This is a genomic window from Streptomyces sp. SX-6, assembly GCF_059089585.1.
The window spans coordinates 170,854-286,196 of sequence record NZ_JBTHHU010000006.1 but is presented as its reverse complement, the minus strand read 5'-3'; the positions used below and the strand labels follow the sequence as shown (position 1 = coordinate 286,196).

Sequence of the window (115,343 nt, the reverse complement as noted above, 5' to 3'; positions counted from 1 at the left end):
CGCCGACCGGGCGGGCGCCGCACGCGGCCTGGTCTCCTACTACTTCCCCGGCAAGCGCCAGCTGCTGCAGTCCGCCGTGCACCGCCTGATGCACCAGGAGCTGGCCGCCGGCCTGGGCCGGGAACCCACCGCCCGGGACGGCCGGGAGCTGCTGGCCCGGGCCATAGACGCGATCCTGGGCCTCGCACGGGACCGCCCCCGGCTCATGCGCACCCACATGGCGGGGATACTCCAGGCCGAGGGCTTCATCCAATGCCCCGAGCAGCAGCATCTGGCGTTCCTGCTGCGGGACACGGTCACGCGGTACGGATCGTCCGACCCGGAGACCGACTACCGGCTGCTGCGCGCCCTGCTCATGGGCTCGGTCGTGGCCGTGCTGCTGCCGGGGGCGCCGATGCCCATGGACCGGCTGCGCGCCGAACTGTTCCAGCGCTACGGGCTGGCGTGGGAGCTCGGCGTCCCGCCGGGGGACGAACCGTCGCGACGCGGCGTCTGAGTTCCGCTGCCGCCGCGCAGCCGCGATGGGATGCTGGACGCACCTGCCGGAAGGAGTTCCTCCGTGCTTCGCGTCGCAGTCGTGGGATCGGGTCCGAGCGGTGTCTACACCGCCCAGGCACTCGTGGCGCAGGAGAGCGTCCCCGAGGTGAGCGTGGACGTCCTGGACCGGCTGCCCTGCCCGTACGGGCTGGTGCGCTACGGGGTCGCCCCCGACCACGAGAAGATCAAGTCGTTGCAGCACCAGCTGCGCATGACCCTGGAGCACCCGAGGATCACCTTCCTCGGCAATGTCCGGGTGGGCGACGGGCCGCAGGAGGTCACGCCCGGGCAGCTGCTCGGGCTGTACCACGCGGTGGTCTACTGCGTGGGGGCGGCGTCCGCCCGGCGGCTCGGCATTCCCGGCGAGGACCTGCCCGGCAGCTGTTCGGCCACGGACTTCGTCTCCTGGTACAGCGCCCACCCGGACACCGCGCCGGACGTCTTCGCGCTCCCCGCACGTTCCGCCGTCGTCATCGGCGTCGGCAATGTGGCGGTCGACGTGGCACGTGTACTGGCGCGCGGGGCGGAGGAGCTGAGACCCACCGACGTACCGCACGCGGCCCTGGCCGCGCTCGCCGAGAGCCGGGTGACGGACATTCACATGGTGGGCCGGCGCGGCCCGGCGCAGGCGAAGTTCACCACCAAGGAGCTGCGCGAGCTGGGCGCCCTGCCGGGGGCGGAGACGCTCGTACGGGCGGATGAGGCGGCGCTCGACCCCGCGTGGGACGACCCGGCCGGGCTCCCGGCCGCCGGACGGCGCAATGTGGAGGTGCTGCGGGGCTGGGCGGAGCAGCGGCCCCGGCGCCTCGGGCGCCGTATCCACCTGCGGTTCTTCCTGCGGCCCGTCGCGCTGCTCGGGGACGGCGCGGTGCGGGCGGTGCGCTTCGAGCGGACCGCCGTGGACGCCCGTGGCGGGGTGACCGGCACGGGGCGGTTCGAGGAGATCGAGGCCCAGCTGGTGCTGCGCTCGGTCGGCTACCGGGGCGTGCCGATCCCGGGGCTGCCGTTCGACGCCGAGCACGGGACGGTCCCGCATGCGGCGGGGCGCGTCCTGCGCGACGGCGTGCCGTCGCCCGGGGAGTACGTGGCGGGCTGGATCAAGCGCGGGCCGACCGGGGTGATCGGCACCAACCGGCCGTGCGCCAAGGAGACCGTGAACTCCCTGCTCGCCGACCGGGAGCTGCTGCTCGCCCGGCGCCCGGCGGATGATCCCGCCGGGGCGCTGCGGGACGGGGGCCTGGAACCGGTGGAGTGGCCGGGCTGGCTGGGGATCGAGGCGGCCGAGAACGCGCTGGGACGGCGGCTGGGGCGCAGCACGGTGAAGATCCCCGACTGGGACGGGCTGCTGACCGCGGCCCGTGGCAGGAGCTGACGGTTCGTGCGGACGCGTGCTGAGCCACTAGAGTGACGCACCGTGGCTGGACGTCCCTTGCATGAAATTGTCGAACCCGGCTGGGCCAAGGCTCTCGAGCCGGTGGCCGAGCGGATCGCCTCCATGGGCGACTTCCTGCGTGCCGAGATCGCCGCAGGCCGTACCTATCTCCCTTCGGGCGCCAACGTGCTGCGTGCCTTCCAGCAGCCGTTCGACGACGTGAGAGTACTGATCGTGGGCCAGGACCCGTATCCCACACCGGGACACGCGGTGGGCCTGAGCTTCTCCGTGGCGCCGGAGGTACGGCCGTTGCCCGGCAGTCTGGAGAACATATACCGCGAGATGCACTCCGACCTGGGGTTGCCCCGGCCGTCGAACGGGGACCTGACGCCGTGGACGCAGCAGGGTGTGCTGCTGCTCAACAGGGCGCTGACCACCGCTCCCCGCAAGCCCGCCGCCCACCGGGGCAAGGGCTGGGAGGAGGTCACCGAGCAGGCGATCCGGGCACTGGTCGCGCGCGGGCGGCCCCTGGTGGCGATCCTGTGGGGGCGGGACGCCCGCAACCTGCGCCCGCTGCTGGGCGGGGTGCCGTGCGTGGAGTCCGCCCACCCGTCGCCGATGTCGGCCGACCGCGGCTTCTTCGGCTCACGGCCGTTCAGCCGGGCCAACGACCTGCTCACGCAGCAGGGTTCGGCCCCGGTGGACTGGCGGTTGCCATAACCCCCCACGTGCTGGGAGTCGACTCGGGCGGCTCGGGGATCCGGGTCGCCCTCGCCCCCGTGGGAGACGAGGGGGCCGCGCTGAGGTGGTCCTCGCCCGTCCCCGCCGCCACGGGCGGCCGGGGCATCGACGCACGGGAGCTGCTCGGCGGCGTCCTGCCCGCCGCCCGCGAGCTGCTCCGGCGGGCCGGTGCGGAGCACTGTGAGGCCGCCTGTGTGGGGGCCGCCGGTATGGCCTCGCTCGGCGAGGAGCTGCGCGCCGTGCTGCCCGGGGCGCTGCGCGCGGAACTCGGCGTGCGGCGGCTGGCGTTGGCCTCCGACGCGGTGACGGCGTACGCGGGAGCGCTCGGGCAGCGCCCGGGCGCGGTGGTCGCCGGCGGCACCGGGCTGGTGGCGCTGGGCACGGACCTGGATCCGGGCGGCGGTTGGCGGCGCGCGGACGGCTGGGGGCATCTGCTCGGCGACTGCGGCGGCGGCGCGTGGATCGGCCGGGCCGGGCTCGAGGCGGCGCTGCGCGCGCACGACGGGCGTCCCGGCGGCTCGGCCGCACTGCTGGCCCGCCTCGAGGCCGTGTTCGGGGCGCCGGCGGGGCTGCCCGGCACGCTCTATCCCCGGGCCGACCGGCCCGCGGTCCTGGCCTCCTTCGCACCCGAGGTCGCCCGCTGCGCGGCCGACTGCCCGGTGGCCGCGGGCGTGCTCCGGGAGGCCGCGCGGCACATCGCCGGGGCCGCGGCGGCGGTCTGCCCGCGGGCGGGGGGCGAAGTGGCGCTCACGGGCGGGCTGTTCAAGATGGGGCCTCCGCTGCTCGAGCCACTGGACGAGGAGTTGCACATGCAACTCCCTCAAGTGCGGTCGTCCACCGCCTCGGGCGAGCCACTGGACGGAGCCCTGCGGGTGGCGGAGGCCCTGGTGACGGACCGTCTGCTGCTTCCCCTCGACACGACACTGCTGCGCGTCATCGACTGAACACACCCTCTGGTCGTCGTATGAAACACCGAATAAATTCGGACAGACGGCGTCCGGGAACCCCCACCCGAACGGCCGAGTCCTCCGAGCGACTAACATGCGGCGCCATGAGCTCCTCCACTGGACCCGCCTCCGGCCTGCCTGTACGAATGCCCCGTCCCCGCCAGCCGGGACGGCACCGGAGGCCGGAGCCCGTGACCGCGCCGGCGGCCGCGCCCCCGCTCGTTCTGGCGGTACCCGGCGCATCCGGCCCGACCGCGCGCCGTCTCGCCGAGGAGATCCTCAGCATCGCCCGCTCCGAGCTGCCCGGCCTCGACGCCCGGATCGGTTACGTGGACGCCCAGGAGGAGCCGGGCTGCCCCGCGCTGGACGCCGTCCTCACCCACGCCGCGGCCGTGCACGCCGCTCGCACGCGCGAAGCCGTGCAGGCCGCGCAGGAGGCCGCCGGGGACGCTGCCGGGGAGTCCTCCGCCGCGGCGTGGGCCGAGGGGCCCGCGGCCGTCGTGGTGCCGCTGCTGGCAGGGCCCGACAGCGCGGTCCTGCGCCGCATACGCCAATCGGTGGTGAGCAGCGGCTCGGCCTTCGAGCTCACGGACGCGCTCGGCCCGCACCCCCTGCTCGCCGAGGCCCTGCACGTGCGGCTCTCCGAGGCCGGCCTGGCCCGCGCCGACCGCGCCCGACTGTTCACAGTTGCAACGGCCGCGGACGGCATCGTGCTGGCCACGGTCGGCGGCGCGGAGGCGGTGCAGGCGGCGGGCATCACCGGGATGCTGCTCTCCGCGCGCCTGGCGGTGCCGGTGCTGGCGGCGGCGCTGGACGAGGACGGTGCCGTGGCCCGTGCCGCGGAGCAGCTGCGCGGTTCCGGCTCCCGCAACCTGGCGCTCGCCCCCTGCCTCATCGGGCCCGAGGCGGACGAGGCGCTCCCGGCCATCGCGGCCAAGGAGGCGGGCTGCGCCGCGGCCGCACCGCTGGACGCGTACCCGGCGATCGGCCGGCTCGTGCTGGCCAAGTACATGGCCGTGCTGGGCATCACGCCCCAGAACGCGCAGCAGGCCGCGCCGCTGCGCTGACCGGTGACCGGTGACCGCTTGCAGGGGCCTCCTGTGGGAGGCCCCTTCGGCATTCCTGAAGGTGTTCCGGGGGCTCAGGAAAAGAAGACGACGCAGGACACCGCGGGCAGTTCGACCGCGCCCGTGCGACGCGGTATGCCGGTGCCGGGGTCGACGGCGAACCAGGTGACGTCGCCGGAGCGCTCGTTGGCGGCGTAGAGCATGCCGCTGTCCGGGTGCGCGGTCAGGTGCCGCGGCCAGTGGCCGCCGCAGTCGGTGCTGTCGCGCAGCTCCAGACGCTCGCCCGAGCCGTCGAGGGCGAGGGTGGCGATGGTGTCGTGGCCCCGGACGGCCGCCCACAGGAACCGGCCGTCGGCGGAGATCACGGGCTCCGACGGGTACACGGGCCCCTCGGTGCCGGGCGGCACCACGGGGGTCTCCCCCACCGGCTCCAGGCCGCCCGTCTCCGCGTCCCACCGGCAGACGGTGACGGTGGGCTCCAGCTCGCCCAGGACGTACACCAGGTCGCCGCGCGGGTGGAAGACGAGGTGCCGGGGCCCCGACCCCGGCCGGAGCGGCGTCTCGCGGTGCGGGCCCGGCATGCCGGTGACGGGGTCGAGCGCGTACGTCCACACCGAGTCCGTGCCGAGGTCGGCGGCCAGGGCCCAGCGGCCGGAGGGATCGGGGGCGATGCCGTGCGCGTGCGGTTCCGACTGGCGGGCGGACACCGGGCCGCTGCCGTGGTGCCGGAGCACGGCAGCGGGCTCGCCGACGGTGCCGTCCGCGCGCAGCGGGAGCGCGCTGACGCTGCCCGAGCCGTAGTTGGCGGTGAACAGATGCCCGCCGGCGAGGGCCAGGTGCGTGGGGGCGTCGCCGCGCACCGGCACGGGCGGGCCGAGCGGTTCGGGCCGTGCGGGATCGGCGAGGGAGAAGGCGGCCACGGCTCCGTCCTCGGTCTCGCTCACCGCGTGGAGCACGTCGCCGCCGGGGGCGAGGGCGAGGAACGACGGGTTCGCGACGGCGTCGGTGGAGTACACGGGTCTCAACGCGCCCGTGTCGCCGTCGACTTCCGCGACGGTGAGGCCGAGGCCTCCCGCCTCCGTGAACGACCCGGTACAGGCCCACCGGCCCCGGCGTGCGCTGCTGGTCATCGCGCGATCCTCCCCCTCGGCACCATTGCGGTCCGACGCTATACCGCGCCACTGACACCACCGCCGGTCAGGTCCCGGCCAGCGGCGAGGGACGGGCGCTGTACAGCGGTGCGGCGAGCTCGGCCAGTGCCCGCTCCAGGCCGTGCAGATGGGCGAGCGCCGGGTGGGCCGGGGCCGGTGGTGCGGCCGTGACGGCGGCCTCGGTGTCGCGGGTCCGCTCCGGTGCGGTCAGCGCCTCGACGGCGGCCTCCACGCGCCGGCACGCGGCGGTGAGGCGGTCGTCGTGGGAGGCCTCCGGGTCCGCGGCGACCGAGGCGAGGCCGCGGACCTCGCGGGCGCAGTCGTCGAGGAGCGCGAGCACGCGGCGGGCCTTGTGCTTGCGGCCTCGAAGGGGGCTCAGCGGGTGGACGAGCGGGCCCAGCGAGAGCCGTACGCGGCCGAGCAGCAGCTCCAGCTCGGCGACGTGCGGCGCGGGGTCCGCGGCCGGGGAGCCGGCCAGGCGGGCGGCGGCCTCGGCGGCACAGACGTGGACGCAGCGCAGCGCGCGCCCGATCCAGGCGTCGGTGGTGGCGTGCGTGGTCACCGGGAGCACGAGGAGTACGGCCAGGGCCGCGCCGACGGCCCCGACGCCGGTCTCGGCCAGCCGCAGGGCGAGCAGCCCGGGGTCCAGGACGCCCAGGAGTCCGTAGAGCAGCCCGGCCATGACCGTGACGGAGAGCATCATCCAGGTGTACGAGACGGCGGACGTGTAGAAGATGCCGAAGACGCAGACCGCGACGAGGACCGCGGTGGGCACGGGGGCCCCGTTCAGCGGAAGGGCGACGACCATCCCGATGGCGATGCCGATCAGCGTGCCGAGGATCCGCCGGAAGCCGCGGACCAGGGTCTCGCCGCGCGAGGCGGTGTTCACGAAGATCCACCAGGTGGCGCCCACGGCCCAGTACCAGCGCTGGTCGGACAGCAGCTGCCCGGCGGAAAGGGCGAAGGCGGCGCCAAGGGTCGCCTGCACCGCCTGGCGCGTGGTCGTCCGGGCCAGGCCGCTCCCGCCCGGCGGCGCGGGCGCGGCGGGGGGCGGCAGGCGCCGCTCGTAGCACCACAGCCCGAACCGCACGGCGGAGGACGTCACCAGGGCCAGGGCGACGGCGGCGTACAGCTCGGGCAGCTGGCCCGGCACCGTGTGCAGGAACTGCGTCTCGAAGAACGTCATGAACGCGAACACCCCGAGGGAGTGGCCGCGCGCGCCCCAGCGGCGGGCGTAGACCCCCGCCCCCACGACGGCGAGGAAGGCCGCGTCCCGCAGCAGCGGGTAGTCGTGCAGCACCGCCGCGAGGGCCAGCACCGGGAAGCCGACCACGGGCAGCAGGACGGTGGTGACCGCCTGGCCGCGCACGGTGGCGTCGGTGACGGTGAAAAGGGCGAGCATGGCCGCGAGCCCGCCGGCGATGGCCGCGACGAGCGAGTGTCCGGCGAGACCGCAGAAGGCCACCGCCAGGCCGACTCCGAGTACAGCCCGGGCACCGCTGCGCAACCGCAACAGCCCCGGGTCCGGAGCCATGAACACCCTCTTGAGCACTGCTTCCCGCCCCTTCGGCACACCGGCAGTACACCGGCATGAAAAAGGCGCCGCGGAATCCCGCAGCGCCATTGACGGCACCATCACAACATCATGTCGGCTGGTGGCTCAAGAGAGGCCGGAAATGCTGTGCCATTGGCACAGTCCGGAAGGAGTGCAGCAGGCCGTGAAAGGGCCAATGGCGCCCTCCCGGCCGGCGAGGGGGAAAGGCCGGCCGGAAGGGCGCCGAGGCGTCACCGGTGTGCGGTCACGCGGCGGACCGGCTGGCCGCGTAGTACTCGCGCAGCCACTTGCCGATCACGGGGTACAGCCGGCGCGAGACGGCCAGCAGCTCGGCCGGGGGCGTGAACTCCGGGTCGAGCTCGTCCGCCCACTCGGAGAACGCGTTCTGGAAGCCGGCCTCGATGACCATCGGGTACATCACGGGCAGGCGCCACGGGTACTCGTACCCGGTGGCGAGCAGGTGGGCGGCCGCGGTCTGGACGATCTCCTCGCGGGTGCCCGAGGCGATGGGCTTGCGGACGGGCTTGAAGGCGTCCCAGTCGAGCTCGTGCTCCTCGCCGAGCAGGCGGCGCGTCATCTCCTCCGCCAGCAGCGGGGAGAGCGTCAGGCCGTCGCGGTAGGTGCCGGTCATCATCCACAGGCCGTCGAGGCCGTCGGTCTCGCCCAGCAGCGGGAAGCCGTCGAGCGACACCGGCCGGTTGCCCACCTGGAGCTTGTGCACGCCGCTGCCCCACAGCTCGCGCCGCACCTGACGGGCCGCGCACTCGAGCAGGAAGAGGACGTCGCCCATGGCGGGAGTGGTGACGGGCTCCGGCGAGATGACGTTGGTCGCACCGACGTACACCTCGCCCTCGCCGCGCGGCAGGACGTGCAGGCCGCAGGCGAACGCCCGGTTCGGCGTGCGCAGCACGCTGCGCGGGCCGCTGATGCCCTCGGTGCGCATGATCGCCGAGACGCCGTAGCCGCTGACCAGCCGGGGCATCCGCGCGGCCAGTTCGGGGATGGTGTCGATGAGCTCCTGGCAGCGCGCGCCGCCGGCGACGACGACCTTCGCGCTGGACAGCCGCTCGCCCGAGGCGAGGACGACACCGCTGACGCGGCCCTCGCCGTGCAGCAGTTGGACGGCGGTGTCCTCGACGAGGGTGCCGCCGCGCCGCACGAACGCGGCCTGGAGACGCTCGAGGAGCACGGGCGTGTTCACTGCGTGCTCGCCCGGGATGAACATGGCGCGCAGGGGACGGGCGTTGGGGTCGGGATCCAGCCACTCGATGTCGGCGGGCTCGACGTCCTCGAACGGCTCGTCGTACTGGGTGAGCGTCTTGCGGATGGCGGCGAAGTTGTCGTCGTCGATGTCGGCGGTGCCGACGGTGTTGAGCATGACGACGGTTCCGTCGGCGCTGCGGACCTGTGCGCCCGGGGCGTCGCCGTCGAGCTCGGTCACCCAGGAGTCCCACATCTTCCCGGCGCGGACACCGAAGTCCAGCTTGGTGCGGCCGTGTTCGGACTTCAGCAGGGTGGTGGTGACCTCGCCGAAGCAGCCGAGCATCGCACCGGCCGCGGTGGTGGCGGCGGTCGGGCGGTGCGCCTCGCCGATGAGCGCGACGCCGAGACCCCGACGGGCCAGCGTCAGGCCGAGCGAGAGACCGAGCACTCCGTTGCCGACGACGACGACATCAAAGGCTTTCTGATCGATAGGACTGGCGCTCACGGTTCTCCCTTTTGAGCTGGCTCTGGCGATCGAGGCGCAGGGGCGATTTCCGGACATCGAACCGGCCTGCGTTTTTCCGTCGCCAAAACTAGGCGGGCCCCATGACCCGGCCAACCCCTAGGTGCCCCAGTCGCACCGGTAACAGGGCAGGTGGGGGCCCCGTACAGAGAACTCCGCGAGCTCCGCGCCGCCGGTCAGGCGGGCACCTCGACGGCGAGCTGCCAGACGCGGCCGCCGTCCTGGAGCCCCGCCTCCAGCGTGCCGCCGACGAGAGCCAGCCGTTCCCGCATCCCGGTGAGCCCGTATCCGGACACGGGCGGCGCCTCGTCGACGAACTTGCCCGCCTTGAGTACGTCGTTGCGCACTTCGAGCCGCAACGTGCCCGCGCCGTAGTCCAGTCCGACGGTCACGTCGCTTCCGGGCGCGTGCTTGGCCGCGTTGGTGAGAGCCTCGCGGGCGGCGCGGACGATGGCGACGGTGGGGCCCGAGGGCAGCGGTCGTGCCGCTCCGGTGGTGGTGAGCCGGACGACGGTGTGGTGGTCGCGCCCGAACTGCTCGACGAACTCCTCGAGCATCTCCGGGAGCGAGGTCACGTCGTCGCGCAGTGCGGCGACGGCGGAGCCGGCCTCGGCCAGCCCCTGGTCGGCCAGCCGGTTGGAGCGCTGGACGCGTGCGCGCGCGGCGTCGATGTCGCCGTTCTCCAACAGCGAGTCGGCGGCCTTGAGTTGGACGGTCAGCGCGCCGAGGGAGTGCGCGAGGACGTCGTGGATCTCGCGCGCGATCCGGGCCCGCTCCCCCAGTACGGCGATCTGTGCCTGTTCCTGCTGCATGAGCGTTGCCTGGTGCAGCAGTTGCTCGGCCTGCTCGGCGCGCAGCTGGTACTGGCGCTGGTTGAGGCCGAGCAGGGCGAGGAGCGAGACCATGAGAGTGTAGCCGGCCAGGTCGCCCAGTCCCGTACCGCCCGCGGCCGCGCTGGCCAGGGTCAGTACGAGGCAGCCTCCGTCCACCAACCACAGGGCCGCCGCTCTCGGTTGGCGCCAGGCGGTGAAGCGGCCGAGCACGACGCTGACGATGATCACCGCGGTGGAGTCGTGCGCCCAGCCGGCCGCCGCCGCGGGCAGCGCGGCGCTGGCCACCAGGGCCGCACCGGCCAGCCGCGGCCGCTGCTCGACGAGGAAGTGGAAGACGCACCACAGGACGAGGGAGGCCGCGTAGACCACCCACATGGCCACGGAGCCCTCCCGGGCCGTGGCCAGGGTCCCGACCAACAGGCCGAAACCGATGACCTGCATGACCAGGCTTGCAGGTGCGAACGTGTCTGAATCGGTTTGCTGGTCGCCCGTGGCGTGCACCGTCTCTCCCGACCGGCTGTTGCTGCTGCTCTTGCCGCCGGTCCCGACTGTGACGGTCAGCGACGGCCTGCCCTGCGGTAGATGATAACCATCGCGATCAGGAGGATGATCACTGCCGCGACGACGATGCCCATCTTCCAGAGCTTGTCCAGCAGCAGGTGCTGGAGCAGCTCTCCGTCGTCGTCCTTCTTGGCGGCCTCGGCGAGGAAGTAGCTCATCATGATCCCGTGCTCACCTTCGCCGGTTCTGGTCGTTCAGGACGGAGAAGATGGTCCTCAGCAGACCGCCGCGGCCACCGCGTCGCAGATTCTGCCTGTTCTCCATCACGCTGCGGGCGATGGGCCCGACTTGATCGCGCGCCTTGTTCAACGTCTGTTGGTTGATGGCGCCCTTGCGCTTGAGCATCATCAGCACCGCGAATCCGATCACCGCGAGCACGACGACACCGGCCGCGATCAAAATGAACCGCAGCAGTACGAAGTTCATCAGTCCACCGCTGCTCAGAGCTAAAGTCATCGTGCTTTTCCTTCCGAAGATCTTGCTTCGACACTACCCCGGGTACCCGGCCGGACGAGGTGCTTCCCGGGTGGGCTTCAGGTGGACCCGGGTGGATTTCCACGTCCACCCGATTCCGTTATTCGCCGCCCTGGGAGGAGGCTTTCCCCGCCTCCGCCTCCTCCTGGGCGATCAGCTCGGAGACGCTGAGTTCGCGCAGGGGAACTTCCTTGAGGCACAAGGCGAGTACCAGGGTGAGGAGCATGATTCCCGCGCCTATCAGGAATCCCGTCTGGAGGGAGGAGGCGAAGCCCTCGCGGAACGGCCGTACGAGCACCGGGTCGATGGTCTTGAGGAACGTCGAGTCCGAGGGCACCGTCGTACTGCCGTGCAGCAGGTCGAAGAAGGCGCTGTTGCGCGGCGCGGAGGCGACAGCGGGGTCGTGGACCGCCGCGGTGACCGCGGGGTCGGCGGATCTGCCGCCCACGGCGGCCGAGATGTTGCCGCGGAGCGTGCCGAAGACGACGGAGAGGAACAGGGCCACACCGAGGGCGCCGGCCATCTCGCGCAGGAACATCAGGGAGGCCGTCGCCACTCCGGTGTCGCGCGGCGGTACGGCGTTCTGCACGGCCACGGTGACCGCCTGGGTGCAGTTGCCGATGCCGATGCCGAACATCACGACGACGACCAGGGGCACCCACAACGGCGTGTCCGCGCCGATGAAGGAGAAGGCGAACATGCCGGCGGCGGTGATCGCGGCTCCGATCACCGGCAGGATCTTGTACCGCCCGCGGCGTGAGATCAGCGCTCCCGAGACCACCGTGGCGATCATGATGCCGGCCATCATCGGCAGCATGACCAGGCCGGACTCCATCGGGGTGGCGTTGCGCACCAGTTGGAGATAGAGCGGCACCAGGGAGATGCAGCCGAACATGCCGACGCCCACGGTGAGGGCGGTCAGGATGGCGGTGCTGTAGGTGGAGATGCGGAACAACCGCAGGGGAATGAGCGCGGATTCGCCGGCCCGCCGCTCGACGACGACGAAGGCCGCCAGGCCCAGCAGCCCGACGGCCAGCGAGCCCAGCGTGGCCGCCGAGCCCCAGCCCCACTCCCGGCCGTGGTCGCACAGGACCAGCAGCGGTACGAGGCCCACGGTGATGGTGACCGCGCCCCAGATATCGATCTTCGTTTCCTTGCGGCGGTGATCCAGGTCGAGGACCTTGGCGATGATGACCATCGCCACCACACCGATGGGGACATTGACCAGGAACACCCAGCGCCAGCCGGTGATCCCGAGGATGCTGTCGGTGCCCGCGAGGGCGCCGCCCACGGTCGGCCCGAGGATGCTCGCCGCGATCCACACGCCCATGAAGTACCCCTGGTACCGCGAACGGTCGCGCGGGGGAACGATGTCGGCGGTGATCGCGAAGGCGAGCGCCATCAGCCCGCCGCCACCGAGCCCCTGAAGGCCCCGGAATGCGGCGAGTTGATACATCGACTGGGCGAAGGTGCAGGTCAGCGAGCCCGCCAGGAAGAGGGCGATCGACACCAGATAGACCGGCTTACGGCCGTAGATGTCGGAGAGCTTCCCGTAGATCGGGGCGGCGATGGTGGAGGTGACCAGATACGCGGTGGTCGCCCAGGCCTGCAGGCTGAGCCCGCCGAGCCCGTCCGCAATGGTCTTGATCGACGTGCTCATGACCGTCTGGTCGAGCGCGGACAGGAACATGCCCGCGATGAGGCCCGGCAACACGGCCATCACCAGCCGGTGTTGCCGGGCCTTCGCGGCCTCTTTTTCCTCTTCCTCAGCAGCGGACGGTCCGGTCGCCTGGGCCACTCTTCACTTCTCCTGCCTCGCGAGCGCCCTCAGCGCTTGCGCTTCATAACCATCAGTACTCCGAACAGCACGATCGCCAGCACGAGTACGCCACCGACGATCAGCCCGAACCGGAGCAGGGCGAAATTCATCAGCGACTCGGAATCGAGAGCCAGGTTCACCGGCTGGTCCACCGCAGCGGCGAGATTCATCGGTCATCTTCCTTTCGACGAGGTCGTGATCCGACGCTAGCCGGGCGGCTGGTGGAGTCGCGACCACCCGCGGGTGGGCTTCCGGGAGGATCCCGTCTCAACCCTTGGCGAGACTCTTGGCGAGCTCAGCCCTTGGCGAGCGATTCGAGGTGTGCCACCACTTCCTCGACCCCGGGCAGCGCCCGCATCGCGGTGCGGACGGCAGCCGCGCGTGCGCCGTAGCCGGGGTCGGAGAGGATCCGGCGGCATGCGGAGGCCACGGCCTCCGCGGTGGGCTCGGCGGCGAGCAGGCCGAGGCCGAGCTCCTCCAGCCGGCGCCCGTTGTGCTCCTGTTCGCCGTCCTGCGGGACCACGACCACCGGCGTGCCCGAGGCCATCGCCTCGCGGGTGCCGTTGTAGCCGCCGTGGGAGACGAAGAGGGAAGCATGCTGCAGGAGCAGCGGCTGGTCGACCCAGTCGGACACCAGCACGTTGTCCGACCCGGTGAGTCCGTCGACCGCCAGGCGGCCGGTGGAGACCACCGCGAAGCAGTCCAGCGCGGACAGCGCCGAGGCGAGCATGCGGAGGATCTCCGCCGGGTCGGGACCGTCGCCGGTCACCCCGAGCCCGGCGTCGAGGGCCTCCTGCGTGGTGGCGAACTCGCTTCCCACGGTGGCCAGGACGAGCGGCCGTCCGGCGAGCCGGTCCGCGATCTCCGGGGGCAGCTCGCGGAGCGGTCCGTCCGCCGACGGCTCCCGGTAGCAGAACGCGGGGGGTATGTCGAACATGGCGAAGGAGAACTCCGCCGGCACGCAGTCGATCCGTCCGTGGCGGTAGATCGACTGCGGGTCCCGCTGGGCGGGCAGTCCGGCCTCGGCCCGCCGCTCGTTGAGCGGGCCGAGGACGCGGACCGGGTCGAGCACATTGCCGTCCCCCGACGGCACGGAGACGAACGGGACGTCCAGGGCCTCGGCGACCAGGCACGCCGCCAGCTCCGCGCCGTCGCGCAGGATCAGATCCGGCCCGAACCGCTTCGCCAGCGGGAGCACTGCCCGTACCGCCGTGGTGACGTGCGGGGCGGTGTCCACCCACGCCATCTGCCCGGCGATGTCGGCGAATTGGGCGATCAGCTCCCGGGGCGGCTCGGCACCCGAGCGCAGGATCTCGAGGACCGGCGCGAACTTCTCGAGGAGACTCGGCAGGACCGGGTGCACCTCCGGGAACTCCGCGAACCGCGGGGCCAGCCGCTCGGTGGTGACGACGAGAAGCTCGTGCCCCTTGGCGGACAGCGCCCGGGCGAGAGGCAGCATCTCGTTGGCATGGCCGACGGAGCCGGTGACCGAGATCAGAACGCGCATCGGATACTCCAGAGTTCGGGGGACGGGCGTGCTCAGAGGAGCACGCTGTGCTCCGTGCGAAGGGACCCCGTGGTGTCGAACAGGCGGTCCGCACGGGCGATGAGCTCGAGGTCGAACAGGTCGTGCCGCTGCAGCAGCACCGTCAGGTCGGCCTCGTCCATCGCGGCCTGCAGGTCCGGCACCCCCTCGATCCGTCCGCCCGGCCAGCTCAGGCCGTCGGCGTACGGGTCGTGGCAGACCACCTTCGCCCCGCGCTCGAGCAGCGCCTGGGCGATCGGCGCGGCCGGAGTGTGCCGGGTGTCGTCCGTGTTCGGCTTGTACGTCACGCCGAGCAGCAGGACCGTCGCGTCACCGATGGCGGTGCCGCGCTGCTCGATCTCCTTGACGATCCGGTCGGCCACCCACAGGGGCATGCTCTCGTTGACCCGGTGCGCGGTCTCGGACATCTTGAAGGCCATGCCGAGGGTGCCCGCGTGGTGGATCAGGTAGAGCGGGTCGGCGGGTATGCAGTGACCGCCGACGCCGGCACCGGGCCAGAACGGGTGGAAGCCGTACGGCTTCGTCGACGCCGCGGCCACGGTGTCCCAGACGTCGATGCCCATGCCGTGGCACAGCTGCGCGAACTCGTTGACGAGCGCGATGTTGACCTGGCGGTAGGTGTTCTCCAGGATCTTGGCCGCCTCGGCCTCGCGCATGCCCCGGGTCATGTGCACCGTGGTCACCTGGCGGTAGAACTCCGCGGCGCGCTCGCCGCACGCGGAGGTCAGGCCGCCGACCACACGCGGGGTGTTGCCGATCCGGTAACGGGAGTTGCCCGGGTCGATCCGCTCGGGCGAGTAGGCGAGGTTGAAGTCGACGCCCGCGCGCAGCCCGGACTTCTCCAGGATCGGCTGCAGCAGTCCGTCGGTGGTGCCGGGATGCGTGGTCGACTCGACGATGACGAGCTGCCCGGCGCGCAGCTGTCCGGCCACGGCCTCGACCGCGCCGGTGAGCGGCCCCAGGTCCGGCTCGTCGCCGTGGACCGGGGTCGGCGCGCACACGACGACGACCGAGCACTCGGCGAGCACCGCCGGGTCGGTGGACGCCGTGAGCCGGCCGTCGAGCGCCCGGATGTCGGCGTCGGTGACGGTGTCCACCGGCGAACGGCCGTCGTTCACCGCCCCGACCCGGCGCGGGTCGATGTCGAAACCGACAACCTCGTTGCCGGCCTTGGCCAGTTCGACGGCCAGCGGCAGTCCGGCATAGCCGATCCCGACCATGCCGACGTGAAGGCTCCCCATGGCAGACCTCCTGATTTCCACGGGTGAAGCGAGAAAAAAGCGAGAAAAAAGCGAGAAAAATTGGGAGCGCGCTCGTCAGTAGGCGAGGCGGTAGGGCACGAACGACTCGGCGTAGGCGCAGTTCCAGGACGAGCCGGTCGCGGCGTCGATGCCGCGGATCTGCTCGATGGACCGCGGCCCGCTGGAGCGCATCTGCGTTCCGTAGGCCTGGAGCGCCTCGTGCTTGGCCTGCCAGTGCCCGGAGGTGTCGACGTGCACCCACCAGGACTCGTTCATGGCGGACCAGCGGTCCTCGACCCCGCGATAGCCGAGCACGATGCGGGGGGTGGGCTTCAGGCCGGCGGGCTGTATCCGGGCCGCGGCGAACGCGGCGCGGTGCACGGCCTGGTGGTCCTGGTGGTAGCCGCCCGCGGAGGGGATGAACAGGGCGTCCGGCCTGACCGTCGACAAGGAGACCTCCTCGTGACGCTCGATCAGGTCGACCAGGTCGCGCTGGCGGTTGCAGACGTCCATCTCGCCGGTGTGGTCGACCCAGGCGATGGTGCTGCTCTTGACACCGAGCGCGGCGCAGGCCTTCTCGAACTCCTGGTGCCGCACGGACGGTTCGCTGGAGCTGCCCCACATCTTCGCCGCGCGCACGGTGACGCACAGCACGTGGACCTCGACGCCCTCGGAGGCCAGCCGGGCGAGGGTGCCGCCGGGGCCGATGGTCTCGTCGTCGGGGTGCGGTGCCACGACCAGGACGCGGTCGCCCGGCTGGAGGCCGAGCGCCGTCGGGGTGCCCGTCATCGCTGCGCCGCGGTTCCGTCCACAAGGGACTCCAGGTGCGCGACGACCGACTCGACGCCCGGCAGGCCGAGCATCTGGCGCTGTGCGGCACGGATGTTGTCGTGGATCTTCTGGTCGTTCAGCACGCGCTCGACGACCTTCGCGATGCCCTCGGGGCTGACATCGGTGATCCACTCGCCGATGCCGAGCTCGGCCAGGCGGCCCGCGTTGTGGGCCTCGTCGCCGAACTGCGGCAGCGCCACCATCGGGACGCCGGCCCGGATGCCCTCGCGGATGCCGTTGTAGCCGCCGTGGGTGAGGAAGAGCTGGGTGCACTCGAGCAGCAGCGGCTGCGGGACGAAGTCCATGATGTGGACGTTCGGGCCGACCTTGGCGCCCTCGACGGAGACCCCGCCCGTGGAGATCACGGCGTGGCAGTCCACGGTCGACAGCGCCTCGATGATCATGTAGAGCGTCTCGACCGGGTCGAGCATGCCGTCGGGCAGACCGATGCCGCGCTCCTGCATCTCGAGCAGCACCGGGAGCGAGGTGCCCACCGAGGCCAGGACGATCGGCTTGTCCCCGGAAAGATCGGCGAGTTCGGCCGGCAGCGTGGTCTGCTGGGCGCCGAGCATCGGCTGGCGGTAGGCGACCGCCGGGGGCACGTCGTACTGGGCGAACGAGTAGGCGTGCGGCACACAGTCGACCTTGCCGTGGGCGTAGATCGACCACTTGTCGGTCTGCTCGGGCAGCCCGACCTCCTTGCGCCGCGAGTTGAGCAGCCAGTTGGCGCCCTCGGGGTCGACGACGTTGCCGGTGCCGGAGGGGGCGGAGATGTGCGGGATGCCCAGCGTCTCCGCGATCAGTACGCCGGAGAGCTCGCCGCCGTCGCGGACGATCAGGTCCGGCTTGAACTCCTGGGCGAACGGGAGCGCGGCCCGGTAGGAGCGGGTCACGTGCGGGCCCGCGGCGAACATCATCATCTTCATCCGGATGTCGGCGAAGTCCTCCGGCTTGAGCTCGAGGTCACCTCCGCCCGCCAGGATCTTGCCGACCTCCTCCACGATGGCGTCGACCAGGTTCGGCATCGCCGGCTCCACCCGGACACCCGATCCGTCGAACACCGTCGCCAGGTGCTCGGGCAGGACCACCATCACCTCGTGACCGGCGTCGACGAGCCCGCGCAGCAGCGGCAGCACCGCGCGCGCGTGGCCCTGGGAGCCGGTGACCGTCGAAAGAACTCTCATCAAGCTGACCCTCTTCGCATGGGATGGCTGTCGTTCGGAAAGTGAATTCGTGAATTCTTTTTCGTGCGGTGATGCGGGTGATGTGGTGAGGAAAAGCCCGCAAATTCGGCTCACCGGCGGCTTTTGAGATGACTGCCGCACCTCGAAGAAAATTAATGATCCACGGGGGCGGCGAACAACCCCTACCTCCCCTACCCCCGCCCTTACCAACTGCCCCTCGCATCACGGTTCTCGGGCCGCTGGACAGCCCTTACCGGGGTTCCGGCCGCCGTGCGGCCGGAACCCCTCCCGGAATACGGGGGTGTTGTTCAGCCCAGCGTGCCGAGCCATTCCCGGACCGCCAGCGCGGTCCCGCCGGCCAGGTCCTCCATCATGGAGAAATGGTCGCCCGGCACATCGGTCTCCGTGTACGGGCCCTGCCAGGTGGCTTGCCAGCTCTCGCCGTCGCCCCAGGCGGGCAGCGGATCCATGGCCCGCACCATGAGGACGGGCGCCTCGACGGGGGTGTGCTCCCACTGGGACAGCAGCCGGAAGTAACCGCCCATCGCCGTCAGCCTGTTGTCGTCGGTGGGCAGGAACCCTTCGCCGCCGATCCCGGAGAGCAGCCGGTTCTCCACGCCCGCGAAGGCGCGGCGGGTCGGCGTGTAGGGGTCGAGCAGGGCCAGTCCGGCGGGCTGTACGCCGCGCCGCTCCAGCTCCCGCACCAGGCCGTGGGCGAGCACGCTGCCGGAGGAGTGGGCCGCGACGACGAAGGGTTCCTCGCCGCCGATCTCCTCGAGCAGCCGGTCCGCGTGTGCCACGGCCAGCAACTCGACGTCGGCGGGCAGTCGTTCGCCCTTCAGGTATCCGGGCACCGGGAGCACCAGCACGTCGCGCTCGCCGCGGAACGGCGCGGCGAACCGCGCGTACTCCTGCGGCCCGGACATCGCGAGGACGGACGGCACGCAGACCAGCTTCGGCCCGGCGGAGCCGGAGGCGAGGCGGACAGGGGTGATGCCGGCGTCCTCCGGCCGTTCGAAGACGGGACGGAACTCCGAGACGGACGCGAAGAGTTCGACCAGGCGGGCCATCTGCCCGAGCTCGGAGGCGCGCTCCATCATCGGGCCGAACACCGACTCGGCGGGGGCCGTGGCGCTCCCCGGCTCGGCGGCGCCGTCGGCCTGTCCGGCGAGCAGCCCGGTGATGTACCCGGCGAACGCGGCGGGCGTGGGGTGCTCGAAGACGGCGGTCGGGGCCAGCCTGGCGCCGACCGTGTTCGTGACGCGGTTGCGCAGTTCGACCGCGGTGAGCGAGTCGAAGCCCAGCTCGAGGAACGGGACGTCCGGGTCGACGGAGTCGGCGCCCGGCAGGCCGAGCACCACGGCCACCTCGCTGCGGAGGTAGTCCAGGACGACGCCCGTGCGGTCGTCCGGTGCGGCTGCCGTGAAGCGCTGCCGGAAGGCCGTGGCGCTGTCGGCCGCCTTGCCCGGGCGGGTCGTCGGCCGGATGAGCTTGCGGAGCAGCGGCGGGATGTCGCCTTGGCCCGCGACCGCCGCGACGTCGAAGCGCATCGGCACGAGCAGCGTCCGGTCGAGGCCGCACGCCGTGTCGAACAGGGCCAGGCCCTCCTTGCTGCTCATGCCCGCGAAGCCGGGGCGGAGCAGCTTCTCCAGCTCGCCGTCGGCCAGGTCGGCGGCCATGCCGCTGCGCTCCTCCCACAGGCCCCAGGCCAGCGAGGAGGCGGGCAGCCCCTGGGCCCGGCGGTGGTGCGCGAGGGCGTCGAGGAAGGCGTTGCCCGCCGCGTAGTTGGCCTGTCCGGGGTTGCCGATGACGCCGGCGGCGGAGGAGAACAGGACGAACGCGCCGAGGCCGAGGTCGCGCGTGAGCTCGTGCAGGTTCAGGGCGCCGTCGACCTTGGGGGCGAGGACGCGGTCCAGCCGGTCGCGGGTGAGCGAGCCGAGCACGCCGTCGGCGAGGACGCCGGCGCTGTGCACCACCGCGGTCAGCGGACGGTCGGCGGGCACCCGGGTGAGCAGGCCGCGGACCGCGTCGCGGTCGGCGAGGTCGCAGGCCGCGAACTCGGCCGTGGCGCCCAGCTCCTGGAGCTCGGCGGCCAGTTCGGCCGCGCCCGGCGCGGCGGCGCCGCGCCTGCTGGTGAGCAGCAGGCGCCGGATGCCGTGCTCGGCGACGAGGTGGCGGGCGACGAGCGCGCCCAGGGTGCCGGCGGCTCCGGTGACCAGGACCGTGCCCTCGGGGTCGAAGCCCGTCGGGCGCCGGGGCGCGTCGAGCGGCACGCGGACGATCCGGGGCACCAGGGCGGTGCCCTCGCGCAGGGCGACCTGCGGTTCCCCGCTGCCGGCCGCGGCGAGGACCGCCCGGGCCGAGGCGTCCGTGCCGTCGGTGTCCACCAGGACGAACCGGTCCGGGTTCTCCGACTGCGCCGAGCGCAGCAGGCCCCAGACGGTCGCGTGGGCGAGATTCGCCGCAGCGTCGTCCGGGCGGGCCGCGACCGCGTCGCGGGTCACGACGACGAGCCGTGCCTCGCTCAACTCCTCGGCCGCCGCCCATTCCTGCACCAGGGTGAGCATCCGGGCGGTCTCGTCGTGGACGGTCGCCGCGTCGGGGATGCCGTCCGCCGGTGCGTCCAGGACGGTGAGGACGAGGTCCGGTACGGCGGCGCCCGCCCCGGCCGCGGCCGTGAGCCCGGCGAGGTCCGCGTACCGTGTGCCGGCCTCGGGCAGCCCGTTCCCGAGCACGGCCCAGGTGCCGGTGTGCGCCACGGCAGGGGTGCGGGGCCGGGACCAGTCCAGCTCGAACAGGGTGTCGTGGTCGCCGCCCGCCGCGCTCAACTGCTCGGCGGAGACGCCGCGCAGGACGAGGGACTCGGCGGTGAGGACCGGGAGGCCCGTCTCGTCGGCGACGTCGAGGCCGATCTCGTGGCCGTTGTCGCCGTCCTTGCGGACGAGCCGGACGCGCAGGCGGGAGGCGCCCGAGGCGTGGCGGCGGACGCCGGTCCAGGAGAACGGCAGGCGCAGCGGCTCGGACGCGGAGGGCTCGGAGCCCGCGGTGGCGGCGTGCAGGGCGGCGTCCAGCAGGGCCGGGTGCAGCCCGTAGTCCTCGGCCGTGCGTGCCGCGTCGTCCGGCAGCGCGACCTCGGCGTGGACGATGTCACCGGCGAGCCAGGCGGCCCGCAGGCCCTGGAAGACGGGGCCGTAGCCGACGCCCGCGGCGTTCAGCCGCTCGTACAGGCCGTCCAGCGCCACGGGTTGGGCGCCGGCCGGCGGCCAGGCCGTGAGGTCGGCGCCGGGCGGTGCGGTGTCGGGGCCGAGCAGGCCGGTGGCGTGCGGGGTCCAGGGGGCGTCCGCCGGGGCGGAGTCCGGCCGGCCGTGGACGGCCACCTGCCGCCGGCCCTCGGCGTCGGGCTCGCCGACGTGGACCTGGACGGCCACGCCGCCGTTCTCGGGCAGCACCAGCGGTGCGGCGAGGGTGAGTTCCTCGAGGGCCGGGCAGCCGAGCTTCTCCCCCGCGCACAGCGCGAGTTCGACGAACGCCGTGCCCGGCAACAGCACCGTGCCGAGGGCGCCGTGGTCGGCGAGCCACGGGTGCGAGGCGAGCGACAGCCTGCCGGTGAGCAGGAGTTCGTCGCTGGAGGCGAGCGATATCGCCGAGGCCAGCAGGGGGTGTTCGGCGGGCCGCTGTCCGGCGCTGGTGACGTCCCCGGCGGAGCGTGCGGTGGGCATCCAGAACCGGCGGCGCTGGAAGGCGTACGTCGGCAGCTCGACCGGGACGCCCGTGCCCGGCAGCAGGGTGTCCCAGTCGGGCCGGGCCCCGTGAACGGCCGCCTCGGCGAGGGCCGTACGGAACCGGCCGGGGCCGCCCTGGTCGCGGCGCAGCGTGGGGACGAGCGCGGCGGACGAGCCCGCGTCGTCGACGATGCCCTGGAGGCCCACGGTGAGCACGGGGTGCGGGCTGATCTCGATCAGGACGTGGTGGCCGTCGGCGAGCAGGGCGCGGGCCGCGGCGTCGAACTGCACGGTCTGGCGCGCGTTGCGGTACCAGTACTCGGCGTCGAGGGTCTCGGTGCCGATCGCCTTGCCGTCCACGGTGGAGTAGAAGGGGACCGACGCGGCGACGGGCTCGACGGTCAGCTCGCCGAGCATCCGCTCGCGGAGCTTCTCGACCTGTGCGGAGTGCCCGGCCGCGTCCGCGCCGCGCACCCGGCGGGCACGGATCAGCTCGGTCTCGCACTCGGCGACGAGCTCGTCGATCGCGTCCGGTACACCGGAAACGACGCAGGCGGTAGGGCCGTTGACGACGGCCAGCGACAGCTTGTCGCCGAAGCGCTCGATGCGGGCGAGCACGTCCTGGGGCGCGGCGAGGATCGACGCCATCGCGCCGTTTCCGACGAGGGTGCGCAGCGCAGCGCTGCGCCGGGCCACGATCCGCGCGGCGTCGCGCAGGCCGATCGCGCCGGCGACGTGGGCGGCCGCGAGCTCGCCCTGGGAGTGGCCGATCACCGCGTCCGGTTCGATGCCGTGGGCCCGCCACAGGGCGGCGAGCGACACCATCATGGTGAACAGCATCGGCTGGACCACTTCCACCTGGTCCCACGGGGGCGCCGAGGCGTCGCCGCGCAGTGCGGCGGCCACCGACCAGTCGAGGAACTCGGAGAAGGCCTCGTCGCACGCGGCCACGGAGGCGGCGAACTCCGGCGAGGTCCGCAGCAGTTCGGCGGCCATGCCCTCCCACTGGGAGCCGTGGCCGGGGAAGACGAAGGCGATCTTGGCGCTCTTGCGGGCCACGCCGCGTACGGCGGTCTCGCCGGTCTCGCCGGCCTCCAGCAGGGCGAGGGCGTCGGCGAGTTCGCCGGTGTCCGTGCCGACGACCGCGCCGCGGTGCTCGAAGGACGACCGCGTGGTCACCAGCGCCCGCGCGACGTCGGCGGGGCGCAGGCCGGGGTTCTTGCGCAGCCAGGCGCGCAGTTCGCCGGCCTGGGCGCGCAGCGCCTCGGGGGACTTGGCGGTGACGAGCAGCGGCACGGGCCCCAGGTCTGAGGCAGCCTCTTCGACCGCCTCTTCGGCCGGGGCCTGCTCGAGCAGGACGTGTCCGTTGGTGCCGCTGAGGCCGAACGACGACACGCCTGCCCGGCGCGGCTCCCCGGTCTCGGGCCACGACCGGTTCTCGGTGAGCAGCGAGACCGCCCCCGCCTCCCAGTCGATCTTGCTCGACGGCTGGGTGACGTGCAGCGTCCTCGGCAGCACACCGTGCCGGATGGCCTGCACCATCTTGATCACACCCGCGACACCGGCGGCCGCCTGGGTGTGGCCGATGTTGGACTTGAGCGACCCGAGCCACAGCGGCTTCTCCGCGTCGCGTTCGCGGCCGTAGGTGGACAGCAGTGCCTGGGCCTCGATGGGGTCGCCGAGCGCGGTGCCGGTGCCGTGCGCGTCGACGACGTCGACCTGGCCCGGGGTGAGCCGGGCGTTGGCCAGGGCCGCCTCGATGACCTTGCGCTGTGCGGCTCCGTTGGGCGCGGTCAGGCCGTTGCTCGCCCCGTCCTGGTTGACCGCGGAGCCCCGGACGACGGCGAGGACCCGGTGCCCGTTGCGGCGGGCGTCGGACAGCCGCTCGAGGACGAGCATGCCGGCGCCCTCGGCGAAGCCGGTGCCGTCGGCCCCTTCGGCGAACGCCTTGCAGCGGCCGTCGGGGGCGAGCGCCTGCAGTTCGCTCAGCTCGAAGAAGCCGGGGGTGCACAGCACGGTGACGCCTCCGGCGAGCGCCATGGAGCAGTCGCCCTGGCGCAGCGCCTGGCAGGCGAGGTGCAGCGTCACCAGCGACGACGAGCACGCCGTGTCCACGGTGACCGCCGGGCCCTCGAGACCGAGGGTGTAGGCGATCCGGCCGGAGACGATGGCGCCGGTGTTGCCGGGGCCCACGAACGTCTCGGCGCCGGCGGGCACTTCGGTCAGCGGCGAGACGTAGTCCGAGCTGTTCATCATGCCGACGAACACACCGGTCTTCGTGGAGCGCACGGACTGCGGGTCGATCCCGGCCCGTTCGAGCGCCTCCCAGGCCACCTCGAGCGCCATGCGGTGCTGCGGGTCCATCGCCACGGCCTCGCTCGGCACGATGCCGAAGAAGGCCGGGTCGAAGTCCGCGACGTCGTGCAGGAATCCGCCGCTGCGGTACGGCACCGAGCCGTCCGCCCCGTCGAGGTCCCAGCCTCGGTCGGCCGGGAAGCCCGTGATGGCGTCCCCGCCCGCTTCGACCAGGTCCCACAGCTGCTCGGGGGTGCTCACGCCGCCGGGGAGGCGGCAGGCCATCCCGACGATCGCGATCGGCTCCGCGGAGCGGGCCTCCTCCTGGCGCAGGCGCTGCCGGGTCTGGTGCAGCTCGGCGGTGGCCTGCTTGAGGAAGTGCCGGAGCTTTTCCTCGTTCGTCGTCATAGGGGGTCTTCCCTCATCCTTCGAGAACTCGTCGGCCATCACGAGATGCCGAATTCCTTGCCGAGGAGGTCGAAGATCTCCTCGTCGTCCGCGTCGGCGATGGCGTCGGCGATCCCGTCGCCGTCGCCTTCGCCGTCCGTCGCGCCCTTGGCCCCGGACAGGTTGGCGAGCATCGCCTCGAGCCGGGCGACGACCCGGTCGCGCTCACCGCCCTCCTCGGGCACCGCGGTGAGCAGACCGGCGAGCCGGTCCAGCTCCGCGACGACCGCGGACGGGCCGTCGCCGTCGGACAGTTCGGCCGCGAGGTGGGCGGCCAGGTCGAGCGGGCTCGGGTGGTCGAAGACCAGCGTGGCCGCGAGCCGCAGCCCGGTCGCCCCGGCGAGGCGGTTGCGCAGTTCGACCGCGGTCAGCGAGTCGAAGCCGAGCTCGCGGAACGCCCGTCCGCCGTCGATGTCGTCGGTGGCCGAGAAGCCGAGCACCGCCGCGATCTCCGTGCGGATCAGGTCGAGCAGCGCGGCCTGCCGTGCGCCGGCGTCCAGCCCGGAGAGGCGGGAGCGCAGGTCGCCGGCGGCCTGCGGCCCGGCGGCGGTCCGCCGGTTCCTGGTGGTGACCAGGCCGGCGAGCAGCGGCGGTACGGCGCCCGCGCGGCGCAGGACCGGCAGGTCCAGCCGGATGGGCACGACCACGGCGCGGTCGGCGGCGAGCGCCGCGTCGAAGAGCGCGAGCCCCTCGTCGCGGGTCAGGGCGCCGACGCCGGACTGGGCGATGCGGCGCGCGTCGTCGTCGCTCAGCTCGGCGGCCATGCCTCCGGACTGTTCCCACATGCCCCAGGCGATCGACGTGGCGGGGAGCCCATGGGCCCGGCGGTGCGCCGCCAGCGCGTCGAGGTAGGCGTTGGCCGCCGCGTAGTTGGCCTGGCCCGCGGTGCCGAAGACTCCGGCGGCCGAGGAGAAGACCACGAACGCCGAGAGATTCTGATCCTGCGTCAGCTCGTGCAGGTGCCAGACCGCGTCGACCTTCGGGCGCAGCACCTTGCCGATCCGCTCGGCGGTGAGGGAGCCGACGATGCCGTCGTCGACCACACCGGCCGTGTGCACCACAGCCGACACCTCGACGCCATCGAGCACACCGGCCAGCGCCTCACGGTCGGCCACGTCGCAGGCCGCCACCGTCACCGAGGCACCCAACGCCTCCAGTTCGGCGACCAGTTCGTCTGAGCCCTCGGCCGTACGACCACGACGGCTCAGCAGCAGCAGATCACGCACACCGTGCTCCGCCACCACATGCCGCGCCACCAACGCACCCAGCGCACCCGTCGCACCCGTGACCACCACGGTCCCGGCGCCCAGGGCGGGGAGGTCCGCTTCGGCGCGGTGCCGGGCCAGGCGCGGTACGAGCACAGCGTCCTCGCGGACCGCGGCCTCCGGCTCGGCGGAGCCGAGGGCGGTGGCCAGGGCGGGTGCGAAGGTGCCGTCGGTCAGGTCGAGGAGACCGAACCGGCCGGGGTTCTCCGACTCGGCGGACCGGACCAGGCCCCACACCGCCGAGCGCGCCAGGTCGCGGACGTCCTCGCCGGGCCGTGCCGCGACCGCGTGGCGGGTGACGAACACCAGCCGCGCCGCGGCGAATCGGTCATCGGCGAGCCACTCCTGGACCAGCCCGAGGGCGGCCAGGGTCGCGTCGCGGACGTCGGCGGGGTGGTCCTGGGTCGGCTTGCCGCCGAGCGGGACGAGCACGAGCTCGGGTGCGTCGGCGCCGAAGGCCGCCAGTTCCGCGCCGGTCGCCGCGGTGATGCCGGCCGACTCGAGTGCGTCGACCAGGTCGAGGCCGTCGTCGCCGAGCACGGCCCACCGGCCGGCGGGCGGGTTCTGCGCCGCCGGCAGCGGCACCCAGTCGAGGCGGAACAGCGCGTCCGCCGCCTGCTCCTGCTGCCCGGCCGCGACCGGACGCAGCGTCAGCGAGCCGATCGAGGCGACCGGGGCACCCGTACCGTCCGCGACGTCCAGGGACACCGACTCCGGTCCGGCGCCGCCGACGCGGATGCGCAGGGCGGTCGCGCCGGTGGCGTGCAGGCTGACGTCCGACCACGAGAACGGCAGGCGTGCCTGGTCGTCCGTGAAGAAGCCGCCGAGGCCCACCGCGTGCAACGCCGCGTCGAGCAGCGCCGGGTGCAGGCCGAAGCCCGCCACGTCGGTGCCCTCCGGCAGGGCGATCTCCGCGAACACCTCGTCGCCGCTCTGCCAGGCGGCGTGCAGACCCTGGAACGCGGGCCCGTAGCGCAGTCCGACCTGCTCGAGGTCGGCGTACAGGTCCTCGGTCGCGATCCGTTCGGCACCGGCCGGGGGCCACTGCCGCAGGTCCGCGCCGGACCCGGCGTCGGGGGCGAGGGTGCCCGTGGCGTGGCAGGTCCAGGGCTCGTCGGCGAGCGCGTCCTCGGCGCGCGAGTGGATGCTGACCTCGTGGCGTCCGGTGTCGTCCGGGGCTCCGGTCACGACGCGGAGCGCGAGGCGGCCGGCGCCGGAGAGCACCAGCGGTGCGGCGAGCGTCAGTTCCTCGAGCAGGCCGCAGCCGACCTCGTCGCCGGCGCGCAGCGCCAGGTCGACGAACGCCGTGCCGGGCAGCAGGACGTTGCCCTGTACCGCGTGATCCGCGAGCCACGGGTGGGAGGAGAGCGACAGGCGTCCGGTGAGCACGACGCCGCCGGAGCCGGGCAGGGAGACGACCGCGCCGACGAGGGGGTGCCCTGCGGCGCTCTGGCCGGCGGCGGCCACGTCCCCGGATCCCGGGGTGTCGTTGAGCCAGTAGTGGCGGTGCTGGAAGGCGTAGGTCGGCAGGTCCACGGTGGCCGCGCCGGACGGGATCACCTGCGACCAGTCCAGGTCGATGCCGTGGGTGTGGGCCTGGGCGAGGGCGCCGGTGAAGGCGAGCACCTCGTCGCGGTCGGCCCGTACGGCGGGCAGGAAGACACCGTCGACGCAGCCCTGTCCCATCCCGGACAGCACGCCGTCGGGACCGATCTCGACGAACACCGACGCACCCTGCTCCGCCAGATACGCCATCCCGTCCGCGAACCGGACAGCACCACGCACATGCTCGACCCAGTAATCAGCCGAGAACTCCGCAACACCACCCGTCACATTCGACACGACAGGGATCGCCGCAGTCCCGTACGACAGCCCCTCGGCCACCGCACGGAACTCCTCCAACATCGGCTCCATCAACGGCGAATGGAACGCATGCGACACCGTCAGCCGCCGAGTCCGCCGCCCCTCCGCACGAAGCGCCTCCGCAACCTCGAGCGCCACCGACTCCACGCCCGAAACCACGACCGAACGCGGACCGTTGAATGCCGCGACACCAATCTCACCTTCACGGCCCTCCAGATAGGGAGCGATCTCCTCCTCGGTCGCCTCGACCGCGACCATCGCACCGCCCTCGGGCAGCGCCTGCATCAGCCGACCGCGGTGGGCCACCAGCTGGGCGGCATCCGACAGGCTGAGCACCCCGGCGACATGAGCGGCCGCCAGCTCGCCGATCGAATGCCCCACGAGGTAGTCGGGCTTGACGCCCCAGGACTCGACCAGCCGGAACAGCGCCACCTCGAACGCGAACAGCGCGGGCTGCGTGTACTCGGTACGGTCCAGCAGTCCGGCCTCGTCCCCGAACACGACGCCCTCGAGCGGCCGTTCCAGGACGGTGTCGAGCGCGGCGCATGCCTCGTCGAACGCGGTACGGAACACGGGGAACCGCTCGCGGAGTTCACGTCCCATCCCGAGCCGCTGGCTGCCCTGCCCGGCGAAGAGGAACGCCACCTTGCCGTCCGCGGGCGTCACCACGGGCGTACGCCCGTCCGCGACCGCGGCCAGTGCGGCGAGCAGTTCGTCGCGGTCGGCGCCGACGACGGCGCTGCGGAACTCGAAGCGGTGCCGGTTCGCCGTGAGCGACAACGCGACGTCTGCGGGGGCGAGTTCACCGGCGTGCTCGAGGAGCCGGGCCGCCTGGTCGCGAACCGCGGCCTCGGTGCGGCCGGAGACGATCCACGGCACGACGCCGTCCGCCGTCTCCCGCGCCGGGGCCGCCGGTGCGGGGCCCTGCTCGAGGACGATGTGGGCGTTGGTGCCGCTGACGCCGAAGGAGGACACGGCCGAGCGGCGCGGCCGGTTCAGCTCCGGCCAGGCACGGTTCTCGGTCAACAGCTCCACCGCACCGGCGGTCCAGTCCACGTGCGGCGTCGGCTCGTCGACGTGCAGCGTCTTCGGCAGCACTCCGTGCCGCATCGCCTGCACCATCTTGATCACACCCGCGACACCGGCGGCCGCCTGGGTGTGGCCGAGGTTGGACTTGACGGAGCCCAGCCACAGCGGGTTCGCGGCGTCACGGTCACGGCCGTAGGTGGCGAGCAGCGCCTGCGCCTCGATCGGGTCACCCAGCGTCGTACCCGTGCCGTGCGCCTCCACCGCGTCCACGTCCGCGGTCGAGAGCCCGGCGTCGGCCAGTGCGGCCCGGATCACGCGCTGCTGCGACGGACCGTTGGGGGCGGTGAGGCCGTTGCTCGCTCCGTCCTGGTTGACCGCGGAGCCGCGGATGACGGCCAGGACCTGGTGTCCGTTGCGCACGGCGTCCGAGAGCCGCTCGACGAGCAGGACGCCGACGCCCTCCGACCAGCCGGTGCCGCTCGCCGACGCGGCGAACGACCGGCAGCGGCCGTCGTCGGCCAGGCCGCGCTGCCGCGAGAAGTTGACGAACGTGTCCGGCGTCGCCATCACGGTGACACCGCCCGCGAGCGCCATCCGGCACTCGCCGCGGCGCAGGGCCTGCGCGGCCAGGTGCAGGGCGACCAGCGAGGACGAGCACGCCGTGTCGATGGTGACCGACGGGCCCTCGAAGCCGAAGGTGTAGGAGACCCGGCCCGACACGACGCTGCTGGACGCACCGGTGCTGAGGAATCCCTCGAGCTCGTCCGGGATGTTGTTCAGCCGGGTCGCGTAGTCGTGGTACATCACGCCGGCGAAGACGCCGACCTGTTCGCCGCGCAGATCGGCCGGGTCGATCCCGGCCCGCTCGAGCGTCTCCCAGGTCACCTCGAGCAGGAGCCGCTGCTGCGGGTCCGTCGCGAGGGCCTCGCGCGGCGAGATGCCGAAGAACAGCGGGTCGAACTCGGCCGCGTCGTGCAGGAATCCGCCCTCGTCGCTGGTGGACGTGCCCGGGTGGTCCGGGTCGGGGTGGAAGAGCCCGTCGAGCTCCCAGCCGCGGTCGGTCGGGAACGACCCGATCGCGTCGCCGCCCGCGGCGAGGAAGTTCCACAGCTCCTCGGGCGAGGACACGCCGCCGGGGTAGCGGCAGCCCATGGCCACGATCGCGATCGGCTCGTCGGCCGCGGCGGTGGCCGTCACCGTCCCGCGCACCACGGGCTCCTGACCGTTGTCGCCGAGCAGTTCGGCGACGAGGTGGTTCGCGAGCGCCTCGGGCGTCGGGTAGTCGAAGACGAGCGTCGCGGGCAGGCGCAGGCCTGCCGCCGCACCGAGCTGGTTGCGCAGCTCGACCGCGGTCAGGGAGTCGAAGCCGAGGTCCTTGAACGCCCGGTCCGGCTCGATCGCGTGCGCGCCCCCGAAGCCGAGGACGGTCGCGACCTCGGCGCGTACGAGGTCGAGGGCCGCCGCGCGGCGGCCATCGGCGTCCAGGCCCGCGAGCCGCCCGGCGAACCCGGAGGCATCGGCGGCCGCGCGGTTGCCGGCGACGGCCCGCCGGTTCGGGGTCCGTACGAGCGCGCGCAGCAGGGCGGGGGCGGACTGGCCGCGGAAGGAGGCGAGGTCCAGCCGCATGGCGACGGCGAGTTCGGCGTCACCGGCGACGGCGGCGTCGAAGAGGGCCAGGCCCTCCGTCTCGTTCAGTCCGGTCGCGCCGGAGCGGGCCATCCGTGAACGGTCGACGTCCGCGAGGGCGCCGGTCATCGCGCTGCTCTCCGTGGCCCACATGCCCCAGGCGATCGACGTGGCGGGCAGCCCATGGGCCCGGCGGTGCGCCGCCAGCGCGTCGAGGTAGGCGTTGGCCGCCGCGTAGCTCGCCTGGCCGGGGTTGCCGAAGACTCCGGCGGCCGAGGAGTACACGACGAACGCCGACAGGTCCTGGCCCTGCGTCAGTTCGTGGAGGTTCCAGGCGGCGTCGACCTTGGGCCGCAGGACGGTGTCCACGCGCTCGGCGGTGAGGGAGCCGACGATGCCGTCGTCGACCACACCGGCCGTGTGCACCACGCCCGACACCTCGACACCGTCGAGCACACCGGCCAGCGCCTCACGGTCGGCCACATCGCAGGCCGCCATCGTCACCGAGGCACCCAGCGACTCCAGTTCGGCGACCAGCGCGTCAGAGCTCTCGGCCGTACGACCACGACGGCTCAGCAGCAGCAGATCACGCACACCGTGCTCCGCCACGATGTGCCGCGCCACCAGCGCACCGAGAGCACCCGTCGCACCCGTGACCACCACGGTCCCGGTGCCGAAGGACGGGGCGTGCTCGGTGACGGCCCGGCGGACGAGGCGGGGAGCACGGAACTCACCGTCTCGCAAGGTGAGTTCGTCCTCGCCGGTGGCGAGTGCGCCGGCCACGAGGGCGGCGGTGACGTCCGTGTCGGAGTCGAGCAGCAGGAACCGGCCGGGGTTCTCCTGGGCCGCCGAGCGGATCAGTCCGCGAACGGCTGCGCCCGCGAGGTCGGCGTGCCGGGTGAGCGCGACCAGCCGCGCGTCGGCGAACCGGTCGTCGGCGAGCCACTCCTGGACCACGCCGAGAGCCGCGTGCACGGTCCGGTGCACGACCTCGGGCTCGGTGCCTTCCCCGGTCACGGGCAGGACGAGGGCGTCGACGGTGCCGGGCACCTCGGCCAGGCCCGGGAAGCCGGGCAAGCCTGCGACCGGAGCGCCGAGTACGGCCACGGACGCGGCAGTACCCTGCTCGGCCGGGACGTCGGTCCACTCCACACCGTAGAGCAGGCCGGCCGCCGGGGTGGTGGCCGGGGCGGAGGTCACTTCGCGGAACAGCAGCGCGTCGACCGAGGCGACCGGCTGTCCGGCGGCATCGGCCACGGTGACCGCGATGGTGTCGTCGCCGCCGGGCGCGAGGTGCACCCGCAGCTCCGCCGCACCGGCGGCCCGCAGGGTCACGCCGGACCACGAGAACGGCACGCGCGGCCGGTCGTCGGTGAAGAACTCGCCCATGCCGACGGCGTGCAGCGCGGCGTCCAGCAGGGCCGGGTGGATGCCGAACGCGTTCGCCTCCGCGTCCGCGGGCAGGGCGACCTCGGCGAACACCTCGCCGCCGCGCCGCCAGGCCGCGCGCAGACCGCGGAAGACAGGCCCGTAGGCGAAGCCGTGCTCGGCCGACATCGCGTACAGCCCACTGGTGTCGAGGACTTCGGCGTCCGCGGGCGGCCATGCCGTGAGGTCCTCGCCGGTACCGGGGCCGGCGTTGCCGACCAGACCGGTGGCGTGCGCGGTCCACGGCTCGCCGGGCAGCGCGTTCTCGGGCCGCGAGTGGACGGACAGTTCGCGCCGCCCCTCCGGACCGGCCTCGCCGACGACGACGCGCAGGACGACCGCGCCGTCCTCGGACAGGACGAGCGGTGCGGCGAGCGTCAGTTCCTCGACGTGGTCGCAGCCGACCTCGTCGGCGGCGCGGATCGCCAGCTCGACGAACGCCGTGCCGGGCAGCAGGACGTCGCCCAGCACCACGTGCTCCGCGAGCCAGGGCCGGCTCTTGAGCGACAGGCGTCCGGTGAGCACCACGCCGTCGGAGTCGGGCAGGGCCACCACGGCGCCGAGCAACGGGTGCGTGGCGTCGCCGAGTCCGGCCGTCGTCACATCGCCGTCCGTGGACGCCGCCTTCAGCCAGAAGTGCTCGCGCTGGAAGGCGTACGTCGGCAGCTCCACCGTGGCGGCGCCGGACGGGATCACCTGCGACCAGTCGACGGGCAGTCCGCGAACGGCGAGGCGGGCGAGCGCGGTGACGGCCGAAGGGGCCTCGTCGCGGTCGGCGCGCAGCACCGGGACGAACTCGCCGTCGACGCAGCCCTGTCCCATGCCGGACAGCACGCCGTCGGGACCGATCTCGACGAACACCGACGCACCCTGCTCCGCCAGATACGCCATCCCGCCCGCGAACCGGACAGCACCACGCACATGCTCGACCCAGTAGTCAGCCGAGAACTCCGCAACACCACCCGTCACATTCGACACGACAGGGATCGCCGCAGTCCCGTACGACAGCCTCTCGGCCACCGCACGGAACTCCTGAAGCATCGGCTCCATCAACGGCGAGTGGAACGCATGCGACACCGTCAGCCGACGGGTCCGGCGCCCTTCGGCACGCAGCGTCTCGGCAACCTCCAGGGCCACCGACTCCACGCCCGAAATCACGACCGAACGCGGCCCGTTGAACGCCGCGACACCGATCTCGCCCTCACGACCCACGAGATACGGAGCGATCTCTTCCTCGGTCGCCTCGACCGCGACCATCGCACCGCCCTCGGGCAGCGCCTGCATCAGCCGGCCGCGTGCCGCCACAAGGGCCGCCGCGTCGCCCAGAGTCAGCGCACCCGCCACATGTGCGGCGGCCAGCTCGCCGATCGAGTGCCCAACGAGGTAGTCGGGCTTGACGCCCCAGGACTCGACCAGCCGGAACAGCGCCACCTCGAACGCGAACAGCGCGGGCTGCGTGTACTCGGTACGGTCCAGCGCCCCCTCTTCACCCTCGCGGCCCTCGAAGACCAGCTCGCGCAGCGCTTCCACGCCGAACTCGCCCAGTGCCGCGCACACGTCGTCGAACGCCTCGCGGAACACCGGGAACGCCTCGTACAGTCCGCGGCCCATGCCGAGCCGCTGGCTGCCCTGCCCGGCGAAGAGGAACGCCAGCTTGCCGCCCGCCGGGGCGCCGGTGACGAGTCCGGGGGCCGTGGTGCCCTCGGTCAACGCGACGAGTCCGGCGAGGAGTTCGTCGCGTCCGGCCGCGACCACGGCCGCGCGGCGCTCGAGCGTGGCGCGGGTGGTCACGAGCGAGTGCCCGATGTCGGCGGGGCCGAGGCCGGGGTGCTCGGTCAGCCAGGCGGAGAGCCGCCCGGCCTGGCCGCGCAGCGCGGTGTCGGACGCGGCGGACAGCACCACGGGCACCGGCACGTCGGTGTCACCGGCGGGGGTCACCTCGGCGATGTCGTCGCCCTGTTCGAGGACGATGTGGGCGTTGGTGCCGCTGACGCCGAAAGAGGACACAGCCGAACGGCGCGGCCGGTTCAGCTCCGGCCAGGCACGGTTCTCGGTCAGCAGCTCAACCGCGCCCGCGGTCCAGTCCACGTGCGGCGTCGGCTCGTCGACGTGCAGCGTCTTCGGCAGCACACCGTGCCGCATCGCGAGCACCATCTTGATCACACCCGCCACGCCCGAAGCGGTCTGGGCGTGCCCGATGTTGGACTTGACGGAACCGAGCCACAGCGGGTTCCCGGCGTCACGGTCACGGCCGTAGGTGGCGAGCAGCGCCTGCGCCTCGATCGGGTCGCCCAGCGTCGTACCCGTACCGTGCGCCTCCACCGTGTCGACATCCGCCGTGGTGAGGCGGGCGTTGGCGAGGGCGTCGCGGATGACGCGCTGCTGGGAGGGGCCGTTGGGCGCACTGATCCCGTTGGAGGCACCGTCGGAGTTGATCGCCGAGCCGCGCAGGACGGCGAGCACGGTGTGGCCGTTGCGGCGGGCGTCGGAGAGGCGCTCGAGCAGCACCAGGCCGACGCCTTCGCCCCAGCCCGTGCCGTCGGCCGCGGCGGCGAACGCCTTGCAGCGCCCGTCGGGGGCCATACCGCGCTGGCGCGAGAACTCGACGAACGCGCCCGCGCTCGCCATGACGGCGACACCGCCGGCAAGTGCGGCGGTGCACTCGCCCTGGCGCAGGGACTGCGCGGCGAGGTGCAGGGCGACCAGCGAGGACGAGCACGCCGTGTCGACGGTGAGGGCCGGGCCCTCGAGACCGAGGGTGTAGGAGATGCGGCCGGAGGCGACGGACGTCTGCCCGCCGGTGACGAAGTAGCCCTCGCCGCCTTCGGGGATCTCGTAACCCTCGGCTCCGTAGCCCTGCGTGCTCGCGCCGACGAACACGCCGGTGCGGCTGCCGCGGAGCGTGGCCGGGTCGATACCGGCCCGCTCGAGGGTCTCCCAGGCGGCCTCGAGCAGGATCCGCTGCTGCGGGTCCATCGTCAGGGCCTCGCGCGGCGAGATGCCGAAGAACGTCGGGTCGAACTCGCCCGCGTCGTGCACGAACGCGCCCTCGCGGGTGTACGTCGTGCCCGGGTGGTCGGGGTCGGGGTGGTAGAGCCCGTCGAGGTCCCAGCCGCGGTTCTCCGGGAAGGCACCCATCGTGTCAGTGCCGGCCAGGAGGAGGTCCCACAGCTTCTCGGGGGTGTCGGCGCCGCCGGGGTAGCGGCAGGCCATCCCGACGATCGCGATGGGCTCGTCGGCGACCACGGCGGTGGTGGCGGCCGTGGTCGCGTCGGCGGTGTCGCCGAGCACCTCGGTCAGCAGGAACTCCGCGACGTCCGAGGCGCTCGGGTAGTCGAAGACGAGGGTCGCGGGCAGGCGCAGCCCGGTGGCCGTGCTCAGCCGGTTGCGCACCTCGACGGCGGTGAGCGAGTCGAAGCCCAGGTCGCGGAAGGCGCGGTGCGGCTCGATGGCCGAGCCGTCCGCGTGGCCGAGGACGGCGGCGGCGTGCCCGCGGACGAGGTCGAGCACTACGGACGCCCGGTCGGCCTCGGCGACGTCCCGCAGCCGGGCGGCAAGTGCCGAGACCTCACCGGCCGGTTCGGGCTCGGCGGCCAGGGCGCGTACCTCGGGCAGCTCGGCGATGAGCGGCCGCGGACGGGCGGCGGTGAACGCGGGGGCGAAGCGCTCCCAGTCGACGTCGGCGACCGCGACGAAGGTGTCGTCGTGCTCGACGGCGTGAACGAGCGCCTTGACGGCGGTCGTCGCGGCCATGGGCCGGAGTCCGCGGCGCAGCACGTACTCCTGGCCGCCCTCGTCGGTGAGCCCGCTCTCGCCGGCCCACAGGCCCCAGGCGATCGAGGTCGCGGTGGCACCGCGGGCGCGGCGCTGTTCGGCGAGGGCGTCGAGGGCCGCGTTGGCCGCGCCGTAGGCGCCCTGGCCGCCGCCGCCCCACACACCGGCGTTGGAGGAGAAGAGGACGAACGCGTCCAGCGGGGTGTCCGCGAGGAGTTCGTCGAGGTTGCGGGCGCCGGTGACCTTGCCCTCGGCGGCGTACGCGAGGTCGGCGAGGCCGGTCTCGCCGAGCGGGATGACGTCGCCGATGCCGGCGGTGTGCACCACGGCGGTCAGCGGGCGGTCGGCCGGGATCGCGGCGAGGACCGCCGCGAGGGCGTCGCGGTCGGCGGCGTCGCACGCGGCGATGGTCACCTCGGCGCCGAGTGCGGTCAGTTCGTCGCGCAGTCCGGCGGCACCGGGCGCCGCTTCGCCGCGGCGGCTGGTGAGCACCAGGTGCCGGGCGCCGTTGGCGGCGAGCCAGCGGGCCACGTGCCCGCCGAGGGCGCCCGTACCGCCGGTGACGAGTACGGTGCCGCTCGGCGTCCACGACCGGGCGGGCTGCCCGGCGGGCCGGGCGTGGACCAGGCGCCGGACCCAGACGCCGGTGGCCCGCACCGCGATCTGGTCCTCGTCGCCGCCGGCCGCGAGCACACCGGCGAGCCTGGCTGTAGTGCGGTCGTCCAGCTCGCCGGGTACGTCCACGAGGCCGCCCCAGCGGGTGGCGTGCTCCAGGCCCACGACCCGTCCCAGGCCCCAGAGTTGGGCCTGCGCGAGGGAGGGGGCCGACTCGTTCCCGGACACCCGGACCCCGTGCTGCGTGAGGATCCGCAGCGGAGCCTCGATCCCGGCGTCGCCGAGGGCCTGGACCAGGGTGAGCGTGCCGGCGAGTCCGGCGGGCACCGCGGACCGCTCCGGGTGCGGGGTCTCGTCGGCGCCCAGCAGGGACAGGACGCCGCGGATCTCACCGTGTGCCTGGGCGGCTTCGCGGAGAAGCGCGGTGAGCGCGGCACGGTCGGTGTCGGCGGGCTGCCAGTGCACCGGGACGATCGTGGCGCCGAAACCGGCCAGCGCCTCACCCATGCGCTCGTCGGCATCGGGGGCGGATATCAGCAGCCAAGTGCCGTCCAGAGAGGGCGACTTGACATCGTCCGTACGCTGCCAGGTCACTTCGTAGCGCCAGGACTCGACAGCGGTGCGGTCGTGGCGTTCGCGCCGCCAGTTCACCAGCACGGGCAGAACAGAGCGGACGAGGTGCTGCTGGTCCTCACCGGTCAGCCCGAGTTCGGTGCTGAGGGTGTCGAGGTCCTCGCGCTCGACCGCGTCCCAGAAGCGGGCGTCGGCCGGGTCGGCGAACACCTCGTCAATCTTCTCGGACTCGAGCCAGTAGCGCTGGTGTTGGAAGGCGTAGGTGGGCAGATCCACCGTGGCCGCGCCCTCGGGGAGAAGACCCGACCAACTGACGTCGGCGCCGTGGGCGAAGGCCTCACCGGCGGAGGTCAGGAACCGGTCCCAGCCACCGTCGTCACGCCGCAGCGTCCCGATCGCAGCCGGAACGGTGTCCTGGATGCCCACGGCGAGGACGGGGTGGGGGCTGGATTCGACGAACAGGCCGAAGCCCTGCTCGACCAATGCCTTGGTGGCTGCCTCGAATTCGACGGTCTGGCGCAGGTTGCGGTGCCAGTACGCGGCATCCATCGTCGCCGTGTCCAGCCACTCCCCCGTCACCGTCGACATCAACGGCACGCGAGACGCCTGCGGCACGATCGGGGCAAGGACCTCGAGCAGCTCCGCCTCAAGCTGATCAACCTGAGCCGAATGCGAGGCATAGTCCACATTGATGCGGCGGACCCGGACACCCTCGGCCTCATAGGCCGCCATCAGCTCGTCCAGAGCCTCCGGCTCACCCGAAACCACCACAGACGACGGACCATTCACAGCCGCGATCGAAACACGGCCGTCGTCCAGGCGCTCACGCACCACGTCCACCGGCAGAGCCACGGACACCATGCCGCCACGACCGGCAAGGGACTTCGCAATCACCTGGGAGCGCAGTGCGACGACCCGAGCACCATCCTCCAGGGACAGTGCGCCAGCGACGACAGCAGCGGCAATCTCACCCTGAGAGTGACCCACCACCGCAGCGGGCTCCACACCCACCGACCGCCACAGCGCCGCCAGCGAGACCATCACCGCCCACAACACCGGCTGCACCACATCAACCCGCGCCAGCAAAGCCTCATCGCCCAGAGCCTGGTCCAACGACCAGTCGACGAAAGGCTCCAGAGCCCGACCGCACGCGGCAAGCGATTCCGCGAACACCGGCGATGCCGCCGCCAGCTCACGCGCCATCCCCACCCACTGCGACCCCTGACCCGGGAACACAAACACCACACCCGAGCCCGAAGGCTGGATCTCCGGCAGCTCGGCCAAGCCGTTCAGCAGGCTCTCACGCGTCTCGCCGACAACAACGGCACGGTGCTCGAAGGTCGCGCGCGAACGCACCAGCGACGCAGCCACATCGACGGGCGACAACTCAGGCCGCGCAGTCACGAACTCGGCGAGGCGCGCGGCCTGTTCACGCAGCGCCGCAGCCGACTTGCCCGACACCACCCATGGCACCACGCCGCCCTGCTCGACGCGGGCCTCCGGCTCCTCCGCCGCCGGGGCCTGCTCGAGGATCACGTGCGCGTTCGTGCCGCTGATACCGAACGCCGACACACCCGCACGCCGCGCTCGCCCGGCGTCCGGCCAGTCCCGCGCGTCCGTCAACAGCTCGACCGCACCGGCGGACCAATCCACCTGGTGCGACGGCTCGTCGACATGCAGCGTCTTGGGCAGCACGCCGTGCTGCAACGCCATGACCATCTTGAGCACACCGCCGACGCCCGCGGCGGCCTGTGTGTGTCCGACGTTGGACTTGAGCGAGCCGAGCCACAGCGGGCTGTCGGCTGCGCGCTCCTTGCCGTAGGTGGCGAGCAGGGCCTGCGCCTCGATCGGGTCGCCCAGCGTCGTACCGGTGCCGTGCGCCTCGACCGCGTCGATGTCGTCGGACGACAGTCCGGCATCGGTCAGTGCGGCACGGATCACGCGCTGCTGCGCGGGGCCGTTGGGCGCGGTGAGGCCGCTGCTGGCGCCGTCCTGGTTCACCGCCGAACCCCGCACCACCGCAAGGACCTTGTGGCCCTTCGCGACCGCGTCGGACAGCCGCTCCAGCAAGAGGATGCCGGCGCCCTCGGAGAATCCGGCGCCGTCGGCCGCGTCGGCGAACGACTTGCAGCGCCCGTCCTCGGCGAGGCCGCGCTGGCGGCTCATCTCGATGAAGATGTCCGCGGTGGGCAGGACGGTCGCACCGCCGGCGAGGGCCATCGTGCACTCGCCGCGGCGCAGCGACTGCACCGCCAGGTGCAGGGTGACGAGCGACGACGAGCATGCCGTGTCCACGCTGACCGCGGGGCCCTCGAGGCCGAGGACGTAGGAGATGCGGCCCGAGGCGACGCTGTAGGTGTTGCCGTTGCCGATGTACCCCTCGACGTCGCTGGGGACCGAGTCGAGCCGGGAGGCGTAGTCCTGGTACATGAGACCGGCGAACACACCGGTCGCGCTGCCGCGCAGGGTGGCCGGGTCGATGCCGGCGTGCTCGCAGGCCTCCCAGGCGATCTCCAGCAGGATCCGCTGCTGCGGGTCCATGGCGAGGGCCTCGCGCGGCGAGATGCCGAAGAACGCCGGGTCGAAACCGGCCGCGTCGTCGAGAAAGCCGCCGCCCCGCGTGTAGTACGTGCCGGGGTTGTCGGGGTCGGGGTGGTAGAGGCCGGTGGGGTCCCAGCCCCGGTCGGACGGGAAGTCGCCGATGGCGTCCGTCTCTCCGAGGACCAGGTCCCACAGCTGCTGAGGAGACGCGACCCCGCCCGGGTAGCGGCAGGCCATACCGACGATCGCGATCGGTTCGTCCGCCCGGGCCTCTACCTCGCGCAGGCGACGGCGGGTCTGGGTCAGGTCGGCGGTGACCTTCTTCAGGTAGTCGCGAAGCTTCTGCTCGTTCTGCATGTGGCAATTACCTCGTCGTCGTCGCAGGCACAAGACCAACGCGGCAGGGGTGGTCACCCTTAGCCTCCTTGGGGGGCCAGGGGTTTCCCACCCCTAGCCGCCCCAATGACCACCCCTGACCGCGGGCCGGGGTTGTTGCGGTGAAAGCCGAGCTCAGGACAGGCCGAGCTCGTTGTCGATGAACGCGAACACCTCGTCGTCCGAGGCTTCGTCCAGGACGGCGGTGACGTCGTCGGCCTCCTCGCCCCGCACCGCGGCGGCGAGGGCCAGCAGCCGTTCGGCGATCTCCGCCTTCTGGGCGCTGTCGAGTGCGGCGCCGGAGAGCGCCGCCTCGAGCCGGCCTACCTCGTCGGTGACCGCCGTGGCCCCGGCCGCGTCCAACTGGAGCCGTTCGGCGAGGTGTCCCGCCACCGCGACCACCGACGGGTAGTCGAAGACGGTGGTGGCGGGCAGGCTCAGCCCGGTGAGCCGGTTGAGCCGGTTGCGCAGCTCGAGCGCGATCAGCGAGTCGACGCCGAGGTCCAGGAAGCCGCGCTCCACCGCGACCTGGTGCGGACCGGCCAGCGACAGTGCCGCCGCGACCTGGCCGCGTACCAACTCGACCAGTTCCTTGCGGCGTTCGGCCTCGCCCAGCGGGGCGAGGCGCCGCACGAGGGCGTCCGCCTCGGAGGCCGGGTCGGCCGTACGGGCCGCGGACCTGCGCAGCGGCACCCGCACCAGGTCGCGCAGCACCGCCGGGTCACCGTGCTCGGCGAGCCGGGCCCGGAGCTGGGCGAGGTCGAACACGACCGACACCAGGGCCGCGTCGGTCCGGCCGAGTGCGGCGTCGAACAGTGCCAGTCCGGTCGTGGACGCCATCGGCGCGATGCCGGAGCGGCTCATCCTGGCGACGTCGGCCTCGCCGAGGCGCCCGGTCAGTTCACTCCGCTCGGCCCAGAAGCCCCAGGCCAGCGAGGTGGCCGGGAGGCCGTCGGCGCGGCGTGCCGTGGCGAGCGCGTCGAGGAAGACGTTCGCGGCCGCGTAATTCGCCTGTCCGGGGCCGCTGATGGCGCCGGCCGCGGAGGAGAACAGGACGAACGCCGACAGGTCGAGGTCGCGGGTGAGCTCGTGCAGGACGAGCGCCGCGTCCACCTTGGGCCGGAACACGGTGTCCAGCCGCTTGGCGTCGAGCGAGCCGAGGACTCCGTCGTCGACCACGCCCGCGGTGTGCACCACGGCGGTCAGCGGGTGGGCGGCGGGCACGGCGGCCAGCAGCTCGCGAACCTCGCCCTCGTCGGCGACGTCGCACGCGGCGACCGTCACCTCGGCGCCCAGATCGCGGAGTTCGTCGCGCAGGACCTCCGCGCCGTCCGCGGCGAGGCCGCGGCGGCTGGTCAGCACCAGGTGGCGTACGCCGTGGCGGGTGACCAGGTGCCGGGCGACGAGTGCGCCCAGCGTTCCGGTGCCGCCGGTGACGAGCACGGTGCCCTCCGCCGCGAACCCGGTGAACCCGGGCTCCTCCGGTTCGCCGACCGCGTGGATCCGCCGGACGAGCATCTGCTCGCCCCGCAGCGCCAGTTCGGGCTCGCCGAGGCCGGTCAGGCCGAGGAGCCGCTGCGGGGACACGGTGTCCGAGTCGGCGTCGACGAGGAGGAACCGTCCCGGGTTCTCCGCCTCCGCGGCCCGCACGAGTCCCCAGACGGGGGCGTGGGCCAGGTCGGTCACCGGGCCGTCGGCGGCGACCGCGCCCGCGGTCACCACGACCAGCCGGGACGCGGCGAGCCGTTCGTCGGCGAGCCATGCCTGGAGCAGGGTGAGAGCAGCGGCCGAGGTCTCCCGTGCGGCGGCGGCCAGGCCGTCCCCGGGCGCCGTGCCGGTCAGCATGGCGAAGACCGTCTCCGGTGCGGCGGTCCCGGAGTCGAGGGCCGCCAGGAGGGCGTCAACGTCCGTGTAGTGCACGGCCGTTCCGTCCTCCGGCTTCCGGTCGCCGAGCACCGCCCAGGTGCCCGCCGGTGCCGTCTCGTCCCGGTCCGCCAGCGGCGTCCAGTCGACCCGGTACAGCGGGTCGCCGGTGCGCTGGGCAACGGCGTCCTCCTGCAGGACCCGCATGGTGAGCTCCGCGACGGAGACCACGGGGGCGCCGGTGGTGTCGGCTGCGGTCAGCGCCAGCCGGTCCCCTTCGCCGACGGTCAGGCGCACCCTCAACTGGCGTGCTCCGGTGGCGTGGACGGTGACACCGTTCCAGGCGAACGGAACCCGTACGTCGCCGGTGCCGTCCTCGATGCCCAGCGAGTGCAGGGCGGTGTCGAACAGCGCGGGGTGGAGGGTGAACCCTGTCCCGGCGGCGTCGTCGGGCAGCGCGACCTCGGCGTAGATCTCGGTGTCGCGGCGCCACACGGCGCGTACGCCGCGGAAGACGGGGCCGTATTCGTAGCCCTCGTCGGCCAGCCGCTCGTACAGACCGTCGGTGGCGACCGGCTCGGCGCCCGCCGGGGGCCACACGCCGAGGTCCGTGACGAAGGCGGCGGCACCGGTGCCGAGGAGGCCCGTGGCGTGGAGCGTCCACGGCCGGTCGGCCAGGTCGTCCTGCCGCGAGTGGATGGTGACCGGCCGGCGGCCGGCCTCGTCCGGGCTGCCGACGGTGACCTGGAGCTGCACCCGGTCGCCGGCGCCGAGGACGAGCGGAGCGGCGAGCGTGAGCTCGTCGACTCCGGTGCACCCGGCCTCGTCGGCGGCGCGTACGGCCAGCTCGACGAACGCGGTGCCGGGCAGGAACACGGTTCCGCGGACGGCGTGGTCGGCCAGCCACGGGTGGGTGCGCAGCGAGAGGCGTCCGGTGAAGACCAGTCCGTCGGAGTCCGCGAGCGGCACGACGGCACCCAGCAGCGCGTGGTCCGCGGCACCGAGACCGGCGGATCCGACGTCGCCGGCCGTGGCGGCGTCGTCCATCAGCCAGAAGTGCTGGTGCTGGAAGGCGTAGGTGGGCAGGTCCACCAGGGCGGTGTCGTCGGGGAAGACGCGCGACCAGTCGACCTCGGCGCCGTGGGAGAAGGCCTCGCCGACGGAGGTCAGGAACCGGTCCCAGCCACCGTCGTCACGCCGCAGCGTTCCGACAGCGGCGGCCTCGATCCCGGCCGCGTCCACGGTGTCCTGGACGCCCATCGTCAGCACCGGGTGCGGGCTCATCTCGGCGAGCACCCGGTGGCCTTCGGCGAGAAGCCGCTGGACGGCCGTCTCGAATTCGACGGTCTGGCGCAGGTTACGGTGCCAGTACGCGGCATCCATCGTCGCCGTGTCCAGCCACTCCCCCGTCACCGTCGACATCAACGGAACACGGGAAGCCCGCGGCTGGATCGGAGCGAGAACCTCGAGCAGCTCCGCCTCGAGCTGATCCACCTGAGCCGAATGCGAGGCGTAATCCACATTGATACGGCGGACGCGGACGCCCTCGGCCTCGTACGCCGCCATCAGCTCATCCAGAGCCCCCGGCTCACCCGAAACCACCACAGAAGACGGACCATTGACCGCTGCTATCGAAACGCGGCTGTCATTCAGACGCTCACGCACCACATCCGCCGGGAGCGCGACCGAGACCATGCCACCACGACCAGCAAGCGACTTCGCAATCACCTGCGACCGCAGCGCCACGACCCGGGCACCGTCCTCCAGAGACAGAGCGCCAGCCACCACAGCAGCGGCAATCTCGCCCTGCGAGTGACCCACCACAGCGGCAGGCTCCACGCCAACCGAGCGCCACAGCGCCGCAAGCGACACCATCACCGCCCACAACACCGGCTGCACCACATCAACCCGCGCCAGCAGAGCCTCATCACCGAGGGCTCCGTCCAACGACCAGTCGACGAACGGCTCCAGAGCCCGACCGCACCCGGCAAGCGACTCCGCGAACACCGGCGACGACGACGCCAGCTCACGCGCCATCCCCACCCACTGCGACCCCTGACCCGGGAACACGAACACCACGTCGGCGCCGGACCGGCCCGGTCCTCCGAGGGTGCCGTCGGTGACCGCGGCCAGGCTGTCCAGCAGGTTCTCGTGCGTCTCGCCCACGACGACCGCGCGGTGCTCGAAGACCGTACGCGAGCGCACCAGCGACGCACCCACATCGACGGACGACAACTCAGGCCGGTCGGCAAGCAGTTCGGCGAGCCGCGTCGCCTGCTCACGCAGTGCGGCGTCGGACCGCGCGGAGAGCACCAAGGGCACCACGGCGTCCTCGTACTTCCGGGCCTTCGGCGCCTCCGCCTCCGGCGCCTGCTCAAGAACCACGTGCGCATTCGTGCCGCTGATACCGAACGCCGACACACCCGCACGGCGCGGACGCCCGGCGTCCGGCCACTCCCGGTTCTCGGTGAGCAGTTCGACCGAACCCATCGACCAGTCGGCCTGGTGCGTGGGCTCGTCGACGTGCAGCGTCTTCGGCAGCACGCCGTGCCGCATCGCCATGACCATCTTGATGACGCCGCCCACACCGGCCGCCGCCATCGCGTGACCGATGTTGGACTTCAGCGACCCGAGCCACAACGGACGGTCGGCATCGCGGCCTTGACCGTACGTCGCGAGCACGGCCTGTGCCTCGATCGGGTCGCCCAGCGTCGTACCGGTGCCGTGCCCCTCGACGAGGTCGACGTCCTGCGCCGTGAGCCGGGCATCGGCCAGGGCGCTGCGGATGACGCGCTCCTGCGACGGGCCACTGGGCGCGGTCAGACCGTTGGACGCACCGTCCTGGTTCACCGCCGAACCCCGCACCACCGCAAGGACCTTGTGGCCCTTCTCGATGGCGTCCGACAACCGCTCCACCACCAGCACGCCGACGCCCTCGGCCCAGCCGGTGCCGTCCGCCGCGTCGGCGAACGCCTTGCACCGCCCGTCCTGTGCCAGCCCTCGCTGACGCGAGAAGTCCGTGAAGGACACCGGAGTCGACATCACCGATGTGCCGCCGACGAGCGCCATGCCGCACTCGCCGCGCCGCAGCGACTGCACCGCCAGGTGCAGGGCCGTGAGCGACGACGAGCATGCCGTGTCGACGCTGACGGCGGGGCCCTCGAGGCCGAGCAGGTAGGACACCCGGCCCGAGGCCATGCTCGTGAAGCCGCCGTTGCCGAGGAACGGCTGCACGTCCTCCGAGATCGAGGTCACGCTGGTCGTGTAGTCGTTGTTGATGATGCCCATGAAGACACCGGTTGCCGTGCCGGCGAGCGCCTTGGGGTCCTGGGAAGCCCGCTCCAGGGCTTCCCACACGACTTCAAGAGCTATGCGCTGCTGCGGGTCCATGGCCACCGCTTCACGCGGCGAGATCCCGAAGAACGCCGGGTCGAAACCGGCCGCGTCGTAGAGGAAGCCGCCCTCGCGGACGTACGACGTGCCCGCCTTGTCCGGGTCCGGGTCGAAGAGGGCGTCGAGGTCCCAGCCGCGGTCCTCCGGGAACGTCGACATGCCGTCGACGCCGTCGGCCACCATGCGCCACAGGTCCTCCGGCGACCCCACTCCCCCCGGGAAGCGGCACGCCATGCCCACGATCGCGATCGGCTCGCTGCCGTCACCGACCGAAGCCGCTGTCACCGGCGTCATGTCCGCCGGTGCCTGCTCGTCGCCGGTGACCTCGGTGACGAGGTGACGGGCGAGCGCCCGCGGGTTGGGGTGGTCGAAGACCAGGGTGGCGGGCAGCCGCAGACCGGTGGCGGACTGCAGGCGGTTGCGCAGCTCGACCGATGTCAGCGAGTCGAAGCCCAGTTCCTTGAAGGCCACGGTCACCGGTACGTCACCGGCACCGCCGTGGCCGAGGACGACGGCGACGTGGCGCCGTACCTCGTCGCTCACCCACCGCTCGCGCTCGGCGGGCGCGAGCGCGGCCACGCGCTCCGCCCAGCTGCGCTCGCCGGCGGTCGCCGCCGCGGCACGGCTGCGCACCGGGCCGACGAGGGCCCGCAGCACCGGGGGGATGGTGCCGGACGCCCGTACCGCGGCGAGGTCCAGGCCGAACGCGGCCATGACGGGCCACGCCGATCCCGAGGCGGCATCGAAGAGGCGCATGCCGAGCTCGTTGGTCAGCGGGACCTCACCGGCGCGCGTCATCCGCTCGACGTCCGTGTCGGAGAGGTGCGCGGTCATGCCGCTGCGCTGCTCCCAGAAGCCCCAGGCGATCGAGGTGCCCGGCAGGCCCGCCGCACGGCGGGAGTCAACCAGGGCGTCGATGAAGGTGTTGGCGGCCGCGTAGCCGCTCTGCCCGGCCGCGCCGAGCGTGGCTGCGGCCGACGAGAAGACGACGAACATCGCCAGGTCGGCGCCACGCGTCAGCTCGTGCAGGTGCACCAGGCCGTCGACCTTCGGACGCAGCACGCCCGCCAGCCGCTCCGGCGTCAGCGAACCGACGAGACCGTCGTCGAGCACACCGGCGGCGTGGACCACACCGGTCAGCGGCGCCTCGGCCGGAATCCCCGCGAGGACGGCGGCCACCGACTCCCGGTCGGCGACGTCGCACGCGGCGACCGTCACCGTGGCGCCCAACGCCTCGAGTTCGGCGGTGAGTTCAGCGGCTCCGGCGGTGTCCGCGCCGCGGCGGCTCGTGAGCACCAGGTGCCGTACGCCGTGCTCCGTCACCAAGTGCCGCGCCACCAGGCCGCCGAGCACGCCCACGCCGCCGGTGATCAGCACCGTGCCGGCGGGGTTCAGGCCGTGCGGCATGGTGAGCACCAGTTTGCCGATGTGCCGTGCCCGGCTCATGAACCGGAACGCCTCGACACCGCGCCGTACGTCCCACGCCAGCACCGGCATGTGCGTCAGGGCGCCCTGTGCGAAGAGGCCGGCGACCTCGCCGAGGATCTCGCGGGTACGGGACTGCTCGAAGTCCGGCAGGTTGTAGGCGGCGTACTGGACGCCCTCATGGCTCGCGGCGATCGCCTGGGCGTCGCGGATGTCCGTCTTGCCCATCTCGAGGAAGTGTCCGCCGCGCGGCAGCAGCCGCAGCGAGGCGTCGACGAACTCCCCGGCGAGCGAGTTGAGGACGACATCGACGCCCTCGCCGTCCGTCACCGCGAGGAACTTCTCCTCGAAGTCCAGGTCGCGCGAGGAGGCGATGTGGTCGTCGGCGATGCCGAGGGAGCGCAGGACGTCCCACTTGGCCGGGTTCGCCGTCGCGAAGACCTCGCAGCCCCAGTGCAGGGCGAGCCGGATCGCCGCGATGCCGACGCCGCCGGCGCCGGAGTGGATCAGGACGCGCTGTCCCGCCTGGACGTGTGCGAGGTCGACCAGGCCGTACAGCGCGGTCGTGTAAACGACCGGGATGGACGCCGCCTCGGCGAACGTCCAGTCGTCCGGCATCCGCACGAGGTAGTCACGGTCGGTGGTCGCCACCGGGCCGAAGGCGCCGGTGAAGAGTCCGGTGACGCGGTCGCCCACGGCGAGGTCCGTGACGCCGGGGCCGACCTCGGTCACGACGCCGGCGGCCTCGCCGCCCATGGGCTCGTCGACGTGCACCATGCCGAGCGCGACGACGACGTCCCGGAAGTTGATGCCCGCGGCGCGGACCGCGACCCGGACCTCATGGTCGGCGAGCGGCGCGCTCTGGTCGGGCGTGGGGATGAGCGCCAGGTTCTCCAGCGTGCCCTCGCCGGTCACCTCGAGGCGCCACGGCCCGTCGCCGGCCGGCTGGACCAGGGCGTCCTGGGCGGTCGCCCGGACGAGCCTGCGGCAGCGCGCGGTTCCGGCGCGGACGACGAGTTCGGCCTCACCTCTCGCCAGAGCGGCCGGGACGGCGCGGGCCGACTCGTCGAGGGCGTCGACGTCGAGCAGGACGAACCGGTCGGGGTTCTCCGACTGCGCCGAGCGCAGCAGGCCCGCGACGGGGGCGTGGGCCAGGTCCGTGATCCGCTCGCCCGGCTCGGCCGACACGGCGCCCTGCGTGACGAACACCAGCTTCGCGGCGGCGAACCGCTCGTCGGCCAGCCAGGCCTGGATCAGTTCCAGGGCCGAGTGCAGGGCGGAGTGGACTCCGGTCACCAGGTCGTCGTCGGAGGGTGCCGGCAGGGCGGCGAACACCGTGTCCGGTACGTCCTCGATTCCGGCGAGGTCGTCGTACCGCGCGGCGCCGGGGACGTCGAACGAAAGCGCACCCAGCACCGCGGCCGAAGGCCACGCGGCGTCGTCCGCCGCCGGGAGAGCGGTCCACTCCACCCGGTACAGGGAGTCGGGCTGGTCGGGCGCCGCGGCCATCTGCCCGGCGGAGAACTCACGCAGCACCAGCGAGTCCACTGCGGCCACCAACGCACCCTTGGCATCGGCGAGTTGCAGGCTGTACTCGTCGGCGCCATGCCGCGAGACCCGTACGCGCAGCACCGACGCACCGCCCGCGTGCAGCGAGACGCCGCGCCAGGCGAAGGGCAGGGCGAGCCGACCGGTGTCGACGACACCGAGGACGTGCAGGGCGGCGTCGAAGAGGGCCGGGTGCAGGCCGAAGGCGGCGGCTTCACCGGACGCGCTCTCGGGCAGGGCGACCTCGGCGTAGATCTCCTCGCCCAGGCGCCACGCCTCCCGCAGTCCACGGAACGCCGCGCCGTATCCGTAACCCTCGCTCTCGAGGCGCTCGTAGAAGCCGTCGAGGGCGATCCGCTCCGAACCGGCGGGCGGCCAGACACCCAGCTCGGACATCGGCGCCTGGGCGCCCAGGGCCAGGGTGCCCGTGGCGTGGCAGGTCCAGGCCTGGTCGTCGTACACACGCGAGTGGACGGTCAGTTCACGGCGGCCGGTGGCGTCTGCCGCGCCGACGACCACGCGCAGGGAGACGCCCTCGCGCTCGGGGATGACCAGCGGTGCGGCCAGGGTCAGTTCCTCGACCTGTCCGCAGCCGACCTCGTCGGCGGCGCGCACGGCCAGCTCGACGAACGCGGTGCCGGGCAGCAGCACCGAGCCCAGCACGGCGTGCTCGGCGAGCCACGGCTGGGCACGCAGCGAGATGCGCCCGGCGAGCACGACGCCCTCGGAACCGGGCAGGGCCACCACGGCACCGAGCAGCGGGTGTTCGGCGGACTGCAGGCCCGCGGCGGACACATCGCCGGTCGTCGGTACGCTCTCGAGCCAGAAGTGCTGGTGCTGGAAGGCATAGGTGGGCAGGTCCACCGTGGCCGCGCCCTCGGGAAGAAGGCCCGACCAACTGAGCTCGGCGCCGTGGGCGAAGGCCTCGCCGGCGGAGGTCAGGAACCGGTCCCAGCCGCCGTCGTCACGCCGCAGCGTCCCGATCGCGCCTGCCTCGGTGTCGCTCAGGGTGTCCTGCATGCTCCCCGTGAGGACGGGGTGGGGGCTGGATTCGACGAACAGGCCGAAGCCTTGCTCGACCAACGCCTTGGTGGCGGCCTCGAATTCGACGGTCTGGCGCAGGTTGCGGTGCCAGTACGCGGCATCCATCGTCGCCGTGTCCAGCCACTCCCCCGTCACCGTCGACATCAACGGCACACGGGAAGCCCGCGGCTGGATCGGAGCGAGAACCTCGAGCAGCTCCGCCTCGAGCTGATCCACCTGAGCCGAATGCGAGGCGTAATCCACATTGATACGGCGGACGCGGACGCCCTCGGCCTCGTACGCCGCCATCAGCTCATCCAGAGCCCCCGGCTCACCCGAAACCACCACAGAAGACGGACCATTGACCGCTGCTATCGAAACGCGGCCGTCGTCCAGGCGCTCACGCACCACATCCGCCGGGAGCGCGACCGAGACCATGCCACCACGACCAGCAAGCGACTTCGCAATCACCTGCGACCGCAGCGCCACGACCCGGGCACCGTCCTCCAACGACAGAGCACCTGCCACCACAGCAGCGGCAATCTCACCCTGCGAGTGACCCACCACAGCGGCAGGCTCCACACCCACCGACCGCCACAGCGCCGCGAGCGAGACCATCACCGCCCACAGCACCGGCTGCACCACATCAACCCGCGCCAGCAGAGCCTCATCATCGAGAGCTCCGTCCAACGACCAGTCGACGAACGGCTCCAGCGCCCGACCACACTCCGCCAGAGACTCCGCGAACACCGGCGACGACCCCGCCAGCTCACGCGCCATCCCCACCCACTGCGACCCCTGACCCGGGAACACAAACACCACACCCGAGCCAGTCGTAGCAGCCGGGGAGTCCTCCACCGCCGCCAGACCGTTCAGCAGGCTCTCGTGCGTCTCGCCGACCACCACGGCACGGCGCTCGAAGACCGCACGCGAGCGCACCAGCGACGCGGCCACGTCCACCGGCGAAAGCTCAGGCCGCTGAGCCACGAACTCGGCCAGACGCGCGGCCTGTTCACGCAGCGCCGCATTCGTCTTCCCCGACAGTACCCACGGCACCACGCCGCCCTGCTCATCGCGGGCCTCCGGCGCTTCAACCTCCGGCGCCTGCTCAAGGATCACGTGCGCGTTCGTGCCGCTGATGCCGAACGACGACACACCCGCACGCCGCGGACGCTCGACCTCGGGCCAGTCCCGCGCCTCCGTCAACAGCTCGACCGCACCGGCGGACCAGTCCACCTGGTGCGTGGGCTCGTCGACATGCAGGGTCTGCGGCAGCACGCCGTGCTGCATCGCCATGACCATCTTGATGACGCCGCCCACACCGGCAGCCGCCATCGAGTGACCGATGTTGGACTTGAACGAGCCCAGCCACAGCGGGCGGTCGGCCGCACGTCCCTGACCGTAGGTGGCGAGCAGGGCCTGCGCCTCGATCGGGTCGCCGAGCCTCGTCCCGGTGCCGTGCGCCTCGACCGCGTCCACGTCCTCGGCGGTCAGCCGGGCGTCGGCCAGCGCGCTGAGGATGACGCGCTCCTGCGACGGGCCACTGGGCGCGGTCAGACCGTTGGACGCACCGTCCTGGTTCACCGCCGAACCCCGCACCACCGCAAGGACCTTGTGGCCCTTCTCGATGGCGTCCGACAACCGCTCCACCACCAGCACGCCGACGCCCTCGGCCCAGCCGGTGCCGTCCGCGCCGGCCGCGAACGCCTTGCACCGGCCGTCCTGTGCGAGCCCCCGCTGACGCGAGAAGTCCACGAAGTCGTCCGGGTGCGCCATGATCGTGACACCGCCGGCGAGGGCCACGGTGCACTCGCCGCGGCGCAGCGACTGGACCGCCAGGTGCAGGGAGACGAGCGACGACGAGCATGCCGTGTCGACGCTGATCGCCGGGCCCTCGAGGCCGAGGGTGTAGGCGACGCGGCCCGAAACGATGCTGCTGGTACCGCCGTTGGCCAGGAATGCCTCGACGTCCTCGGGGACTTCCCGCAGACGGGTCGTGTAGTCGTTGTGGATGACGCCCATGAACACGCCCACGCTCGACCCGCGCAGCGCCCCCGGGTCGATGGAGGCGCGCTCCAGCGCCTCCCATGACGTCTCGAGGGCGAGCCGCTGCTGCGGGTCCATGGCCACCGCTTCACGCGGCGAGATCCCGAAGAACGCCGGGTCGAAACCGGCCGCGTTGGTGAGGAAGCCGCCCTCGCGGACGTACGACGTGCCCGGCTTCTCCGGGTCCGGGTCGAAGAGGGCGTCCAGGTCCCAGCCGCGGTCGTCCGGGAACGTCGACATGCCGTCGACGCCGTCGGCCACCATGCGCCACAGGTCCTCCGGCGACCCCACTCCTCCCGGGAAGCGGCACGCCATGCCCACGATCGCGATCGGCTCGCTCGCGGCCGTGATCAGCTTGCGGTTCTGCTGCTTGAGGCGTTCCGTCTCCTTCAGCGACGCGCGCAGTGCGTCGACAAGCCGGTTGTCGGACGTCGTCATTTCGTGCTCCACATTCCGCAGTTGATCAAAATGTCGTCGGGAGGAGAGGTCGTCAGGAATCGGGGTTGTTGAGTGCGAGCGCGATGAGGCTGTCGGTGTCGAGGTCGTCGATCGCCCCCGCCTCGTCGGCGGCCGTCTCGGTCTCCGTGGTGGCGAGGCCGGTCAGCGCGAGGAGTGTGTCCAGGACACCGGCCTCGGCGAACCGTGCCAGCGGGACCTTGCCGAGCGCCGCGTGCAGGGCCGCCTCGGCGGGGTCGGCGGCCGGGACGAGGTCGTCCGGGACCAGTTCCGCGATCAGGTACTGGGCGAGGGCGGCGGCGTTCGGCTGGTTGAAGACGACGGTGGGCGGCAGCCGGAGCCCGGTGCGGTCCTGCAGGCGGTTGCGCAGTTCGACCGAGGTGAGCGAGTCGAAGCCCAGCTCCTTGAACGCCACCGACACCGGCACGTCGTTCCCGTCGCCGTGGCCGAGGACCAGGGCGACCTGACGGCGGACCTCGTCGACCATGAACTTCTCCCGTTCGGCCGCGGGAAGTTCGACGAGCTGGTCGGCCCACGAGCGTTCGGCCGCGGCCGCGACCGCCTGGCGGCGCACCGGTCCGGTGAGCGCGCGCAGCACCGCGGGGACGGAGCCGGAGGTCCGTACCTTGGCCAGGTCGAGGACAAGGGCGGTCGTCGAGGGCCAGGGCGAGCCCGTGGCCTCGTCGAAGAGCCGCAGTCCCAGCTCGGTGGAGAGCGGCAGTTCGCCGGAGCGGGCCAGCCGCTCGAGGTCGGTGTCGGAGAGGTGCGCGGTCATGCCGCTGCGCTGCTCCCACAGTCCCCAGGCGATCGAGGTGCCCGGCAGGCCGAGCGAGTGCCGCAGGTCCATCAGGGCGTCGATGAAGGTGTTGGCCGCCGCGTAGCCGCTCTGGCCGGGCGAGCCGAGGGTGGCCGCGGCCGACGAGAAGGCCACGAACATCGCCAGGTCGGCGCCACGCGTCAGCTCGTGCAGGTGCACCAGGCCGTCGACCTTCGGACGCAGCACTCCTGCCAGCCGCTCCGGCGTGAGCGCGCCCACGAGGCCGTCGTCGATGACGCCCGCCGCGTGGACGACACCGGTCAGCGGTGCCCCGGCCGGAATGCCCGCGAGGACGGCCGCCACCGACTCCCGGTCGGCGACGTCGCACGCGGCGACCGTCACCGTGGCGCCCAACGCCTTGAGTTCGGCGACCAGTTCGTCCGCGCCCGGCGTCGCGGGGCCGCGGCGGGCGGTCAGCACCAGGTGCCGTACGCCGTGCTCGGTCACCAGGTGGCGGGCCACCAGGCCGCCCAGCACGCCGACGCCACCGGTGATCAGCACTGTCCCGGCGGGGTTCAGCGGTGCCGGAACGGTCAGGACCAGCTTGCCGATGTGCCGTGCGCGGCTCATGAACCGGAACGCCTCGACACCGCGCCGTACGTCCCATGCCAGCACCGGCAGCGGTTCCACGATGCCGCGGCCGAGCAAGTCGGTGGTGGCGAGCAGCAGTTGCTGGATGCGCTCGTGTCCGGCGTCGATCAGGTCGAAGGCGCGGTAGGTGACGCCCGGGTACAGGGCCTCGACCTCGTCGGCGGCCCGGATGTCGGTCTTGCCCATCTCGACGAAGTGCCCGCCCCGCGGCAGCAGCCGCAGGGAGGCGTCGACGAACTCGCCGGTGAGGGAGTTGAGGACGGCGTCCATGCCCTCGCCGTCCGTGACGTCGAGGAACTTCTTCTCGAAGTCCAGGTCGCGCGAGGAGGCGATGTGGTCGGCGGGGATGCCCATCGAGCGCAGCACGTCCCACTTGGCGAAGCTCGCCGTCGCGAAGACCTCGCAGCCGCGCTGCTGTGCCAGGCGGACGGCCGCGATGCCGACGCCGCCCGTACCCGCGTGCACCAGCACCCGCTGCCCGGCCTCGACGTGCGCGAGGTCGTCCCACGCGTACAGCGCCGTCGCGTAGACCAGCGGCACCGCCGCCGCGTCCGCGAACTCCCAGCCGACCGGGACCGGTACGACGAGGTCGCGCGGCACGACGGCCGTGGGGCCGAACCCGCCGCTGATGAGGCCGAGTACGCGGTCGCCGACGGCGAGGCCGGTGACGGCCGAGCCGGTCTCGGTCACCACGCCGGCGGCCTCGTAGCCCAGGACGTCCTCGGAGGCGGCCATGCCGAGCAGCGAGACGACGTCGCGGAAGTTCATGCCCGCGGCGCGGATCGCGACGCGGACGTGGTCCGCGGGCAGCGGTGCGCCGGCTTCGGGCGCGGGCACGACCTTCAGGCTCTCGAGCGTGCCGCGGACGGGCGCGTCCAGGCGCCAGTGGGTTTCGCCGGCAGGGGGCACGAGCGCGTCGGTGCCGGTGCGCACCATGCGGCGGGCCACGGCCTTGCCGCCTCGCAGGGCGAGTTCGGGCTCCCCGTGCGACGCCACGGCGGGCAGGGCGCGCAGGCTCTCCGCCGTTGCGTCGATGTCGGCCAGGAGGAACGCCCCGGGATTCTCGGACTGGGCCGAGCGCACCAGGCCCCACAGCGGGGCGTGGGCGAGGTCGGCGATGCGCTCGCCGGACTCGGCCGACACGGCGCCACGGGTCACGAACACCAGCTGCGAGCCGGCGAAGCGCTTGTCGGCCAGCCATGTCTGGATCAGTGCGAGCGCCCGGTTCAGGGCCGTGTGCACGGCGTCGGGGCCTGTGCCCGGTGCGGCGGCGAACGGGGCGAACACGAGGCCGGGGACGTCGCCTTCGATGTCCTCGAGGGCCGCGAAGGTGTCGAAGCCGAGGCCCAGTTCGTCGGGGCCGACGGTCGTCCACGTGCCTGCCGGGGTCCCGGAGGCGTCGGGCAGGGCCGTCCACTCGATGCGGTACAGCGGTGCGTCGGATCCGGACGGGCGGGTGTCGAGCTGGGCCGCGTCGACGGGCCTCGCCACCAGCGCCTCCACCGAGGCGACGGGGCCGCCGGTCTCGTCGGTGAGGGTGATGGCCACCGCGTCGTCGCCGTCCGGCACGATGCGTACGCGCAGGGCCGCTGCCCCGACGCCGTGGATCTCGACGCCCCGCCAGGAGAAGGGGAGCGAGACGCCGGTGCCCTCCTCGGCGATGATGCCCGCGTGCAGGACGGCGTCGAACAGTGCGGGGTGCACGCCGAACCCGGCCGCCTCGGCGCCCTCGGGCAGGGCGACCTCCGCGTAGACCTCGCCGCCGCGCCGCCAGGCGGCGCGCAGGCCGCGGAAGACCGGGCCGTAGCCGTAGCCGTCGTCGGCGAGGCGGTCGTAGAAGCCGGCCAGTTCGATCCGTTCGGCGCCCTCCGGCGGCCACACCGTCGTGCCGTCCGCGGCGGCCGGGCCGCCGGGGGCGAGCACGCCCACGGCGTGGCAGGTCCAGGCCTCGTCGCCGTCGGCGCGGGAGTACGCGGCGACCTGCCGGGTGCCGGACTCGCCGGGCGCGCGGACGACGAGGCGTACGGACACCCCGCCGTGCTCGGGCAGGGCCAGCGGCGCGGTCAGGGTCAGCTCGTCGATGCGGGTGCAGCCCGCCTCGTCCCCGGCGCGCGTGACCAGTTCGACCCAGGCCGTGCCGGGGAACAGCACGGTGCCCAGCACCGCGTGGTCGGCCAGCCAGGGGTGGGTGCGCAGGGAGAGCCGGCCGGTGAGCACGATGTCGTCGCTGTCGGGGACGGTGACGACCGCGCTCAGCAGCGGGTGCCCGGCGTCGCCGAGGCCGGCCGAGACGACGTCGCCCGCCGGGGCGCCCGACTCGAGCCAGTAGTGCTTGCGCTGGAACGCGTAGGTGGGCAGGTCCACCCGGGCGGCCCCGGCCGGCAGGGCGGCGGTCCAGTCGACCTCCACGCCACGGGTGTGCAGGCGGGCGAGTGCGGCGGTGAACGTGGCGGCCTCGGGCCGGTCCGCGCGTACGGTCGGCTGGAAGACGGCCTCGCCGTCGTCCAGGCAGCCCTGGCCCATCCCCGACAGCACGCCGGCCGGGCCGAGTTCGAGGAACGTCGACACCCCGTATCCGGCGAGCAGCTGGATCGTGTCGGCGAAGCGGACGGCCTCGCGCACATGCCGTACCCAATAGTCGGGCGAGGCGATCTCCTCGGCCGTCAGCACGCGGCCGGTCACGTCGGAGACGACCGGTATCCGCGGCTCGCCGTACTCGACCACGCGGGCGATCCAGCGGAACTCCGCCAGCATCGGCTCCATGCGCGGCGAGTGGAAGGCGTGGCTCACGGACAGCCGCCGGGTCCGGCGGCCGCGGGCGCGCCACGACTCCGCGAGGTCGAGCACAGGCTGTTCGTCGCCCGAAATCACCACGGACTGAGGGCCGTTGAGCGCCGCGATGCCCATCTCGTGCTCGTGTCCCTCGAGCTCCGGCGCGATCTCCTCCTCGCCGGCCTCGATCGCGACCATCGCCCCGCCCTCGGGCAGTTCCTGCATCAGCCGGCCGCGGTGGGCCACCAGCAGGGCGGCGTCCGGGAGGTCCAGCACGCCGGAGACGTGGGCGGCCGTCAGCTCGCCGATCGAGTGCCCCACGAGGAAGTCCGGCCGGACGCCCCACGATTCGACGAGCCGGAACAGTGCCGTCTCGAAGGCGAAGAGGGCGGGCTGTGCGTACTCGGTGCGGTCGAGCAGTGCGGGGTCGTCCCCGAACACGACGTCCTGGAGCCGCCGGTCGAGGAAGGCGTTCAGCGCGGCGCAGGCGTCGTCGAAGGCGGCGCGGAACACGGGGAACTCTTCGCGGAGTTCGCGTCCCATGCCGAGCCGCTGACTGCCCTGGCCGGTGAACATGAAGGCGAGGCCGCCCTCGGCCGGTGTGCCGGTCACGACATCGGCGGCGCTGCCGTCCGCGGCCAGGGCGCGCAGGGAGCGTACGAGCGCGGCGCTGTCTGCGGCGACGGCGACAGCGCGGTCCGTCAGCGGTGCGCGGGTGGTGGCGAGCGTGTGGGCGACGTCGGCCGGGCGCAGGTCCGGGTGCTCCTCGAGGAAGCCCGCCAGCCGCTCGGCCTGGGCGCGCAGGCCGGCCGGGCCGTTGCCGGAGAGGACGTAGGGCAGGGTCCCCGCCGGCTCCGCCGCGGGCCGCTCCTCGGTGACGTCTTCGACGCCTTCCACGATGACGTGGGCGTTGGTGCCGCTCACGCCGAACGACGAGATGCCCGCCCGGCGCGGCCGTCCGGCCTCCGGCCACGGGGTGGCCTCGGTCAGCAGCTTCACGGTGCCCGCGGACCAGTCGACGTGCGAGGTCGGCTCGCTCACGTGGAGCGTGCGCGGCAACAGGCCGTTGCGGAGCGCGAGTACGGTCTTGATCACCCCGGTGACGCCGGCCGCGGCCTGCGTGTGCCCGAGGTTGGACTTGACGGACCCGAGCAGCAGCGGCTTCTCCGGGTCGCGGTCACGTCCGTAGGTGGCGAGCAGGGCGTGCGCCTCGACGGGGTCGCCCAGCTTCGTGCCGGTGCCGTGCGCCTCGACGGCGTCGACCTCGTCAGCGGCGAGGCCGGCGTCGGCCAGGGCCCTGCGGATCACCCGCTGCTGGGCCGGACCGCTCGGCGCCGTCAGCCCGTTCGAGGCACCGTCCTGGTTCACCGCCGAACCCCGCACCACGGCAAGGACCTTGTGGCCGTTGCGCTCGGCGTCCGACAGGCGCTCGAGCACGAGCACGCCGACACCCTCGGCCCAGCCCGTGCCGTCGGCGTCGTCCGAGAACGCCTTGCACCGGCCGTCGACCGAGAGGCCGCGCTGGCGGGAGAAGGACAGGAAGCCGCCGGGGCTGCCCATCACACACGCGCCGCCGGCCAGGGCGAGGCTGGATTCGCCGCGGCGCAGGGACTGTGCCGCCAGGTGCAGGGCCACCAGCGAGGCCGAGCACGCGGTGTCCACGGTGATGGCCGGGCCCTCGAAGCCGAACGAGTAGGCCACCCGGCCGGAGGCGACGCTGCCCGCGGTGCCGGTGAGCAGATGGCCCTCGAGGCCGGACCCGACGTTCTGCAGACCCGGCCCGTACTCCTGGTTCTCCACGCCGGTGAAGACGCCGACCTGGGCGCCGCGCAGCGTGGCCGGGCTGATGCCGGCCTGCTCCAGGCTCTCCCAGGTGACCTCGAGCAGCAGGCGCTGCTGCGGGTCGGTCGCCACCGCCTCGCGCGGCGAGATGCCGAAGAACTCGGCGTCGAACTCCCCGGCGTCGTGCAGGAAGCCGCCGCGCCGGCTGTAGGTCCGGCCGGGCTTGTCGGGGTCGGGGTCGTACAGGCCGTCGATGTCCCAGCCGCGGCCCGCGGGGAAGTCCGATACGGCGTCGCGGCCCTCGGCCAGCAACTGCCAGAACTCCTCGGGCGAGTTGATCCCGCCGGGCAGCCGACAGGCCATGCCGACGATCGCGATCGGCTCCGCGGGGTCGATCGCGGCGGCCTCGTCCTCCTCCTGCCGCGCGGCCTCGTCGCCGTAGAACCGTGCGTACAGCTCGTCGGCGAGGGCCTGCGGCGTGGGGTGGTCGAACACGGCGGTCACGGGCAGGTCGAGCCCGGTGGCCGCGGTCAGGCGCCGGTGCAGTTCCACCGCCCCGATCGAGCCGACTCCCTGGTCCACAAAGGAAGTACGGGCGCCGATCGACGCGGCGTCCTGCTCCAGGACCTCGGCGGCGTACTCGCACACCAGACGCAGGAGAGTGTGCCGTCGTTCGAACACCGGCGACCGGTCGAGCTCTTCGCGCACTGGTGTCCCCTTTCATAGCTCGGAGTTCGACGTCGCGTGGGTGTCTCGCGGGCAGGCCCCCGCGGCCTGGACCTGCCGGACGGCCCGGATTGACGGCGCGGTTGAGGAACCGGGGACGGTTCACACCCGTCAAGCCCGATGCTAGGGAAGACGATCAGCGCCACCCACCCCTAACGTCCCTTACTCGGGAAAGGGGGAACCCCGGCGGAACGTATGGCGATAGGGGTTTCAGGTGCCTCTCCCCGGTATTCCCGAATCACCGGGTGGAATTTTGTCCACCCGCATGTCCTGCGGATGTCAACCTGCCAAGCTGACGCCGTCACCGCGCGCATTCCGTACCGTCGGGCGCAGCGACACCTGTCAATGGGGGACCTGTCAGCGGGAGAACGGAACCTGAGGATGCGTGAACTGATCGCCGATCGCGATGTCGAGCTGATCAGGATCGGTGCCCCGATGCAGCCGACGGCCTTCCGGCTCGCGTGCTTCCCCCACGCGGTGGGCGGCTCCGAGGCGCTGTGGCACCTGGCCAGGCTCCTGCTGCCCTCGGTCGAGGTGCTGGCGGTCCAGTACCCCAACCACGCCGCCCGGGGAACCGATGGCTACATCGCCAACCTGGACGGTCTGGTGGACGACAGTGTGGAGTTGCTCCGCGGCTGGACGGACCTGCCGCTCGCGCTCTTCGGTCACCGCAGCGGCGGCGAGGTCGCCTTACGGACCGCCGCCCGGCTCGAGCGCGAGACCGCCGTCGCCCCGTTGTGCACCTTCGTGGCCCACTGGGGTGCGTCACCGAAGTTCGAGACGGTCCGGCTGGCCTCGCCCGTCGTCGCGCTCGCCACGGCACAGGACGCCACGGCGCTGCCCCGGTGGCAGAGGTGCACACGGAGCAGGTTCGACCTCGAGGTGCTGAGGACCGACGGGCGATGTTCCCAGGCGCGTGCCGCGGAGATCGCCAACCTGATCCACGACCGTCTGATCTCGGCGACGATCGAAGGAGAGGCCCTCAGGGGTGGCCGCACGGCCCCGCCTTGGTCCTGACACGCATGTGAGGGAAACTGGCCGGGTGAGCGAAGAAAGCAGTGTCCGGGTGATCGTCGCCGACGACCAGGCAGCGGTGCGAGAGGGGCTCGTGCTCCTGCTGGGGACGATGCCGGGCATCACGGTGGTGGACGAGGCCGCGGACGGCGAACAGGCGGTGGCCCTCGTCGCCGAGCACGGGCCCGACGTGGTCCTGATGGATCTGGGCATGCCCGTCTGCAGCGGTGCCGAGGCCACCCGGCGCATCCGGCGCGACCACCCCGACACCCAGGTGGTCGTCCTCACCACGTACGCCACCGACGACCTCATCCTGGAGGCGCTGGACGCCGGCGCGCTCGGCTACCTCACCAAGTCCGCGACGAAGGACGCGATCGCCCGTGCGCTCGCCGCGGCCGCCGCCGGCCAGGCGGTGCTGGACCCCGGCGTGCAGCGCACCCTGGTCCGGGCGGCCACCCGCGGCGAGGTGGCCCCGGCGCCCCCGGCCCCGGACGACGGGCTCACCGCGCGGGAGATCGACGTGCTCAAGCTGATAGCCGCCGGGTTCGGCAACCGCGAGATCTCCCGGCGCCTATTCATCGGCGAGACCACCGTCAAGACCCATATCAACCGCATCTTCGCCAAGACGGGCAGCAGGGACCGGGCGCAGGCGATCCAGTACGCGCGGCAGCACCGGTACGCGGAGTAGACGAAGTCAAGCAGAGTCAGCGGAGCAAGGAGCCAAGGACCCATGGCTGTGGACGCGTTGGACGCGCGGATCCTCACCCTGCTGCTGGAGCAGCCGCGCACGAGCGTGCGCGAGTACGCGCGGCTGCTGGGGATCGCACGCGGCACCCTCCAGGCGCGGCTGGACCGCCTGGAGCGCGACGGCGTGATCACCGGGACGGGGCCGCGTCTCTCCCCCGCCGCGCTCGGCCATCCGGTGCTGGCGTTCGTCCACATCGAGGTCACGCAGGGGCATCTGGACACGGTCGCCCACGCGCTCATCGATGTGCCGGAAATCCTCGAGGCGTTCTCGGTCACGGGCGGCGGCGACCTGATGGCCCGGGTGGCCGCGCGGGACGCGGCGCACCTGGAGGACGTCATCCAGCTGTTGGTGCGCACGACGGGCGTGGTGCGCACGCGGACCGAGGTGGTGCTGCGCGAGCGGGTGCCGTACCGGATGGTGCCGCTGGTGGAGTCCGTGGGGCGGGCGGCCCGGCAGGGTTCCTGAGCGTTCGTCACGTTTGCGGTGGCCCCGGCTTCTCCCTGGGAGGCGAGGGGTGGCAGTATCGCCTGGTCCACTCGACAAACGAGATAACAGCACGGAAAAAGGATGTCTATGCAGCGACATGGGGGAAGACCTGTCCGCCGGTGGGGAGTTGCCCTGACCGCGTCGACCGCCGCCTTCGCCGTCGCGGTCCCGGCCGCGACCGCCGAGGCTGCGACCGGCCCGACGGGCATCGCCGCCAAGGGGGCGTTCCTGCTCGACAGCAGCGCCAACCGCCAGCTGTGGGGCAAGGAAGCCGACACCAAGCGGCAGATGGCCAGCACCACCAAGATCATGACGGCCGTCACGGTGCTGGACCGGCCCGGCCTCAACCTGAACAAGCAGATCACCATCAAGCAGTCGTACCGCGACTACGTCCAGCGCACCGGCGCGAGCACCGCCGACCTGCGCACGGGCGACAAGATGACGGTGCGCCAGCTGCTCTACGGCCTGATGCTCCCGTCCGGCTGCGACGCGGGGTACGCCCTCGCCGACAACTTCGGCACGGGCAAGACCGAGGCCGCGCGCACCAAGTCGTTCATCGCGCAGATGAACAAGAAGGCCGCCTCTCTGGGCCTGAAGAGCACCAAGTACGACTCCTTCGACGGCATATCCGACAAGGGGGACAACCACACCACTCCGCGTGACCTGGCGAAGCTGGCCCGGCACGCGCTCGCCAACGCCACGTTCCGCACGGTCGTCAAGGCGACCAGCACCCGCCAGAAGGCGGTGAACGTCAACCGCACCTACACCTGGTACAACACCAACAAGCTGCTCGGCTCCTACAAGGGCGCCATCGGCATCAAGACCGGCACCGGCACCGCCGCCGGACCGTGCCTGGTCTTCGCCGCGCAGCGCGGCAACCGCACGGTCGTGGGTGTCCTCCTCAACGACCGCACCCAGCGCTACCCGGACGCGGTGAAGATGCTGGACTTCGCGTTCAACACCACCAGCAAGGTGAAGCTGCGCCAGCTGCCTTCGCTGGCCCAGCAGGACTGACGCCTCCCGGCCGCGGCCGGTCGTCTGCGATGTGGGCCCTGACCAGGCAAATACCCTGGTCAGGGCCCACACTCATATCGCCCGGGGCAGAGTGGACGCCAGCCGTCTCAGCCTGCGAGGTCGGCCAGGGTGGCATCGAGGTCGGCCGTCCTGGGCCGGTTGTGAGGGAGTTTGGCGAGTATGCGGGCCATGCCGCAGGTGTCGGTGAGGGCGGAGACGACCAGGCCTCCGGCAATACCGGCGGACAGCAGGCGCATCGCGGGCAGGCGCCGCCCGGTGAGCAGTCCGGCCAGCACGAGGGATCCGGCGGCGAGGCGGACCTGGCGCTCCATCGCCCAGACGGCACCGGTCACTTGGGGATGATCGAGGCCGTGGCCCTGCTGGGACCAGGCGGTGGTGCCGCCGGTGAGGGTGGCGGCGGCGATGCCGTGCGCGGCCAACTGCTCGCAGGCCCTCGCGGACCGGGAGCCGGAGGCGCACACGAGCAGCAGGTCGTTCCGGCCGACGGCGCTCTCCAGGGACGGCAGCGCCTGGTCCAGGCAGTCGAGCGGGACGTTGTGGGCACCGGGCAGATGGCCGGAGGCGTACTCGCCGGGGGTGCGTACGTCGACGACGGTCAGCTCATGCAACCGGGCACGGGCCTGGTCGGGGGTGAGGGTGATGGTCATCAGGTGCATCTCCTTGGCTGTCTTTGGGAGGGCCCCTCCGGGTAGGATACCCGGCGGGGTATAGGGATCGGAGTGGACTGTGGAAATGACGATGGCGGCCGAGGAACTGAAGGCGGTGGTCAACCGGCTGCGCCGGGCTCAGGGCCAGATCGCCGGGGTGATCAGGATGATCGAGGAGGGCCGGGACTGCGAGGACGTGGTCACGCAACTCGCGGCCGCTTCCCGCGCGTTGGACAAGGCGGGCTTCGCGATCATCGCCACCGGTCTGCAGCGGTGCCTGGCCGACTCCGAGGCGGCCTCCGGCGGGGACCGGGAGCAGATGCGGGCCCGGCTGGAGAAGCTCTTCCTGTCCCTGGCCTGACCCGGCCGGACGGTCACACCAGTGCGTCGATGAGCATGAACGCGGCCACGGCCAGCAGCACGACCGCGAAGGCACGCTGGAGCAGGGCGCCGGAGGCCTTGTCGGCCAGGCGCTTGCCGTCCCAGGCTCCCAGGACCGCGGCCGCCGTGAATGGCGCGATCACCGCCCAGTCGAGGCCCGTCGTGGTGGCGCCGCGCGTGGCCAGGGCGGCCAGCGAGTTGGCGGTGATGACCAGCAGGCTGGTGCCTATGGCCGCCTGCATCTCGAACGCCAGCACCGTGACCAGGGCCGGAACGGCGAGGAAGCCGCCGCCGACGCCGAGCAGTCCGGTCAGCGCGCCCAGTCCCGCGCCGGCGCCCGCCGCCCTGCCCGGCCGGGCGGGGCGCGGCTCCGCCGAGTCCGGTGCACGGCGGGGGCGGAGCATCCTGAGGGCCGCGAGAGCGGCTATGCCGGCGAAGGCGGCGGTCAGTGCCGGTTGCGGCAGACGGGCCGCGGCGGCTCCGGCGGCCGCGGCCGGCAGAAGTCCGGCCGCGGCGAACAGCAAGCCCGCCTTCCACCGCACATGGCCCGCCCGGGCACGGGCGTACAGGGCCGTCGCGGAGGTGGCGGTGACGATCAAGAGGCTGGCAGTGGTGGCAGCCGCGGGGCTGAAGCCCAGCAGGTAGATCAGCGCCGGCACGGCCAGTACGCTGCCGCCCCCGCCGAGCGCGCCGAGCGCCAGGCCGACCACGGCCCCGGAGACGAGAGCCAGGATCAGCACGCTCACGCTATGCCCCCGGTCAGGGGCGGGGAGATGACGAGCCCGGCATCGGTGGCGGCGGCGAAGCCGTCGTCGACGGCGACCACCTCGCGGCCGGTGGCGTCCAGCAGGGACGCGGCGATCGCCGCACGCATGCCACCGGCGCAGTGGACCCACACCGCCCCGGGCGGCACCTCGCCGAGCCGGCCGCGCAGCTGGTGGAGGGGGATGTGCACGGAACCCGCGACGAAGCCGTTCGCACGCTCGGAGTCGCGCCGTACGTCCAGCACCACGACGTTCTCGCCGCGGCCCCGCGCTCCGGCGAGGTCGGCGAACCGGGCCCGCGGGAAGGAGGCGAGCCGCTCGCCCCGCCGTACCCAGGCGGCCGGATCCCCGGTGGCCGCGGCGGCCGGGCGGTCGATGCCCACCCGCACCAGCTCCCGCTGCGCGGCGGCGACCTGCTCGGGCGTCTCGGCAAGCAGGGTGACCGGCTTGCCCCACGGGACCAACCACGCCAGATAGAGCGCCAGTTGGCCCTCGCCCTCGAAGTTGAACGATCCTGCGACATGCCCCTCGGCGAACGCGATGCGGTGGCGCAGGTCCACCACCCACTCCCCCGCCGCCAGCCGCTCGGCGATCTCCTCCGCGTCGGCCTCTCTCACAGGAGTCAGGTCGACGGGGGCGGGGCCGGCGGAGTTGGCCGGACCCATGTGCGCGTAGTACGCCGGTACGTCGTCCAGGCCGGCGAGCAACTCGGCGACGAAGGTGTCCACGTCCTTCGTCAGCGCGGCGTTGTTCCTGCGCTCCGCGCCGATCGTGGTCGCATCCCCCTCGGCCTGGGACGAGGAACAGAAGCTGCCGAAGCCATGGGTGGGCAGCACCCGCACCGCATCGTCCAGTTCACCGGCCAGGCGGTGGGCGGAAGCGTGCTGAGCACGGGCCAGCTGCTCGGTCAGCCCCGGCTCGACCAGGTCCGGCCGGCCCACACTGCCGATCAGCAGCGAACCGCCGGTGAACGCCGCGACGGCCCGTCCGTTCTCCTCGAGGACGTAGGACGTGTGATGGGGCGTGTGCCCCGGCGTGGCCAGAGCGCGCAGCACCAGGCCCTCGTCCACCGCGACGGTGTCCCCGTCGGCCACCGGCATACGGGCGAAGGAGACCGCCGCGCCAGCCGGCACCAGGTATTCCGCGCCGGTGACCTGTGCCAGCTGAAGGCCGCCGGTGACGTAGTCGTTGTGTACGTGCGTCTCCACCACGTGAGTGATCCGCACCCCGTGAAGGGCGGCCACGGCGAGGACCTGATCGATGTCCCGCGGCGGATCCACGACCACCGCCGAGCCCGGCCCTCCGGCGAGATAGCTGCGATTGCCCAGGCCCTTGAGTTCCAGGGTGCTGATGAAGAACACGACTGCGACTCCTTCCGCGCGATGTACCCCGGGGGGTATCTGTCAGTCACTCTAACAGTGATACCCCCGGGGGTATTCAGGTGCGAGGGATCTCCCGGCGGCGGAAGGCGGAGCCACGCCGGGCAGTACGCCCGGCCGGCGGTCAGCCCAGGAAGCTCAACCGCACCTGGCGGCGGGGATTGTCGACGTTCGTGTCGACGAGGCACACGGACTGCCAGGTGCCCAGCTCCAGCCGTCCGCCGATGACCGGGAGGGTCGCGTGCGGCGGCACGATCGCGGGCAGTACGTGGTCGCGCCCGTGGCCCGGGGTGCCGTGGCGGTGGCGCCAGCGGTCGTCGGCGGGGAGCAGGTCGCGCAGCGCGGCGAGCAGGTCGTCGTCGCTGCCCGCGCCCGTCTCCAGGACCGCGACACCGGCTGTCGCGTGCGGGACGAAGACATTGAGCAGTCCGTCCCGGCCGACGGCCGCCTCCTTCAGGAACGCCTCGCAGTGGCGGGTGAGGTCGAAGACGGTCTCGGTGGAGCCGGTGGTGATGTCGAGCACGCGTGTGCGGAAGTTGTCGGTCATGGCCCCATCTTCGTACGGAGCATGAGAAGGGTTCCCCCGTCTCCCGCGTTAGTAGAAACATGAACTACACGGGAGTGGTGCGTGAGACGGACGTGCTCGTGATCGGCGCCGGCCAGGCGGGCCTGGCCTCCGCCTACCACCTGCGGCGCAGGGGGTACGAGCCGGGCCGGGACTTCGTCGTCCTCGACCACGCACCGCGCCCGGGCGGAGCCTGGCAGTTCCGCTGGCCGACGCTGACGTACGACAAGGTGCACGGCATACATGCGCTGCCGGGCATGCCGCTGGCGGAGCCGGAGGGCTCGCGGCCGTCGTCGGAGGTGATCGGCGCGTATTTCGCGGAGTACGAGGCCGCCTTCGGCCTGCGGGTCCGCCGTCCGGTCACGGTGCGCGCGGTACGGGAGTCGGAGGGCGGGCGGCTGCGTGCCGAGACCTCCGAAGGGGTGTGGTCGGCGCGGGCGTTGATCAACGCGACCGGTACCTGGGACCGCCCGTTCTGGCCGCGCTATCCCGGGCAGGAGCGCTTCACGGGCCGCCAGTTGCACACCGCCCGGTACCCCGGGCCTCAGGAGTTCGCCGGGGCGCGCGTGGTGGTGGTCGGCGGCGGTACCTCCGCCGTGCAACACCTGATGGAGATCGCCGAGGTCGCGTCGGCGACGACGTGGGTGACGCGGCGCCCTCCGCTCTTCCGCGAGGGCCCCTTCGACGAGACGCGCGGCCGGGAGGCCGTGGCGCTCGTCGAGGAGCGGGTCCGGCAGGGCCTGCCGCCGCTGAGCGTGGTCTCCGTGACGGGCCTGCCCTCCCCCATGGCCTTGACGGCATGGGCGGGACCCCCATCGCCCGCGATGGAGCGTGCCCGGGCCGCCGGAATCCTCGACCGGCGGCCGATGTTCGACCGCATCACCCCGACCGGCGTGGCGTGGACCGACGGCGCCTCCGTCGACGCCGACGTCATCCTCTGGGCCACCGGGTTCCGCGCCGCCGTCGACCACCTGGCTCCGCTCAGGCTGCGCGAGCCCGGGGGTGGCATCCGCGTCGAGGGGACCCGGGCGGTCCGCGACCCGCGGGTGCACCTGGTGGGGTACGGGCCCTCGGCGAGCACCATCGGTGCGGGCCGGGCCGGGCGTGATGCCGTACGGGAGATCAGCAAGCTGCTGGCCGACGGTCCTTCCCAGGAGTTGGCCGCTGCGGCAGTATGAGGCGCCGGACGATCACCGCCCCGCGGCCGCGAGGAGGAGCCCATGCGCGTCGCGCTCTTTGTCACCTGCGTCAACGACACCCTCCGCCCGCGCACCGGGCAGGCCGTCGTCACCCTCCTGGAACGCCTCGGCGTGACCGTGGACTTCCCCCTGGAACAGAGCTGTTGCGGCCAGCCGTTCCTCAACTCCGGCTACCGGAGCCGCACCCTGCCGCTCGTGCGCCGGTACGCCGCCGCCTTCCGCGCGTACGACCACATCGTCACCCCGTCCGGGTCGTGTGCCGCCATGGTCCGGGAGCAGTACCCACGGATCACGGACCGAACCGATGTCGCGGACGTGGCGGCCAGGACGTACGAACTGACCGAGTTCCTGGTCGATGTCCTGGGCGTGACGGACGTCGGCGCCTGGTTCCCGCACACCGTCACCTACCACCCCACCTGTCACGGCCTGCGGACCCTGGGGCTCGGCGACCGGCCCCGCAGGCTGCTGGAGCACGTCGGAGGGCTCGAGTTGAGAGAGCTGTCGGAGGCGGAGGAATGCTGCGGCTTCGGCGGCACCTTCGCGGTCAAGAACCCCGCGGTGTCCGCCGCGATGGGTGCCGACAAGGCCCGCGCCGTCACCGCCACCGGCGCACGGGCCGTGTGCGCGGTCGACAACTCCTGCCTGCTGCACATCGGTGGCACGCTCGGCCGCGAGGGCTCCCCCGTACGTCCCGTGCACATCGCGGAGATCCTGGCGAGCACGCGAGGAGACGTCTGGTGAGCCGGACCTTCGTGGGCATGCCCGCCTTCCCGCAGGCCGCCGCCGTCTCGACGCAGGACGCGCGGCTGCGCGCCAACCTCCGCCACGCCACCCGCACCATCCGCGCCAAGCGGGCCACCGCCGTCGCCGAGCTGGACGACTGGCGGCAGCTGCGCGCCGCCGGAGCGGCCGTCAAGGACCGCACGCTCCGCCATCTCGACCGGTATCTCCTGCAGTTGGAGGAGAAGGTGACGGCAGCGGGAGGGACGGTGCACTGGGCGGCCGACGCGGCCGAGGCGAACCGCATCGTCACCGGTCTCGTACGGGCCACCGGCGAGCGCGAGGTCGTCAAGGTCAAGTCGATGGTGACGCAGGAGATCGGCCTCAACGAGGCGCTCGCACGCGCGGGCATCAGGGCGTACGAGACCGATCTCGCCGAGCTGATCGTGCAGCTCGGCGACGACCTGCCGTCCCACATCCTGGTGCCCGCGATCCACCGCAGCCGTGCCGAGATCCGCGACATCTTCCGCGACCGGATGGGGAATTGGGGCCGCCCCGCCCCCGACGGGCTGACCGACCGGCCCGCCGACCTCGCCGAGGCGGCACGACGGCACCTGCGGGAGAAGTTCCTGCGGGCCAAAGTCGCCGTCTCGGGAGCCAACTTCATGGTCGCGGAGACGGGCACGCTGGTCGTGGTCGAGTCCGAGGGGAACGGCCGGATGTGCCTCACCCTCCCGGAGACCCTGATCTCCGTCGTCGGCATCGAGAAGACCGTGCCCACCTGGCGCGACCTGGAGGTCTACCTCCAACTGCTGCCGCGCTCCTCGACCGCCGAGCGCATGAACCCCTACACCTCCATGTGGACGGGCACCGCCGACGGGGACGGGCCGCGCGCCTTCCACCTCGTACTGCTCGACAACGGCCGTACCGACGCCCTCGCCGACCGGGTCGGCCGGCAGGCGCTGCGCTGCATCCGCTGCTCGGCCTGTCTCAACGTCTGCCCCGTCTACGAGCGTGCGGGCGGCCACGCCTACGGCTCGCCGTATCCCGGCCCGATCGGCGCGATCCTCACCCCGCAACTGCGCGGCCCCGCATCGCCGTTGGAGGAGTCGCTGCCGTTCGCATCGTCGCTGTGCGGGGCCTGCTACGAGGTGTGCCCCGTCGCCATCGACATCCCGGAGGTCCTGGTCCATCTGCGAGAGCGGGTCGCCGAGGGCGGCGAGGTGACGGTCCGCGGCACGCGTGCCGTCGTGAGGCCCGCGCGCCGGCACACCGCCGAACGGGCCGTGATGCGGGCGGCCGGGTGGGCGTTCGACCATCCCGGGGCGCTGCTGCGGGGCCAGCGCCTCGCGGCCCGTACCCGGCGCTTCCACCCCCGGCGACTGCCGGGCCCCGGCCGGGCCTGGTCGGACACGCGCGACCTGCCCGAGGTACCGCCCGAGCCGTTCCGCGACTGGTGGACCCGCACCCGCGGGGGTGCCTCGTGAGCGGCGGCCGGGACCGGATCCTTGCGCGGGTGCGGCGCGCGCTGGCGGACGTGTCACCGCACGAGCGGCCCGGCGACCATCCCGTGGCCCGCGACTACCTGCGTGTGCACGGCAGACGGACGCCCGCGGAGTCGGTCGTCCTGCTCGCCGAGAACCTTCTCGACTACCGCGCCCAGGTGCACCGTACGACGCCGGAGGAGCTCCCGGCGCTGCTCGCGGAGCTGCTGGCCCGGCGGGACGCGCGCCGGGTGGCCGTACCGGCCGGGCTGCCGGACGCCTGGCTGGCCGCGGCCCCCGTGGAGCTGGTCCGGGACGCGCCCGGGCTCGCGCCGCGGGAGCTGGACGCCGTGGACAGCGTGGTCACCGGCTGTGCGCTGGCGATCGCCGAGACCGGCACCCTCGTCCTCGACGCGGGCCCGGACCAGGGGCGCCGGTGCCTGACGCTCGTGCCCGACCACCATGTGTGCGTGGTGCGCACCGCCGACCAGATCGTGGACTCGGTGCCGCAGGCGCTCGAACACCTGGATCCCGCACGGCCGTTGACGTGGATCTCGGGACCGTCGGCGACCAGTGACATCGAGCTGGACCGCGTCGAGGGCGTGCACGGGCCGCGCACCCTCGAGGTGGTGCTGGTGACCGCTTAGGGGGTGGCCGGTGGGCCGGCGCGGGTCCTGCGGTGTCTGGTGCGGTGCATCGCAAGGCGGAGCATCGCCCGCGTACCGGGCGTACTCGGGTGATGCGACAACGCGGCGAGGTGCCGTGCCAGGCGCCGCAGGGCCCGTGCCGGCCCACCGGCCACCCCCTTAGACCGTGCCGACGGTGACGCCGGCGTCGCGGCGCACCAGGGCGGCGTATCGCCCGTCGTCCGCGAGGAGTTCCTCGTGCGTGCCGCGCTCGACGACGCGCCCTCCGTCGAGGACGACGATCTGGTCGGCGTCGCGGATCGTGGAGAGCCGGTGCGCGATGGTGATCGTCGTGCGTCCCTGGGACAGGGTGTCGAGTGCCTTCTGCACGGCGTGCTCGGTGCGGGTGTCCAGCGCGGAGGTCGCCTCGTCCAGGATGAGGACGGGCGGGTCGCGCAGGATCGTACGGGCCATGGCGAGCCGCTGTTTCTCACCGCCGGAGAAGCGGTGGCCGCGCTCGCCGACCAGGGTGTCGTAGCCCTCGGGCAGCGCGGCGATGCGGTCGTGGATCTGTGCGGCCTCGGCGGCGGCCCGTATCTCCTCGTCGGTGGCGTCGGGCTTGGCGAAGCGCAGGTTGTCCGCGACGGAGGCGTGGAAGAGGTAGGCCTCCTGCGAGACGACGCCGACGGTGCGGGACAGGGTGTCGAAGTCGAGGTCGCGGACGTCCACTCCGTCGATCAGGACGCGGCCGCCGGTGACGTCGTAGAGGCGGGGCACGAGGTGGCCGAGCGTGCTCTTGCCGGCCCCGGTGGGACCGACGACGGCCAGGCTGCCGCCGGCCGGGACGACGAGGTCGATGCCGGTGAGCGTGGTGGCCGAGGCGTCGTATGCGAAGGTGACGTCCTCGAAGCGCACCTCGCCCCGGATCCGCTCCGGGCGCACGGGCGCCGCCGGTTCGGTGATCTCGACGCGCAGGTCGAGGTATTCGAAGATGCGGTGGAAGAGCGCGAGCGAGGTCTGGATCTGCACGCCGGTGGAGAGCAGCCCCACCATGGGCCGCAGCAGGCCCTGTTGGAGGGAGACGAAGGCCACCAGGGTGCCGAGCGACACCGCGGGTCCGCCCGCCCGGACGGACATGCCCGCGGCCCAGTAGAGGGCGGCGGGCACGACGGCCATGATGATGCCGACGGTGGCCATCCGCCAGCGGCCGGCCATGTCGGCCCGGACCTCCAGGTCGACCAGTTGCTCCGACTCCTTGCCGAAGGCCGTGGTGAGCGCGTCCGTGCGGCCCATGGTGCGGCCGAGCAGGATGCCGCTGATGGAGAGCGACTCGGTGACCATGGCGGCCATGGTGGCCATCTGTTTCTGCCGCTGCGAGGTGATCTTCTTGCGCTCGCGGCCGACACGGTGGCTGACCCATACGAACAGCGGCAGCAGGAGCAGCGAGACGCCCGTCAGCCGCCAGTCCAGGGCGAGCATCGCGACGATCGTGGCGACGACGCTGGTGAGGTTGGAGACCAGCGAGGTGACGGTGGAGGTGACGGTGGCCTGCATGCCGCCGATGTCGTTGGCGATGCGGGACTGGATCTCGCCCGTGCGTGTGCGGGTGAAGAACGCGAGGGACATGCTCTGCAGGCGGGCATAGACGGCCGTGCGCAGGTCGTGCATCACGCGCTGGCCGACCTTGGTGGAGATCAGCGTCTGCAGCACGCCGAGGACGCTGCTCGCGACGGCAGCGGCGATCATCCCGAGGGCCAGCAGGCTCAACAGGCCCGTGCGTCCTCGGGGGATGGCGACATCGAGGATCTCGCGCAGCAGGAACGGCGAGGCGATCGTGACGAGGGACGAGGCGGCGACGAGCAGCCCCACGAGGGCGAGTCTGCCGCGGTAGGGGCGGAACAGCCGGAGGATGCGCCGGACTTGGGCGGGCTGCTCCGGGTCTGCGGGGGGTGGGGTCCAGTCGGGTCCGTGAGGGCGCATGACTCCTTCTACGCGGATCTACGCGGTGGGGGCAGGCTCTGGCGAGGCCCCTTGCAGAGCATAGCTCATAGTTACCTATGTTCACTATGAATATGCTCCTGATATCCTGGGCCGATGACCGCCCCCGACGCCTCCGGGCAGCTCACCGAGCAGCTGCTGCGCCTGACGCGCAGGCTCCACCGCACGCAGAAGCGCTATCTGGAGCCGATCGGTATCACGCCGGCCCAGTCCCGGCTCCTGCGCAGCCTCTCGCACTGCGACGGCCCGCCGCGGATGACGGATCTGGCCGAGCGCCTCGAGGTCGTGCCCCGCGCGGTCACGACGCTGGTCGACGCACTGGAGGCGAACGGCTCGGTGCGCAGGGCACCGGATCCGTCGAACCGCCGGGTGGTACGGATCGAGCTCACGGACCGGGGCCGTGCGACCCTGCGGGAACTGCGGGAGGCCCGCCGGGCCGCGGTGGAGGAACTCCTGGCCCCGCTGACCGCCGAGCAGCGGGAGGTGCTCGGCGGTCTGCTGGCCGAGCTTCTGGAGGGCCCGGCTCACCACTGCTGACGGGTCAGCAGCGCCGGGTGTCCTCCGTCAGCTCGCCCTGGACGGCGGCCAGCGCCCGGTCGTAGCAGGCGCCGGGCCCGAAGAGCCGGTAGCGCTCCCGCGAGACGCCCCTGGCGTGCCGCTGCTCCCTGGGGACGTTCTGCACGTAGGACGCGTTGCCGGTGAAGGTGTCGTCCAGCCGGCTCCAGTCGAGCCGCTTCCCCGCCCGTACGGTGCGCAGGTCGGCCTGGTCGCCCATGGTCAGCACGGTGCGCAGCCGGTCGCCCGGGTCCACAGTGGTCACGCCTTCCATGCTGTGGACGCGGTGGGCGGTGTGCACCGTGGCCGGTCCGCGGCCTGCGACGGTGACGGTCTCGTCGTCCGTCCAGCGGGCCCGCAGCCCGTCCGTGGTCTCGCCGTCCTTCCAGCGGTGCAGCGAGGTGGCGGCCACACGGCGGTCGACCGTGGTGGTGACGCGCCCGTGCGAGGTCTTCAGGATGCCGGAGACGGTCAGCGTGTGCTCGGCGTCGGCCGTCACCCGGTGCGGGGTGCCCGCCTGGTAGTCGGCGGTGTTGCGCGGTGCGGTCTCCTGGTGCCGGGTGACCGCGCCGGTGACGACGGCCGCCTTGGCGTCCTGCCAGACCAGGACGTTGACGGGGGTGTCCCAGCCGCTCTGCCCGCCGGGCACCCCGGCCACCGACACCGTGATCCGGTGCGGCTTGCCGTCGTTCAACTGCCCTGCGAAGGGCGTGAGGTCGTACTCGACCGGCCGGACGTCGAAGGCGCGCGGCCCGGGGATCACATAGAAGAGGAAGGGGTTGGACCAGCCGCCGGTCCACACCGTCGGGTAGGGGGCGGCGATTCCGGCCAGTTTGCCGTCGACCGAGATCCGCACCTCCCTGTTGGGCCCGTCCTTGCCCTTGCAGGAGTACGGCGCCTTGTCCGGAACGGTGAGGTACCAGAACTCCTCACAGCCGCCGCCCGATCCGGTGGCGTAGACCTCGGCGACGATCCGCTCGCCGTTGCGCGGAGTGGTCAACGCGCCTTCGTACACGGCGCCTTCACTGTGGGCACCGTCCAGGGTGAGCACCTTGTCGGGCGTGTGCGCGGGCTTCACGCGGCCCTCGGCGGCGTAGAAGGTCAGCGTGGCCCTGACCTTGATGACGCCGGTGTAGGTGGCGTCCACGAAATTGCCGATGAGCATCTCCACCGGCTTCGGGGAGCGCAGGACGGGCGCGTAGCGGGTGACGTCCTTCTCCACGTGCCAGGTGATGCCCTTGGGCGAGGGCTCGGGCGTCGAGGTGCGCAGGACCTCGACGCCGCCTATGCGGAGATAGCCGAGCCGGTCGTACTGCCGCCCGGCGACGGCCCCTTCGAGGCGCAGGACGACCTTGTTCCAGCGGTCGCCGCAGCGTTTGGGCGGCGCGTAGGTGCCCTTGTAGGGCGTGTAGTCGCGGAAGGCCGTGTCCGCGACCGTCACGGTGCAGGAGGTGGTGGCGGGTACGGCCACGGGCGGGGCCGCCGTCATCGGGTCGTGCCAGGAGGTGCCGAACTCCGTGGGCGGCGTTGCGGCAGCGGCGGGCACGATGCCCGGCAGCAGCGCCACGGCCGTGGCGCACAGCGCGAGAAACAGTCGTCTCATGTGCCAGGAGTGAAGCGCGTCGCGACCGGGTGCACCAGTACACGATCGGTCACCTGGGCGAGGCTAAATGAGGTCGAGGGCACCCAGTCCGCAGATACCGCCGGCCACCAGGAAGACCGGGGTGAGGACCTTCTGCTCCACCCGGCTGCCCGCGCGGAAGCGCAGGGACTTCGGAGGGCCGAGCGGGTACCAGCGCTTGCGCGCTATGGGCAGGGGCCACAGGATCGGGCAGCCGGAGACGGTGAGGGCGTCGCCGATGTCGTGGACGAGCGCGCCGAGGAATATCGGCAGCCCGAGCCACAGGTACTCCTGGCCCGGCTCGGTGAACAGCCAGTCGGAGCCGTTGCCCGGCCCGTTCAGGACATCGGCGAGCAGCCAGGCCCCGACGGCGCCGAGCAGCCACACGAGCACGTCGCTGGACGCGCGGGCGAACCGCCACAGGAGGCCCTCGACGGCGAGCACCAGGTGGACGAAGAGGATGCCGAGCACGGCCCAGCGCCCGCCCGTCGTCGCCAGGGCCGAGGCGCCGGCGCCCATGAGCACGGCCCACAGCGCGGTGTGCGTCAGGGTGCGGTGTCCGCCGTTGCGGCGGGGGTCGCCGCGTCCCCGGGTGGCGCGATAGACGGCGTACGAGAGGGTGTCGACGACCTCGCACAGGATCCTCGACAGCGGGCCGAACGCCCTCGATATCGTCGCGGACTTGTGGTCGAGGTCGGGGGCCAGTGCCGCGCCCGCGCAGATCAGCGCGCCGACGACGAGTACCGGCCACGGCATGGGTTGGCCGGCCGCGGCGGCTGCCGCGCCCGCCCCCAGCCAGGCTGCCGCACCGGACAGCGAGTGCGCCGGTCCCATCATCGCCGTCCACCCCTTTTGCTTATTTTTGTCACGTGGCTACCAGTTTCTTGACGACCGGTCGGCAACTCAGCGTAGCGCCCGATGATCTTCGATTGACCGGCCGGTTGTCGGATCCGGCCAGGGGCCAGGCAGTATGGAGGCGTGACCCTTATCGATCAGATGCCGAGCCATGCCGACCCCGATGCCCTCTTCGAGGCCTTCTCGACCTGGGCCGAGGAGCGGGGCATCACGCTCTACCCCGCGCAGGAGGAGGCGCTGATCGAGGTGGTCTCCGGGGCGAACGTGATCCTGTCGACGCCGACGGGCTCGGGCAAGAGCCTCGTGGCGGCCGGGGCCCACTTCACCGCGCTCGCCAACGACCAGGTGACGTTCTACACGGCGCCCATCAAGGCCCTGGTGTCGGAGAAGTTCTTCGACCTGTGCAAGATCTTCGGCACCGAGAACGTCGGCATGCTCACGGGCGACGCCTCGGTCAACGCCGACGCACCCGTCATCTGCTGCACCGCCGAGGTGCTCGCCTCCATCGCCCTGCGCGACGGCAAGGACGCGGACATCGGCCAGGTCGTGATGGACGAGTTCCACTTCTACGCGGAGCCCGACCGGGGCTGGGCGTGGCAGATTCCGCTGCTGGAGCTGCCGCAGGCGCAGTTCGTCCTGATGTCGGCGACGCTCGGCGACGTGTCCCGGTTCGAGGAGGACCTGACCCGGCGCACCGGGCGGCCCACGTCCGTGGTGCGCTCGGCGACCCGGCCGGTGCCGCTGTCGTACGAGTACCGCACGACGCCGCTGACGGAGACGCTGACGGAGCTGCTGCAGACCCGCCAGGCGCCCGTCTACATCGTGCACTTCACCCAGGCCGCCGCCGTGGAGCGGGCGCAGGCGCTGATGAGCATCAACATGTGCTCGCGCGAGGAGAAGGACCGGATCGCGGAGCTCATCGGCAATTTCCGGTTCACCACCAAGTTCGGCCGGAATCTGTCGCGTTTCGTGCGGCACGGCATCGGTGTGCACCACGCCGGGATGCTCCCGAAGTACCGGCGGCTGGTGGAGCGGCTGGCCCAGGCCGGCCTGCTGAAGGTGATCTGCGGTACGGACACGCTCGGCGTCGGGGTCAACGTACCGATCCGCACGGTGCTGTTCACAGCGCTGACCAAGTACGACGGCCAGCGGGTGCGCACGCTGCGGGCGCGGGAGTTCCACCAGATCGCGGGCCGGGCGGGCCGGGCGGGCTTCGACACGGCGGGCTTCGTGGTCGCGCAGGCGCCCGATCATGTCGTCGAGAACGAGAAGGCCCTGGCGAAGGCGGGCGACGACCCCAAGAAGCGCCGCAAGGTGGTTCGCAAGAAGGCGCCCGAGGGCTTCGTCAACTGGACGGAGAGCACCTTCGAGAAGCTCATCGCCTCCGAGCCCGAGCAGCTCACCTCCCGGTTCCAGGTCACGCACACGATGCTGCTGTCGGTCATCGCCCGGCCGGGCAACGCCTTCGAGGCGATGCGGCGGCTGCTGGAGGACAACCACGAGCCGCGCAGGAACCAGCTGCGGCACATCCGCCGGGCGATCGCGATCTACCGCTCGCTGCTGCACGGCGGTGTGGTCGAGCGGCTCGAGACGCCGGACGCCGAGGGCCGGATCGTGCGGCTGACGGTCGACCTCCAGTCGGACTTCGCGCTCAACCAGCCGCTGTCCACCTTCGCGCTGGCCTCCTTCGAGCTCCTCGATCCCGAATCCCCTTCCTACGCGCTCGACATGGTCTCGGTGGTGGAGTCCACGCTGGACGACCCCCGGCAGATCCTGGCCGCGCAGCAGAACAAGGCGCGCGGCGAGGCGGTCGCGGCGATGAAGGCGGAGGGCGTCGAGTACGAGGACCGCATGGAGCGGCTCATGGACGTCAGCTACCCCAAGCCCCTGGAGGAGCTGCTGACGCACGCGTACGACGTCTACCGCAAGAGCCACCCGTGGGTGGGCGACCACCCGCTGTCGCCGAAGTCCGTCATTCGTGACATGTACGAACGGGCCATGAGCTTCTCGGAGTTCACCTCCTTCTACGACCTGGCGCGGACCGAGGGCATCGTGCTGCGGTATCTGGCCAGTGCGTACAAGGCGCTGGACCACACCGTGCCGGACGACCTCAAGTCCGACGACCTCGAGGATCTGATCGCCTGGCTGGGCGAGATGGTGCGTCAGGTGGACTCCAGTCTGCTGGACGAGTGGGAGCAGCTGGCCAACCCCGAGGAGGAGACGGCCGAGCAGGCGCAGGAGCGCGCCGACCAGGTCAAGCCGGTCACGGCCAACACCCGGGCCTTCCGGGTGCTGGTGCGCAACGCCCTCTTCCGCCGCGTCGAGCTGGCCGCGCTCGACAAGGTCGCCGAACTCGGCGAGATGGACGCCGAGTCCGGCTGGGACGAGGACCGCTGGGCCGGGGCCATGGACGCCTACTGGGACGAGTACGACGACCTGGGCACCGGCCCCGACGCCCGCGGCCCGAAGCTGCTGCGGATCGAGGAGCGGCCGGAGGACGGGCTGTGGCGCGTGCGCCAGACCTTCGCCGACCCGTCCGGTGACCACGACTGGGGCATCACCGCCGAGGTCGACCTCGCCGCCTCGGACGAGGAGGGCCGTGCGGTGGTGCGCGTCATGGACGTCGGCCAGCTTTAGGGCGCGCCCTGCCCCACAGCCGCCACCGGAGCCGCCGGGGCCGCAGGCGCCCCCGGCGCGGCGGCACCGCGGGCGGCGTCGGCGGCGGTTCGTCCGCCGTCGGCTCACCCGTCCCCGGCTCATCCGCCCTCGGCGCGGGCCGGATCTCGCGGGCTTCCTCCACCGCGGAGGCGAGACAACTGCGCAGCCACTCGATCTCGTCCGGGTCCGCCGCGAGCACCACCGCGCCGACAACGGCGCGGGCCGCGTCCGTGCTCGCCCGGACCGTGGCGAGGGCCGGGCGGAGTGCGCTCACGTACGCCCGCTCGGCGGGGTCGGGGACGGCGGCGGCCACCTGCTCCGGGGCGAGCGCCGCGGCATGGACGGCCGCGCACTCCCACGGGTCCTCGGCCCCGGCCATCAACTGGTCGAGGCGCAGGGCCCGCCAGCAGCGCGCCCGCCGGTCCTCCCCCGCCGCCAGCCCGGCGCGCAGCCGGTCGGGCAGCCGGCCCGCGAGGAGATGGGGGCAGGTGTCGGCGAACTCCGCGAGATCCGCGGCCAGATACCGCCAGACCACGGCCCGGTAGCGGTTGACATGGAACCGCACCGGGGTGAAACAGCCGCTTCGGGCAAGGCGGGTGAACCGCGACAGGCTGATGCCGAGCAACTCGGCACCCTCGGCGGTGCCGACCGTCCACAGCCGGGCCCGCAGCGCATCGGGGTGCCCCTCGCCGGACGTATGGCGCTCGATCTCCTCGCGCGGGACGCGCCGTCTCCCGCCGGGACCCGACGCGACGGTCCGCACCTCCCCGAGCTGCACGGCCAGCTCGAACTCGCCCGCCCCGAGCCCGAGTTCCCGGGCCGCACGACTCAGCGCAACACTTTCCATGACACCCTCCCGCAATCGGTCGATCACTTACGGTGACGACTTTAGATGCGGGGTGTGACAACGCCCCCGGCCCGCGCGGGCCGTCGGCGGGAACCGCAGGTCAGCACCCGGGTTCCGGCTGCTCGCTCTCGCGCGACGCCTCGGCGTCCGCGCGGGCGGCGATGTCCTGGGCCACCAGCGTCATTTCATAGGCGACCCGGCCGATGTCGGCCCCCTCGCCCCCGAGGACGCACAGGCAACCGCCGTCACCGGCGGAGGTCACGAACAGCACCCCGCCGTCGAATTCGACCATCGTCTGCCGTACCCGGCCCGCCCGGAACTGCCGCCCGGCCCCCTTGGCGAGGCTGTGCAACCCGGAGGCGACGGCGGCCAGATGCTCGGCGTCCTCCTGCTCCAGGCCCGTGCTCGCGCTGGTGACCAGCCCGTCGCCGGACAGCACCAGCGCGTGCCGTATGTCCTCGGCCCGCCGGGACAAGTCGTCCAGCATCGCACCGAGCTCCCTGCCGAGCGCCATACGCCCTCCCCGTCTCACGGTTCCCGAACTGCCGTGCAAGCCTTGCTCACCCGGGACCCGTCGGCAACCCGGCCGTCCCGCACCGGCCCGTCGGGGGCCGCCCTCCTACGGCAACCGTCGAGTTTCCTCTACGACAACGGGCCACCCGGCGCATCGCAGCAGGCACGCGTGGACGCGCATCCGTTCCCTCCCCTTGACCGAAGATTCAACTGCCCGACCGCCGGGAACACTTGGACAACCGCAGGAAAAGCCGCTCACGGGGGCAGGTGATCCGCGTGTTCAAGCGATTGCGCAAGGGAGCCGAGCACGCCGGGGAGTCCGGGCCTGTGCCGCGGGGCCCGGCCCGGCAGCCCAACCTCTTCGAGGCCGCGGCCGTGTACGTGGCGGCCTGTGCCGAGGACGACCAGGACAGGAGCGCCGAGGCGGCGCGCTGGGTCTCCCCCGAGGCGCTGGGCTTCGGCGTCCACGAACTCGCGTGCCGTGCGGTGATCGCCCTCGCCCGCGAATACGACGAGCCTCCGCTGACGGTGACCCGGAGGCTGCTCGGCCTGCCCGCCGCCTGACCGTCACACAACGCTCGCCCACCCGTCACCATCAAGACGTGTACATGCCAGCATGCCGGTCCTACGCTGCCACCGCACGCGCACCTCCCCCCTCCACGCAGCCACCTTCCTCCCCCGTACGGAGGCCCCGTGTCCGCCACCACAGCCCCCCGCACCCGCCGATCGCACCGCCGCCATCTCGGCGCCCTCGCCACGGCCTTCGGCCTCGCCGCCGCTTCCGTCGGCCTGTGGGCCTCGAACTCCGCCGCATCCCCGGCGGACGCCGCGGTGCCCACCCCGGACCACATCGTGGTCGTCGTCTTCGAGAACCACGCCTACGGCCAGGTCATCGGCTCCTCCGCCGCCCCGTACATCAACTCCCTGGTCGCAGGCGGCGCCAACCTGACGCAGTCCTACGCCGAGACCCACCCCAGCCAGCCGAACTACTACGCGCTGTTCTCCGGCGACACCCAGGGCGTCACCGACGACAGCTGCGTCGACATCGGCTTCAGCAACGCGCCCAACCTCGCCTCCGAGCTCACCGGTGCGGGCAAGACCTGGGCGAGCTACAACGAGTCGCTGCCGTCCGAGGGTTCGACCGAGTGCAGAAGCGGCGACTACGCGCAGAAGCACAACCCCTGGTTCGGTTTCGGCAACGTTCCGCTCAGCACCGCGCACACCTTCGACGCCTTCCCCAGCGACTACAGCACGCTGCCGACGGTCTCGTTCGTCGTCCCGAACCTGTGCAACGACATGCACGACTGCGACGTGGCCACCGGCGACACATGGCTCAAGAACAACCTCAAGTCCTATGCCGACTGGGCCAAGAGCAACAACAGCCTGCTCCTGCTCACCTTCGACGAGGACAACCGGCTGAGCGGCAACCGCATCCCGACGGTGCTCTACGGGCAGCCGGTCAGGGCCGGTTCCAGCTCCGACGCCACCTACAACCACTACGACGTCCTGCGCACCCTCGAGGACTCGCAGGGCCTCCCCCACGCCGGGAACGCCGCCAACGGCAAGGACATCACCGGCATCTGGAACAGCTGACGTGTACCTCGCGGACGGCCGCACCTCCCCTCCCGCGCCCGGCACCGCCGCCCGGGGCACCCGCCCCGGGCGGCGGGCCGCCGTCGTCCCCGCCACGGTGCTCGCCCTCGGCACCGTCAGCCTGATCACCGACGTCTCCTCGGAGATGGTCACCGCCGTCCTGCCGCTCTACCTGGTCACCGGACTCGGCCTGTCGCCGCTCGGCTTCGGGCTGCTGGACGGGATCTACAACGGCGCCAGCACCCTCGTCCGGCTCGTCGGCGGCCGGCTCTCCGACAGACATGGCGGCAGCCACAAGGCCGTGGCGGTGGCCGGTTACGGCCTCTCCGCCCTGTGCAAGCCGCTCCTGCTCGCCGTGCACACCGTGCCGCTGATCGGCGCCGTCCTCGCGGCCGACCGCACGGGCAAGGGGCTGCGCACGGCGCCGCGCGACGCCATGATCTCGCTCGCCTGCGAACCGGCCGCCCGGGGGCGGGCGTTCGGGGCGCACCGCGCGATGGACACCGCCGGGGCGCTGCTCGGCCCGGTGACGGCGTTCCTGATCCTGCGGGTCGCCGCCGGGGGGTACGACGCCGTCTTCACCGTCAGCGGCTGTGTGGCCGCGCTGGGCGTGCTCGTCCTCCTGCTGTTCGTCCCGGGGCGTACCACCGCTCCGGCGGAACAGCGGGCACAACGCGCGCCGGTGCGCGAGCTGTTGCGGAGCGCCGCCGTGCGCCGGCTGACCGGCTGTGCGGTGCTGCTCGGCCTGACGACCGTCAGCGACTCCTTCCTCTACCTCACCCTGCAACGCCGCCTGGACCTGTCCGAGTCGTGGTTCCCGCTGCTGCCGGTCGGCACCTCCGCCGCGTTCCTGCTGCTGGCCGTGCCGTTGGGGGTGGTGGCCGACCGCGTGGGCCGCCGGCGGCTGTTCCTGTGCGGCCACGTCGCGCTGCTCGGCGCGTACGGGCTGCTCGTGGCCTCGCCCGGCGGCTCCCCCGCCCTCGCGTGCGGGGTGCTCGCCCTGCACGGCGGTTTCTACGCGGCCACCGACGGGGTCCTCGCCGCGGCGACCGCGGACGCGGTGCCGGAGGAGGTCCGGGGCAGCGGGCTCGCGGTGGTGCAGACGGGCCAGGCGGGGGCCCGCTTCGTCTGCTCGATCGCGTTCGGCGCGGCCTGGACCGCCTGGGGCGACCGTACGGCGCTGGGCGCGGCGGCGGCCGGGCTCGCGGTGTCCGCCGCGATCGGCGCGGTCCTGCTGCGCCGTACGTCCGTCAACACCGAACCGGAAGGCGCCCGTTGAACCGTACGCACCGCATCCTGGTCCTGATCGCCGCCGTGCTGGTGCTGGGCGGCATCGCGGCCGTCGCGACCCTGCACGCCGCCGGACGGGCCGCGGAGAAGGACCGCGTCCAGGCGGGCGGCCCGTCCGTCCGGCCCGGTGAGGTCGTGCTGGGCACGCCGGGCCGCAGCGTCTTCCGGAACATGGCCTGGGGCCCGCACCGCGACGAGCTCTCCTCCGTCGCCGCCGCGGACCCGACCGGCCCGCGGACCTCCTCCGGGGTGCGCTGTCTGCGCTTCCATACGGCCGGGGGCACCGGGGCCTGCCTGCAGGCGGTGCACGGCGGACTCCGCGACACCTACCGTGCGGTCGTGCTGGACGCGCATCTGCACGAGCTGCGCCACTACGGCCTGGCGGGCATCCCGACCCGGACCCGGGTCTCGCCCAGCGGCCGCAGCGCCGCGTGGACGGTCTTCGTCAGCGGCGACTCCTATGCGGGGACGGCCTTTTCGACCCGTACGTCCATCGTGGACGTCCGCTCGGGCGCGCTGGACCGCGATCTGGAGACCTACCGCTTCTACCTGGACAGCCGGCCCCACAAGGCGCAGGACCTCAACATCTGGGGCGTCACCTTCGCCGACGACACCCGCTTCTACGCGACCGTCGCCACCGGCGGGCAGACCTATCTGGTCCAGGGCGACCGCGGCGAGCGGACCCTCCGCTCGCTCCACGCCAACGTGGAGTGCCCGTCCCTCTCCCCCGACGGCACGCGCATGGCCTACAAGAAGCGCGTCCGCGGCGCCTCGTCCGATGCGCCGTGGCGGCTGTACGTCCTGGATCTGCGGACCCTGCGCGAGAGCGCCACCGCCGAGCAGCGGAACGTCGACGACCAGGCCGTCTGGCAGGACGGCCACACCCTGGTCTACTCGCTGCCCGGCGACTACGGCAGCGACCTGTGGACCGTCCCCGCGGACGGCTCCGGCAGGCCCCGGCTCCTGATGAAGGCGGCTCTCGCCCCGGCGTTCTAGCGGTTCAGTTCAGCCGCTTGCGCGAGACGCTCCGCAGCCGCTTGCGCTGCGAGGGGTCCAGCAGCAGATACGCGCCGACCGGCACGCCCACCATCACCAGCACGGCCGGCCAGAACCCCACCAGCCACAGCAGAAGGACTCCCACCGCCACACCACCGACGGCGACCTTGGCCCTGTTGCTCATTTCCTGCCTCCTCGCGCAACGGCTCCTCATCCCCATCCCCACAACGCCCGGCGAGCGGGCCCAGTTCCCAGTCTCCACCACCGTGGAGTGACGCGGATCACCCCCATCAGGCCCTCGCCCCCGGATCGGCTCCTGTACCCTTTGCCGCTCCGGCTCCAGCTAGTCAAATTTGAGGAATGCGCAGCATCGTGACTCCACTCCCTGCCGCCCGCCTCGCCCACTGCTCCGCCGTCTTCCTCCCCGGCGACCCCGCCCGCGCGGGCCGCGTCGCCTTCTGGCGGCCCGACGACGACCTGCCCGACCCGCACGACCCGCACGGCACCGCCGAAGAGCTGTCGCTCACCATCCCCGACGGCACCGGCGTCACCACGACGACCGTACGGGCCGTCGTCCTGCCAGTACGCGACGCACTGCCCGTCCTCACCCGGGCCCGCGCCGCACAGGCCGACGAATCGGCCGTCTTCTGGGGCACCGTGGCGGTGCTCGCCCTGCAACTGGCCGCCCGGGGGCGTCTGTTGCCCGGGCTCACCGCGACCGACCACGACAGCTGGCGGGCGGGCCCCCTCTCCGCGGACGACCTGCGCCGGATCCGCGAGCTGGCCGACGCGATGCCGCCGACGGCGCACGCCGTACCGGTCCCGGGCAGCGACCCGCCGCTGCTGCCGGACCCGGAACGGCTCGTACGCGCCTTCCTCGACGCCGTGGCCGACGGCCTGCCCCGCTCCCCCGCCGCCGCCCTCGCGGCGGGCAGCCGCGCCTTCGCCGACCCCGAACCGCGGCGGCTGCCGGAGCACCGCGCCTGGGCGGCCGGCATCGCCGCCGGGCACGACGCGGGGGTGCGGCTCTCGCTGCGCGTCGAGGCACTCGAGCAGGACCCGGATGACGGCCCGCGCTTCCGTGCCGTGCCCCAGCTGCACAGCCTCGCCGACCCGGCGCTCGTCACGGACGCCGCCCGGGTGTGGTCCGGCGGGCACGCGCTCGGCCGCGGCGCGCGGATGAACGCCCTGCTCGCCCTGCGCCGCGCGGCGCACGCCTGGCCGGTCCTCTCCCCTCTGCTCTCGGCGGCGGTTCCCGACGCCCTGGACCTCGCCGACGACGAGATCGGCGAGCTGCTCGGCCCGGCCTCCGCGGCCCTCGACGCCGCGGAGGTCGAGGTGCACTGGCCGAAGGACCTCGTACGCCGGCTCACCACCCGCGCCGTCGTGGGCGCACCGGACGACGAGCAGGACTTCGGCTCGGGCCTGCCGTCCGTGCTCTCCGCGGACGCACTGCTCGCTTTCGCCTGGAAATTCACCCTCGGCGGCGAGGAGTTGAGCAGGGAGGAGCTGGACCGGCTGGCGGAGGCGAGCCGCCCCGTCGTGCGCCTGCGCGACCGGTGGGTGCTCGTCGACCCGGCGGCGCTGCGCCGCGCGCGGGACCGGCAGGACCGCAAGATGACCCCGGTCGAGGCCCTGGGCGCCGCCCTCACCGGCCACGCCCCGGCGGAAAGCGGCGAGGGGGACGAGACCGTCGGCGTACGGGCGACCGGCCGACTCGCCGCCCTGCGCGACCTGATCGCCGACCCCGAGGCCCACCGGGAAACCGTGGCACAGCCCGCCGCACTCGCCGCCACCCTGCGCGACTACCAGTTGCGCGGCCTCGACTGGCTGCACCGGATGACCTCGCTCGGCCTGGGCGGCTGTCTGGCCGACGACATGGGCCTCGGCAAGACGGTCACCCTGATCGCGCTCCACCTGCACCGCCAGACCCTGCCCGGTGCCGCCGGGCCGACCCTGGTCGTCTGCCCGGCCTCCCTGCTGGGCAACTGGCAGCGGGAGATCGAGCGGTTCGCCCCCGGCACCCCGGTGCGCCGCTTCCACGGCGCCGCGCGGACCCTGGAGGGCGTGGCGGACGGCGAGTTCGTCCTCACCACGTACGGCACGATGCGGCTGGACGCGCGGCGGCTCGCGGACACCGGCTGGGGCCTGGTCGTCGCGGACGAGGCCCAGCACGTGAAGAACCCCTGGTCCTCGACGGCGAGGGAGCTGCGCACGATCGGCGCGAAGGCCCGCGTCGCACTGTCCGGCACACCGGTCGAGAACAACCTGTCCGAGCTGTGGGCGATCCTCGACTGGACGACGCCGGGGCTCCTCGGTTCGCTCGGCACCTTCCGGCGGCGCCACGCGCAGGCCGTCGAGAGCGGCACCGACCCCGCCGCCGCCGAGCGGCTCGCCGCGCTCGTCCGCCCGTTCCTGCTGCGCCGCCGCAAGTCCGACCCCGGCATCGCGCCCGAACTGCCGCCGAAGACCGAGACGGACCGCGCCGTCGCGCTCACCAAGGAGCAGGCGGGCCTGTACGAGGCCGTGGTGCGCGAGCTGCTCGCGGAGATCGCGGAGGCCGACGGCCTCCAGCGGCGCGGTCTGATCGTCAAGCTGCTGGGCGGGCTCAAGCAGGTCTGCAACCACCCGGCGCAGTACCTGAAGGAGAACGAGCCCCGGACCGGCGGCCGTTCGGGCAAGCTCGAGCTGCTGGACGAGCTCCTGGACACCCTCCTCGCCGAGGACGCGAGCGTGCTCGTCTTCACCCAGTACGTCCGCATGGCGCGGCTGCTGGAGCAGCACCTGGCCGCACGCGGCATCCCGTCGCAGCTCCTGCACGGCGGTACGCCCGTCGCGCGGCGCGAGGAGATGGTGCGCCGGTTCCAGGACGGTGAAGTCCCGGTCTTCCTGCTGTCGTTGAAGGCGGCGGGCACCGGGCTGAACCTCACCCGCGCCGGGCACGTCGTGCACTTCGACCGCTGGTGGAACCCCGCCGTCGAGGCCCAGGCCACCGACCGCGCCTACCGCATCGGCCAGACACAGCCGGTCCAGGTCCATCGGCTGATCGCCGAGGGGACGGTCGAGGACCGCATCGCCGAGATGCTCGTCCGCAAGCAGGCGCTCGCCGACGCCGTGCTGGGCGAGGCGGGCGAGGCCGCGCTGACCGAACTGACCGACACCGAGCTGGCGGAGCTCGTGGCACTGAGGGGGACGGACCGATGACCGAGGCGATGGAACGCACCTTCGACGCCCTCCCGCCCGTTCGCGGGCAGGGGTTCGCGCAGAGCTGGTGGGGCCGGGCGTGGCTCAAGGCTCTGGAGGACACCGCGCTGGACGGCGAACGGGTCATCAAGGCCGGGCGCAGGCATGCCCGGGCGGGCGCGGTCGGCGCGGTGTCCGTACGCCCCGGCCGGATCACCGCGGTCGTACGCGACCGCGACGGCACGCCGGTCCGCGCGGACGTCGTCGTCCAGCGGCTCGACGACGCCGACTGGGACCGGTTCCTGGACGTGGTGGCCGACCGGGCGGGCCACATCGCCGCCCTCCTGGACCGCGACATGCCGCCGCACCTCGTCGAGGACGCCGGGGCGGCGGGCGTCGACCTGCTCCCGGGCATCGGTGACCTGGAGCCCGAGTGCGCCTGCGGGGCGTGGGACCACTGCCCGCACACGGCGGCGCTGTGCCATCAGGTCGCGCGGCTGCTCGACCGGGACCCGTTCGTCCTGCTGTTGCTGCGCGGGCGTGCGGAGCGGGAGTTGCTCGAGGAGCTCCAGGCGCGCAGTACGCCCCGCGAGCCGCTCGCCGGGGTGCCCGCGCTCGAGGCGTTCGCCCTGCGCGCCCTCGTCCAGCCCCTGCCCGCGCCCGCCCCGGCGGTGGACGCCCCGGGCCTGCCCCCGGTGCTGACCGGCGACGTGCCGCCCGGGCCGGGGCTCGACCCCGAGGCCCTGCGGTTCCTCGCCGCCGACGCGGCGGGCCGGGCACGGCAGTTGCTGGCCGAGGCCCTCGCGCCGGGCCACGAACGGACACCCGTACCGCGGCCGTTGACCGTCCGCCAGGACGCGGTGCGCCTGGCGGCGTCCGGCCCGCCCGCCGCCGTCGCCGCCCGGCTCGCGGAGGGCTACCCCGGTGAACTGCCGCGCGCCGTAAGGGCCTGGGGATACGGTGGCGCCGCCGCGCTCGAGGTGCTGGAGGAGGAGTGGACCCCGGGCCCCGAGGCCCGCACCCGCCTCGCCGCCGCATGGGGCGACGAGGACCGGGCCCCCGCACTGCACGGGACGCACAACCGCTGGACGGTGGACGGCGAGAACGTGCAACTGCGCTACGGGCGTGACGGGAACTGGTGGCCGTACCGCAAGGAGGCGGGCCACTGGGAACCCGCGGGCCCCTGCGACCGCGATCCGGCGGCAGCGCTTGCCGCGTCCGGCTAGCTTCGGCTGTGGTTGCGGCCGGATCGGCACCGCCGGACAGGCCCTAACGCGCAAGCAAGGCCGTGGGGAAGTCACTCGGCAGCTCGGACGGCAGTCCCGACGGCAGTTCGGACGGGAAGCCGCTCGGGAGCCGGAAAGACGGCGAGGACGACGGAGGCGACGGGGATGACGGGGATGACGGGGTCGGCACCGAGGGTCCGCTCGACGCGCTCGGCGACGGCCCCCGGTCGGTCCCGCCCCCGCCCTTGCGGCCGGCGAACAGCACCACCGCCACGGCGACACCGGCCACCGTGAGCAGCACGAGCAGCAGGACGGCGATCCACCTCCCGCCGCCCGGCGGCCGTGACGGCGGGCCGTAGCTCCCGGAGGGTCCGTACGAGGGCGGGTGCGGTGGGGTGGCCATACGGTCAGGCTCCCCACACCCGGCCGCGCGCGGACCGGCGGCGACCGTACTGCCACACGTTCCGCGCCGGACCATGACATTCCGCCATGGCACCACCCGCGTGGCGCTACCAGCGGAATGATCCACCGACAGTACGATTTGCCGGATGACTGCCGAGATTACCCAGATACGTGTCACCGAGGCGAAGGCGAGAGCCGCACACCTCCTGCTGGCCTTCCGGCACGGCAATCAACAGGCGTTCGACGACTGCCTGCCCTCCGGCATGGCGGCCGAGGAGGCCAGGGACCTCGTCTCCGCGCTCGTCTGGGTGGCGAACGAGGCCGTCCGCAAGGCGTACCGCCCCGAGGTCGGGGACCGTGTGCTGCGGCACCTCGCCCGCCGGACGCCGGAGGACCCGGGCTGGGTCGAGACGGACGAGGAGGCCGCACCGGATGTCGCGGTACTGCTGGAATCCGTGTGGCACGAGGACACGGAGGCGGTGCGCGAGCTCGTCCGCGCGACGCCCGACACCACCTTCCTGCTCGGCAAGCTGCTGCACGCCGTGGCGCTGCTGCTGCCCGAGGTCCCCGAGTCCGCGGTGCGCCGGGTGCTCAGCGAGTTGCGCGGAGGAACGCCTCCAGACCCGCGAGATCGTCCGTGTTGATGTAGTCGACCCCCGCGTGCAGCAGCTCGCGCCAGAGCGCGTCGCGCTCCGGGCCCGGCCGGTCCGGGGTGGCCCAGAACCGCACCTGCTGACGGGCCGCGTGCGCGGTGGTGGCGATGCGCCGGAGCGCGGCCCGCTCCCGCACGGGGATCGGGCCCTTGCCCCGCCAGATGAAGTTCGTGCTCCAGTTGTCGCTGATGAGCGAGGTGAACGAGGCGGGCACACCCGTGCCGAGGTCCTCCAGCCGCCCGTCGTAGAAGGCGTACCGCACCCGTTCCTCCTCCATCGGCCCCCGCGCGCCCCGGTCGCCGGAGATCACGGCGGTGACCGCACCGCGGTGGACCCGCCCGCCCGCGCAGGCGCTGAGCATCGAGTGGTAGCGGCGCAGGTGCCGCGACAGCTCGCGGTAGGCGGGGCCGCCGGGGGACTTGATGTCGATGAGCAGTTGCAGGCTGAGGTCGTAACCGTGGTAGACCCGGCCGTGGTTGGCTCGCACCCGGTGCAGCAGCGGGTCGAGGTAGAGCGACTCGAGGGTGCGCCGGGGGTCGAGCTTGTCGGCGTCGTGCGCGACGAGGAGCTGGTCGCCGACGAGCCAGATGTCGGCCTCGACGCTGTTGAAGCCGTGCTCGAGGGCCTCGGTGAGCGGGTGCCGGTGCTCGTAGTCGTTGTGCGCGTGCGCGTGTCGCAGCGGGGGCTTGCCGCGCCGCTCCGTACGTCCCGGGTCGGCGAGGGCGGGGCCCGCGAACGAGCCCGCGAGAGCGGCCCCGAGGGTGACGACGACGGCGCGGCGCGAGTGCGAGGTCATGGCAGTGCCTCCCGGTGCGGCGAGCGGAATGGTGAGCGGGGTGCCGTTGCCTGTGAGTATCGAGGCCCGCAGAGGCGTTCGACAGAGACGTGCCGAGAGTTGCCCCGATCGACGTCCGGACGTTCCCTGACGTTTTTTCGGGGAAGTATGAAGGCCCATGTGTCCTGGAAGAGTTGACGTTTCCTCTGGGGTGACGGTGAAGAGACGCGGATGCCGCGGGCGCGCGGTGCTGTCGGTTCTGGTGGCATGGGTGTCGCTGATCGGTGGCGGGGGCACGGCACACGCCGCTGCCGCGAGCGATCATGAACTGCGGGTGGGGGCCGCCGATGCGGTCGGCCCCGGGGTGACATACCGGGAGTTCTCGCTCAAGGGATCCCACGGCCCGGTGTTCGGGCATCTCCTGACGGTCGATCTACGGAACCGCCACGTATCGGTGGACCTGCTGTACCCGGGCGTGGTCGGGGCCCGGGAGACGGTGTCCCGGCTGGCCGACCACGAGGGGGCCGTGGGCGGGGTGAACGGGGACTTCTTCAACATCGCGGAGGCGCAGCACCCCGGTGTGGAGGCGACGGGGGCCCCGGTGGGCCCGGCCGTCGCGAGCGGGCACGCGCTGAAGGCGGCGGTGCCGGACGGCCAGCGCTTCGGGCCGGAGATGCCGCGGGGGGTCACCACCGAGGACGTCCTGGGCGTGGGCGACGACCGTGTGGGCAGGCTGGACCGGCTGTGGCTGGAGGGAGTGGTGCGCACCGAGGAGGAGGACGAGCTGCCGCTGCGGGGCTACAACCAGTACGCGCTGCCGGTCGACGGCATCGGCGCGTACACGTCCGCGTGGGGCAAGGCGTCACGGCTGCGCGCAACGTGCGGCACGGACACGGACCGGGGTGCGCGGTGCAGCGACCGGACGGCCGAAGTGACCGTGAGGAACGGCCGGGTGGCGTCGGTGCGGAGCACGCCGGGCAAGGGGACGATCCCCCGGGGTTCCGTGGTGCTCGTGGGGCGCGAGCAGGGTGCGCGGGAGCTGCGCAAGCTCGAGGTGGGCGACGAACTGGAGGTCGAGGAGCGGCTGCGGTCCCGGCACTCGGGGACCCTGCGGTGCGCGCTGGGCGGTTTTCCGCTGCTGCGCGGCGGCCGTCCGCTCGCCGGTCTGGACCGGTCGACCGCGGCCGTACGCACCGCGGCGGGCCTCGCGGACGGCGGACGGCGGCTGTACCTGCTGGCGCTGGACGGCCGTGCGGCCTATCGCGCCGGGCTGACCCTCGCCGAACTGGCGGGCGCCATGCGGAAGCTCGGTGCGGTCGACGCGTTCAACCTCGACGGGGGCGGGTCGAGCACCCTGGTCACCCGCGGTCCGCACAGCACGCACGCGGTGGCGCGCAACCATCCGTCGGGCGGCGCCGAGCGGGCCGTCGCCAATGGAATCGGCGTGTTCGTCCGACGCTGAGACCGTCGGATTATTCCCACTCGATCGAGTGATCCCATGTGCCGGAACGCGCTGTTAGCGTCGTCGGGTCATGTCCGTGACGGAAAGCGGGTTCCGGCGCATGCGTCCGTACGAACTGCCCGATTTCTACCTGCCGTATCCGGCCCGGCTCAATCCGCACCTCGAGGCGGCCCGTGCGCACACCAAGGCGTGGGCGTGCTCGATGCAGATGATCGGTGCCCCCGGGGACGGGAGCGGTCCGGCCGTGTGGGACGAGGCCGCGTTCGACGCCCATGACTACGCGCTGCTCACCTCGTACACGCACCCGGACGCCCCGGGGCCCCGGCTCGAGGTGGTGACGGACTGGTACACGTGGGTCTTCTTCTTCGACGACCACTTCCTGGAGGCCTTCAAGCGCACCGGGGATGTCGCGGGCGCCCGCGAGCATCTGGCCCGGCTGCCCGCCTTCATACCGCTCGACCCCGCCCGGCCGTCACCGGAGCCCGCCAACCCGGTGGAGCGGGGCCTGGCCGACCTGTGGGCGCGCACGACGCCGGTGATGTCGGCGCGGTGGCGGCGGCGGTTCGCCGGGTACACGGCCCATCTGCTGGACGAGTCCCTGCGCGAGCTGGCCAACATCAAGTCCCGCCGGGTGCCGAACCCGATCGACTATGTGGAGATGCGCCGCAAGGTCGGCGGCGCCCCGTGGTCCACCGGGCTCGTCGAGTACTCCGTGGGCCTCGAGGTACCGCCCCGCGTCGTGGGCACCCGCCCGCTGCGCGTCCTCGTCGACACCTTCTCCGACAGCGTCCATCTGCGCAACGACCTGTTCTCGTACGAGCGCGAGACCCGCGTCGAGGGCGAGCTCAACAACGGCGTGCTGGTCGTGGAGCGCTTCCTGCGCTGTGATCCGCAGCATGCCGCGAACGTGGTGGGCGACCTGCTCACCTCGCGCCTGCACCAGTTCGAGAACACCGCCCTCACCGAACTCCCGCCGCTCTTCGAGGAGTTCGGCCTCGACCTCACCGAGCGGGCCCGGGTGGCCGGCTACGTCAAGGGCCTCCAGGACTGGCAGGCGGGCGGGCACGAGTGGCACCTGCGTTCCAGCCGCTATATGAACGAGGGGGCCGCGACGCCCTCGGGGGTCGTGGCCCGGCTGCTGCCGGGCGGGCCCACCGGGATCGGCACGGCCGCCGCCCGGCTCTTCGGCCGCGCCGGCGCCCGTCCCCCGCTCCCGGACCACAGGCCGCGGTTCGTCATGCCGTACGAGGCCCGCCAGAGCCCGCACCTGGCGGCCCTGCGCGTCCACGCGCGGTGCTGGGCCCGCGCGATGGGCATGCTCGACACTCCCGTGTGGAGCGCGGACGCTGTCGACGCGCACGACTACGCCCTCTTCACCGCACTCACCCACCCCGACGTGCCCGTCGATCTCCTGGAGCTGGTGAACGACTGGCACGTGTGGGCCTTCTACCTGGACGACTTCTTCGTCGACGCGTTCAAGCGGACGCGCGACACCGCGGGTGCGCGGGCCTTCACCGAACGGCTGATGACCTTCATGCCGGAGAACCCGGCCGCCATGCCGCAGCCCGTACTGCCTCCCGAGCGGGGGCTCGCCGACCTCTGGGTGCGCAGCGCGACCGCCCTGCCGCCCGCCCTGCGCACCGCTTTGCCGGGCTGCGTCCGGGAGTTCGCGGCGAGTTTCCTGTGGGAGCTGGCCAATCTCGCCCAGGACCGGATCCCCGATCCGGTGGACTACATCGAGATGCGCCGCCGTACCGCCGGGACGAGCTTCTCGCTCGCGCTGGCCGGACAGGCCCTGGCCGAGGAGGAGGTCCCGGCCGAATTCCTCTCCTGTGCCGCCATGGCCGAACTGGCCTCCGCCTTCAGCGACATCAGCCCGCTCAGGAACGACATCGTCTCGTACCGCAAGGAGATGGAGGACGAGGGCGAGCACAACAACGGCGTCCTGGTCGTCCAGCGGTTCCTGGACACCGGTGCGGTGCGGGCCGCCGAGGTGGTCGACGCGCTCGCGACGGCCCGGCTGCGGCAGTTCCAGTACGTCGTCGCGCACGACCTGCCCGCGGCGGTCGAGGAGCACGGGCTGGACGGCCCGGCGCGCCGGCGGGTCGAGGCCCATGTGCACGGCCTGCGGGCGTGGCTGGCGGGCGACCACCGGTGGTCCTCGGTGACGGGCCGCTACCGTGCGGCGGACGTGCCGATGCCCGCGCGGCCGGCCGGCGGCCCCACCGGCATCGGTACGTCGGCCGTCCGGCTCGCGGCGGCCGTCGTGAGCGGGTGAGGTCCCGGTGAGGTCAGGGCCGTACGCCGCTGACGAGGTTGGCGGTGGCGGAGATGCCGTTGGAGATCGTCGGTGCGACGCTCGTGTTCGCCAGGAGGAAGCCCAGCAGGACACAGACCAGTGCGTGCGACATCTTCAGTCCTCCGTTGCGGAGGAACACCACGGCCAGGATCACAAGAAGCAGAACCACGGAGACCGAAACGGCCATGGCGTACCTCCTCGGCGGAGCGGCGATCGTCCGCCCAGTCTCGCGCATCACACGACTTCGGCCCATACAGTGGACATACTCCGTTCGGGTATCTATTCACCGATTCGGACGCTCGACAGGCACGCCGTCCCGGGCTTGCCTACGCTGACGGAATGATCCGCACAGCCGGGGAGCGCGAGCCCGCCACCGTGCCGAGGACATCACAGGACGCGGCGAAGGCCGGTGAGCCCGCTTCCGCATATTCAGCGTGGTGCCGCTTCCTGCACCGGGTGCCGGACGGGTTCGCGTTCTTCTTCGGTCTGCTCGGCCTGTTCTGCGCCGTCACCGCGCTGATCCCGCCCCTGCGGCGGGCGGCGCACCCGCTGACCGACGCCCTGGACACCCTGACCGTCCCGACGGCCCCGAACCTGGCGTACGCGGTCTTCCTGCTGCTGCTCGCGACGGCCATGGCCGCCCGCAAGCGGGTCACGCTCTGGTTCGTCCTGGCGTACCTCGCGCTGCTGGTGCTGGCGGACGCGCTGCTGCTGGCCGTGGGCTACTGGGACACGATCCCCTCGCTGGTGCTGTCGGTGGCCGCGATGGCCCTGCTCGTGCTGGCCCGGCGGGAGTTCTACGCGCAGGTGCGGACCGGCGCGTTCCTGCGCGCCGTGCTGGTGCTGGTGGCCGGTCTCGCCGCCGCCACGCTGGTCGGCTGGGGCCTGGTGGTGCTCTTCCCCGGCTCGCTGGAGCGCGGTGCCGGGAACCGTCTGCTGTTCGTCGCCAACAAGGTGTGCGGCGGCCTGGTCAGCGCGCGGCACTTCACGGGCCACCCGCCGCACTGGGTGTTCTTCGTCCTCGGCCTGCTCGGCGCGCTGGCCCTGCTCAACGCCACGACGACGCTCTTCCGTTCGCAGCGGCTGGAGGCGGCCCTGCACGACGACGAGGAGCCGCGCATCCGCGCCCTGCTGAACCGCTACGGCGGGCAGGACTCCCTGGGCTACTTCGCCACCCGCCGGGACAAGGCGGTCGTCTTCTCCCCCAGCGGCAAGGCCGCGGTCACCTACCGGGTCGAGGCCGGTGTCTGCCTGGCCTCCGCCGATCCGCTGGGGGACCCCGAGGCCTGGACGCCGGCCGTCGACGCCTGGCTGCGGCTCGCGGGCCGGTACGGCTGGCAGCCCGCCGTGATGGGTGCGAGCGAGGTGGGCGCGAAGGTCTACGCCCGCTCGGGGCTCGGCGCGCTCCAACTGGGCGACGAGGCGATCCTCCAGGTCGCCTCCTTCGACCTCGAGGGCCGCGAGATGCGCGTGACCCGGCAGGCCGTGCACCGGGTGGAACGCACCGGCGCGACCGTGCGCATCCGGCGGCACTCGGCACTGACCGACGAGGAGACGGGCGAGGTCATCCGGCGCGCGGACGCCTGGCGGGACACCGAGACCGAGCGCGGCTTCTCGATGGCGCTGGGCCGCCTCGGCGATCCCGCGGACGGTGACTGCCTGCTCGTCGAGGCGCTCGACGCCGAGGGCACGATGATCGCCCTGCTCTCCTTCGTGCCGTGGGGGCGGGACGGCGTCTCGCTGGACGTGATGCGCCGTGACCGTACGGCTCCCAACGGCGTGATGGAGTTCATGGTCACCCAACTGTGCGCGCAGGCGGGGCGGTTCGGCATCAAGCGCATCTCGCTGAACTTCGCGGTCTTCCGCTCGGCGTTCGAGGAGGGTGCGCGCATCGGTGCCGGGCCGGTGCTGCGGCTGTGGCGGAAGCTGCTGTTGTTCTTCTCCAAGTGGTGGCAGCTGGAGGCTCTTTACCGCTCGAACGTCAAGTACAACCCGGAGTGGCATCCCCGGTTCCTGTGCTACGCCGACGCGGGCGCGCTCGCCCGGATCGGGCTGGCCTCCGGCATCGCCGAGGGCTTCGTGTCCGTGCCGAGCCTGGGCAAGATGTGGGGCCGCGGACGGGCCAAGGGCCTGGTCAGCCCGACCTCCACGGAGGGCCTGCCGCCGCTGTCCGAGCTCGGCTTCGGCGCCGAGGCCGCCGGGTCGCTGGTGGCGGACGAACTGGCGGGCCTGCCCGAGCAGGTGCGGGTGCGCCGGCACAAGCTCGAGCGGCTGCGTACGGCGGGCGTCGACCCCTATCCGGTCGACGCCCGCCGTACGCACACCCTCGCCGGCATCCGCGCGGCCCACGCGGGCCTGTCGTCCTCCGCCCGTACGGGCGAGCAAGTGACCGTCGCCGGGCGGGTGTTGCTGATCCGCAACCACGGCGGTGTCGCCTTCGCCGTGCTGCGCGACTGGTCGGGGGATCTCCAGCTCACCTTCACCCGTGACGGCTCGGGCCCGGAGCTGCTGCGGCGTTTCACCGCCCACACCGACCTCGGCGACCATCTCGAGGCGGAGGGGGAGGTGGGCACCACGGACCGGGGCGAGCTCACCGTCTTCGTCACGCGCGCCCGGATGATCGCGAAGTGCCTGCGCCCCCTGCCCGACAAGCGGCGGGGCCTCGCCGACCCCGAGACCCGGGTGCGCATGCGCTATGTGGACCTGGCGGTGTCGCCGGAGGCCCGCCGGGTCGTACGGGCCCGCAGCTCGGCGGTGCAGGCACTGCGGCAGGGGCTGCTCGACCGGGGTTACCTGGAGGTCGAGACGCCCATGCTCCAGCAGGTCCACGGCGGCGCCAACGCCCGCCCGTTCACGACCCACATCAACGCCTACGACCTCGACCTGTATCTGCGCATCGCCCCCGAGCTGTATCTCAAGCGGCTGTGTGTGGGCGGTCTGGAGAAGGTCTTCGAGATGGGCCGCACCTTCCGCAACGAAGGCGTCTCCTACAAGCACAACCCCGAGTTCACCATGCTGGAGGCCTACCAGGCCTTCGCCGACTACGACGTGATGCTGGACCTGACCCGCGAGCTGATCCAGGAGGCGGCCACGGCCGCCCACGGGGCGCAGATCGCGGTGCGGACGGACGCCTCGGGCAAGCGCGTCGAGCACGACATCTCGGGCGTGTGGCCGGTGAAGACCGTCCACGGCGCCCTGTCCGAGGCGCTCGGCGAGGAGATCGGCTCGGACACGCCGGTCGAGGTCCTGCGCCGCCACTGCGACGCCGCGGGGGTGCCGCACCGGCCGGAGCACGGGCGCGGGGACATCGTGCTGGAGCTGTACGAGCGGCTGGTCGAGGAGCACACCACGCTGCCCGTCTTCTACAAGGACTTCCCGACCGACGTCTCGCCGCTCACCCGGCCGCACCGCTCCGATCCGCTGCTGGCGGAGCGCTGGGACCTGGTGGCGTTCGGCACCGAACTGGGCACGGCCTACTCCGAGTTGATCGACCCGATCGAGCAGCGCCGCCGGCTGACCGCGCAGTCGCTGCTGGCGGCGGGCGGGGATCCCGAGGCGATGGAGCTGGACGAGGACTTCCTGCGGGCCCTCGAGTACGCGATGCCGCCGACGGGCGGGCTCGGCGTCGGGGTGGACCGGCTGGTGATGTTCCTCACCGGTCTGTCGATCCGGGAGACGCTGCCGTTCCCGCTGGTGCGGCGGATGTGAGCGTCTCCCAGCGCACCACGCGGCCGCACCACCGCTCCAGCAGCACCGGATCGTGCCCGACGGCGAGCAGCCCCGCGCCGCTCTCGCGCCGGTAGTCCTCGACGACCGCCACCAGCGCGGCAGTTGTCGACGCGTCGAGCATCGCGGTCATCTCGTCGCAGATCAGCCAGCGCGGGCGCAGGGCCAACGCGCGGGCGAGGCAGGCCCGCTGCAGCTGGCCGTCGCTGACCTCGTGCGGACGCCGGTCGAGCAGTTCCTCCGACAGGCCGACGGACGGGGCCAGTGCGCGTACTCTTTCCGCGGCCCGGTCGCGGAGCCCGGTCGCCCGCAATGGTTCGGCGATCAGGTCGCGCAGCCGCAGCCGGGGGTCGGCGGACAGGCGGGGCTGCTGGAAGAGCAGGCCGAAGGCGGTGCGCTGCTCGCGCGGGGCACGGTGCCGCCAGCCGCGGGCGGGCGTGCCGTCGATGGTCACCGTCCCGGCGTACGGCCGGTGCAGCAGGGCCGCGACGCGGGCGAGCGTGGACTTGCCGCAGCCGCTGGGGCCCAGCAGGCCGACGGCCTCGCCGTCGTGGACGGTGAGCGAGACCCCGCGCACCACGGGCTTGCGCGGGTCGTACCCGGCGGTGATGTCGAGCAGTTCAAGCACGTGTGCTCCTCGCGTGGTGGCAGGCAACCCCGTCGTCGAAGGAGGGCACGGTCGCGCAGACTTCCGTCGCGAGCCCGCAGCGCGCGGCGAAGGCGCAGCCCTGCGGCAGCGCGCCGAGCTCCGGGGGCATGCCCGGGATGGGGGTGAAGGACCGCTCGGGCAGGGCGTCGAGCAGCCCGCGGGCATAGGGGTGGCGGGGGCCGGGGGCGCCGAAGAAGTCCTGTGCGTCGGCGAGTTCGACGATCCGCCCCGCGTACATGACGGCGACGCGGTCGGCGATGCGCTCGGCGGCGGCGAGGTCGTGCGTGATCATCAGCAGCGCGTGTCCCGCGTCGGCGTGGCGGCGCAGTTCGTCGGCCGTACGGTCCACGAGCTCGCGGTCGAGGCCGGTGGTGGGTTCGTCGGCGATCAGCAGCGGTGCGTCGCCGACGAGGGCGAGGGCGAGGGCCGCGCGCTGGGCGAGGCCGCCGGAGAGCTGGTGCGGGTAGCGGTCGAGGTGGTCGGCGGGGAACGCGGCCCGTTCCGCTGCGGCGAGCTCCCCTTCGCGCACGCCGGTCAGTTCCCGTACGGTCTCGCGCAGTTGGGAGCGCACGGTGCGGACGGGGGTGAGGTGGGAGGAGGGGCTCTGCGGGACGAGGCCGATACGACGGCCCCGTACGGTGCGGGCGAGCGTCCGCTCGTCGGCGGAAAGGAGATCCAGGTCGCCGAGGTACGCGTGCCCGGTGGTACGGGCGTTGCCCGGCAGCAGCCCCAACAGGGCGGAGGCGAGCACGGACTTGCCGCAGCCGCTCTCCCCGATGAGGGCAAGACACTCCCCCGGCCGGAGCCGGAAGTCGGCCCCGGTAACGGCGGCGACTTCCCGCCCGCCGCGCATCCGGAAGCGGACGCTGACGTCGCGCACGTCCAGCACGGATTCCAGCCCGTCCCGGCATTCTCCAGCCCGTCCGGCGCTTGAGGACGAACGCGGCGAAGCCGCGTTGCGGGGGTCCGGGGCTCCGCCCCGGAAGAAACGGTGAAAGGGCGGGCCCGGGGCAAAACCCCTCACAGCGTCAACTCCGATCGACGGCGCGGATTCAACCGATCCCGCCACACCCCAGCCACCCCCGCGATCGCCAACGTCGGCACGACGATGAACAGCCCGGGAAACAGCGTCGGCCACCAGCTCCCCGCGAGCAGCGAACCACGCGCGGCCTGCGCCATCGTGCCGAGGCTCGCCTGCTGCGCGGGCAGCCCCAGCCCGAGAAAGGACAGCGCCGACTCATGCCAAATCGCATGCGGCACCATCAGCACAGCCGCCAGCCCCGCCTGCGGCAGCACCCCGGGCAGCAGATGCCGCACGGTGATCCGCCACCGCGACGACCCGCCCGACAGCGCCGCGTCGACGTACGGCCGGGAGCGCAGCGACAACACCTCGGCCCGGACGATCCTCGCCGTCGACAGCCAATGGGTAACCGCAACCGACGCGATCACCGGCCAGATCCCGGGCCGGAACATCGCCACGACGACGATGCCCACCAGCAAATGCGGGACGGCGGAGAAGAGATCGACGACCCGCATCGTCAGCCGGTCCGCCCACCCGCCGAGCGCGCCCGCGAGCGCCCCGACGGCCGTGCCGGCGACGGTGGCGGCGAGCGCGGCGACGACGCCGAGGAGCAGCGAGACCCGCAGCCCGTACACACAGCGCAACAGCAGATCGCGGCCGACCTCGTCGGTACCGAAGGGGTGGGACCAGGAGGGCGGCTGGAGCTTCGCGGCGAGATCGACGGCCTGCTCGTCGACCGGCACGGCGAACGGCACGACCAGCACGGCCAGGACGACGACGGCGAGCACGGCGGCGCTCGCGGCGCCCCTACATCTCGTCATGGGCCACCCTCGGGTCGGCCAGTCCGTACAGCAGGTCGGACAGCAGGTTGCCCACCAGCACGGCGGCCGTGGCGAGCACGGTCAGCGCGGCGAGCAGGGAGAAGTCGGCGCCGGTGGCGGCCTCGACGGTCGCGGAGGCGATGCCGGGCCAGCTGAAGACGGTCTCCACCAGCAGGGCGCCGGTGATGAGTTCGGGCACGCGCGAGCCGATGAGGGTGAGGACGGGCAGCAGCCCGGACCGCAGGGCGTGTCCGGTCAGGACGGTCCGCTCGCGCAGGCCGCGGGCGCGGGCGCCGCGTACGGGGTCCTCGTCCAGGGCGTCGCCGACGCCCTGGCGTACGTACAGCACGAACCACGGCAGCTGGGTGAGCGCCAGCACGGCCGCCGGGAGCACCAGATGCCCGGCGACCTGGCCCGCGGTGACGGCGTCGCTCCCGGTGTCGGTGAGCCCGCCCGCGGGGAGGACGTCCAGCCTCAACGAGAAGAACCAGACCGCGAGCAGTCCGAGCCAGAACGGGGGCGCCGCCTCCAGCAGATAGGCCAGCGAGGTGACGGCCCGGTCGAACAGGCGGCCCCGGCGGCGGGCGGCGAGCACGCCGAGCACGGTGCCGACGGCCACGGCGAGGACGAAGGCGACGGTGCACAACAGGACGGACCAGCCGATGCGTTCGCCGATGACCTGGCCCACCGGCTCGCGCAGGGCGGTGGAGTCGCCGAGGTCGCCGGTGAGGGCGGCGGTGAGCCAGTCCCACCAGCGGACCACGAAGGGCTGGTCGGCGCCGAGGTTCTCGCGCAGCTGGTCGAGGACGGCGCGGCCCGCGCCGAGCCCGGTGGCGCCGGAGTACGCCTTGACCGGGTCGAAGGGCGAGGCGGCGGCGATGGCGAAGACGGCGAAGGTCACGACGGCGAGCACGGGGACGGCGGCCAGCAGCCGCCGTCCCGCCAGGCGCGCCATCGGCCCCCACGGGAGCCGTGCGGTCACCGCTTCGGCTGCCAGTCCTCGACGTTCCACCACGGTCCGGCGCCGAGGCCGTGGTCGTGCGGCTCGACCTGGGTGGTGAGGTTCTTCCAGCCGTCGTTCACGACGTAGAGGTGGTCGACGTGGGTGAAGAAGACATAGCCGGGGTTGTCGGCGAGGGCGCGCTGGACCTTGTCGTACGCGGCCTTGCGCGCGGCCTTGTCACCGCTGCGGCGGCCCTCCTCCAGGGCCTTGTCGACCTCGGGGCTGGTGTACGCGGCCATGTTGTTGAAGCCGTCGAGGGCGAGGGAGGAGTGGAGGAGGTTGTAGAGGTCGAAGTCGGGGTCGGCCGGGTTGCCGCCGCCGGCGAGGACCGCGTCGTTCTTCATCCGCGGCTCGATGACCTCCCAGGTGCCGCTCTGCACGGTGACCTTGATGCCGGCCTTCTTGGCGTCGGAGGCGAAGGCGAGCGCGTGGTCCTGGCGGAGCTTGTCACCGGCGGGGAACCAGAGGGTGAACTCGGCCTTCTGCCCGTCCTTCTCGCGGATCCCGCCGTCGCCGGCCTTCCAGCCCGCGTCGTCGAGCAGCTTCTTCGCCTTGTCGAGGTCGTACGGGCGCTCGGTGCCCTTGGCGAACCACGGGCTGTCGGTCGGCACCGGCCCGTAGCCCTCGCGGCCCGCGCCCTCGAGCAGCTTGGCGACCATGGCCTTGCGGTCCACGGCGAGGTCGAGCGCGCGGCGGACGGCCAGGTCGCCGGTGACCTTGTTGGCGCTGGGCAGCGTCACACCGCGGAAGTCGGTGGTCCGGGCCGTGACGGTCTTCCTGCCCGAGTCCTTCTTGAAGCCGTCGGCGAGGTTCGGGGGGAGGATGGCGCCGTCGAGGTCGCCGGAGCGCAGCCGGGTGGCGCGGATGTCATCGTCCTTGATGATCGCCATCGTCAGCTTCCTGACCTTCGGAGCGCCGCCCCAGTAGCCGGGGTTGGCCTTGAACGTGAGCTTCTCGCCCTTGCTCCAGCCGGTGAGGACGTACGGGCCGGTGCCGATGGGCTTGGTGTTGAACGAACCGGTGTTGACGTCCTGGCCCTTGGCCGCGTGCTCGGGGACGATCGGCAGGACGGTGCGCTCGGCGAACGGCGCGTAGGCGTACCTCAGCTTGAAGACGACGGTGTCGTCACCGCGCGCGGTGACGCTGTCGATGGCGTCGAGCTCGGCCTTGGCCTCGTTGTTGGTCTTCTTGTCGAGGATGCTCTCGTAGGTGAAGACCACGTCCTTGGCGGTGAACGGCTCGCCGTCGCTGAACTTCACCCCGTGCCGGAGCTTGTAGGTGTACGTCCGGCCGTCGTCGCCCACCTCCGGGAGGGCGGCGGCCAGCGCCGGCCGGAGCTTCATGTCCGCGTCGCGGCGCAGCAGCCCGTCGAAGATCTTGGAGTTGCCGTCCTTGCCGTAGCCGAGGAGGGGGCTGAGCGTCTCCGGTTCATTGGCGAGCCCGACGACGAGCGAGTCCTTGCCGCCCTGCGCTCCCCCGCCGGGCTTTCCGCAGGCCGCCGCGCCCGCGATCAGGACGCCTGCCATGGCCGTGACGGCCACTCCCCGTATGGACCGGGCCGTCATGGCCACACCTCTACTCACGATCAATTGTTCTTGCAAACCTGTTGCAATTAAATCTCATGCAAAGGACTGGTCATGATCGGGGTCGGCCTCCCGTCCGCACCGCCCCCGCGCCGGCCGTCACGACCAGGAGGATCGCCAGACACTGCAGGGCCGACAGCTTCTGCCCCAGCACCAGGAAGCCGGCCACCGCCGCGATCGCCGGACCCAGGCTCATCAGCACCGCGAAGGTCGCCGCGGGCAAGCGGCGCAGGGCCAGCAGCTCCAGCGTGTACGGCAGGCCCGAGGACAGCAGCGCGACGGCCAGCCCGAGCCCCAGCACCTCGGGATCGAGCAGCGTGGTGCCCGCGGAAGCGATGCCCAGCGGCAGGCTCACCAGCGCGGCCACGGCCATCGCCACGGCCAGCCCGTCCAGGCGCGGAAACCGCGCCCCGGCACGGGAGTTGAAGACGATGTACGCCGCCCACATGGCGCCCGCGCCGAGCGCGAAGGAGGCTCCCGCCAGGTCGATCCGGCCGAACTCCCCCTGCCCGAGCAGGACGACGCCCGCGAGCGCCAGCCCTGCCCACACCAGGCTCATCGCCCGGCGCGCGGCGACGACGGACAGCAGGAGCGGCCCGAAGACCTCCAAGGTCACCGCCAGACCCAGCGGGATCCGGTCGATCGCCTGATAGAAGAGGATGTTCATGCCGCCGAGCGCGAGCCCGAAGCCGCAGGCGACGGCCCAGTCCGTACGGCTGTGACCCCGCAGCCGGGGGCGGCAGACGACCAGCAGCAGCACAGCCGCGATCGTCACCCGCAGCGCCACCACACCGAGGGCCCCGGCACGCGGGAAGAGCAGGGTGGCGACGGCGGAACCGAAATGCACCGAGAGGGCGCCGGCCAGGACCAGCCCGATGCCGCCGAGGCTGCCGGCACCGGCGGGCGCGGTCGCCCTGCGGATGCGGCCGGTTGTCGGTGCGTTCTGCGCCGCCCCGAACCTGATGTTTGTCATGGCCCCAAGCTAGGAGGCCGCCGACTCCGCGTGAAATGCTGGCTGAACGGCGGTTATGCTTCGCAGGCATGACCATGGAGCTCCGTCATCTTCGTGCCTTTCTCGCCATAGCCGAGGAGGGCACGATCACGCGCGCGGCGGCCCGGCTGCACACCGGCCAGCCCGCTCTCTCCCGTACGCTGCGCCAACTCGAGAGCCATCTCGGCGTACGCCTGATCGACCGCTCCACGCACCACCTCGAACTCACGGCGGCGGGCCGGATGTTCCGCGACAAGGCCGCCGCCGCGCTGGCCGCCGTGGACGCCGCCCTCGACCCCCGCTCGCTGACGGCTCTACCCCTGCGCCTCGGCCATCCCTGGGCCGGGCTCGGGGACCACACCATCCCACTGCTGCGCCGCTGGGACGAGCAACACCCCGGTACACCACTGGAGTTGCGGCGCATCGACGACCGTACGGCAGGGCTCACCCAGGGCAGGGTCGATGTCGCGCTGCTGCGCGGAAAGGTGACGGCGCCGGGGCTGGTCACGGAACTGCTGCTGGAGGAGGAACGGGTGGCGGCGCTGCCCGCGGACAGTGACCTCGCCGAGCGCGACACCCTCACGCTGGCGGATCTCGCGGCGTGGCCGATCGCCCTGAACACCGTGGCGGGCACGACCACCCTGGACCTCTGGCCCGCCGCCGCGCGTCCCACGGCGACCATCGAGGTCACCAACACCGACGAGTGGCTGACCGCCATCGCCGTGGGCCGGGCCGTGGGCGTCTCGACGTCGGCGACGCCCCGCCTGCACAAGCACCCGTCCATCGCCTACCGCCCGCTGACCGACGCCCCGCCGGTGCCCCTGCTCCTGGCCTGGCACGACGGCATCCCGGGCCACCCGGCGATCCCGGACCTGGTCCGTCTGGCCCGTGAGCTGGTGGCTACGCCTCCGTCGACCCCATCGACCCCATCGACATGAGCCGGGCGCCGAGTTCGCGGACCGCCACCCGGTCCGCGGGGCGGGCGATGCGGGCCTCGGCGTCGGCCAGGACGAGCCGGGCCTGCCCGGTGACCGCGGCCCGGCGGTGCGGGTCGGTGACGGAGGCGGCGGCCGTGGCCAGCAGGCGCAACAGGGCCAGGCAGACGGCGGGTTCGGCGGCGCCGTAGCGGCGGATCTGGCCGCACGCGAGGTCGAGGTAGTCGGCGAAGGCGGGCCCGGAGACGGTCACCCTGATCACGCCCGACCCGTCCGTCCTGATGTCGTCGCCGAGGGCACGCGTGCCCAGCAAGCTGATGAGGACCGAGAGCCGGTCGAGCGTCTGGACGCCGGTGTACGGGTCGTTGACCGCGGGCGAGAGCGCCCGCAGCGCGATGTCGACGAGCTGGCGGAGGCCGAACATCGCGTCCTGCTGCAGGGTGCGCTCCGTGCCGATCCGTACGGCGTGGTGCAACGCGTGCTCCAGCGCGGGGGCGTTCACCGGCGGGCCACCCCGGCGCGGCCAGGCCAGGGCCAGCGGCGCCGCCCCGGCCACGACGTGGTCGCCGACCCGGGGGACGATCGCCACCACCGCGTCCTGGGCCTCGGCGGTCTCCAGCAGCGGGTCGAGGTGCACGGCCTGCACATACCCGGAGCGCGGGGCGGCCAGCGCGAGCGCTTCCGGCGGCGGGACCGGTCCGGCGCGGTCGGTGCCGGGACCCTCCGGGGTGTAGAGGCGCACGGCACGGGCGGCGATCTCCGCGACCGAGGTCATGATCGTGTCGATCTTGATCGAGTGCACGATGTGGTGCACGAAGAACACCAGCATCCCGAGGCTGAGGAAGATCAGCGCGATCGCCCCGGAGACGGCGAGCCGGGGGAAGTCCGCGCCGCCGGTGGCACGAACGGTATAGAGCCCGGCGGTGCTGTAGGCGAACGTGGCGATGAAGGTGGCGAGCACCACCTGGTTGGGGCGGTCGCGCAGGAAGTTGCGCAGGAGCCGGGGCGAGAACTGGGTCGAGGCCAGCTGGAGGGTGACGATCGTCAGGCCGAGGACCAGCGCGATCACGGTCACGATGGTCGAGGCGATCGTGATCAGCGCCTGACGGGCGTCGTCCGCGGTACCGGCGAAGGCGAGCGGGCGCCACACCGAGTCCGGCGGGATCCGTACGCGCGAGAGCAGACTCCCCGCCACCAGCGCCAGCGCCCCGGCCGCCCCCGGCAGGGCCCACAGGGCACCGCGCAGATACTCCCCGAGCGCCGCGGCTCGGGCGCCTCGCCGTACCGGTTGCATGGTCACCTCCCGCCCGCAGGTTCCCCCGCACCGCGCGGCTGCGCGCGCGTGCGTGCGCCGGACGGGCTAACCGCCGCGGTGCGGGGCGGCGACCGTGGGAGGTTGGGCTGGACTATGCGTGGACGGTAGCGACGAAGGCTTGCCAGGCCGGGGCAGGGAAGAGCAGGGCGGGGCCGTGGGGGCGCTTGCTGTCGCGTATGGGGATGGTGCCGGTGGGTATGAGGGTGGGGTCCCATTCGAGGCACGTACCGCCATCACCGTTGCTGTGGCTGCTCTTCCTCCACGTCACTGCTGACATGCTTGCGTTGATCACGAGGGAAGCTCCTTCATAACGGTGTGGATGAAGGCCGCGGAGTCGCACGGCGACAAGGCGTAAGCCCTGACGAGATCGTAGGCCCGGTAGTGCTCGCGCACGATCTCCGGATCTTCGAACAGCGTGCCCGTCGAGCCGCTCTCCTCGAAGGAAACGGTGGTGTCATCGTCCAGGGTGAACAGACCCAACGAGCCACCCATCAAGCCATGTGCCCCGTGGCTGAATGGCAGAACCTGCACAGTGCTGGTCGGTGTGTCCACCAACGCGGTCAGGACAGCCAGTTGCGCACGCCAGATCTCTGCACTGCCGAACTGCCTACGGAGGACTGCCTCGTCAAGAACGTACGAGAGAAAAGGTGGCGCATCTCCCCGGAGCAGCATCTGGCGGCCCATTCGGACGGCGATCTTCTCCTCGATCTCCTCTTCGGAGGACCGTGGCCTGACAATGCGGAACAGCGTACGGGCGTAGTCCTCCGTCTGAACGAGACCCGGCACAAAGTGCCCCGCGTACTCCGCGATGAACCGTGCCCGCGCCTCAAGCTCCATGCGGCGTCGGTACTTGTCCGGGTGGGCCTCATGTCGCGCGACCCCGTACAACCGCTCGAACAGCCTGTCCGTGCCAAATGCTGCGTCGAGCTTGGCGGGGAGGTCCGGCGGCGGCATGTGCTCCGCAACCTCGATACGAGCCAGGTGACTTCTGCTGTACTTCACGATCGCCGCAAGTCTCTCCAAGCTCATACCCGCAAGCTCCCGGTGTCTGCGGAGCTCTGCCCCGAACAAGTGGCGGGCGGACCGATCAGGTGTCAGCTCGCGTGGGCGGCGTGCCATGCGCGTGGCCCCTTATTTTCCCAGGCTTGAGGATGGGACATGAATCTCTTCCGGAGCGTACTCGCGGTCCGCAACGCTGGGAGCACACCACGTAGTTGACCACCTGAAGAGGTATGCCCATGCCCGCGATCTCGCGCCCCGACCGTCCGCTCCGCCCCGCGCCCTGCGCGGACTGCCGTCAGATCAAGGCGGCGTACAACGCCGCGGCCCGCGCGGGGGACCGCGACAACGCGCAGCAGTGGATCGAGGCCATGGGCCGCCACCTCCGAAAGGCCCATTGATGCCGCACCCGCTCTGTGCTCACCTGCCCGCCTGGTGGTGGACCAGCACCGACGGCGTGGCGGTGTGCGGACGTTGCGGCCTCCGTCGCTTCGAGAGCTACGGGGCACTGTGGCGGGAGGCGTCCGCTTGGCGCGGCCCGTCTCCCACCGTCACTGCCACCGGCGTGGTCACTTTCGTCCGCGTCAGGGTGCGGGTGGCGGGTGGGGGCGGGCCTGGCCCAGATGCTGAACGGCGAACCGGGTACGGGTTTCCTCCCGGCTGAGGGCAGTTTTCGTGGGGAAATCCGTACCCGACTCGCCAGTCACCCTTCGCGGCAAGAACGGGGGTGACGCCTGGGGCGGTTGGGGCGTCGCCTCGGCGCCGCTACGATCCCCGATCATGGACTGGACCGAACGCACCGCGAAGCTGAGGCAGTGGACCAGAAGCGGGATACGCGCTCCGCACAAGCCGCTCCTGTTCCTGTACGCCCTCGGCCGGTTCCAGCAGAATGCCGACGGTGAGCTGCGGTACAGCGCGGTGGAGGAGGACTTGAAGCGGCTGCTGGCCGAGTACGGTCCGCCCAACAAGACGTCGCCCGCCTACCCGTTCCACCACCTGGTCAGCGACGGGGTGTGGGAAGTGCGTACCGATCGTGGATCGGGCAGCCCCGGCAGCGGGGTGCGGGAGTTGCGGGCGGCGGGGGCTGCCGGGCGGCTCGTGCCGGAACTTCGGGCGGCACTGCGGCGGGAGCCGTCACTGCTCGGACGGATGGCGCAAGTACTGCTCGACCTGCACTTCCCGCCCTCGCTGCACAACGAGTTGTGCGAGGCCGTCGGCCTGGAACTGGAGCCGGTGGAGGCACAGTTCTCGGCCGTGCGCAGACGACGGAACCGGCGGATGCGGGAGCTGGTGCTGACGGCCTACGAGTACCGTTGCGCTTTCTGCGGCTACGACGGCAGGATCGGCACCGCGCCGGTCGGTCTGGAGGCCGCGCACGTGCGCTGGTGGGCGTTCGACGGCCCGGATGACGTCGACAACGGCCTGTGCCTGTGCTCGTTGCACCACAAGCTGTTCGACAAGGGTGTCCTCGGTATCGGCGAAGGCCGGCGGATCCTGGTCTCACAGCGCTTCATCGGCCACAGCGCCGCCGCCCGCGAGCACGTCATAGCGCTCGCCTGCCGTCCGCTCATCGGTCCCCAAGCAGGCGTCCGCCCCATTGCGGCGCACTACCGCTCCTGGCACACAAACCAGGTCTTCCAGGGCACCCCACGCCCCGCTGCCTAAGCACCGCCGCAGGGCGCGGCGGCCGTGCTGCCCCTCGGGGTGAGGCGGGGGCCGGTGTCCTGGACGTTCACCGGCGGGCCGCCGTCGAGGAGGGCGATGAGTTGTTCGGCCGCGCGTCGGCCGAAGGCGGCCGTGTCGCGGGCCAGGGCGGTGAGCGGGGGGTGGGTGGCGCGGCACAGGACGGAGTCGTCCCAGGCGACGATGGAGAGTTCGCCAGGTACGGACACCCCGCTCCGGGCGGCGACGGCGAGGCCGGCCACCGCCATCACGTCGTTGTCGTAGACGATCGCGGTGGGCGGGTGCGGTCCGGCGAGGACGCGCCGGGTGGCCTCGGCTCCCTGGGCGTCGGAGTAGTCGGTGGTCACGGAGGTCACGTGCGGCAGGCCGCGGCGGGCGGCCTCGGCCCGCAGGGAGTCGATGCGGCGCCGGGTGTGGGCGAGTTCGGGCAGGCCGGCGATGTGGACGATGCGCCGGTGCCCGAGCGCGTAGAGGTGGCCGACGACGGATGCCATGGCGGCACCGTCGTCGGCCCAGAGGCAGGAGACGGCGCCGCCGTGACATCCGTCGTCGGCCATGGCCCCGATCACCACGGCGGGCAGGCCGAGTTCGGCCAGCAGCGCGGGGCGGGGATCGCGGTCCCGGGGGTCGACGACGAGCAGTCCGTCGACGCGGTGCTCGGCCCACCAGCGGCGGTGGACCGCGCATTCGGCGTCCACGTCCTCCACGACCTGGAAGAGCAGGCCGAGACCGCGGACGGCGAGTGCCTCCTGCACACCGGAGACGAGTTGGAGGAAGAACGATTCGGTGCCGAGCGTACGGGCGGGCCGGGCCAGGACGAGGCCGACCGTCGCCGAACCCTCGCCGGACAGGGCCCGGGCCGCCGCGCTGGGCTGCCAGCCGAGCTGTTCGGCGACCCGGCGGACACGGTCGCGGGTGACGGCCGAGACGCCCGGGCGGCCGTTGAGGGCGAAGGACACCGCACTCTCCGAGACGCCCGCGTGGCGGGCGATGTCCTTGATCGTGGGACGGCGGGCCGGGACACGACGCATGAGGCGACTCCTCGGGCACTTCGGCGACAACAGGCTAAAGCGCATTAGCTTGTTGCGGAAGTATTGACTCGACTCCCTTGCGGGGTGCACCTTTTGGACGCCACCTCCCCGGCCCCCGACCGAAGGAGTCCGTCGGCCATGTCCCCGTCCCGCAGAGCCGCTGTGCTCTTCACCTCCTGCGCCCTGATGCTGACCGCCTGCGGTTCGGACGACGACGGTGCGTCAGGCGACCGCATCACCTTCCAGACCTGGAATCTGCGCGCGAACTTCAAGGGGTACTTCACCACCCTGATCCAGGACTTCGAGAAACAGAACCCGGCCGTCAAGGTCACCTGGCTGGACCAGCCCGCCGACAACTACGCGACCAAACTCAGCGCCGACGCGGCCGCCGGAAACCTGCCCGACGTCGTCAACGTCTCCCCGGATCTCTCCTATCCGCTGGCCAAAGCCGGTGTCCTGGTGAACCTGGACAAGGAGACGACGGCGGAGAAGTTCAAGGGCGAGTACACACAGGACGCCTGGCAGGGCAATACCCTGCCGGGGCTGGGCGGTTCGTATGCCTTCCCGTGGTATCTCAACACGGGCCCGCTCTTCTACAACAAGGCGCTGTTCAAGGACGCCGGTCTCGACCCCGAGAAACCCCCGAAGACCTATGCCGAGTTGTTCGCCACCGCCGACGCCCTGGCCCGGAAGTCCGGCGGACGGACGGCCACCCTCGGCGGCACACCGTCCGTCGAGGACTTCGGCCGCTATGGCGTGCGGCTGATGAACGACGACGCCACCGCTTTCACCTACAACGAGCCGAAAGGCGTCGAACTGCTCGGCAAATACAAGGAACTCTACGAACACGGCGGACTCGACCCGCAGGCCTTGACCAACACCCCTGACAAGGTCGGCCAGAAGTTCCTGGAGCAGAAGGTCGCCATGAATCCCGGCAGCGCCCACGACCTGGAGAACTTCAAGAAGAACGCGCCGAGCCTCTACCGCAATCTGGGCATCACCGACGCGCCCAACAACACCGGCAGGCCGAACATGTACGTCATGGGCCTGGGCATCAGCAGCCGCAGCAAGCACAAGGCGGCAGCCATCGCCTTCGCGCACTTCGTCACCGGCCGGAAGAACCAGGAGGCCTTCGCGCACCAGGTCGCTGTCTTCCCCAGCACCAAGGGTTCGCTGGACGACCCGTACTGGACGAAGGACGACGGCACCGACGCGGGCCGGGTGCGCGTCGCCTCCGCGAAGATGCTCAAGGGCGCGGTGAATTACACCCCCGTGGTGATGAGCGACGAGATGAAGACGATTCTGCGCAACGAGGTCGCCAAGGCCCTGCAGGGCAAGAAGTCCCCGCAGCAGGCGCTCGACGACGCGGTCGCGCAGAGCGACAAGCTGCTCAGGCGGAGCTGATTCGCGCCATGGCCGGACAGCACGTTCGCACCCACCGGGCAGCCTCCCCCTGGCTCTTTCTCCTGCCGGGCCTCGGCATCATCGCCGCCTTTAGCCTCTATCCCTTTCTCACCACCGTCCGGCAGGCGTTCACCGATGCCCGTACGCTCACACCCGGCGGGTGGGTGGGGCTGCGCAACTTCCAGGACATGCTGGGCGACGAGCAGTTCTGGACCGCCCTGCGCAACAGCGGCCTGTATGTGCTGCTCGTCGTGCCCTTCACGGTGCTGCTGCCGCTGCTGCTGGCCCTGCTCGTGCAGCGTCACCTGCCCGGCATCGGCTTCTTCCGTTCCGCCTTCTACACGCCGGTCGTGGCGTCCGTCGTCGTGGTCGCCCTGATCTGGGAGTGGATGCTCGACGACCGCGGCCTGGTCAACGGCCTGCTGCACACCGTCGGCGTGGGGCGCGTCGACTTCCTCGGCGACGAATGGCTGCTGCTGTTCAGCGCGATGGCCCTGACGGTGTGGAAGGGCCTCGGCTACTACATGGTCATCTATCTCGCCGCGCTCGCGAACGTCCCCCGCGAACTGCACGAGGCCGCCGCCGTCGACGGGGCCGGTGCCCTGCGCCGCTTCGTCAGCATCACCGTCCCCGCGCTGCGGCCCACCATGGTGCTGGTCGGCGCGCTGTCGTCCGTGTCGGCGTTCAAGGTGTTCTCCGAGGTCTTCCTGCTGGCCGGCCCCAACGGCGGGCCGGCGGGCCAGGACACCACCCTCGTGATGCTCGTCCAGCGCACGGGCACCGGCCTCGACGGCCGCGTGGGCTACGCCTCCGCGCTCTCACTGGTCGTCTTCGCCATCACGCTGGTGCTGATGCTGATCGTCCTACGTGCCGGCCGCCGCAAGGACGATGCCTGATGCCGAGAACCGCCCTGCGTTATCTGCTGCTTCTCCTCGTCCTGGCCCTCACGGTCGGCCCGTTTCTGTGGCAGCTGTCCACCTCGTTCAAGGGCACCACCGAGGACATCTACACCTCGCCGCCGCGCTTCCTGCCCGCGCATCCGACCACGCACAACTACGCGGAGGTCGCGGACATCATCCCCGTCTGGGACTACGCGCTGAACTCGCTCAAGGTCGCGGCCGCGAGCGTGCTCACCAATCTGGCGGGCGCGTCCATGGCCGGGTACGCGCTGGCGCGGCTGCGCTTCCGGGGGCGGAGGGTCGCGGGGCTGGCCTTCGTCCTGGCGCTGCTCGTGCCGCTGGAGTCCATCGTCATCGCGCAGTTCACGATGATGCGCGACCTCGGTCTCCACAACACCCTCACGGCCGTCGTCCTGCCGGGTGCGGTCGGCTCGTTGAACGTCCTGATCATGCGCAACGCGTTCGCGGCCATACCGTACGAGATCGAGGAGGCCGCGATCGTCAACGGGGCGAACGTGTGGCAGCGGTTCGTCCGGATCGCGCTGCCGTCGGTGCGGGGTTCGCTGGCCGTCGTCGCCATCTTCGCCTTCATGGGCGCGTGGGACGACTTCCTGTGGCCGCTGATCGTGCTCTCGGACGCACACCGGTTCACCCTGACCGTCGGTCTCGACTTCCTGCACGGCACCTTCCAGCAGAACCCGCGGCTGGTGGCCGCCGGAACGGTCATCGCGGTCGCCCCGCTCGTGGTGATGTTCGCCTGCCTCCAGCGGTACTTCTTCCGTGGCGTCGGTGAGGGCGCCGTCAAGAGCTGAAGGGACATAGGGCATGCGCTTCGGCGTCAACTACACCCCCACGCGCGGCTGGTTCCACCACTGGCTCGACTTCGACCTCGACGACGTCCGCGCCGACCTGGACTCCCTGGCGGCCCTGGACGTGGACCACATCCGTGTCTTCCCCGTCTGGCCGCTCTTCCAGCCCAACCGCACGCTCATCCGGCCGCGGGCGGTCGACCAGCTCCTCCAGCTCGTCGACGCGGCGGCCGAACGCGGGCTGGACGTGGGCGTGGACGGGCTGCAGGGCCACCTCTCCAGTTTCGACTTCGTTCCGTCCTGGACGACGACCTGGCACCGGCGGAACCTCTTCACCGACCCCGACGTCGTCGAGGCGCAGGCGCGCTATCTCTCCGTGCTCGCCGGTGCGCTCGCCGACCGGCCCAACTTCCTCGGCATGACGGTCGGCAACGAGACCAACCAGTTCGCGAGCGCGCCGCATCCCGACCCCGACCGGATCACTTCGGGGCAGGCTGACCAATGGCTGCGGCGGATGCTGGATGCGTGCGAGGGTGCGGCGCCCGGGCGGATGCATCTGCACGCGTCGTACGACGTGGCCTGGTACGACGGCGCGCACCCCTTCACGCCCGCGCACTCCGCGCGGCTCGGTGCGGTGACCGCGGTGCACTCCTGGGTCTTCAACGGCACGGCGCAGCGCCATGGTTGCGATGGCGCGGCCACCGAGCTGCACGCCGCGTACCTCGTCGAACTGTCCAAGGCCTGGGCGGAGGACCCGTCGCGGCCGGTGTGGCTGCAGGAGGTCGGCGCCCCCGCGCCCCACATCCCGCCGGAGCGGGCGGCGGCCTTCACGCGGGCGACGCTGGAGAACGTGCTGGACTGCCCGGATGTCTGGGGTGTCACGTGGTGGTGCTCGCACGACGTGGACCGGGCGCTGGCGGACTTCCCCGAACTCGAGTACGGGCTGGGGTTGTTCACGAACGACCGGCGGATCAAGCGGGTGGGTGAGGAGTTCGCGCGGGTGATCCGCGAGGCCCGTGACGCGGACCGGCCGTCGCCGCGCCGGGTCGCCCTCGCCCTGGACGTCGAGGCGGCGCCGGGGCGGGGGGTGTGTGCGCCGGGGGGTGCGTTTTTCGAGGCGTGGATGCGGGTCGCCTCCGGCGGGGGGCGGCCGGCGGTGGTGCTGGCCCGGCGGGCCGGGGATGCGGCGTATTTGGCGGCGCGGGGGGTTACGGAGGTTTTGTTCCCCTAGCCCGCCCTTTCACCGTTTCCTCCGGGGGCGAAGCCCCCGGGCCCCCGCAACGCGGCTTCGCCGCGTTGGTCCTCAATCGCCGGACGGGCTTGATAGTGCCCGGCCCGGCACCTTCCAGCCCGTCCGGCGATTGAGGACGAGCGGCGGAGCCGCGACAAGCGGGGTCTGGGGCGCAGCCCCAGGAAACGGAGAAAGGGCGGGACCGGGGCGTACTTCCCCCAACAGCAACCACCCACCGACGGAGGCCACATGCACGTCTCACGCCGCACCGTACTCACCGCCGCAGCGGCCACCGCACTACCCGCACCACGCAGAGCAGCAGCCACAGCCGCAACCGCAACCGACCTCCAGCCGTACGCCTCCTACTGGTTCCCCGACAGTCTGCCCACCGGCACCCCCGCCCCCGGCATCCGCTGGCGCAGCCTCGCTCGTTGGCGGCCGGAGGAGGATCCCGATCTGCCGTTCAACCGGGCGACCGTCCCGCTCGCGGCGCGCCGCTTCGCTCCGCCGCCGCCCAACCCCACCGCACACGCCGCCCAAGCCCGCGTCAGCGCGCTCGCGGCGTTCGCGCCCACGTCCGGCAACCCCTCCCAGGGCTCGGGCATGGCCGACTTCTACGCGTTCACGCACTGGGCGTACCTGGACGAGCTCGTCTTCTGGGGCGGCTCCTCGGGCGAGGGCCTGATCCTCGCCCCCAACGCCCCGGTCGTGGACGCCGCGCACCGCAACGGCGTCCCCGTCCTCGGCACGGTGTTCCTGCCGCCGACCGCGTACGGCGGCAGGCTCCGCTGGACGCAGGAGCTGGTGCGACGCGCGCCCGACGGCGGCTTCCCGCTCGCCGACCAGCTGATCCGGGTCGCCCGTACCCACGGTTTCGACGGCTGGTTCCTCAACGCCGAAACGGACGGCGGCGACGCCCGACTCGGCGCGGACATGCGGGACTTCGTCACCCACCTCCGCTCGCACGGCGAAGGTCTCCGCATCACCTGGTACGACGCCATGGCCATCACCGGCGACGTCTCGTGGCAGAACGAGCTGAACGACCGCAACGAGGCCTTCTTCCGTTCCGCCGGCACGATGTTCGTCAACTTCGGCTGGACGCGCGCCGGTCTGGCCTCCTCCTCCGCGCGGGCCCGGCGCCTGGGCCGCGACCCGTACGAGCTGTGGGCCGGGATCGACGTCGAGGAGCGCGGCTGGGACACGCGGGTCGACTGGGACGCGGTCGTGCCGCAAGACGTACCCCATGTCACCTCACTCGGCTTCTACCGCCCCGAGTGGACCTGGAAGAAGGCGGACGACCGCTCCCCCGCCGCCTTCCACGCCCGCGACGACCGCTTCTGGTCGGGCGCCGCGCTGGACCCGTCCCGCCCGGAGACCGGCCCGTGGCGCCCACCCGCCGCTTCCGTCGCGGACCGCTCGACGCTCACCGCGCTGCCGTTCGCGACGAGCTTCAACACCGGTCACGGCCTGGGCTGGTACGAGCGCGGGGAGCGGGTCTCGGACTCCGCGTGGAACCACCTGGGGCTGCAGGACCGGCTGCCCGGCCGCCGCTGGCTGATCCATACGGCGGGCGAACGCCCCTCCGTGGGCTTCGACTTCGCCGACGCGTGGCGCGGCGGCAGCAGTCTGCTCGTCGAAGGCCGCCTCACCGCGCCCGCCACGGTCGAGCTGTTCACGGCGCGGCTGCCGCTGTCCCCTGCCACCGTCGTGGAGTTGACGCACCGGGCGGACCCGGGCTCGGCGCCCGTGCTCGTCGAGCTCGCGGTCACTGTCGACGGGCACACCGCGTACCTGCCCGCGGGCAGGCTCGACGGTCATCGCTGGACCACGACCACCGTGCGGCTGCGCGGCCGGACGGCCGAGGCGCTCGGCATACGGCTGACCGCCCCGCACAGCACACCGGCCCGGTGGCGGCTCGGCGCCCTGGCCGTACGCGACGCGGCACCGCCCCCGCCGGGACGCCCGGGCCCGGTGACGGTCACCGCCGCCGCGCCGGGCCCCGGCGGCACGGCCGCGCTGCGCCTCGCCTGGGGCGCGGCGAGCGGCGCCGTGCGCCATTACGAGCTGCGGCAGGTGCTGCCCGGCGGCGGCTTCCGCTTCCTCGGCGGCACGTGTGGGCATGCCTACTACGTCCCGGCGCTGCGTCGTACGGCCGGCGAGACGGCCACCGTCCTCGACGTACGCGCCGTGGACGAGCTGTACGCCGCCTCGCCTCCCGCCTCCGTCACGTATCGCTGGTAGCCCGCATCCTCCTCGGTTAGGACACTTGATGCACAACGACCGCACCATCACCGAATCCCGTCTCGAGCGGGTGCTCAACGAGCGCATCCGTCCGGCCGTGTATCCCGAGTCGGTGCCGCTCGAGGTCACCGTGTGGCACGCGCCGGGCGAACCCGTGCCGGTCGCGGAGGGGCTGGCCGCGGAGCGCGTCCCGGTCGAGGTGGGTGCCGCGTGGGGTCCGGCGTGGGGCACGAGTTGGTTCACGGTGCGCGGGACCGTTCCCGAGGCGTGGGCGGGGCGTACGGTCGAGGCGCTGCTCGACCTCGGGTTCGACGAGAACATGCCGGGCTTCCAGTGCGAGGGCCTCGTCTACCGGCCGGACGGCTCGCCGGTGAAGGGGCTCAACCCGCGCAACCAGTGGGTGCGCATCGGCGACCGGGTCGCGGGCGGCGAGGAGGTGGTGCTGCACATCGAGGCGTCCTCGAACCCCGTCATCATGGACTACCACCCGTTCGTGCCGACCGAGCTGGGCGACCGGGAGACGGCGGACGCCGAGCCGCGCTACCGGCTGGCGCGCATGGACCTGGCCGTCTTCGACCGGACGGTGTGGGAGCTGGTCCACGATCTGGAGGTGCTCGGCGAGCTGATGGCGGAGCTGTCGCCGGAGACGCCCCGCCGCTGGGAGATCCTGCGGGCCGTCGAGCGGGCGCTGGACGCCGTCGACCTCCAGGACGTGGGCGGCACAGCGGCCCGCGCCCGCGAGCGGCTGACGGGCGTGCTGTCCGCTCCCGCGCATGCCTCGGCGCACCGGATCAGTGCGGTCGGGCACGCGCACATCGACTCCGCGTGGCTGTGGCCGCTGCGCGAGACGGTGCGCAAGGTGGCGCGTACCACCGCCAACATGACCGCGTTGCTGGAGGACGAGCCGGACTTCGTCTACGCCATGTCCCAGGCCCAGCAGTTCGCCTGGATCAAGGAGCACCGGCCGGAGGTGTACGCGCGGGTGAAGAAGGCGGTCGCGGAGGGCCGCTTCGTTCCGGTGGGCGGCATGTGGGTGGAGTCCGACACGAACATGCCCGGATCGGAGGCGCTGGCACGGCAGTTCGTGCACGGGAAGCGGTTCTTCCTGGAGGAGTTCGGCATCGAGACGGAGGAGGTGTGGCTGCCCGACACGTTCGGCTACTCCGCCGCACTGCCGCAGCTGGTGCGGCTGGCGGGGGCGAAGTGGTTCCTGACGCAGAAGATCTCGTGGAGCCGGACCAACAAGTTCCCGCACCACACCTTCTGGTGGGAGGGCCTGGACGGCACCCGGGTCTTCACCCACTTCCCGCCCATCGACACCTACAACGCCCGTCTCTCGGGCCAGGAGATCGCCCACGCGGTCCGCAACTTCCAGGAGAAGGGCGGCGCCACCCGCTCGCTCGCGCCGACGGGCTGGGGTGACGGCGGTGGCGGGACGACGCGCGAGA

General features: G+C 72.5%; 73 protein-coding genes and 2 pseudogenes (2 of these 75 only partly in view). 36 read left to right on the top strand and 39 right to left on the bottom strand.

Annotation, left to right across the window (positions count from 1 at the left end):
- The 5 genes from ACV530_RS10225 to ACV530_RS10205 form a co-directional block, all read left to right on the top strand.
- A protein-coding gene (locus ACV530_RS10225) for a TetR/AcrR family transcriptional regulator (RefSeq protein WP_494332004.1) crosses the window boundary here: on the top strand, window positions 1-496 show its 3' portion. The gene continues 122 nt to the left of window position 1, outside the view; only the last 496 of its 618 coding nucleotides appear in the window; its start codon lies off the left edge, out of view; the stop codon is at window positions 494-496.
- A 63-nt stretch (window positions 497-559) separates the two neighbouring features.
- Entirely contained in the window at window positions 560-1,909 is a 1,350-nt protein-coding gene (locus ACV530_RS10220) for an FAD-dependent oxidoreductase (RefSeq protein ID WP_494332003.1), read from the top strand.
- Window positions 1,910-1,951: 42 nt separating this feature from the next.
- Complete coding sequence (locus ACV530_RS10215; protein ID WP_494332002.1) at window positions 1,952-2,629, top strand: uracil-DNA glycosylase; 678 nt, start codon at window positions 1,952-1,954, stop codon at window positions 2,627-2,629.
- Between the two features lie 8 nt (window positions 2,630-2,637).
- Complete coding sequence (locus ACV530_RS10210; protein ID WP_494332001.1) at window positions 2,638-3,594, top strand: N-acetylglucosamine kinase; 957 nt, start codon at window positions 2,638-2,640, stop codon at window positions 3,592-3,594.
- A gap of 107 nt (window positions 3,595-3,701) precedes the next feature.
- A complete protein-coding gene (locus tag ACV530_RS10205) occupies window positions 3,702-4,664 on the top strand; it encodes a sirohydrochlorin chelatase family protein (RefSeq protein WP_494332000.1) in 963 nt (320 codons plus the stop codon).
- A gap of 74 nt (window positions 4,665-4,738) precedes the next feature.
- Here the strand turns inward: ACV530_RS10205 and ACV530_RS10200 are convergent, their stop codons facing one another.
- The 16 genes and pseudogenes from ACV530_RS10200 to ACV530_RS10125 all read right to left on the bottom strand — a co-directional run.
- Window positions 4,739-5,794 (bottom strand): lactonase family protein, encoded by a 1,056-nt coding sequence (locus ACV530_RS10200; protein ID WP_494331999.1) that lies wholly within the window; start codon window positions 5,792-5,794, stop codon window positions 4,739-4,741.
- Window positions 5,795-5,861: 67 nt separating this feature from the next.
- Window positions 5,862-7,367: an FUSC family protein gene (locus ACV530_RS10195; protein ID WP_494331998.1), complete on the bottom strand. Its 1,506-nt coding sequence runs from the start codon at window positions 7,365-7,367 to the stop codon at window positions 5,862-5,864.
- A gap of 247 nt (window positions 7,368-7,614) precedes the next feature.
- Window positions 7,615-9,078 carry an NAD(P)/FAD-dependent oxidoreductase gene (locus ACV530_RS10190; RefSeq protein ID WP_494331997.1) on the bottom strand — a complete coding sequence of 488 codons (1,464 nt, stop codon included), beginning with the start codon at window positions 9,076-9,078 and terminating at the stop codon, window positions 7,615-7,617.
- A gap of 194 nt (window positions 9,079-9,272) precedes the next feature.
- Window positions 9,273-10,430: a sensor histidine kinase gene (locus tag ACV530_RS10185; RefSeq protein WP_494331996.1), complete on the bottom strand. Its 1,158-nt coding sequence runs from the start codon at window positions 10,428-10,430 to the stop codon at window positions 9,273-9,275.
- A 56-nt stretch (window positions 10,431-10,486) separates the two neighbouring features.
- On the bottom strand, window positions 10,487-10,651 hold the full coding sequence (locus tag ACV530_RS10180; RefSeq protein ID WP_494331995.1) for a hypothetical protein: 165 nt from the start codon (window positions 10,649-10,651) through the stop codon (window positions 10,487-10,489).
- 10 nt (window positions 10,652-10,661) lie between these two features.
- Window positions 10,662-10,916: a hypothetical protein gene (locus ACV530_RS10175; protein ID WP_494331994.1), complete on the bottom strand. Its 255-nt coding sequence runs from the start codon at window positions 10,914-10,916 to the stop codon at window positions 10,662-10,664.
- 148 nt (window positions 10,917-11,064) lie between these two features.
- On the bottom strand, window positions 11,065-12,762 hold the full coding sequence (locus tag ACV530_RS10170) for an MDR family MFS transporter (RefSeq protein WP_494331993.1): 1,698 nt from the start codon (window positions 12,760-12,762) through the stop codon (window positions 11,065-11,067).
- Between the two features lie 29 nt (window positions 12,763-12,791).
- Window positions 12,792-12,953 (bottom strand): hypothetical protein, encoded by a 162-nt coding sequence (locus tag ACV530_RS10165; protein WP_494331992.1) that lies wholly within the window; start codon window positions 12,951-12,953, stop codon window positions 12,792-12,794.
- A 125-nt stretch (window positions 12,954-13,078) separates the two neighbouring features.
- Entirely contained in the window at window positions 13,079-14,290 is a 1,212-nt protein-coding gene (locus ACV530_RS10160; protein WP_494331991.1) for a glycosyltransferase, read from the bottom strand.
- Window positions 14,291-14,322: 32 nt separating this feature from the next.
- Window positions 14,323-15,570 (bottom strand): nucleotide sugar dehydrogenase, encoded by a 1,248-nt coding sequence (locus ACV530_RS10155; protein WP_494331990.1) that lies wholly within the window; start codon window positions 15,568-15,570, stop codon window positions 14,323-14,325.
- Window positions 15,571-15,645: 75 nt separating this feature from the next.
- Window positions 15,646-16,359 (bottom strand): PIG-L deacetylase family protein, encoded by a 714-nt coding sequence (locus ACV530_RS10150; protein ID WP_494331989.1) that lies wholly within the window; start codon window positions 16,357-16,359, stop codon window positions 15,646-15,648.
- The gene (locus ACV530_RS10145) at window positions 16,356-17,585 is read right to left on the bottom strand and encodes a glycosyltransferase (RefSeq protein WP_494331988.1); all 1,230 of its coding nucleotides are present in this window, start codon (window positions 17,583-17,585) and stop codon (window positions 16,356-16,358) included. Before ACV530_RS10145 ends, ACV530_RS10150 begins: the two co-directional genes overlap by 4 nt.
- A 308-nt stretch (window positions 17,586-17,893) precedes the next feature.
- Complete coding sequence (locus ACV530_RS10140) at window positions 17,894-24,049, bottom strand: type I polyketide synthase (RefSeq protein WP_494331987.1); 6,156 nt, start codon at window positions 24,047-24,049, stop codon at window positions 17,894-17,896.
- Window positions 24,049-39,177 carry a type I polyketide synthase gene (locus tag ACV530_RS10135; protein ID WP_494331986.1) on the bottom strand — a complete coding sequence of 5,043 codons (15,129 nt, stop codon included), beginning with the start codon at window positions 39,175-39,177 and terminating at the stop codon, window positions 24,049-24,051. Before ACV530_RS10135 ends, ACV530_RS10140 begins: the two co-directional genes overlap by 1 nt.
- 96 nt (window positions 39,178-39,273) lie before the next feature.
- Window positions 39,274-50,841: pseudogene (locus tag ACV530_RS10130) on the bottom strand (SDR family NAD(P)-dependent oxidoreductase); the annotation flags it as partial.
- 85 nt (window positions 50,842-50,926) lie between these two features.
- Window positions 50,927-57,505, bottom strand: a pseudogene (locus ACV530_RS10125) (SDR family NAD(P)-dependent oxidoreductase); the annotation flags it as partial.
- Window positions 57,506-57,961: 456 nt separating this feature from the next.
- Here ACV530_RS10125 and ACV530_RS10120 point away from each other — a divergent pair.
- The 4 genes from ACV530_RS10120 to ACV530_RS10105 all read left to right on the top strand — a co-directional run bounded on the left by ACV530_RS10120 (window position 57,962) and on the right by ACV530_RS10105 (window position 60,842).
- Window positions 57,962-58,597, top strand: a complete 636-nt coding sequence (locus ACV530_RS10120) for a thioesterase II family protein (RefSeq protein WP_494331985.1) — start codon at window positions 57,962-57,964, stop codon at window positions 58,595-58,597.
- Between the two features lie 25 nt (window positions 58,598-58,622).
- On the top strand, window positions 58,623-59,282 hold the full coding sequence (locus tag ACV530_RS10115; RefSeq protein ID WP_494331984.1) for a response regulator: 660 nt from the start codon (window positions 58,623-58,625) through the stop codon (window positions 59,280-59,282).
- Between the two features lie 42 nt (window positions 59,283-59,324).
- Entirely contained in the window at window positions 59,325-59,807 is a 483-nt protein-coding gene (locus tag ACV530_RS10110) for an Lrp/AsnC family transcriptional regulator (RefSeq protein ID WP_494331983.1), read from the top strand.
- A 108-nt stretch (window positions 59,808-59,915) separates the two neighbouring features.
- Window positions 59,916-60,842 carry a D-alanyl-D-alanine carboxypeptidase family protein gene (locus ACV530_RS10105; protein ID WP_494332035.1) on the top strand — a complete coding sequence of 309 codons (927 nt, stop codon included), beginning with the start codon at window positions 59,916-59,918 and terminating at the stop codon, window positions 60,840-60,842.
- Between the two features lie 107 nt (window positions 60,843-60,949).
- Here ACV530_RS10105 and ACV530_RS10100 read toward each other — a convergent pair whose 3' ends face one another.
- A complete protein-coding gene (locus tag ACV530_RS10100; RefSeq protein ID WP_494331982.1) occupies window positions 60,950-61,510 on the bottom strand; it encodes a rhodanese-like domain-containing protein in 561 nt (186 codons plus the stop codon).
- Between the two features lie 79 nt (window positions 61,511-61,589).
- On the opposite strand from ACV530_RS10100, the gene ACV530_RS10095 reads away from it, so the two are divergent.
- Window positions 61,590-61,871, top strand: coding sequence for a metal-sensitive transcriptional regulator (locus ACV530_RS10095; protein WP_494331981.1), 282 nt, complete (start codon window positions 61,590-61,592; stop codon window positions 61,869-61,871).
- Window positions 61,872-61,884: 13 nt separating this feature from the next.
- Here ACV530_RS10095 and ACV530_RS10090 read toward each other — a convergent pair whose 3' ends face one another.
- The 3 genes from ACV530_RS10090 to ACV530_RS10080 form a co-directional block, all read right to left on the bottom strand.
- Window positions 61,885-62,637, bottom strand: a complete 753-nt coding sequence (locus ACV530_RS10090) for a sulfite exporter TauE/SafE family protein (protein ID WP_494331980.1) — start codon at window positions 62,635-62,637, stop codon at window positions 61,885-61,887.
- Window positions 62,634-64,016, bottom strand: coding sequence for an MBL fold metallo-hydrolase (locus tag ACV530_RS10085; protein ID WP_494331979.1), 1,383 nt, complete (start codon window positions 64,014-64,016; stop codon window positions 62,634-62,636). The genes ACV530_RS10090 and ACV530_RS10085 overlap by 4 nt, the downstream gene beginning before the upstream one ends.
- Window positions 64,017-64,158: 142 nt before the next feature.
- Window positions 64,159-64,581 (bottom strand): secondary thiamine-phosphate synthase enzyme YjbQ, encoded by a 423-nt coding sequence (locus tag ACV530_RS10080; RefSeq protein WP_494331978.1) that lies wholly within the window; start codon window positions 64,579-64,581, stop codon window positions 64,159-64,161.
- Between the two features lie 59 nt (window positions 64,582-64,640).
- Between ACV530_RS10080 and ACV530_RS10075 the strand changes: the two genes are divergently transcribed.
- Genes ACV530_RS10075 through ACV530_RS10060 form a run of 4 tightly spaced genes read left to right on the top strand, consistent with a single transcriptional unit; the run spans window position 64,641 to window position 68,649 of the window.
- Window positions 64,641-65,777, top strand: a complete 1,137-nt coding sequence (locus ACV530_RS10075) for an NAD(P)-binding domain-containing protein (protein ID WP_494331977.1) — start codon at window positions 64,641-64,643, stop codon at window positions 65,775-65,777.
- Between the two features lie 42 nt (window positions 65,778-65,819).
- The gene (locus ACV530_RS10070) at window positions 65,820-66,539 is read left to right on the top strand and encodes a (Fe-S)-binding protein (protein WP_494331976.1); all 720 of its coding nucleotides are present in this window, start codon (window positions 65,820-65,822) and stop codon (window positions 66,537-66,539) included.
- A gap of 17 nt (window positions 66,540-66,556) precedes the next feature.
- Window positions 66,557-68,005 (top strand): lactate utilization protein B, encoded by a 1,449-nt coding sequence (locus tag ACV530_RS10065; protein WP_494332034.1) that lies wholly within the window; start codon window positions 66,557-66,559, stop codon window positions 68,003-68,005.
- Entirely contained in the window at window positions 68,002-68,649 is a 648-nt protein-coding gene (locus ACV530_RS10060) for a LutC/YkgG family protein (RefSeq protein WP_494331975.1), read from the top strand. The genes ACV530_RS10065 and ACV530_RS10060 overlap by 4 nt, the downstream gene beginning before the upstream one ends.
- A gap of 159 nt (window positions 68,650-68,808) precedes the next feature.
- On the opposite strand, the gene ACV530_RS10055 is transcribed toward ACV530_RS10060, so the two are convergent.
- Window positions 68,809-70,608 carry an ABC transporter ATP-binding protein gene (locus ACV530_RS10055; protein ID WP_494331974.1) on the bottom strand — a complete coding sequence of 600 codons (1,800 nt, stop codon included), beginning with the start codon at window positions 70,606-70,608 and terminating at the stop codon, window positions 68,809-68,811.
- A gap of 114 nt (window positions 70,609-70,722) precedes the next feature.
- Here ACV530_RS10055 and ACV530_RS10050 point away from each other — a divergent pair, with 114 nt between their 5' ends.
- Window positions 70,723-71,163 (top strand): MarR family transcriptional regulator, encoded by a 441-nt coding sequence (locus ACV530_RS10050; protein WP_494331973.1) that lies wholly within the window; start codon window positions 70,723-70,725, stop codon window positions 71,161-71,163.
- 4 nt (window positions 71,164-71,167) lie between these two features.
- Here ACV530_RS10050 and ACV530_RS10045 read toward each other — a convergent pair whose 3' ends face one another.
- Together ACV530_RS10045 and ACV530_RS10040 are read right to left on the bottom strand one after the other, a co-directional pair.
- A complete protein-coding gene (locus tag ACV530_RS10045; RefSeq protein ID WP_494331972.1) occupies window positions 71,168-72,784 on the bottom strand; it encodes a peptide-N4-asparagine amidase in 1,617 nt (538 codons plus the stop codon).
- Window positions 72,785-72,847: 63 nt separating this feature from the next.
- Window positions 72,848-73,639 carry a metal-dependent hydrolase gene (locus tag ACV530_RS10040; RefSeq protein ID WP_494331971.1) on the bottom strand — a complete coding sequence of 264 codons (792 nt, stop codon included), beginning with the start codon at window positions 73,637-73,639 and terminating at the stop codon, window positions 72,848-72,850.
- Window positions 73,640-73,780: 141 nt separating this feature from the next.
- Here ACV530_RS10040 and ACV530_RS10035 point away from each other — a divergent pair, with 141 nt between their 5' ends.
- On the top strand, window positions 73,781-76,294 hold the full coding sequence (locus ACV530_RS10035) for a DEAD/DEAH box helicase (protein WP_494331970.1): 2,514 nt from the start codon (window positions 73,781-73,783) through the stop codon (window positions 76,292-76,294).
- On the opposite strand, the gene ACV530_RS10030 is transcribed toward ACV530_RS10035, so the two are convergent.
- Both ACV530_RS10030 and ACV530_RS10025 read right to left on the bottom strand, forming a co-directional pair.
- Window positions 76,272-77,162, bottom strand: a complete 891-nt coding sequence (locus ACV530_RS10030; protein ID WP_494331969.1) for a DUF6397 family protein — start codon at window positions 77,160-77,162, stop codon at window positions 76,272-76,274. The genes ACV530_RS10035 and ACV530_RS10030 overlap by 23 nt on opposite strands.
- A gap of 100 nt (window positions 77,163-77,262) precedes the next feature.
- Complete coding sequence (locus tag ACV530_RS10025) at window positions 77,263-77,676, bottom strand: roadblock/LC7 domain-containing protein (RefSeq protein WP_494331968.1); 414 nt, start codon at window positions 77,674-77,676, stop codon at window positions 77,263-77,265.
- 275 nt (window positions 77,677-77,951) lie between these two features.
- Here ACV530_RS10025 and ACV530_RS10020 point away from each other — a divergent pair, with 275 nt between their 5' ends.
- The 4 genes from ACV530_RS10020 (at window position 77,952) to ACV530_RS10005 (ending at window position 81,554) form a co-directional block, all read left to right on the top strand.
- Window positions 77,952-78,239 carry a hypothetical protein gene (locus ACV530_RS10020; RefSeq protein ID WP_494331967.1) on the top strand — a complete coding sequence of 96 codons (288 nt, stop codon included), beginning with the start codon at window positions 77,952-77,954 and terminating at the stop codon, window positions 78,237-78,239.
- Between the two features lie 129 nt (window positions 78,240-78,368).
- Window positions 78,369-79,268, top strand: coding sequence for an alkaline phosphatase family protein (locus ACV530_RS10015; RefSeq protein ID WP_494331966.1), 900 nt, complete (start codon window positions 78,369-78,371; stop codon window positions 79,266-79,268).
- Between the two features lies 1 nt (window position 79,269).
- Window positions 79,270-80,547: an MFS transporter gene (locus tag ACV530_RS10010; RefSeq protein ID WP_494331965.1), complete on the top strand. Its 1,278-nt coding sequence runs from the start codon at window positions 79,270-79,272 to the stop codon at window positions 80,545-80,547.
- Window positions 80,544-81,554, top strand: coding sequence for a TolB family protein (locus ACV530_RS10005; RefSeq protein ID WP_494331964.1), 1,011 nt, complete (start codon window positions 80,544-80,546; stop codon window positions 81,552-81,554). The genes ACV530_RS10010 and ACV530_RS10005 overlap by 4 nt, the downstream gene beginning before the upstream one ends.
- Before the next feature lie 4 nt (window positions 81,555-81,558).
- Here the strand turns inward: ACV530_RS10005 and ACV530_RS10000 are convergent, their stop codons facing one another.
- A complete protein-coding gene (locus ACV530_RS10000; protein ID WP_494331963.1) occupies window positions 81,559-81,738 on the bottom strand; it encodes a tail-anchor membrane protein in 180 nt (59 codons plus the stop codon).
- Between the two features lie 176 nt (window positions 81,739-81,914).
- Between ACV530_RS10000 and ACV530_RS09995 the strand changes: the two genes are divergently transcribed.
- Both ACV530_RS09995 and ACV530_RS09990 read left to right on the top strand, forming a co-directional pair.
- Complete coding sequence (locus ACV530_RS09995; protein WP_494331962.1) at window positions 81,915-84,758, top strand: SCO1167/SCO6262 family helicase; 2,844 nt, start codon at window positions 81,915-81,917, stop codon at window positions 84,756-84,758.
- A complete protein-coding gene (locus ACV530_RS09990; protein ID WP_494331961.1) occupies window positions 84,755-85,963 on the top strand; it encodes an SWIM zinc finger family protein in 1,209 nt (402 codons plus the stop codon). Before ACV530_RS09995 ends, ACV530_RS09990 begins: the two co-directional genes overlap by 4 nt.
- A gap of 43 nt (window positions 85,964-86,006) precedes the next feature.
- On the opposite strand, the gene ACV530_RS09985 is transcribed toward ACV530_RS09990, so the two are convergent.
- Window positions 86,007-86,366, bottom strand: coding sequence for a hypothetical protein (locus tag ACV530_RS09985; protein WP_494331960.1), 360 nt, complete (start codon window positions 86,364-86,366; stop codon window positions 86,007-86,009).
- Between the two features lie 145 nt (window positions 86,367-86,511).
- Between ACV530_RS09985 and ACV530_RS09980 the strand changes: the two genes are divergently transcribed.
- Complete coding sequence (locus tag ACV530_RS09980; RefSeq protein WP_494331959.1) at window positions 86,512-87,009, top strand: hypothetical protein; 498 nt, start codon at window positions 86,512-86,514, stop codon at window positions 87,007-87,009.
- On the opposite strand, the gene ACV530_RS09975 is transcribed toward ACV530_RS09980, so the two are convergent.
- A complete protein-coding gene (locus ACV530_RS09975) occupies window positions 86,957-87,814 on the bottom strand; it encodes a phosphatidylinositol-specific phospholipase C/glycerophosphodiester phosphodiesterase family protein (protein WP_494331958.1) in 858 nt (285 codons plus the stop codon). The genes ACV530_RS09980 and ACV530_RS09975 overlap by 53 nt on opposite strands.
- 196 nt (window positions 87,815-88,010) lie before the next feature.
- Between ACV530_RS09975 and ACV530_RS09970 the strand changes: the two genes are divergently transcribed.
- Entirely contained in the window at window positions 88,011-89,255 is a 1,245-nt protein-coding gene (locus ACV530_RS09970) for a phosphodiester glycosidase family protein (protein ID WP_494331957.1), read from the top strand.
- Between the two features lie 70 nt (window positions 89,256-89,325).
- A complete protein-coding gene (locus ACV530_RS09965) occupies window positions 89,326-91,533 on the top strand; it encodes a terpene synthase family protein (protein ID WP_494331956.1) in 2,208 nt (735 codons plus the stop codon).
- Window positions 91,534-91,546: 13 nt separating this feature from the next.
- Here the strand turns inward: ACV530_RS09965 and ACV530_RS09960 are convergent, their stop codons facing one another.
- Entirely contained in the window at window positions 91,547-91,741 is a 195-nt protein-coding gene (locus tag ACV530_RS09960) for a hypothetical protein (protein ID WP_494331955.1), read from the bottom strand.
- Window positions 91,742-91,893: 152 nt separating this feature from the next.
- On the opposite strand from ACV530_RS09960, the gene lysX reads away from it, so the two are divergent.
- On the top strand, window positions 91,894-95,262 hold the full coding sequence (gene lysX, locus ACV530_RS09955) for a bifunctional lysylphosphatidylglycerol synthetase/lysine--tRNA ligase LysX (protein WP_494331954.1): 3,369 nt from the start codon (window positions 91,894-91,896) through the stop codon (window positions 95,260-95,262).
- On the opposite strand, the gene ACV530_RS09950 is transcribed toward lysX, so the two are convergent.
- The 6 genes from ACV530_RS09950 to ACV530_RS09925 form a co-directional block, all read right to left on the bottom strand.
- Window positions 95,207-95,908, bottom strand: coding sequence for an ABC transporter ATP-binding protein (locus tag ACV530_RS09950; RefSeq protein WP_494331953.1), 702 nt, complete (start codon window positions 95,906-95,908; stop codon window positions 95,207-95,209). The two genes, lysX and ACV530_RS09950, sit on opposite strands and share 56 nt — an antisense overlap.
- Window positions 95,901-96,782: an ABC transporter ATP-binding protein gene (locus ACV530_RS09945; protein ID WP_494332033.1), complete on the bottom strand. Its 882-nt coding sequence runs from the start codon at window positions 96,780-96,782 to the stop codon at window positions 95,901-95,903. Before ACV530_RS09945 ends, ACV530_RS09950 begins: the two co-directional genes overlap by 8 nt.
- Before the next feature lie 167 nt (window positions 96,783-96,949).
- Window positions 96,950-97,771, bottom strand: coding sequence for an ABC transporter permease (locus ACV530_RS09940; RefSeq protein ID WP_494331952.1), 822 nt, complete (start codon window positions 97,769-97,771; stop codon window positions 96,950-96,952).
- Complete coding sequence (locus ACV530_RS09935; RefSeq protein WP_494331951.1) at window positions 97,758-98,753, bottom strand: ABC transporter permease; 996 nt, start codon at window positions 98,751-98,753, stop codon at window positions 97,758-97,760. The genes ACV530_RS09940 and ACV530_RS09935 overlap by 14 nt, the downstream gene beginning before the upstream one ends.
- Window positions 98,750-100,339, bottom strand: a complete 1,590-nt coding sequence (locus ACV530_RS09930; protein WP_494331950.1) for an ABC transporter substrate-binding protein — start codon at window positions 100,337-100,339, stop codon at window positions 98,750-98,752. The genes ACV530_RS09935 and ACV530_RS09930 overlap by 4 nt, the downstream gene beginning before the upstream one ends.
- Before the next feature lie 70 nt (window positions 100,340-100,409).
- Window positions 100,410-101,330: an EamA family transporter gene (locus tag ACV530_RS09925; protein WP_494331949.1), complete on the bottom strand. Its 921-nt coding sequence runs from the start codon at window positions 101,328-101,330 to the stop codon at window positions 100,410-100,412.
- Between the two features lie 68 nt (window positions 101,331-101,398).
- On the opposite strand from ACV530_RS09925, the gene ACV530_RS09920 reads away from it, so the two are divergent.
- The gene (locus ACV530_RS09920; protein WP_494331948.1) at window positions 101,399-102,286 is read left to right on the top strand and encodes a LysR family transcriptional regulator; all 888 of its coding nucleotides are present in this window, start codon (window positions 101,399-101,401) and stop codon (window positions 102,284-102,286) included.
- Here ACV530_RS09920 and ACV530_RS09915 read toward each other — a convergent pair.
- From ACV530_RS09915 to ACV530_RS09905, 3 genes are all read right to left on the bottom strand, one after another.
- A complete protein-coding gene (locus ACV530_RS09915) occupies window positions 102,249-103,577 on the bottom strand; it encodes a DUF2254 domain-containing protein (RefSeq protein WP_494331947.1) in 1,329 nt (442 codons plus the stop codon). The two genes, ACV530_RS09920 and ACV530_RS09915, sit on opposite strands and share 38 nt — an antisense overlap.
- A gap of 112 nt (window positions 103,578-103,689) precedes the next feature.
- Window positions 103,690-103,890 (bottom strand): DUF397 domain-containing protein, encoded by a 201-nt coding sequence (locus ACV530_RS09910; protein WP_494331946.1) that lies wholly within the window; start codon window positions 103,888-103,890, stop codon window positions 103,690-103,692.
- On the bottom strand, window positions 103,887-104,717 hold the full coding sequence (locus ACV530_RS09905) for a helix-turn-helix domain-containing protein (RefSeq protein ID WP_494331945.1): 831 nt from the start codon (window positions 104,715-104,717) through the stop codon (window positions 103,887-103,889). The genes ACV530_RS09910 and ACV530_RS09905 overlap by 4 nt, the downstream gene beginning before the upstream one ends.
- Before the next feature lie 119 nt (window positions 104,718-104,836).
- Between ACV530_RS09905 and ACV530_RS09900 the strand changes: the two genes are divergently transcribed.
- From ACV530_RS09900 to ACV530_RS09890, 3 genes are all read left to right on the top strand, one after another.
- On the top strand, window positions 104,837-104,998 hold the full coding sequence (locus tag ACV530_RS09900; protein WP_494331944.1) for a hypothetical protein: 162 nt from the start codon (window positions 104,837-104,839) through the stop codon (window positions 104,996-104,998).
- Complete coding sequence (locus ACV530_RS09895; RefSeq protein WP_494331943.1) at window positions 104,998-105,261, top strand: DUF6255 family natural product biosynthesis protein; 264 nt, start codon at window positions 104,998-105,000, stop codon at window positions 105,259-105,261. Before ACV530_RS09900 ends, ACV530_RS09895 begins: the two co-directional genes overlap by 1 nt.
- A 116-nt stretch (window positions 105,262-105,377) precedes the next feature.
- Window positions 105,378-106,262 carry a phosphorothioated DNA-binding restriction endonuclease gene (locus ACV530_RS09890; protein WP_494331942.1) on the top strand — a complete coding sequence of 295 codons (885 nt, stop codon included), beginning with the start codon at window positions 105,378-105,380 and terminating at the stop codon, window positions 106,260-106,262.
- Here ACV530_RS09890 and ACV530_RS09885 read toward each other — a convergent pair.
- Entirely contained in the window at window positions 106,259-107,311 is a 1,053-nt protein-coding gene (locus ACV530_RS09885; protein ID WP_494331941.1) for a LacI family DNA-binding transcriptional regulator, read from the bottom strand. The genes ACV530_RS09890 and ACV530_RS09885 overlap by 4 nt on opposite strands.
- 138 nt (window positions 107,312-107,449) lie before the next feature.
- On the opposite strand from ACV530_RS09885, the gene ACV530_RS09880 reads away from it, so the two are divergent.
- The 6 genes from ACV530_RS09880 to ACV530_RS09855 form a co-directional block, all read left to right on the top strand.
- A complete protein-coding gene (locus tag ACV530_RS09880) occupies window positions 107,450-108,715 on the top strand; it encodes an ABC transporter substrate-binding protein (protein ID WP_494331940.1) in 1,266 nt (421 codons plus the stop codon).
- A gap of 8 nt (window positions 108,716-108,723) precedes the next feature.
- Window positions 108,724-109,611, top strand: coding sequence for a carbohydrate ABC transporter permease (locus ACV530_RS09875; protein WP_494331939.1), 888 nt, complete (start codon window positions 108,724-108,726; stop codon window positions 109,609-109,611).
- Window positions 109,611-110,426, top strand: a complete 816-nt coding sequence (locus ACV530_RS09870; protein ID WP_494331938.1) for a carbohydrate ABC transporter permease — start codon at window positions 109,611-109,613, stop codon at window positions 110,424-110,426. Before ACV530_RS09875 ends, ACV530_RS09870 begins: the two co-directional genes overlap by 1 nt.
- A gap of 13 nt (window positions 110,427-110,439) precedes the next feature.
- Complete coding sequence (locus ACV530_RS09865; protein ID WP_494331937.1) at window positions 110,440-111,654, top strand: glycoside hydrolase 5 family protein; 1,215 nt, start codon at window positions 110,440-110,442, stop codon at window positions 111,652-111,654.
- Between the two features lie 249 nt (window positions 111,655-111,903).
- Window positions 111,904-113,895 (top strand): endo-beta-N-acetylglucosaminidase, encoded by a 1,992-nt coding sequence (locus tag ACV530_RS09860; protein ID WP_494331936.1) that lies wholly within the window; start codon window positions 111,904-111,906, stop codon window positions 113,893-113,895.
- Window positions 113,896-113,923: 28 nt separating this feature from the next.
- Window positions 113,924-115,343: the 5' end (the start) of an alpha-mannosidase gene (locus ACV530_RS09855; protein WP_494331935.1), read on the top strand. The gene runs 1,592 nt beyond the window's last position; the window shows 1,420 of its 3,012 coding nt (coding positions 1-1,420); its start codon is at window positions 113,924-113,926; the stop codon falls past the right edge of the window.

Bases quoted from the DNA above. Each gene is read 5' to 3' on its own strand.
- ACV530_RS10025 (WP_494331968.1), bottom strand. From the start codon at position 77,676: ATGGCGCTCGGCAGGGAGCTCGGTGCGATGCTGGACGACTTGTCCCGG.
- ACV530_RS09875 (WP_494331939.1), top strand. From the start codon at position 108,724: ATGGCCGGACAGCACGTTCGCACCCACCGGGCAGCCTCCCCCTGGCTC.
- ACV530_RS09985 (WP_494331960.1), bottom strand. From the start codon at position 86,366: ATGGCCACCCCACCGCACCCGCCCTCGTACGGACCCTCCGGGAGCTAC.
- ACV530_RS10055 (WP_494331974.1), bottom strand. From the start codon at position 70,608: ATGCGCCCTCACGGACCCGACTGGACCCCACCCCCCGCAGACCCGGAG.
- ACV530_RS10160 (WP_494331991.1), bottom strand. From the start codon at position 14,290: ATGCGCGTTCTGATCTCGGTCACCGGCTCCGTCGGCCATGCCAACGAG.
- ACV530_RS09900 (WP_494331944.1), top strand. From the start codon at position 104,837: ATGCCCGCGATCTCGCGCCCCGACCGTCCGCTCCGCCCCGCGCCCTGC.
- ACV530_RS10100 (WP_494331982.1), bottom strand. From the start codon at position 61,510: ATGACCATCACCCTCACCCCCGACCAGGCCCGTGCCCGGTTGCATGAG.
- ACV530_RS09980 (WP_494331959.1), top strand. From the start codon at position 86,512: ATGACTGCCGAGATTACCCAGATACGTGTCACCGAGGCGAAGGCGAGA.
- ACV530_RS10205 (WP_494332000.1), top strand. From the start codon at position 3,702: ATGAGCTCCTCCACTGGACCCGCCTCCGGCCTGCCTGTACGAATGCCC.
- ACV530_RS10075 (WP_494331977.1), top strand. From the start codon at position 64,641: ATGAACTACACGGGAGTGGTGCGTGAGACGGACGTGCTCGTGATCGGC.
- ACV530_RS09960 (WP_494331955.1), bottom strand. From the start codon at position 91,741: ATGGCCGTTTCGGTCTCCGTGGTTCTGCTTCTTGTGATCCTGGCCGTG.
- ACV530_RS10080 (WP_494331978.1), bottom strand. From the start codon at position 64,581: ATGACCGACAACTTCCGCACACGCGTGCTCGACATCACCACCGGCTCC.
- ACV530_RS09975 (WP_494331958.1), bottom strand. From the start codon at position 87,814: ATGACCTCGCACTCGCGCCGCGCCGTCGTCGTCACCCTCGGGGCCGCT.
- ACV530_RS09860 (WP_494331936.1), top strand. From the start codon at position 111,904: ATGCACGTCTCACGCCGCACCGTACTCACCGCCGCAGCGGCCACCGCA.
- ACV530_RS09905 (WP_494331945.1), bottom strand. From the start codon at position 104,717: ATGGCACGCCGCCCACGCGAGCTGACACCTGATCGGTCCGCCCGCCAC.
- ACV530_RS10200 (WP_494331999.1), bottom strand. From the start codon at position 5,794: ATGACCAGCAGCGCACGCCGGGGCCGGTGGGCCTGTACCGGGTCGTTC.
- ACV530_RS10040 (WP_494331971.1), bottom strand. From the start codon at position 73,639: ATGATGGGACCGGCGCACTCGCTGTCCGGTGCGGCAGCCTGGCTGGGG.
- ACV530_RS10110 (WP_494331983.1), top strand. From the start codon at position 59,325: ATGGCTGTGGACGCGTTGGACGCGCGGATCCTCACCCTGCTGCTGGAG.
- ACV530_RS10045 (WP_494331972.1), bottom strand. From the start codon at position 72,784: ATGAGACGACTGTTTCTCGCGCTGTGCGCCACGGCCGTGGCGCTGCTG.
- ACV530_RS10120 (WP_494331985.1), top strand. From the start codon at position 57,962: ATGCGTGAACTGATCGCCGATCGCGATGTCGAGCTGATCAGGATCGGT.
- ACV530_RS10150 (WP_494331989.1), bottom strand. From the start codon at position 16,359: ATGACGGGCACCCCGACGGCGCTCGGCCTCCAGCCGGGCGACCGCGTC.
- ACV530_RS09990 (WP_494331961.1), top strand. From the start codon at position 84,755: ATGACCGAGGCGATGGAACGCACCTTCGACGCCCTCCCGCCCGTTCGC.
- ACV530_RS10070 (WP_494331976.1), top strand. From the start codon at position 65,820: ATGCGCGTCGCGCTCTTTGTCACCTGCGTCAACGACACCCTCCGCCCG.
- ACV530_RS10050 (WP_494331973.1), top strand. From the start codon at position 70,723: ATGACCGCCCCCGACGCCTCCGGGCAGCTCACCGAGCAGCTGCTGCGC.
- ACV530_RS10155 (WP_494331990.1), bottom strand. From the start codon at position 15,570: ATGGGGAGCCTTCACGTCGGCATGGTCGGGATCGGCTATGCCGGACTG.
- ACV530_RS10165 (WP_494331992.1), bottom strand. From the start codon at position 12,953: ATGAATCTCGCCGCTGCGGTGGACCAGCCGGTGAACCTGGCTCTCGAT.
- ACV530_RS09965 (WP_494331956.1), top strand. From the start codon at position 89,326: ATGTCCGTGACGGAAAGCGGGTTCCGGCGCATGCGTCCGTACGAACTG.
- lysX (WP_494331954.1), top strand. From the start codon at position 91,894: ATGATCCGCACAGCCGGGGAGCGCGAGCCCGCCACCGTGCCGAGGACA.
- ACV530_RS09945 (WP_494332033.1), bottom strand. From the start codon at position 96,782: ATGCGCGGCGGGCGGGAAGTCGCCGCCGTTACCGGGGCCGACTTCCGG.
- ACV530_RS09940 (WP_494331952.1), bottom strand. From the start codon at position 97,771: ATGACGAGATGTAGGGGCGCCGCGAGCGCCGCCGTGCTCGCCGTCGTC.
- ACV530_RS10140 (WP_494331987.1), bottom strand. From the start codon at position 24,049: ATGGCCGACGAGTTCTCGAAGGATGAGGGAAGACCCCCTATGACGACG.
- ACV530_RS10145 (WP_494331988.1), bottom strand. From the start codon at position 17,585: ATGAGAGTTCTTTCGACGGTCACCGGCTCCCAGGGCCACGCGCGCGCG.
- ACV530_RS09865 (WP_494331937.1), top strand. From the start codon at position 110,440: ATGCGCTTCGGCGTCAACTACACCCCCACGCGCGGCTGGTTCCACCAC.
- ACV530_RS09870 (WP_494331938.1), top strand. From the start codon at position 109,611: ATGCCGAGAACCGCCCTGCGTTATCTGCTGCTTCTCCTCGTCCTGGCC.
- ACV530_RS09880 (WP_494331940.1), top strand. From the start codon at position 107,450: ATGTCCCCGTCCCGCAGAGCCGCTGTGCTCTTCACCTCCTGCGCCCTG.
- ACV530_RS10000 (WP_494331963.1), bottom strand. From the start codon at position 81,738: ATGAGCAACAGGGCCAAGGTCGCCGTCGGTGGTGTGGCGGTGGGAGTC.
- ACV530_RS09890 (WP_494331942.1), top strand. From the start codon at position 105,378: ATGGACTGGACCGAACGCACCGCGAAGCTGAGGCAGTGGACCAGAAGC.
- ACV530_RS09925 (WP_494331949.1), bottom strand. From the start codon at position 101,330: ATGACAAACATCAGGTTCGGGGCGGCGCAGAACGCACCGACAACCGGC.
- ACV530_RS10180 (WP_494331995.1), bottom strand. From the start codon at position 10,651: ATGATGAGCTACTTCCTCGCCGAGGCCGCCAAGAAGGACGACGACGGA.
- ACV530_RS10030 (WP_494331969.1), bottom strand. From the start codon at position 77,162: ATGGAAAGTGTTGCGCTGAGTCGTGCGGCCCGGGAACTCGGGCTCGGG.
- ACV530_RS10175 (WP_494331994.1), bottom strand. From the start codon at position 10,916: ATGAACTTCGTACTGCTGCGGTTCATTTTGATCGCGGCCGGTGTCGTC.
- ACV530_RS09885 (WP_494331941.1), bottom strand. From the start codon at position 107,311: ATGCGTCGTGTCCCGGCCCGCCGTCCCACGATCAAGGACATCGCCCGC.
- ACV530_RS09915 (WP_494331947.1), bottom strand. From the start codon at position 103,577: ATGCAACCGGTACGGCGAGGCGCCCGAGCCGCGGCGCTCGGGGAGTAT.
- ACV530_RS10105 (WP_494332035.1), top strand. From the start codon at position 59,916: ATGCAGCGACATGGGGGAAGACCTGTCCGCCGGTGGGGAGTTGCCCTG.
- ACV530_RS09920 (WP_494331948.1), top strand. From the start codon at position 101,399: ATGACCATGGAGCTCCGTCATCTTCGTGCCTTTCTCGCCATAGCCGAG.
- ACV530_RS09995 (WP_494331962.1), top strand. From the start codon at position 81,915: ATGCGCAGCATCGTGACTCCACTCCCTGCCGCCCGCCTCGCCCACTGC.
- ACV530_RS10065 (WP_494332034.1), top strand. From the start codon at position 66,557: ATGCCCGCCTTCCCGCAGGCCGCCGCCGTCTCGACGCAGGACGCGCGG.
- ACV530_RS09930 (WP_494331950.1), bottom strand. From the start codon at position 100,339: ATGACGGCCCGGTCCATACGGGGAGTGGCCGTCACGGCCATGGCAGGC.
- ACV530_RS09895 (WP_494331943.1), top strand. From the start codon at position 104,998: ATGCCGCACCCGCTCTGTGCTCACCTGCCCGCCTGGTGGTGGACCAGC.